Genomic DNA, 113,507 nt, shown 5'->3' with positions numbered 1-113,507 from the left:
CGAGCGCTTGGGCGACAGCACGGCCAGCGGGCGCAGCCTGCCGGCCCGGATCATCGCCATCGAATTGAAGGGATCGATGGTCATGTCGACCTCGCCCGCCACCACGGCCTGCATCTGCGGGCCGGTGCCCCGGTACGACACACTGACCACGTCCGGGGTGCCGGCGGTGGATTTGAATGTCTCCCCGATCAGCTCGATCATGCTGCTGCCGGCCGACAAGCTCAGCGGACGGCTCTTGGCGCGAGCCAGCGTGACGAACTCCTGCACGGTCTTGGCCGGCACCGACGGGTGGACCACCATCACAAAACCGATGCTGCTGATCAGGCTGATCGGCGCAAAGCTCTTCAACGGCTCGTAACCTGCCTTGTACAGCACGGGGCTGAGCGTCTGCGCGCCAGCGGTATTGAGCAGCAGCGTATAGCCATCGGGGGCGGCACGCGCGACCATATCGGTGCCGATGATGCCATTGGCGCCGGGGCGGTTTTCCACCACCACCGGCTGCTTCAAGGCCTCCGCCAGCCGCTGCGACACCAGCCGCGCCACCACGTCGGAGGCGCCGCCCGGCGCGAAAGGCACCACCATGCGGATCGGCTTGGCGGGATAGGTGCTGCTCCACGCCAATGCGGGCATGGCGCTCAAGATGGCGGCGCAAACGAGCAAACGGCGTCGGGAACACAGTGTCATCGGAATCTCCTACCAGGCTTGAACAACAAACGTCGTATCGGGTGCGGGCACCCAGGCGAAATGGCGCGCTCGGCAGCGTTCCTCAGGCGGGACGGATCACGCGATCCGGGGATTCCTCGTAAGGCGGGGCGTAGATCACCAGCAGCTTCACGGGCTCGTCGCTGATCACCGTGAACACATGCATGGCCTCGGCCGGGAAGAAGCAGCAATCGCCGGGGCCGAGCTCGCGCGATTGCCCGTTCACCTCGGCTCGCGCCCTGCCCTCCAGCACATAGCAGACCTGCTCGATGCCGGGATGCGCGTGCGGCAAGGCACCTTTGCCGCGCTCGATGGTGCCGTGAATGACTTCCAGCTGGGTGGCGCCGACGTTCTCGCGGCCGATGATGCGGCGGTTCAGCGTGCCGACATGATTGGCCGGGTGGTAGCCGGGCACGTCTTCGGCACGGACAAAGTAGCTCGGTGAGGACGACGAGGGGGTCATTGCAGTCTCCATGCCGGCTATGCCGCGACCCCATGAGGGCGGCTGTGATACCCGGCTGTTTTTCATGTTTGTGAAAGTTATTTTATCCCCATGAAAAAACTAGTCAACTATTTCAGCCGAACCAAAGCACCTCAACCGCTTCCGCGGCACAAATAAGTTACCTTTTAAGCACAAATCAGGGATTTACCGGCAACCCCGGCAGATTCCGCAATCTCGCGCATCAGGGTTACAGAGACGCTGCAGCCTTTGCGGCACCGGTCCCAACGCATTTCTCCTAACTTACCCCGCCCTCGGAAAGGTAAACCGCACCTTGGCTTCCCGCCTGCCCCCGGACGCTGGACGTTCTCCCCGTTCCTTGCATGCCTCCCCATCTCCGCGCTCGCCCGCCCCTTCGCAGGCCATGCAGATCGCCTCGCGCACAGGCGCGGCGATCCTGGGTGGCTACCTGCTCGCCTCGGCCAGCATCCTGGCCCCTGCCGCCTTGCTGCCGGCCTTGCGGGCCGAGGCCGTCATGACGGCCAGCCTGTTCAGCTACGCCATCTACACCGGCGCCGCGCTCTGGGCCTTCGCCGCACGCACGCCCGGCCGCGCCTGGCTGGGCCTGCTGGCACCGTCCGCGGCGCTGCTGATCGCCGCTGGCGCTGCCCACTGGATGCAGGGCCGGCCATGAAGACCTCCTTGCGCCAATCAATGGCATGGCTGCATACCTGGTGCGGCCTGTGGCTGGGCTGGCTGCTGTTCGCGGTATTCCTGACCGGTACCTTGGGCGTGTTCCACGCCGCCATCACACGCTGGATGCAGCCGGAACGGCTGGTAGTCACCGCCGGCGCAGTAGACAACGAACGCGCCCTTGCCTATGCCCAGCACTACCTGGAGCGCCATGCGCCGCAATCCGCCCATTGGGAGATCGAGTTTCCCGCTAACGACGATGCCGCCATGCATCTGCACTGGGATGGGCAGGCCAGCGGCGGCGATGGCGAAGCCCGGGAGGTCCGGCTCGACCCCATTACCGGCACCGTGCTCCCGCCCGCACGGGACTCGCTGGGCGGGCAGCATTTCGTGCTCTTTCACTACGAATTGCATGCGGGCATGGCGGGCGTGTGGATCATCGCTGCCGCCACCATGGTCATGCTGGTGGCGATGGTGTCGGGCATCGTCACGCACAAGCGCTTCTTCAAGGACTTCTTCACCTTCCGCCCGGGCAAGGGCCAGCGCTCCTGGCTGGATGCGCACAATGCGCTGGGCGTGCTGACGTTGCCTTTCCTGCTGATGATCGCCTACACCGGGCTGGTCATCTGGTGGCCGGACACCATGCCAGCGGGCATCCGCACCTACTACGAAGGCAGCGAGGCCAAGCTGTTCCGCGTGCTTGGCCAGGCTGGCTGGCTCGAATCCAAGGCCCTGCCGCCGCCGGGCGCGCCGGCCGCGCTGCTGGCGCTGCCCACGCTGCTGGCTGATGCGCGCGAACGCCTGGCCGCCGGCGCGGACAGCGAGCACCGCGCCATCACATCGGTCGCCGTGACACGGCCAGGCACCAGCACGGCCAGCGTCGCCATCGCCGGCGCCTACCTGTACGACGGCCTGGCCTTCGCCGCCCGGCGCGAACTGCACTATGACGGCGTGAGCGGCGCTTACCTGTCGACCAAGGCCGAGGATGAAATGCTGGGCACCGGCGGCGCCGCGCCGCTGGTTGCCGGCTCGGTCATGCGCACGCTGCACATGGCCCGTTTCGGCGGTTATGCGGTGAAATGGCTGTACTTTGCCTGCGGATTGGCGGGCGCCGCCATGATGGCCACCGGACTGCTGCTGTTCTCGGCCAAGCGCGCCAACCGCAAGGCCCAGGAGTTCGGTGCGGCCAGCGCGCGCGTCTATGGCGCCATCGACCGCCTGAACGTCGCGGCGATCGGCGGGCTGGCGATCGCGTGCGCCGGATACCTGTGGGGCAACCGGCTGCTGCCCGTGGCGCTGCCTGAGCGCCACGCGTGGGAGATCGCAGTCTTCTTCGCGGTGTGGCTGGCGGCCACGGCCCACGCCTTGGCAAGCCCGCCAGCCCGGGCCTGGCCCCGGCAACTGGCGCTGGCAGGCCTGCTCTGCCTGGCCTTGCCGCTGCTCAACGCGCTCACCACCGGCTGGCACATCCTGCGCTACCTGGCACACGGAGACGGGCAGAGCGCGGGGCTGGAACTCGGCGCTCTGGCCCTCGGCGCCCTGCTGCTGTGGGCCGCCGCCAGGGTCCGCCGGGCCGGGCTGGGAGACGCATGATGGCGCTGAGTTCGATGCCCCCAACGCTCGCCGCCCTGGCCAGCCTGGCGTTCTGCTATGCCGGCATGGCCAGCATCAGCCTGGCGATGGATCGGCACCACGGCCAGGTCCGGGGGCGCAATGCCGCGCCGCCGGCCGCCCCCGCGCGCTGGCTGCTGCGCGCCTGCGGCTGGCTGCTGCTGGCCCTGGCCGCGCTGCCCTGCCTGCGCGGCTGGGGCGCCAGCATAGGCGCCGTGGTATGGGCGGGCTCGGTCAGTGCCGGGGCGCTGGCCTTCGTGCTGCTGCTAGCCTATTTCCCGCGCACGGCCGCGGCCCTGGCGCTACCGGCCACGGCGTTCGCCGCGGCAAGCCTGGCGCTGCCGCCTTAGCCGGCATGGGGGCCGCGCACGGCTTCCCGCTTTTCGGTGCGCGCTTCTCGATGCCCGCTTTTCGATGCCCACCTCCCGTGATGCGGCCAGTCCAGGCCGTATCGCTACCTCCTCAACCAAAGACCCCTTACCCATCGTGCTGGCACACCCACTCCTTGCTCTCACCGGCATCGCCATCCTGGCCATTGGCCCGGTGGAACACGGGCACCGGGCGGCACGGGCGGGCCTTGCGCAAGCATTGGCAAGCGAATGAACAAGATCAACACCCTGAATGCACTGACCCTCCTGGTCACGCTGGCCGCCGCCATGGCTGCCACCGGCTGCGCCGCGCCGGCCGCGCCCGATGCCGCCCTGCCCACCGCGCCAGCGCAATGGCGCTACGCGCCGCAGGACCGCGCCGGTGCCGATCCCGTCAGCACGGCGTGGTGGCAGTCCATCGGCAATGCCGAACTGGACGCGCTGGTGCAGCGGGCCCGCGTGGACAACCCTGGCATCGCCGCGGCCTATGCGCGCGTGCTGCAGGCCCGCGCCAGCGTCATCATTGCGCGCGCGCCGCTGCTGCCGGCGCTCACCGGCTCCGCCGACGCGCAACACTACGGCGTTTCACGCGTCAGCAGCAGCGACAGCACCGCGAACTTGCGGCTGGGGCTGGCGGCCAGCTACGAGTTCGACCTGTGGGGCGGCAACCGCGCCGCCGCCGGCAACGCCGCCGCCTCGCTGCGCGCCGCGGGCTTCGCGCAGGATGCGGCAACGCTATCGGTCACCGGAGAAGTCGCGCTGGCCTGGCTGCAGACCGTCAGCCTGCGCGAGCGCATCGGCATTGCCACGCGCATGCTGGAAAACGCGCGCAGCGTGCTGGCCGTGGTCGATGCGCGCCAGCGCGCCGGCAGCGCCACCGCGCTTGAGCTGGCCCAGCAGCGCGGCCTGGTGGCCAGCCGCGAGCGCACCTTGCGGCTGCTGGCGCAGCGGGCCAACGACAGCCAGGTTGCGTTGGCGATCCTGCTCGGGCAGTCCGCCGGCGGCCTGGAGGTCGAGACGGCCAGCCTTGCCAGCCTGCGCCAGCCCGCCATCGACAGCGGCCTGCCGGCCGCGCTGCTGACGCGCCGCCCCGACCTGGCCGCGGCCGAAGCCCGGCTCGCCGCCGCCGACGGCAACATCGCCGTGGCCCGCGCACTGATGCTGCCGCGCCTTGTGCTGACGGCCAACGCCACCGCTGAGAGCGACCGCCTGCGCACGATGTTCGAGAACCCCATTTACACGCTTGCCGCCGGCGTGCTGGCGCCGATCTTCAACGCCGGCAAGCTGGCCGCAGGGCACGACCTGGCCATTGCGCAAAAGCAGGAACTGCTGGCGGAATATCGCCGCGCTATCGTCGCGGCCTCGGGCGATGTCGAAGTTGCGCTCAACACCATGGCCGGCGTGGATGCCCAGCGCGTTGCCCAGGATGAGGAACTGGCACAGGCCCGGCAGGCTTTCGCGCTGGCGCAGCGTCGCTATCGCGCCGGCGCGGAGACGCTGCTGACCGTGCTGGACGCGCAGCGCACCCTCTACAGCGCCGAGGACGAGGCCGCCCAGCTGCGCCTGGCGGGCCTGCAAGGCGCGGTGCTCTTGTACAAGGCGTTGGGAGGCGGATGGCAGCCGGATGCGTAGCGGCGCCCGTGTAGGGAATGTGCCGATCCGTGCCGGCGGCGGATCCATGCCTTGTCTTTGAGTCACGATCTCACATACAATGCGAATCATTCTCAATAGCGTTTGGCGCCGGGCGCCCGCATCACACAGGCGCCATGGCCACGGCAGACACCCTTCCCCAGTCCGAACTCCACGCGCTTTACCGCAGTCACCACGGCTGGCTCGTCAACCTGCTATGGCGCAAGCTGGGCAATGCGGACAATGCAGCCGACCTGGCCCAGGACACATTTGCACGGCTCCTGGTGGCTTGCGACACCAGTTCGCTACGCGAGCCGCGCGCCTACCTGACCACCGTAGCAAGCCGCCTGGCCGCGCAGTATTTCCGGCGCCTGGCGCTGGAACGCGCCTACCTGGAAGCGCTCGCCCTGCAGCCCGAAGCCGCCGCCCCGTCGCCCGAGACCCGCGCCCTGGTGGTGGAGGCACTCACCGCCGTCAGCACGGTGCTCGAGCAGCTTCCCCCGCGCGTGTGCGAGGCCTTCCTGCTGTCGCAACTGGACGGCCTGGCCTACAAGGACATCGCGCAACAGCTCGGCGTCACCGTCAACGTGGTCCAGAAATGGATGAGCAAGGCCTTCCTGCATTGCTATACCGCGGTGTACGGATGACGAAGCCCGCCAGCGGGCGCATCGACATGCAAATCGTCGAGGCGGCGGCGCAATGGATGTCGCGCCTGCAATCCGGTGAGGCCACCGCCGCCGACCATGCGGCTTGCGAGCAATGGCGCCAGGCCGACCAGGCTCACGAGCTCGCCTGGCGGCGCATGGCCCTGCTCGGCCAGGACCTGCGCGCCGGCCTGGACCAGATGCCACCGTCCGTCGCCCGCAAGGCGCTCCATGTGGCCAGCCCTGGCGGCACCGCCGGGCGCGTCCACCGCGTCGGCAGCGTCTCCCGCCGCAGCGTGCTGAAATCAATGGCTGGCGTGGGCATCGCGGCAGGCGGTGCGTGGCTGGCGGGCGAGCCGTTCTCCGGGCGCGGCTGGAACACCCTGAACGCCCTTGCCGCGGACTACCGCACCGGCAGCGGCGAGCGCCGCACCATCGCACTGGCCGACGGCACCCGGGTGGTGCTCAATACCGGCACCGCCATCGACGTGCGCTTCACGCCGGCGCTGCGCGAACTGGTCTTCCTCGCCGGCGAAATCCAGGTCACCACAGGTCACGACCCGGCCGCCAGGCCCTTCAGCGTCACGACCCGCAACGGCAGCATCACGCCGCTGGGCACGCGCTTCATCCTCCGCGAAGGGCAGCTCTCGTCCGACGGCACCAGCGACAAGCGCGACCCGATCAACGTCTCGGTGCTGGAGGGCGCGGTGCGGATCCGCACGCGCCAGGGCAGCGCGCCGTTTCGCCTTGATGCGGGCCAGGAAACCGCGTTCACGTCCACCACCATCGATACGCCATCCATCATCCACCCGCAAGCCAGCGCATGGCTCGACGGCATGCTCGTGGCGGAACAAATGCCGCTGGGCCAGTTCATCGCGGAGCTGGCGCGCTACCGCGCCGGCAGCCTGCGGTGCGATCCGGCGCTCGCCGCCCTGCGCGTGTCGGGCGCCTTCCCGCTCGACAACACCGATGCGGTGCTCGCCATCCTTGAGCAAACGCTGCCCGTGCAGGTGCGTTACCTCACGCGCTACTGGGTCCGCGTGGCACCGAGGTAGGCACGGCGCAGCGCATGCGCCTCGTTCCTCAGCTTGTCTCCCAACCCTATTTTGGCCACGGGCGGCAGCTTTCCATGTCTCGCGCATCAAGTGAATTAGCAACGCTGCAGCAGCCACACCGCCATGCAGCCAAAAGCCATTCAATGACACGAGAACCAAGAGGAATCCGCACCATGGCGCACCGCCCCAACGCTTGCACCAACCTGCAAGGGAACATGCCCTCGCCACAGCCTCGCAGCCGCCACCGGCACACGCCGCTGGTGCTGGCGCTACGCGCCGCCCTGCTCGGCTGCGCGCTGGGCGCGACAGCGACGATGCCTGCCATCGCCCAGGCGCAGGCCGCCCCGGCCAGCAGCAAGGCATACGACATCGGCGCGGGCTCGCTGGACCAGGTGCTCGGGCGCTTTGGCCGCGAAGCGGGGGTGCTCGTCGCCATCGATCCGGAGCTCACCCAGGGCCTGCGCAGCGAAGGCCTGCGCGGCACCTACACCGTTGCCGAAGCGCTGGCCAAGCTGCTGTCCGGCCAGCAACTCGAGGCAGTCAGCGGCCCCAGTGGCGGCTATCGCCTGCGCAAGCGCAGCGCGCCATCCGCCGCGCTCGCGTCGGCTGGCGGCCCCATGCTGGCGGAGGTCAAAGTCACGGCCAGCGGGCCGGGTGACGGCATCACGGAGGGCAGCGGCTCGTACACCAGCGATGCCAGCAGCACCGCCACCCGCTTGGGCATCAGCCTGCGCGAAACGCCGCAGTCGGTCAGCGTCATGACCCGCCAGCAGATGGACGACCAGGGCTTGAACGCGCTGACCGACGTCATCACCCAGACCCCGGGCCTTACCCTCAACCAGGGCGGCAACCTGGGCTCCGACAGCAGCAGCGTGTACGCGCGCGGCTTTGCCGTGGAGAACTTCCAGCTTGATGGCGTGCTGCAGCTCAACAGTGGCTTTGGCGGCTTGTTCCAGACCAGCGACATGGCCATCTACGACCGCGTGGAAGTGGTGCGCGGCGCCACCGGCCTGATGAACGGCATCGGCTCGCCCGGGGCCACCATCAACATGGTGCGCAAGCGGCCCACGCGGGACTTCCAGGCATCGGCCAGCGTCGAAGGCGGCTCGTGGGACTACCGGCGCTTCGGGGTGGATGTGTCCTCCCCGTTCAACGAGGCCGGCACCGTGCGCGGCCGCGTGGTCGCCGCTTACCAGGAAAACAATGGCAGCGTGGAACGCCTGCACGAGCGCCGCGAGATCGTCTACGGCGTGGTCGAGGCCGACCTGACCCCCTCCACGCTGGCGACCCTGGGCTTCTCGCTGCAGAGCTTCGATGTACAAGGGCACGCCCGCTCCGGCCTGCCCCTGTACTTCGCGGACGGCACACGCACGGACTGGGCGCGCTCGAAATCGTCCGCCGCCGACTGGGCTTACTCGTACCGGCGCAACCAGAGCCTGTTCGCTTCGCTCGAGCACCGTTTCGACAACGCGTGGCGCATCAAGGGCACGGTCAGCCAGGACACCTACGGCTACGACGAGGTCTTCGGCTACGCGAACAGCGGCTTTCCCGACCGCAGCACGGGCGCCGGCCTGGCCCTCTGGGGCGGCCGCTGGAGCGGCAAGCCGGACCAGACCAGTGTCGACCTCTATGCCACCGGGCCCTTCAGCCTGCTAGGCCGCGAGCATGAGATGGTGTTCGGCGCCACCTTCGCGCGCACCTCCTACGACAACGCCACTTACCAGCTCTGGCGCCCCGATGGCTGGGACGGCAGCATTGCCAACATCTACACCTGGGATGGCCGCACGCCGGGCATCGCACAGAACCCGCCCGTCGGCAGGTACAACTACGCCGAGCAAACCACCGCCGCATATGCCACGGCCCGGCTGCGCCCGACGGATGCCTTGTCCGTGCTGCTTGGCGCGCGCATCACCAACTGGAGCACCGACACCCGCGACTCGGTCACCAGCACCGGCCAGACCACCGTCGACAACCGCTCCGCGAATGGCAAGGTCACCCCCTACGTGGGCGTGGTCTATGACCTCTCCAGGCACTGGTCTGCCTACGCCAGCTAAACGAGTATCTTCAAGCCGCAGAACAACCGCACCCTCAGCGGCAGCTTCATCGACCCGGTGGTCGGCAATGGCTATGAAGTGGGTGGCAAGGGCGCGTTCTTCAACAACCAGCTCAATGTGAGCGGCGCGCTCTACTGGGTCAAGCAGGACAACCTGGCCGTGGCGATTCCCGGCGCCTTCGCGCCCGACGGCTCGCAGGCGTACTACGGCGCCTCGGGCGCCAAGACACGCGGCTTCGAGCTGGAAGCCGCCGGCCAGCTGGCGCGCGACTGGCAGGCTACCGTCAGCTTTTCGCGCAACCTGTCCCAGGACAAGGACGGCATTGCGCTCAACACCAATATCCCGCAGAACACCTTCAAGCTCTTTACCACCTACCGCATTGCCGCCGTGGGCAACGGCCTGACTGTGGGCGGCGGCCTGCGCTGGCAGAGCCAGATCTACAGCGACAACACGGGCCCCCTGAATGCGCGGTCCACGCAGGGCAGCTACTCGGTGGCGGACCTGATGGCGCGCTACCCCATCACCAAGACGATCTCGGCCACGCTCAACATCTACAACCTGTTCGACAAGCGCTACTACACCAGCTCCAACTCGGCCTTCTACGGCACGCCGCGCAGCTTCCGGCTCGGGCTGAACGTGAGCTATTAAGCCACGGCATCGGGGAGCAGCGCGGTCGGCCATGGGGCCATGGGACGATCGACTATGATAAGTGCTTCTCTTCCGACCAATCCGGGCCTGCCCCACTCATGACCGCCAACGACAACAAAGCGCCGCCGATGAACGTGAAGACGGCGTTACGCGTGCTCGAGATCATCGAAACCTTCGCGCGCGAGCGGCGCGCGCTGTCGCTCTCGGAGCTGGCCCGGTTGCTGGCGGTGCCGGCATCGAGCTGCCTGGCGCTGATCCGCACCCTGACCTCGCTGGGTTACCTGTACGAGACCGGCCGCCGCCAGGGCTATTACCCCACGGGCCGCCTGCTGGCCATGGCGCAGCAGATCGCGCGGCACGACCCGGTGCTGGACCGGGTCCACGGCACCATGAACGAGCTGCGTGCGGCCACCGGCGAGACCGTGGTGATCGGCAAGCTGCATGAAGGCCGGTGGGTGGTGTACCTGGACGTGCTCGAATCCCCGCATGCGATCCGCTATATCGCCACCGCAGGCGAGCGGCGAGAGCTCCATGCGAACTCGATCGGCAAGGCCTTGCTATCCGTCATGCCCGAGGACGAGCGCAGCGCGCTGATCGCGCAGCTCAGCTTCGAGCGCTTCACGCCACGCACGGTAGCCAATGCGGCGCAACTGGAAGCCGAGCTGAAGAAGTCCGCCGAGCAAGGCTGCTTCATCAACCTGGGCGAGTCGCTGCCCGATGTTGGCGCGCTAGCCTGGCCGGTGCGGCTGTCGGGAGAATGCTACGGGATTTCCATTGCCGGGCCGGCGTACCGCATCGAGCCCGCGCTGACGCGCTTCTCGGCCATCCTCAGGACGGCCTGCTCCGCGCTCGAGCGCGACGAGCGCAGCCGGTTCTCGCAATAGCCATCAGCCTATCGTCAACTCCCGGCTGACGCTTCCGGCATGCCGCATTCGCGCAGCAGGTCGCGCAGTTCGTTGATGACCGGGAACACCTCCTGGTTCCAGTCGGCGCCCTGCTCGTCATGCGCCGCCTGCTCGCTCTCGACGATCCAGCGGTCCTCCTTGAAGATCCGCTCGGTAAACCACACCAGCAGCGGCCAGGCCAGATTCAGTATGCCGGGAATGCCGGGCTTCTTGATCGAGAGCAGTCCGAACGTGCGGTTGGTGCGCTGCTCGGCATCGAGCGGCACGTAGACGATCCACAGGTCCATCACCAGCGTGGCATCCGAAGTACGGATCTGCAGCGTCTGGTAGGGATACAGGGTGCGGACAGTCATCACGTCCTTGCCGGCTTGCCCGCCCTTGCTGCCCTTGTTGCCGCCGCCGAACACCAGCGCTTCACCCACCGGCTGCTTGCCTTGCTCGCGCGCGAAGGTGTAGTCCACCTCGACCCAGCCGTCACCGCGCCGGCGGCCCAGCGAGCGGGCGCGCATCTGCCCCATCTGCCGCCGGTGCAGGAACTGATGGTTCATGTCCATCAGGTTCTCATGCATGAACGAGTAATGGCATTTGACCTCGCGGCCAAAACGCCGCGTCTTGTAGGCCTTGTTGGCCACCGAGCCCAGGCTGGGCAACGGGGTTTCGTCGGCCAGCACCGCGCTGCCGGGAAACACGAAGATCAGCCCTTGCACCTCGCGGCAAGGGTAGGAGCGCACGCCGTTGGGCAGGCGCTCGCGGCCCAGGTAAGGCACATCGATGCAGCGGCCGGTGCAGTCATAGGTCCAGCCGTGATAGCAGCAACGGATCGATTCGCCGTCGACCACGCCCGCATGCAAGGGCACTTGCCGGTGCGCGCAACGATCCTCGAGCGCGAACACCGCGCCGGACGCCGTGCGCACCAGCACGATCGGCTCGCCGGCAAAGCGCACGCCATGCGCCTTGCCGCGCTTGACTTCGCGCGACCAGGCCAGCGGATACCAGTGATCGGGGTGAATGGTGACGCGGCGCAGGTCACGCAGCGGGACTTCGGCAGGAGCGGGGGTATCGCTATCGTTATCGTTATCGTTGGCACTGCTATCTAGCAACGGAACTGCATGCATGGGGGACTTCTCCTTGCAAGACTGGTATCTCGATTAGCCGACTGCATGGGCGAGGGGACGAAACCAAGGACTCAGTCTAACCGAAGGCGTGCCGAGCGATGTATTGTCTGCCGCGGGGTATTGGCGGGTATTGGCGGGTATCCGGGCTTACCCCGACACTGGCCGGGCGTACCGGCAGTGGCGTGGATCGCGTCCGCGATGACGTGATGCTCAGGACGCATTCGCCGGCGGCGTCAGGCACCAGTAGCGCAGGTTCGCGGGCGCGGTATCCGACAACGACAGGGGGGGCGTGGCGTGGATCGCCAGGATGGCATCGCCGTGGCGCCAGGTGCAAGCATTGGCGCTGGCCGGGGTTGCCGCCGGCGATACCGCCACCGCTTGTCCGAGCATGGTCTGGAACAGCCCCCCGCCGCCGCGCTTGAGCCAGGCTTCCTTCAAGGTCCAGAGCTGGAAGAAGGCCTCGCGTTGCGCCGCCGGATCGCCGCCCGGGCGCAATGCCGGCAAGGCAGCGCGCTCGGCGTCGCTGCTGACCGCAAGCACCAGCGCGTCCAGCCCCTTGCGCGGCAGCACGCGCTCGATGTCCAAGCCGAGCGGTTCCAGCGCGACAGCACAAGCGACGTGGTCACCGGAATGGGAAAGGGAGAGAAAGGCGGACGCAGGCCCAATGGCCTGCGGCGGGCTGTCCGGCGCGGCGCTCAGCGTCCAGTCCTGCCAGCCGCCACCGTAAGCTTGCGCCAGCAATTGGCGCGCGATCCAGCGCCCAGCCACGAACTGCGCGGCGCGCTGGCCGGCCTGCAGGGCGTCCAGGCGGCGCGCTTCGTCCGCGCCCAGCCATTGCCTGGCGGGCGGAACCTGTCCCGCCAGGCCAGCTACCGACGCAACGCGGACGTGGATCGGGGCAGCCGGCATGGCGGGGGCGCGCGGCCTTACTTGCCGGCCACCTTGGCGTACGTGCCCTTGAGTGCGACACCGGCCACCACGGCGCCGGCATGGCATTCGTACTCGGTCGGGCTGGCGACCGAGTCCTTCTTGTAGTAACTCACCACATCGACCACGGCATTGGCGCCGAGGGTCTTGGCCTTGTCCTGGAACGCGATCAGCGCGGACAGCGCGGCCCAGCGGCAGGCGTCTTCATCGCTCTTGCCAAAGCTGTTGGTCTTGCGGTTGGACACATCGCTCTCCTTGGTCTCCAGGACCTTGGGCGTTTTCTGCCCGGCCAGGAAGAACTTGACCGAGCCATCGAGCTTTTCCTGTGCTTCCGGCATATCCAGCACTTCCTGGAACGGCAGCATGTACTTGGTATCGCGCGCCGCGGCGGGCGTGGACAACAGCATGGCGGCCGAGGCGGTTGCGGCCAGGATGGAGAGAGCGTGCTTCATTGACCTTCCTTTCTTGGTGTTGTTGATTTTGTTGATGAGGAAAATGCGCGGTAGTACTGGCAGATCAACGCCAGCGGCGGAACACCAGCGACGTGTTGATGCCGCCAAAGGCAAAATTGTTGCTCATCGCATGATCGATGTCGAGCCGCCTGCCCTCACCCATGATGTAGTCAAGCGAGGCACAGCGCGGGTCCGGGTCGGACAGGTTGATGGTGGGCGCAAACCAGCCGTCGCGCATCATCTCGACCGTCATCCATGCCTCGAGCGCGCCGCAGGCGCCTAGCGTATGGCCCATATAGCTCTTCAGCGAACTCACCGGCACCGCGTCGCCCAGCACCTCGCGGGTGGCATGGGACTCGGCGATATCGCCCTGGTCCGTGGCAGTGCCGTGGGCATTGACGTAGCCGATCGCCGAGGCCGGCAGGCCGGCATCCTCCAGCGCCAGGCGCATGGCCTGCGCCATGGTGTCCGCCTTGGGCTGGGTCACGTGGGCGCCATCGCTGTTGGTGCCAAAGCCGACGATCTCTGCCAGGATGCGCGCGCCGCGCGCCAGCGCGTGCTCCAGCTCCTCCAGCACCAGCGTGCCGGCGCCCTCGCCCAGCACCAGGCCGTCGCGCTCGCTGTCGAACGGGCGCGGCGTGCCATGCGGCGCGTCGTTGCAGGTGCTGGTGGCGAACAGCGTGTCGAACACGGCGGCCTCGGTGGGATCCAGCTCCTCGGCGCCGCCCGCCAGCATGGCCACCTGCCGGCCGCTGCGGATGGTTTCGTAGGCGTAGCCGATGCCCTGGCTGCCCGAGGTGCAGGCGCTGGAGGTGGTGAGGATGCGCCCGGTAATGCCGAAGAACACGCCGATGTTCACCGCCGTGGTATGCGGCATCATGCGGATGTAGGTGGTGGCGCTGACGTCCTCGGTGGTGCGGTCCATCATCATGCGGCCAAAATCGGCCACGGCCGACGGCGTGCCGGTGGACGAGCCGTAGGCAATGCCAAGCTTGCCGCTGGTCACCAGCGGATCGCCAAGCAGTCCCGCATCGCGCAAGGCGGCCTCGCTGGCCAGCACCGACATCACCGCCACGCGGCCCATGGCGCGCGTGACCTTGCGGGTGTAATGCGCAGGCAGCGTGAACGGCGGCACAGGTGCCGCAAGCTGCGTGTTGAGGCCCTTGTAGACGGCCCACTCCGGCATCTGCACGACCGCATTGCGGCCGCTGGCCAGGCGCTCGCGCACGCTCGCCCAGTCGTTGCCCAGCGAGCAGACTGCGCCGGCTCCGGTAATGACGACTCGCTTCATCCGAACATCCCCCCGTTGACCGAAATCACCTGCCGGGTGATGTAGCCCGCATCGGCGGACATCAGGAACGCCACGGTGGCGGCCACCTCGTCCGGCGTGCCCATGCGGCGTGCCGGGATCATGCGCAAGGCTTCCTCCAGCACGTGTTCCTCGACCATTTCTGTATCGATCAGGCCGGGCGCCACGCAGTTGACGGTAATGGCGCGCTTGGCCAGCTCGATGGCCAGCGCCTTGGTCGCGCCGATCACGCCGGCCTTGGCCGCGCTGTAATTGGTCTGGCCCCGGTTGCCCACCAGCCCCGACACCGAGGACAGCGTGACGATACGGCCCGGCTTGCGCCGCTGCACCATGGGCATCACCACCGGGTTGAGCACGTTGTAGAAGGCGTCCAGGTTGGTGTGGATTACCTCATCCCACTCTGCCCCGGTCATGGCCGGGAACGCGGCATCGCGCGCAATGCCCGCGTTGCAGACCACGCCGTAGTAGCAGCCATGGGCTTCGATATCGGCCAGCAGCGCGGCCGCGGCCTGCTCCCGCTGGCTGACGTCGAAACAAAGCACGCGCGCGGTGCGGCCCAGGGCGCGGATCGCGTCGGCCACCGATTCGGCTTCATCGCGCCGGGCCCGGCAATGCACCACCACATCGTAGCCCTCGCGCGCCATGCGCAGCGCGATGGCGCGGCCGATGCCGCGCGAAGACCCTGTGACGAGCACGGTTCGGTTCGTCATGGTTGTTGTCCTTGCAAGAAAGCCTGCGCGTCGGCAGGCTGGAAAACGGAAACGTTGGCGCGCGCCACTTCGCGCTCGCCCAGCGACAGCGAGCAGGCAAACATGCCGAGCCCGTTGTCGCCGACCAGCTCAGCGCGCACTTGTATGGTCAGCACGCTGCCCACCGGGAACGCCGGCACATCGCATTCGTAGCGCCGCGAGCCAAGCAGGAAGCCGATGCCAGGCGCCCGGCCGGCACGCCAGTCCTGCGCGCCGGCCCAGGCGGCGATGGTCTGCGCCATGTACTCGATGCCGACCCAGCCCGGCATGCCGGACTCATCGACAAACAGCTGGGTGGCGCGCACCGTGGTGCGCGCCACCGCGTGTTCCTCATCGGCGCGCAACAGCTCATCGAGCAAGCGCATCCCGCCGGCGTGCGGCAGCACCTCGGCGATTGCCGGCAACGCGGCAAGGGACGTCATGGTCATGGTCAGCCGGCTCCCAGTATCACGGCGCTGTTGCTGCCGCCGAATGCGAAGGAATTGCTCATCACGTAGCGCGGCGCGCGACCCAGCATTTCGCCGGGGGCCACCACGCGCAGCGCCGGCAAGGCCGGATCGGGCACGCCGTCCCACCAGTGCGGGGGCAGGCGGCCGTCCGGGTTGTCGACCAGCGTCAGCCACATCAGCGCGGCCTCGATCGCACCAGCCGCGCCGAGCGCGTGCCCGGTCATCGGCTTGGTCGAGCTCAGCGGCAGATCAGCGCCGAACACCGCGGCGCATGCCAGCGCTTCCATGGCGTCGTTCTGCGGCGTGGCGGTGCCGTGCAGGTTGAGGTAATCGATGTCCGCGGGCGCAAGCCCGGCGCGGTCCAGCGCCTGCAGCATCGCGGCCCGGGCACCGGCGCCGCTGGGATCCGGCGCCGACATGTGATGCGCGTCGGAGGTCTCGCCGCAGCCGGCCAGGCGCACCGGCCCCGGCTCGGCGGACAGCAGGAACAAGCCGGCGCCTTCGCCCAGGTTGATGCCGCAACGGTTGGCCGACAGCGGGTTGCAGCGCGACACAGAGACGGAATCCAGCGCGCTGAAGCCAGCGACGGTGAAGGAGCACAGGGTGTCCGCGCCGCCCGCGATCACCACGTCCGCCATGCCGCTGCGCAGCAGACGCGCGGCCGCTGCCAGCGCCTTGGCGCTCGACGAGCAGGCGGTGGACAGCGTGTAGGCCACGCCGGTCACGCCCAGCACGCCAGCCAGGAACTGCGCCGGCGAACCCAGCTCCTGCTGCCCATAGTGGAAACCCTCAGGCCACGCGCCGGTGGCAGCGCGCGCGCGCACGGCCACGCCGCCCTCGGCAATGCCTGAGGTACTGGTGCCCAGCACCACCGCCACCCGCGCCGGGCCAACCCGGGCAATGGCGGCCTGCGCCTGCGCAATGAACTGGAGCGCGGCGTGATACAGCAGCGCATTGTTGCGGGTACGGTGCACCTCTGGCGTGTCGTCCGGCAGGCTGAGCGCGGCGTTGACCGTGCCGAGCTGCAGCGGCCGGCCCGGGCTGTACAGCTCGGTCACCTCGCCGCCCTGCGGGGCGTCGCCGCGCCAGAGCGCCGCGCGCACGGCATCCGCGCCGTCGCCCAGCGCGCAGGTTATGCCCAGTGCGTTAATAAAGACATTCATTTCGTCCCTCCTTGCCCCGCCGTCGGCAGGGTGCGGATGGTCAGCCGATAGCCATCGCGGTATTGCTCGAACTCGATCGTTTGCGGGTCCGGATAGCGCACCTGCGCCACCACCTCGCCACCCGCGCGCAGCACGCGCCGGCCGGCCTCGACCTCCAGGCGCCAGCCCGCCGGCAAGGCCGCGGCAATCGCCTCGACCGGCCACAACGACAACTGCATTTCACTCAGGATACGCTCCGGCACCAGCTCGGCCGGCGCCCAGGGCGAGCGCACCACGCGCAGGTCCTGCCCATCCCAGTCCAGCCGCGCCAGCACCTGCCCGCCGGCCAGCGCGGCCAGCCGCGTGTGGGTGGCGTCGGCTTCCAGCAAGGCCTGGATCTCGCGGCGCTCCTCCCCGCGCGGGGTGCGGTAAACCACGGTGATCTGCTGCTGCAGCGCCAGCTCCCGGCCCAGCGATGCCGGCGGCAGGCGCAGCAACGGCACGGGCTGCTGCTCGGCAGGCAAGGTGGGCGCGGCAGGCGGCGCTGCGGAACCTGCCGCCGGCCCCGCACCGGGGCCGGCGCAGCCCGCCAGCAGCAACGCACAAGCGGCAACACCCAGCGCCATCCGCGCAGGCGCGGCGCCAATGCCGTGATGCCTGGCGATCAGGCTGCGCAAAGCTGCTCCAGCACGCCAAGGCGGCGCCGCGACTCGGTGACGAACGGGTTGGTGCGGTCCCAGGCATAGCCTGCCAGGATGGCCGAGATCATGCGGCGGATTTCCGGCGTGGCATCGGGATGGAAAATCAGCTTCTGGAAGCGGCCTTCGTACCACGCTTCCACAAAGGTGCGGAAGCAATCCACGCCGTCCTTGAGCGGGCGGCCGTAGTCGGCCTGCCAGTCCACCGTCTCGCCATTCAACTGGCGCGCCAGGCAGGCCGTGGCCAGGCTGGCGGACTTGAAGGCAATGGTGACGCCGGACGAGAACACCGGGTCGAGGAATTCGCCCGCATTGCCCAGCAATGCATAGCCCTTGCCCCACAGCGATTTCACGTTGGCCGAGTAGCCGGCGATCTGCCGGGCCGGGGTATCCCAGTCGGCATTGGCCAGCAGCTTGGCTAGGCCAGGCTCCTCGCCCACCAGCGCCCGCAGCCGCTCGGTCTCGGTCCCTGTGTACTGGTCGAGGAAGCGCTTTTCCGCCACCACTCCCTGCGAGCAGCGGCCGTCCGAGAACGGAATGGTCCAGTACCAGACATCGACATGCTCCGGATGCACGCTGACGCGGATCTTGTTGCGATCGAAGGTGCCCAGCGGGATGCGGTCTTCCACGTGGGTGAAGATGGCGCTGCGCACTGGGAAGTTCGACGGCGACTCCAGGTCCAGCAGGCGCGGCAGCACGCGGCCGAAACCCGAGGCATCCAGCAGGAAGCGCGCCCGCACCTGGTATGCCTTGCCATCCGGGTCGCACACGGTGACGCAAGGCTGCTCACCCTCCAGGTCGACGGCGCTCACCTGGTGCTTGAAACGAACCTCGGCGCCCTGCTTCTGCGCCTCGCGGATCAGCACGTCGTCAAAGCGCGCGCGCTGGACCTGGTAGGTGGTGCCCCAGCCGGCGGAGAACTTGTCGCGGAAATCGAAATCCGTATAGCGGTCGCCACGCACGAAGGCAGCGCCGTTCTTGTACTGGAAGCCGGCCTCGACCACCGCCTGCAGCATGCCCGCCTCTTCGATGTAGGCCATGCTCTGCGGCAGCAGGCTTTCCCCGATCGAGAAGCGCGGGAAGGTCTCCTTCTCGATCACCAGCACATCAATGCCGCGCTTGCGCAAAAGGCCCGCCGCCACGGAGCCCGCCGGGCCGGCGCCGATGATAAGGACATCCACCTGTTCGGTATTCATTTGCAACCCTGTTTGACTCATTGATCTTGTTGGTTTTATTTGTCTTGCTATTTGTCTTGCTGTTTTTCTTGCGGCGACTTCAACATGAAACTAGTGCGCATGCCCGTGCGGCGCGTGCGGCCGGAACCATGGCGACAGCACCCACACCGCCCCCACGCCGGACAGCATGGTCATGCCAAAGGCATGCAGCGCCGGCGTGGACGACAGCGCCAGCAGGCCAAAGGCCAGCAGCGTGCTGGCCGCGCCGAGCACGATCGCCGTCCATGACTCGCCATCGCCGGGATGCTCCAGCAGGAAGATGCCGTAATCCACGCCCACGCCAAGCAGCAACGCCAGCGCAAGCACGGAGAACAGCTGCAGCGGCACATGCAGCCAGCCCAGCAGCGCCACGCTGAATGCCGCCGCCAGCAAGGTCGGCACCAGCGCCCGCCACGAGGCCCTGCCATAGCGCCACGCCAGCAACAGCGCCACGCCCAGCGCGCCGGCACCCAGCAGCCAGGTCATCAGCACGCGGTAGTGCTTGAGCAGCGAGGACAGGTCGGCCACCCGGTCCACCCACTCGACACCCGGCACCTTGGCCGCCGCCGCCTCGATCAACGCAATGGTGGCGGGCTTGTCCAGCCCGCGCAGCAGCATGACGCTGGCGTAGCCCTGGCCCTCGCGATCCAGCCAGAGGTGGCGCAACGTCTCGGAAACCGGGTTCGCCAGCCACGCCGGCAACGTCAGCACACGGTCCGGCGCGGCGGCATTGGGCGCGCCCACGGGGCCGCCCACCGCGCGCGCCACGCGCTCGCGCACGGCGGCCTCCAGGCCATCCGTCAGCGTGGCATCGGCATGCTGGCGCGACGCCGATGGCACCCAATCGGAGATGGCCAGGAAGCCCTCCAGCTCGCCGCGCGCCACCACGCCCGCCAGCGCCGCCTTGACCGCTTCCTCGCGCGCCAGCACCTGGTCCGGCGAGTCGCCGCGCACCAGCAGGAACTGGGCGGGGCTAGGCGTGCCCAGCAAGCGCCCGGCGGTGCGCTGCGCCTCGATCAGCGCCGGCGGCGAGCTTTGCAGCTGGCGCACGTCATCCGCCACCTTGACCTGCCACAGCCCCGGCACGATGAACAAGGCCAGGGCGCCCAGCAGCAGCATCGAAGCGCGATCCATGCCCACGCGCGGCCAGCGCGCCAGGCTGGCGGTCAGCCAGCTCGACAGGCGCGTCTGGCGCAGCTGGCCGCGGTCGAGCAGCGGGAACCAGAACACCACGGTCAGGAAAGCCGCCACCAATCCCACGGCCGAGAACAGCGCCATTTGCCGCAGCCCCGGGAACGGCGCGATGCCCAGCGCCAGGTAGGCCACCACGCTGGTCGACAACGCCAGCGCCATGCCCGGCAGCAGCCGGCGCATCACCTGCGGCGGCGACAGGCCAGGGCTGGCCTGCCGCGACACGAAATAGTGAATGCCGAAGTCCTCCGCCACGCCCACCAGGCTGGCCCCGAACACCAGCGTGATCAGGTGGACGCGGTCAAACACCAGCGCGGTGGCCGACACTGCGGCAGCCGTGCCGATCAGCAGCGACAGCCCCACCAAGATGATCGGGCGCAGCGAACGGAAGGCCAGCCAGACCAGCAGCAAGACCGCCGCCAGCGAGCCCCAGCCGATCACGTTCATCTCCAGGTTGGCCTGGGATGCGGCGGCTTCCGCGTGCAAGGGAATGCCGGCAGCCACCACGTGCACGCCGTCGTCGCCCTGCGCGGCGGCGCGCTCGCCCAGCTGCAGCACGTCGCCGTAGTCCGTATTGCCGCTCACCGAGAACGCAGGCTTGGTGATGCGATAGGTCAGCAGCACCCACTCCTTGCCCTCGGCGCTGAGCGCGGCGCGGCCATCACGCTCATGCACGCGCGTGATCGCCGCGCGAGACAGCCACCAGTCCTGCCACAGCCCGATCGGGTCGGCCGCCCAGTCCGTCAGGCGCGGGCCGGTGGAAAGCTGGTAGAGCCGGGTCAGCGCCTGCTGGGACAGTACATCGGGATCCGCCTGGCGCAGCATGGCGCGCTGGCTATCGGTCAGCAAGCGGTCGCGGTAAGGCCGGTAGAAGGCCAGCGCCGCGTCGAGGTCGAAACTGGCGATGCGGTCCACTGGCTGCAGCAAGCTTGCCTGCGGCTTCGCGGCCGCGCTGAAGCGATCGGCGGCGGCGCGGGCGCGGGCCCAGTCGGGCGCGCCCACCAGCACCACGATCTCGCGCGAGACGCCATCGGCCAGCCGGCGCAGCACGCGGTCGGCGGTGGCGGTGCGCTGGCTGGTGGGCAACAAGGCCATCACATCGGTGTCGAGCCGCGAGGCGCGCCAGAACTGCAGCTGGTGCACCGTCAGCGCGATCACCAGCAGCAGCCATGCCACGGCCAGCACCCGCTCCAGGGTGCTGAGCCCGTGCGCTGGCTTGCCGGTGGCCGGGGCGGCCTTAGCCACCTTTGCCGCCTTACTCAAAGCGCTTCTCCTCATCGGCGCCAAGCTTGGCGGCCGCGCTCGGGTCGATCAGCTTGACGGTGGTGCTGTCGCCGCTGCCTTCTTCCAGGCGCACGGTGCGCACAAAGCGGTCCCCGGCCAGCTCGATGCGGGTGAATACGCGCCGCATGCCGGCATCGGTCGGCGTCAGCGTCAGGGTCCAGCCGCTCTTGCCAAGCAGTTGGCCGGCCACCTCGAAACGTGTGGACAACGCGCGCAGGTCGCCGCGCAGCACGGCAATCACCGATTCGCCCACGACCCGCATGGCGGGCTGGGCGTCTGCCTGCAACTGTTGCTGCACGCGGCCATCGGCACCGCGCATGACCAGCCGGTCCGGCGTGACCAGCAGGCTGGACGCAAACGGCTCACGCGTGCTCCACACCACGCCGCGCTCGCGCGCGAGCACGAAGTCTCCGCGTGAAACCAGCGGATTGGCAAAGCCGGACAGGCGGCGAGTCTGTTCGAAGCGTCCGTGGATGACCGGGGCATCGGACAGGCGCGCAGCCACCGAGGCCAGCAAATCCGGCGCGGCCGCGGCGGCAAGGCCCGGGCCAGCCAGCACGGCGCAGCACAGCGCCAGCAACAGGCGGCGGCGCATCATGCCTGGCGCTCCGGCGGCGCCCCGTCTTGCACGCCAAGGCACGCCAGCAGGACCGGCGGGCAGACGTACTGCATCTCGCCATTGGCCATGTCCACCGCCACCTGGATGGTGTAGCCCTTGGTCAGGCGCCGGCCGCTGGCGGCATCGCGGACCACATACTCGATCTTGAGCCGGTTCTCCCACTCGACGATGGTGGCGCGCACGATGAATGACTGGCCGTAGGTAAGCGGCCCGACATACTTGACGCGCATGTCCACCACCGGCCACGCATAGCCCGAGTCCCGCATGGCGGGGTAGTCGTAGTGGTAGCGCGCCAGCAGCGCGCAGCGTGCCTGCTCGAAATAGCGCACGTAGTTGCCATGCCAGACCACGTTCATCGGGTCGAGGTCGTGGAAAGCCGCGCTGAGCGTGATCTCAAAGCTGAAGTCCTGGGAGGCTTGGGGCATAAGGTTGGGTATCGCGATATCCGGATTCAGGTCAGTTCTCGATGGGGGCGGCGCTGGCGCGCGCTGCGTCCGGCACGGCGCCGCCCTGCCCCCAGAAATCGTAGAAGTTGAACCAGTCGTAGGGCGACTCCACCAGCAGTTGCGACAGCCATTGCGCATAGCCAGCCGCATGCTCGGTCAGGATTGCGTCGCGCCGCGCGCGCGGCAGGCGCACTTCACGGGCCAGCTCGGTAAAGCGCAGCAGATGGCCGTCGCCCGAACGCACGCAGCCCATGGCGAACAGCGGGCATTCCAGCAGCGCTGCCAGCACGTACGGCCCCACGGGAAAGCGCGCGGGCGCGCCCAGGAACGGCACCGTCACGGCGCGGCCGCCATGCACCGGGACACGGTCGCCTGCAATGGCCACGAACTCGCCCGCGCGGACCTTCTCGGCCAGCTGCAAGGCGGTGGCCGGCGAGATATCGTCGACCTGGAACAGCTGCAGCCCGGAGCGCGGGTCCAGCCGCGACAGGATGCGGTTGAACTGCGCCGCGTGCGCGGTATGCACCAGCACCGTCAGGCGCAGGCCGGCGCGCTGGTTGGCCAGCACCCGGCACAGCTCCAGGCAGCCCATGTGGGCGGTCACGATGATGCCGCCCTGCCCGCTGGCGATCTGCGCCAGCATCACCTCGGCGCCTTCGCGCCGCACCGCGCCGTAGCGGTAGCCGCCGCCGATGGCCAGCAGCTTGTCGAGCAACGTGTCGGCAAACGAGAACAGGTGGCGCAGGCTGTGGCGCAGCCCCGGCATCATGCCCGCCGGGCCGACCGCGCCCGCAGCGGCCTGGATGCGGCGCAGATAGTCGAGCGACGCATGGCGCGCCAGCGGCTTGGCAAGCCAGTAGTAGGTCACCACCGGGTACAGCACCGCGCGGAACAGCACGCGGCCGCACAGGCGATACAGCCAGTACAGGCTCCACACGCCCCATACGCAAGTGGATTCGCGAATCTGGCTCCAGTGACGCGCCATGCGCCCGGGTTGCGCCGCTTGGGTGCCTTGGGTGGCTTGGGGCGTGCTCATGCCGGCCGCACCTTGCGCCACAGCAGTACCGGCAAGCGCTTGAGCATGCCGAAGAAGAGCCGCGTATGCATGGAAGAGATCAGCACGTTGTCGCGCCAGACCTGGAAATGGGAAACGCCATCGGTGGGATACGTCACGCGCGTGGGCACGTTGACGATGCGCACGCCGCGCCAGACCAGGTGCACCAGCACCTCGGTATCGAACTGCATGCGCCGGCCCAGCTTGACCTGGCGCACCAGCGGGAGCACGTGCGCGAGAGGATAGACGCGCAGGCCGCACATCGAATCGCGCACGGCAAACGACAACGTGTTGATCCAGACCCAGACGTGGGTCAGGTAGCGCGCCAGCAGCCGCACGCGCGGCACCGACTCGTCGTAGACCGGGCAGCCGCAGATCATCGCGTGCGGGCTGGCTTGCGCCAGGGCCAGGAACTGGGGGATGCAGCCGGCATCATGCTGCCCATCGGCGTCGATCTGCAGCGCATGGGTAAATCCCATGCGCGCGGCCTCCTCGAAGCCCGCCATGATGGCCCCGCCCTTGCCCTGGTTCTGTGGCAGGCGGATCAGGTGGACCCGCTCGGCATGGCTTGCGGCAAGCTCGCGCAGCACATGCTCGCAGGCCGGGCTGCTGCCGTCGTCCACCAACAGGCACGGCAACGGGTGCGCGAGAATGGCTTGCACCATCGCGCCGATGGCACGTTCGTGGTCGTAGACCGGGACGAGCGCCACGGGCTTAAACATCCGCCTCTCCAAAAATGATGCGCCCGCTGGCGTGCGGGCCGCGCGCCGAGCTCAGGCGAAAGGCCAGCGCGCTGCGCTCGGGCTGCCAGGCCAGCGTCATGTGCACCAGGGTGCCGGGCGTGATCACAGCCTGGAACTTGAGTATCTCGATCCGGCGAAAGCGCGCGCGCGGCGGCACCGGCAGGCGCTCCGGCGCCAGCGCCATCACCCAGTCGACCTGGGCCACGCCCGGCACGATGGGGCTGCCCGGGAAATGCCCGTCGAACACGGCCAGGTCCTCGCTGACCTCCAGCTCGGCGGCGGCGGACAGCGCGTCCTGTGCGGCCTGCCAGCGCACGGCCGGCAGCACGCGGCGGAACACGTCGCGCAGCATGGCTTGCGTGGTCTTGCCCTGCGCGTTGCAGGGCAGCGCCTCGGCAAAGCTCCAGCGCCGCGGCAACGCCACCGCGTCCACGGCATCCGCAAGGCGGGCGCGCAGCGCGGCAAGCAGGGCCGCGCGGCCCTGCCCGTCCAGCATGGCCGCGCCGCTCTCGCTGGGCACCACCACGGCGCCAAGGCGCGTGCCGACATCCAGCTCCAGCAGCACCACGCGCGCCTCGCGCACCAGCGGCGACGCGGCCAGCGCCTGCTCGACCTGGGTCAGCGATACGCGCTTTTCCTCGATCTTGACGATGTGGTCGGCCCGGCCCGCCAGGGTGAAGCCGCCATCCGCGGCGGGCAGCACATGGTCCGCGCACAGGAACCAGCCGTCATCCGGAAGGTGCGCGGAGCACACCTCCAGGAAGCCGTCCTGCAAGCGCCATTGCACACCGGGCAGCGGCGTCCAGCGGTCTTCATGGCGGGCACGCTGGCGCCAGGCGATGCCGCCGGTTTCGGAGCTGCCGAACACTTCGATGGGGGCTTGCCCCAGATGGCGCAACGCGTCGGTGGCGGCCTCCGGCGGCAAAGGCCCGCCCGACGAAAACACGGCGCGCAGCACGGCGCGGGCGGCAGACCAGTCGAGCGCCTGCGGCATGCGCCGCAGGTGTGCCGGGCTGGTGACCAGCAGCGCGGGCGCATCGCCGCATGCGCGCACGATTTCCTCATGGAAGGCGAGTCGGTCCGCCGGCATGGCGCGCGCTGCGGCAAGCGGCCACAGCACGCAAAACAGCAGGCCGTAGATATGCTGGTGCGACACCGTTGCCAGCACCCTCACCTGCGCCGGCAGCGCCGCGCCGAACGCTTCTTGCAGCGCCTGCACTTCCGCGTCGAGCTGCGACAGGTGCTTGACGATGGCGCCGGGCGCGCCGGTGGAACCCGAGGTAAACATTGTCACCAGCGTGTCGCGCGGCGCCAGCGCAGGCCAGTCCATGCAGTCGACCGGCTCGATCGATGCTTGCGGCCGCAGGCCATCGGGCAACTCGCCGGCGCAGCCATCGGCGCGCTCGCGCAATGCCGCCAGCGTTTCGGCGCGCGTGTCGCCGGGCAGCACCACGTGCTTGCCCGCGTGCCAGGCGCCCAGCAGCGCCGCCGCGAACTCGGTGGTCGATTCGATGTAGAGCGCCCAGGACTTCCCCGGCGCGGCGGAAAACGCTTGCCGCCAGGCGGCCACGCGCCGCACGAACTCCGGTGCGGTGGTCGCGCCGGCCGCGCCATGCGCGACCACATGCGAGCGCTGGGCCAGCGCCGCCATCAACCCGCTTACGCCCAGCCACTCAGCCATGCCGCCCCCTTGCCATCACACGCTGGCGCACCAGCCATTCGCCGGCGAACATGGCACCGATCAAGCCGTAGGCGATGCCACCGTTGTAAAGCGCCCAGATCCGGTCGCTGGCCAGCACGGCGGTCAGCGCGGCTACCGTGCCGTTGCACACGAAGAACACGCACCAGGCTTGCGTCACGCGGCGCGTGTACGCCACGCCCGAGGGCGGCAGGTCCGGCTCGCGCAGCCGCGCCAGCCGCTCCACCAGGCTGGGCGGGTGCCGCAGGCTCCAGCCAAACAAGCCCAGCATCGCGGCATTGACCAGCACGGGGTATAGCTTGAGGGGCAACGCGTGGTTGGACGCGGCCACGATCGCGGCCAGCACGGCGGCGGCCACGGCAAGCAGCCGCCAGCCGGCCTGGCGGCTGGTCAGGGCGCGCAACAGCGCCAGTGCCACCAGCGCCAGCGCCATCACGCGCGGCGACCAATGCTGCAGGCCGAAGTAGATCGCCACCGGATAGCACAGCGTCAACACGCCGAGCAGCAATTTGCGCACGGGCATGCGCGCTCAGGCCGTGGCGGGCGAGTCGATCAGCAAGGCCAGCGCCTGCACCACGTCCTGCACGGTGCGCACGGCCTTGAACTGCTCCGGCTTGATCGGCTTGTTCAGCATCGGCTTGAGCTTCACCAGCAGGTCGACCGCGTCGATGCTGTCGATGTCCAGGTCGTCGTAGAGACGGGCTTCGGGACGAATGCGGGCCGGGTCGATCTCGAAGGTTTCCTCGAGCACCGCGGCCACCCGCGCAAAGATTTCGTCATGGGTCATGATGGGCTTCCCCCTGTTCGGCTATCACCGGCCGTGGTTGCCGGCCTGGCAAGTGGTATGTGGATCCTTGGTGTGTCGCGGGCGGGTTCAGGCAGAAGCCTGGCCGGCGCGCTGAGATGCGACGAACGTGGCCAGCGCTGTCACGCTGGCAAAGCGCGCGCGCATGTCTTCCTTGTCGCCGTTCATGGTCACGCCGTAGCGCTTTTGCAGCGCCAGCCCGAGTTCGAGCGCATCGATCGAATCCAGGCCCAGCCCCTCGATGAACAGCGGTGCGTCGGCGTCGATATCGTCCACGCCGATATCCTCCAGCGACAACGATGAAATGATCAGTTCCTTGATTTCTTGCTCAAGCGCCTTCACGGCGAACCTCCCTGGAAAAAAACTCGGATAGCGATTGGGTCAGGTGCCGTACCGCCAGCGCGTCGTCCAGTCCGGACGGCACCATCTGGGCGACACTGACATCCTCTCGCACGTCAATGATGTAACGAGGCCTGCGGGCCGGCACGCGGTACCACTTCTCACCCTTGGTGAGCGTGGGCGGCTCGCACCGGATCACCACGGGCGTCAGCGCAAAGCCGCCGCGCACCGCGACATTGGCCGCACCCCGTTGCAGGCGCAGCGGGCCGTGCAACGGCGTGCGCGTGCCCTCGGGGAAGATGACGAGATTATTGCCCGCGCGCAGCGAGGCAATGCAGTCATCCACCATGCCCGCGCCGGAGTCATTGCAGACGTAGCCGGTGGCGCGCACCGGGCCACGCGTAAACGGGTTGTGGGCCAGGCCGGAGCGCACCACGCAATCGGCCTGGCGCGTCAGCGCGATCAGAAAGACGACATCGATCAGCGACGGATGGTTGGCCACGATCAGCAAGCCCTGGCGGCGCAGCCGCTCAGGATGCCGCACCTCGTAGCGGATCACCCCGACCGAGCGCATCAGCCACAGGAAAAGCCGGAACGCGTAATGCACCACGTTCTTGCAAACCCGCTGCCGGCGCGCCGAAGACCACAGCAAGACGGTAAGCAACGGGAACACCATCACTCGCAGCACAAGGCCGCCAACGCCGAAGCTGGAGAAGCACAGCCCGGTCGCGCAGACGCGCCAGGCCCGGTCCAGACGCTCAACCATGCCGCTGCCACCTCCAGCCCGCACGCTCCCCGGCGTGGCGCAATTCGGTGTCGCCGGACAGCATGAAGCGCAGCACCTCCAGCCCATGCGGCAGCGGCACGCCGGCGGCGCCCGGCAGGGCCTCCCCCACCACTTCAAGACTGAACACCGGTTGCCCCGCCTGCGGCATGCCGACCCGCCACGCCCACCCGAACAGGCACTCCGGCTCGTCCGCGAAGACGGCATAGGCCTCGGGCAGCGGCGCCTCGTAGTGCACCAGCAAGACTTCCGGGGCGCCGTCGGCCAGCAGGCCGCACGCTTCCACCACCGCCGCCTCCACCGTATCGCGGCCCGCGGCCAGGGCTTGCAGGTTGCCCGGATCGCCCCGGTCGATCGAATACAGCGCGCCGATGGCGTTGTGCACGGACAGGCCGAAGGCCGTGGGCGACAACGGCTCGCCGTCGGCAAGGTCGCCGAGCATTTGCAGCGGGCGCAGGGTGTCGCCGTGGCGCGATGCGAAGATGACGGGAATGCCGTCCACGCCCGGCTGGCAGGCGTAGGCGGGGTGCAAGGCCGCGCGGCCCAGCGCGGTGATCCTGCGGCGCAGCATCGGGGCCATGGCGGCCAGCGTGGGCAATGCGTCGCCTTTGGGCAGCCAGGGCGCGCGGCTCCAGGCCTGCCAGGCTTGCTGCGTCTCTAGTTGTGCTGCACATGCCGCCCATGCGCGAATACCAAATTCCATTGCCGTGCCGTTCGCGTAGGGTAGATGAAAAGGCGGGTCGCTGCCGGCCCGCGGGTGATGCACATCGGCGCCAGCAGACACGCAGGCGTTTCGCACACATCACGAATCACGCCCGTTGCCGAATTTTGTTGACAGATACCGCCTGTTTGCCCAGGTTTGCCGCTTGATTGCTGCTTGAATACTCTTCTTGCAGTGACTCCTGGGCCGCTGCCGTGGCGGACATGGCTGCCTGCCGGCCAATGACGATGCCCGCTGGCGAGTCGGTATTAGACCGGTGTCAATCAGGTGTTAACGACCGGAAACCCGCGAAATTGACCCCCCGGGCGACCCGCAGGTGGAAGCCGCAGGACATCAAAACATCATTTATGCCAGGAATGCCGAACTTTGCCCTGCCCTTTTTGTCAGGGCCGAATTCTCGCACAAAGGCGCGGCATCAGGGGATGCAAGAAGGTTAAGAAAGTTGTCAATTGTAACGGCGCACGCCAGCCGGCCATGCGGTGGCATCGCCATGCCTGTCAAGGCCAGGAGGGAAACGGGGGAATGAGAGCGGGAGGGAGTGTGACCGGGTTATCCCCCGCCCGGCGTAGCGCGGCGGGGGCCCGTGGCAAAACGAGCGTGACGCGGCTTACAGCGCGGGCAGGATCTTCCCTGCCACCTCGCCAAAGCCGACGCGATAGCCGTCGCCCTGGCACCAGCCGGCCATGATCACTTCGTCGCCATCCTCCAGGAAACCGCGCTTGCTGCCGTCGGCCAGCGTCAAGGGCTCGGCACCGTTACGGGTCAGCTCCAGCAGGCTGCCGTAGGAATCCGGCGTGGTGCCGCTGATGGTGCCGGAGCCCATCAGGTCGCCCACACGAACGTTGCAGCCGGACACGGTGTGGTGCGCCAGTTGCTGGACCATGGTCCAGTACATGGCCTTAAAGTTGGTGCGGCAGACGGTGGTGGCCTGCGCGGCGCCTTCAGGGCGCAGCGAAACTTCCAGCGCGATGTCATAGGCGTTGCGCTCGGGCTGCTGCAGATACGCAAGCGGCTCGGGCGATTGCACCGGATTGTCGCGGCGGAACGGCTCGAGCGCGTCCATGGTGACCACCCATGGGGAGATCGAGGTGCCGAAGCCCTTGCTGTTGAACGGGCCCAGCGGCACGTACTCCCACTGCTGGATATCGCGCGCGCTCCAGTCATTGAGGATCACCATGCCGAACATGTGCCCGGCGGCCGCAGCGGTGCTGACCGGCTCGCCCAGGGTCGACGGCTTGCCGACGATGAAGGCCATTTCCAGTTCGTAGTCGAGCTTCTGGCAAGCCGTAAAGACCGGGCGCGGCGCGTTCGGCGGCTTGATCTGCCCCTTCGGGCGGCGCAGTTCCGTGCCGCTCACCACCACCGAGCTGGCGCGGCCGTTGTAGCCGATGGGAATCTCCAGCCAGTTGGGCAGCAGCGCATTTTCCGGATCGCGGAACATGCGGCCCACGTTGGTGGCGTGCTCGCGCGAGGAGTAGAAATCGGTGTAGCCGGGGATGTCCACCGGCAGGTGCAAGGTAGCCCAGGCCATCGGCACCAGGGCCTGCTCATGCAGGGCCGACTTGGGATGCAAGGTGGTGTCGTCCGCCGCCAGCATGGACGTCAGGCGCTGGCGGGTTTCCGTCCATGCCGGCTTGCCGAGCGCGATGAAGGCGTTGAGCGTGGCGCCGCCAAACACGCCCTTGACGGAGGCGGGCAGCAGGCCCGCCTCGTCCAGTACGGACAGGTCGAGAATGAAGTCGCCGATGGCGACGCCTACGCGCGGACCCTGACCGTTCGGGGAAAAGATGCCGTAGGGCAGGTTCTGCAGCGGGAAATGCGTGACGCCATCATTGGCGGATTCGATCCAACTCTGCTGGACAGTGGTCATCGGGGGCTCCGGAAGGCAATGACAAGGGTGCCAGCGACATGCGCCGCACGGACACCCCGGATTCATGATGGTTGGCCGGGTGATGCCGGCCTTGGGACTTGAGGATCAGCGCTCGCTGGGGTTGAAATGCTTCTTCAGGCCTTGCCAGCACCTGTAGTAGTCGTCCTGTAACTGCGCCGATTCCGCTGCATACGGCGTCGGCCGGATCACGGCCGGCGTCTCGAACATGAACGCCATGGTATCGCCGATACGGTGCGGCTGCGAGGTATCCGCGGCAGTGGCCTTGGCGAACGTCTCCGCATCCGGGCCGTGGCCGCTCATGCAATTGTGCAGGCTGGCGCCACCCGGCGAGAAGCCATCGGCCTTGGCATCGTAGACACCCTCGATCAGGCCCATGAACTCACTGGCGATGTTGCGGTGGAACCAGGGCGGGCGGAAGGTGTTCTGCATCGCCAGCCAGCGCGGGCCAAAGATGACGAAATCGATGCTGTCCACGCCCGGGGTGTCGGACGGGCTTTGCAGCACCAGGAAAATCGACGGATCCGGGTGATCGAAGCTGATCGAGCCAATGGTATTGAAGCGGCGCAGGTCGTACTTGTACGGCGCGTAATTGCCATGCCAGGCCACCACATCCAGCGGCGAGTGCCCGATCGCGGCGCGCCACAGGTTGCCCTGGAACTTCGCCACCAGCTCGAAATCGCCCTCACGATCCTCGTACCATGCATGCGGCGTGAGGAAGTCGCGCGGATTGGCAAGGCCATTGGAGCCGATGACGCCCAGGTCGGGCAGGCGGAACAAGGCGCCGTAGTTTTCGCAGATATAGCCGCGCGCCTCGCCATCCGGCAGTTCCACACGAAAACGCACGCCGCGCGGGATCACCACGATCTCCTGCGGCTCGACGTCCAGCAGGCCCATCTCGGTCGCCAGGCGCAGCCTGCCCTGCTGCGGCACGATCAGCATCTCGCCGTCTGCGTTGTAGAAGAAGCGATCCGTCATCGACCGGTTGGCCAGGTACAGATGGATCCCGCAACCCGACATGGCCTCCGGGCCGCCGTTGCCGGCCATGGTGATGATGCCGTCGACAAAGTCGGTGGGCTCCATAGGCATCGCCGGCGGGCTCCAGCGCATCTGGTTGGGCGATGGCGGCACCGCATCGAAATGGCTGACGATGCGCGACTGCTCGACCCGCGTGAACGGCTCATGCATCGCCGCCGGACGGATGCGATAGCACCAGCTGCGCCGGTTGTGCGCGCGCGGCGCGGTAAACGCCGTACCGGAAATCTGCTCGGCATACAGGCCATATGGCGCGCGCTGGGGCGAGTTCTGCCCCACCGGCAGCGCACCGGGCAATGCCTCGGTGGCGAACTCGTTGGCAAAGCCGGATTGGTAGCCGGGCGTGCCGTGGTCGGGCGCCTGCCCTGTCACGTTCACAACGTTCAATTGCGTCTGCGTCATGTCTTGGGTCTTCCTCTTACGCTTGCGATTTCGCTTTCGATGAATCGAGCACGCCCGCGCGGGCAAGCTCCATGGCTTCCTGCAGGACAGCAAGATCGCCGATGTGGTTGGCCAGCAGCAGGATCAGTTGCGCGTTGGCGGCCTGGCTCTGCGCGTCGGTGAGATCGCGATGCATGTCGATCAGCGCCTCGTAGAAGTCGTCCGGACGGGCAAGGTTGGGGTCGGTACTCAGCGGCATTGGCTTGTCTCCTTACGCCTCAGGCCATTGCCGCGGCGGGCATAGTGGCCGAACGATCACCCTGGCGGTGTCTTTCGAACTTCGGATCGCGAATTTCACAATCCGTAATTGATTTACCATATCGTAATCTCAGGTCCCGGACGTGTCAAACCGGTATCGGCCCTTATTTCGCTGCGGACGGCGAAAACCAGTGGACACGACATTTGTAGGTTAGGCGCGAAGGACGGGATGGGACAAAGACGCGACGCCAGACGGCGCACAAGTGCAGGCAGCCCGAGCAATGTCAGGCGGAGAAAAGGATCAGGAAGATCAGGGAGAAAACGACAGGCTCGACAGGCAAAGGCACGACCCGGCCTCGGCGCGGGGCCAAGGCCGTCAAAGACAGGCGGATGCCGCCAGGCGCGGCATCCGGCCATCCATGTAAAGCAGGCAAAACTCCAGCAGCAGGCACGTGGGGGCGTGCCCGCTGCTGGCATGACAAGCGCACGCCAGTCCGGCCGCAGACCCGGCCGGAACCAGCGCGAGTGCTCAGGCTGGCTTGTGACCTTCGCCCGGGCTCGACGCGAAGCCTGTGCTGACCGGGGTGGCCGGTGCAGGACTCGCGGCGGTAGGCGTTGCGGCAGGCGCCTGCCCGGCCATGGAAGCGGCCGTGACGCCACCATTGCGGCTGGCAATAAACGCGTTGACGTCGGCTGCAAGATGCTGGGGAGCCAGCACCACTTCCAGGCCAAGCGCCTCGCAAGCCGCTAGGAAGGTCGACATGCGGGGGTCGGCCTGACCCGATTCTGCCCGCAAGTAAGCTTCCCGGGAGATCCCGGCCTTACGGGCGACGTCTTCCTGCTTGAGCTTTCGCGCTCGGCGCAACGCCCGCAGTTGCCGGAACGGTTCGCTAGCGCCTCTAGGCACGGCTGTACTGTTCATGTCGGTCTCCAGTCACCAGTGAAAAAAAAGTGCGCGGACGTGCATTCGAGTATAGAGCACGCAAAGCGTTCCGTATGTAATCAGGGCAACACTTTGTGCAGATTTCTTGTTGGCACCCTGCGCAGGCTAATCCTAGCCTGTCAATAGGTCCGATAAAGCACAATTATCTACCTCCGTGGTGACATAACGGGCGGCAGTGAAATAGGTTGACGAGGAAGCACAAGTGTCAGGTTGACAATACGACCGGTCGTGCTACTCTTTCGGGATGCAGAAAGGACAACTTACCCGCGCAGCCATCATCGAGCAGGCCCTGGACACAGCCGCCCAGGTCGGGTTCGAGCAGTTGTCGCTCGCCACATTGGCCGCCGACACCAGCATGTCCAAGAGCGGGCTTTACGCGCATTTCAAGTCCAAGGAAGCCTTGCAGCAGGCAGTTTTGGCGCTCGCCCTGGAGCGCTTTTCGGACATCGTCATCAGGCCGGCCATGCGCCTGCCTCGCGGCACGCGCCGGGTGCAAGCCCTCTTCGAAGGGTACATGCTCTGGCTCGGCGGATCCGTCAATAAAGGCCGCTGCCTGTTCATGGCGCTAGGCCAGGAATACCGCGACCGGCCCGGTGCCGTCAGGGATCAGGTGGTGCAATCGCTGAAAGACTGGCATAGCCTCATCGCCAGGGCCGTGACCGACGCGATCGAGGAAGGCGATCTGTCCCCGGCACAAGACGCGCGGCAGTTCGCCTTCGAGATGGTCGGCATCGGCATGTCCTTTCAACAGTCTTACAAGCTGCTGGGTCGTGAAGACACCGAGACCATGGCCCGCCGGGCGTTCGAGGCGCTGCTCCGCCGCGCCGAGCTTGCGCAACCCGTGCGCAAGTAGCCAAGGGCGCGCAGGCACCTGCGCGAGACGCCCTCCGCGAGACAGATCGGGATGAATTTCGAGACGGCGGGACGTCGTCTTTTTTTGAAATAAAAAATAGCACGACTGGTCGGTCTTTCAGAGGGGTATCACCCCGCTTCAATGAGCCGACCAGGAATGCCAAAAGATTTCGCTGGAGGTGACCGCCGTGACGCAAGCGATTTACTCATCCACCAAGAACCGCCAGGCAGCGCCGAGAACCAGGGCGCCAATACGCTTGGGGCGCCTTGGCTGGCAATTGGCCGAGCTGCTTTATCCGGCCGGCGTAGCGCGCGCGCTCGAACACGCTTGGTTCCGTCCGCCCCATGGCAACGGCCCGGATAGCGCTGGGCGCGAGCTGCTTGACCGTGCACGCGCGGACTGGGCGCTCGTGACCGGCCAGGGAGCGAGCCGGCGTGTGCGCGTCTATCGATGGGGCAGCACCGGGCCGACGGTCTTGCTGGCCCACGGCTGGGGTGGCCATGCCGCCCAGTGGCAGCCGCTGGTTGCGCCGCTGCTGGCGGCTGGCATGCGCGTGGTCGCCTTTGACGCACTATCGCACGGCAGCTCCGACGCGGGTGCGCGCGGCGCCAGCCAGACTTCTGTTGTGGAAATGTCACATTCGCTGTTGGCCACGGCGTGGCACGCCGGCCCGATCCACGCGGTGATTGCGCATTCGCTTGGCAGCGCCGCCCTGGCGCTGGCCGTGCGCGAGGGCCTGCATCTACAGGCTGCCGTGATGATCGGCCCGCCGGCCGACATGCACACTGCCGCCGCGACATTGGCCTGGCAGCTCGGCATTGGCCCCGGCGTACTGGCCCGTATGCAGCGCAACAGCGAGCGCTGGCTGGGCATGCCGTGGTCTGCCTTCAACGTCCCCGCCATCGGGCGCGCCCGCCCGGTGCCGCCCACGCTGGTGATCCACGACCGGCAAGACAAGGAAGTAGGCTGGGAAAGCGGCGCGGCCATTGCCGGTGCGTGGCCTGGCGCGCAGTTGATGGCAACGGACGGACTGGGCCATCGCCGTGTCCTGCACGACGCGCAGGTCATCGCGCGGGCGGTATCGTTTATCCACGGCGCCGCGAACGCGCCCGGGCTTGCCGAGGCAACTCGCAGGATGCCAGCCCAGGCCGATGCCTGAATGACTCCCAGACCCTGCTTGCTGCAGTGATTCCGTGGCATGCCACGGAATCGCCGTTGGCGGTTTGGGTCAGGTCTTGGCGGTTAATTGCTGATTAAGCGAAAAAGGAAGGCCGACTGACACCTCGCCCGCCGGCCTCCTGCTTGCAGACGCGTCCGAACCCTGCGTCAGAACCCCTCCAGCACCAGCTTGCCGATGGTCCGCCCGCTCTCGAGCATGGCATGGGCGCGGCGCAGGTTGGCCGCGTCGATCCGCCCGAGGTTCTCGCCCAGCGTGGTCCGCAGCCGTCCGGCATCGATCAGCCGTGCCACCTCGTTGAGCAAGCGATACTGCTCGATCATGTCCGGCGTGCCAAACATCGAGCGGGTGAACATGAACTCCCACACAAAGGTGGCGCTTTTGCTCTTCAGGTCGCCCACGGCCAGCGGGCCGCTGTTCTCCACGATCGAGCAGATCTTGCCTTGCGGCGCAATCGCGGTCGCCATGGCAGCAAAGTGGCGGTCCGTGTCGTTAAAACACAGGATGTAGTCGACCTCGGCAAACCCGAGCTGGCGCAACTGGGCCGGCATGTCGCCATGGTGGTCGATGGTGTGGTCAGCGCCCAGCTCGCGGCACCAGGCAGCCGACTCCGGCCGCGACGCGGTGGCGATGACCGTCAGCCCTGCCAGCGTCTTGGCCAGCTGGATGCCGATGGAGCCCACGCCACCTGCCCCGCCGATGACCAGCACCGAACGCCCGGCATGCTCGCCCTGCGGCGAGACGCCCAGGCGATCGAACAAGGCTTCCCAGGCCGTAATGGCGGTCAGCGGCAACGCGGCAGCCTGGGCAAAATCGAGCGATGCCGGCTTATGGCCGACGATGCGTTCATCCACCAGGTGAAACTCGCTATTGGCGCCAGGCCGGGTAATGCTGCCAGCGTAGAAGACCGGGTCGCCCACCTTGAACAGGGTGACATCCGGGCCCACCGCGGCCACTGTGCCCGCCGCATCCCATCCGAGCACGCGCGTGGCGGGCTCGATCTTGTCCTTGGGCGCGCGCACCTTGGCATCCACAGGATTGACAGAGATCGCCGCCACCTTGACCAGCAGGTCGCGTCCTTCCGGCACGGGGGTGGCGATTTCCACGTCGACCAGGGATTGCGGGTCGTCGATCGGCAGGTAACGGGTCAGGCCAACGGCTTTCATTGCGGGTTCCATCAAGTCAATCACGCAGGTTCTGCGGCACGGGATTGCGCCATGGCCATAGCGTAGCCCCGTTGCCGCACATTGATTAGCCGGAAAATCCAACAATCAATTTCCTGATTTTCCGGAAAATCTAGCCATCTCCTTGTTTGCTGCCGGCCGCAAGGATCTGTCCGCCCCCAAAACTGGACTGCCGAGGCACCTCGCCACCCAGCGTGATGCGGATCGCGCAGTACTTGAACTCCGGGATCTTGCCAAAGGGGTCCAGCGCCGCGTTCGTCAGCTCGTTGATGGCGGCCTCGTAGTAGCAGAACGGCACGAACACCGCGCCGCGCGGCGTACCGTCGTCCACCCGGGCAAACAGCGATACCTGGCCCCGGCGCGATGCAAGCGTCACCACGTCGCCCGGCTGGCCTCCGATGGCGGCAAGGTCGAGCGGATGCACCAGCGCCACCGGCTCCGGTTCGATGGCATCCAGCACGCCCGCGCGCCGGGTCATGCTGCCGGTATGCCAGTGCTCGAGCTGCCGGCCAGTGATGAGCACGACCGGGTACTCCTGATCGGGCCGCTCGGCCGCGGGAATGATGTCGGCAGGGACGAACCGGGCCCGGCCCGAAGCCGTCGGAAACGTGTCCGTAAAGATGACCGGCTCCCCCGGGTCGCCTTCCGCGCGGCAGGGATAGGTCACCGCATCCTCCCGCTGCAAGCGCTCCCAGGTAATGCCGCCGATGCTGGGCATGGCATGGCGCATCTCGTCGAACACGTCGGCCACGCTCGCGTAGGACCAGTCCAGCCCCAGCCTGGCGGCCATCTGCTGGATGATCCACAGGTCCTGCCGCGCTTGCCCGGGTGGATCGATCGCCTGGCGGCCAAGCTGCACCGTGCGGTCGGTGTTGGTGAAGGTGCCCGTCTTCTCAGGGAACGCCGAAGCCGGCAGCACCACATCGGCGAGGTAGGCGGTCTCCGTCAGGAAGATATCCTGCACCACCAGGTGGTCCAGCGCCGCCAGCGCCTCGCGCGCATGCCGGGCATCGGGATCCGACATAGCCGGGTTCTCGCCCATGATGTACATCCCGCGCACTTCGCCCCGCTCGATGGCCTGCATCACTTCGACCACGGTCAGCCCCGGCTGGCGATCCAGCGGCATGCCCCACAACGACTCGAAGCGCGCAATGGCCTCGGGATCGTCGACGCGATGGTAGTCCGGATACATCATCGGGATCAGTCCGGCGTCGGAAGCACCCTGCACGTTGTTCTGGCCGCGCAGCGGGTGCAGCCCCGTGCCCGGCCGGCCGATCTGCCCCGTCATCAGCGCCAGGGCGATCAGGCAGCGGGCATTGTCGGTGCCGTGGATATGCTGGGAGATCCCCATGCCCCAAAGGATCATCGAGGCCTTGGAGCTGGCATACAGCCGTGCCACATAGCGGATGGTATCGGCATCGATGCCGCAAACCGGCGCCATCAGCTCCGGGCTGTAGGCCGCCACATTGCGCCGCAGTTCCTCATAGCCGATGGTGCGGCTGGCGATGAAATCCTGATCGACCAGTTCTTCGGCCACGATCACATGCATCATGGCGTTGAGCAGCGCCACATCGGTATCGGGCTCGAACTGCAGGAAGCGATGGGCGAAGCGCGCCAGGTCGGAGCGGCGTGGATCGGCCACGATCAGCTTGGTGCCATTTTTTACCGCGTTCTTGATCCAGGTTGCCGCCACGGGATGGTTCACCGTTGGATTGGCGCCGATCACGATCACCACCTGCGCGCGCGCCACATCCATCACCGGGTTGGAAACCGCGCCCGAGCCGATGCCTTCGAGCAGCGCCGCCACCGACGACGCGTGGCAAAGCCGCGTGCAATGGTCCACGTTATTGCTGCCGAAGCCGGTGCGCACGAGCTTTTGAAACAGGTAAGCCTCTTCATTGCTCCCCTTGGCGGACCCAAAGCCGGCCAGCGCGCGCTTGCCGTACGTGTCGCGGATGGCCGACAGGCGGGTGCCAGCGAGCGCAAGGGCCTCATCCCAGCTGGCTTCGCGAAACACATCCATCACGCGCGCGGGATCCATCACGAAATCACCGCGCTTGGCGGGGGCGCCTTCGCGCCGCACCAGCGGCACCGTCAGGCGGTGCGGATGCTGGGCGTAATCGAAGCCATAGCGGCCCTTCACGCACAGGCGCATCTGGTTGGCCGGCCCAGGACGCCCTTCGACAAACAGGATGCGGTTGTCCTTGACGTTGTAGGTGAGCTGGCAGCCCACCCCGCAGTACGGGCAGACCGATTCCACCTGGCGATCCGGCACCGGCAACGCGGCGTCGCGGGCCGGCATCAGCGCGCCGGTCGGGCAAGCCTGCACGCACTCCCCGCAGGCTACGCAGGTGGAGGCGCCCATCGGGTCGCCCATATCGAACACGATCGCGGCCTGGTCGCCGCGAAAGGCCAGCCCGATCACATCGTTGACCTGCTCCTCGCGGCAAGCGCGCACGCAGCGGGTGCACTGGATGCAGGCATCGAGATTGACGGCGATGGCGGGATGGGACAAATCGGCTGGCACGGCGGCGCGCGGCGCAAAGCGCGGCTTGCCGACGTCCAGCAGGGCCGACCAATGATCCAGCGCATTGCTGCGCGTGTAATGTGCCTCGGGCATATCGGACTGCAGCAGCGCCAGCACCATGCGCTGCGAGCGCAGCGCGCGCTCGGACGCGGTCTGCACTTCCATGCCCTGCGCGGGGTAGCGGCAGCACGACGGCGCCAGCACGCGCTCGCCCTTGATCTCCACCATGCAGGCGCGGCAGTTGCCGGCGGTGTCCAGGCCGTCCTTGTAGCACAGGTACGGGATGTCGATCCCCTCGCGCTGCGCCACCTTGAGCAAGCTCTCGCCAGGCCAGGCGCACACATCCCGGCCATTCAGGCGGAACGTCACCGTGGTACCCGAGGAGGCATCCACTTGCGCGCGCTCGGCGCGGGTCAGTGCATTCATCTCGCCCTCGCTTATCAGGCCAGTTCCTGGGGAAAGTACTTGATCACGCAATCCACCGGGTTGGGCGCAGCCTGCCCCAGCCCGCAGATGGACGCATCCCGCATCACCGCAGACAAGTCCGCCAACGCGGCCAGGTCCCATTTCGGCTGCGCGATCACCTCCAGCGCCTTGGCCGTGCCCACACGGCATGGTGTGCACTGTCCGCAGGATTCATGCTTGAAGAAGTGCATCAGGTTGCGCGCCACGGCCACCGCGCTGTCCTGCTCGGAAAACACCACGATGGCGGCCGATCCGATAAAGCAACCGTGGGGCTGCAGCGTATCGAAATCCAGCGGAATATCGCCCAGGGACGCCGGCAGGATGCCACCCGAGGCGCCGCCCGGCAGGTAGCCGTAGAAGCGATGGCCGTCCTGCATGCCGCCGCAGTATTCCTCGATCAGCTCACTCACGGTGATCCCCGCCGGTGCCACATGCACGCCGGGCAGCTTCACGCGCCCCGACACCGAGAACGAGCGCAGCCCGTGCCGGCCATGGCGTCCCTGCGCGGCGAACCAGCCCGCGCCTTTTTCAAGGATCTCGCGGACCCAGTAAAGGGTCTCGAAATTGTGCTCCAGCGTGGGCCGGCCGAACAAGCCGACCTGCGCCACATAGGGCGGACGCAGCCTGGGCATGCCGCGCTTGCCTTCGATCGATTCGATCATGGCGGACTCTTCGCCGCAGATATACGCGCCGGCGCCGCGCCGCAACTGGATCTCCGGCATGTCCGGGATCGGTGGGTCGGCCTGCAGCCGGCGCAGCGCTTCGCCAAGCACGGCACGGCAGCCTGCGTATTCGTCGCGCAGGTAGATGTAGATGGCGCTGACCTGGGTCACCGCGGCGGCGATCAACATGCCTTCCAGGAAGCGATGCGGGTCGCGCTCCAGGTAGAAGCGATCCTTGAAGGTGCCGGGCTCGCCCTCATCCAGGTTGACCGCCATCAGGCGCGGGGCCGGCTCGGCCATCACGATCCGCCATTTGCGCCCGGTGGGAAAACCCGCGCCACCCAGCCCGCGCAAGCCGGAATCCTCCATCGTGCGCAGCAAGGATTCTGGATCACGCTCACCCGAGGCCACCGCGCGCAGCAACTGATACCCACCTTGCGCGCGATAGTCGTCATAGCCCAGATGGGTTTCGGGAGCGTGATGCACGGCGCGTGCGCCCACCGTGTCCGAAATGGTCTGCAGACTCGCAAAATCCACTGGGTTCTGCCCGACCAGCGCGGCGGGCGCGCGCTCGCAGCGGCCGATGCAGGGCGCGGCCACTACCCTGACTTCGCTGCCCAGCAGGGCCGGCAGCCGGGCGAGCAGGTCGCGCGCCCCGCCCAGCTCGCAGGCAATGCCTTCGCACACGCGCACCGTCACCGCAGCCGGGGGCCGGATGGCGCCGTCCCCATCCTCACGCACGACATCGAAATGATGATAGAAAGTGGCGACCTCATAGACCTCCGCCATCGACAGCCCCATCTCCTGCGCCAGCGCCACCAGGTGCGGGATCGCCAGCTGGCCGTAGTGGTCGTTGATGGCATGCAGGTGCTCGATCAGGAGGTCGCGCCGCCGCGGCGCGTCGCCCAGGGCGGCCCGGACTTCGGCCAAGGCTGCCGGGTCAGGCTGCCTCCCCTTCGGCTGGCGGCGCTTGCGCGCTTTGCCGATGTCCTGGACCGCGATGGGAATAACGACCTGGTTCATGGCAATCTCGAAAAGCTGTCTCTTGGGGGTGCCGGATGGCTGCGGGGCAAGCGCTGCTAGTGCTTGCCCGCCGCTCTGGTTTTATCTTGCACTGCACGCGGCCTCGCTACATGCAGCGGGAGTCGCGGGAGGGTTTCCGTTTTCGTTTTCGCTTTCGCTTTCGCTTTCGTTTTGACTCTCGCCTTCGATCATATCCCGATTCCCGCGGCGCATTGACCGCGACGATCCACGCCGGCAAGCCCCTCCGGTCAGGTCCTCCGGCACCGCGCGATATCCCATCGGCGCGGTGGTGTTGGAATGCATATATTTTTTGGCATGGGCTTCGCGCATTGGCTTGGGCACGAACAGAGCCAGGAAGGCGATGGGATCCTGCCCATACTTAGCCAGCAACAGAATGCCCACCGCCTCGATCGCAAAGGCCAGGAACATTGTGTTCTCACGGCCGATGTTGTCCGAGATCCAGCCAATGTGTCAGCCCATTGAGCACGCGGTCGATGGTGAGGGCTAAAGTCAGCGCGGGCAACGCCGCGTTCTCCGAGCTCGGCCTGCGCTTTCGCTGGGACAGCGCGATGTACGCCAGGCTATGCGGCATCGAATGCGAGCACAGCCGCATCGCGCGCTAAGTGCGTCACCGCACATTTCGGGGATGCCTGACTCGCTAATGTCTGCCTACCAATCAAAGACAAGGAGGCAGCGATGGGGTCACAAACGATGTTCGGGGCCGACGCGCCGGCCGGCACGCTCGCGCAGCAGCGCGAAGGGGCTTTCGCCAGCACCGGCGATTTGCCGATGCAGAATTGCCCGATCGAACCCACCTGGATCCGCACCGGGGCCCCGCAATCGCGCGCCGCGCAGCATTCCCGTGCGATCGATGGCCTGGCATCCACCAATGTGTGGGAATGCACGGGTGGCACGTTTGAGTGGTACTACGGCTGGGAGGAGACCGTGCTGATCCTGGAAGGCCAGGTCAGGGTCACCAGCGCCACCGGGCGCGTGCATGTGCTGCGGGCCGGCGACATCGGCTATTTCCCTGCTAACACGACCTGGTTCTGGGAGGTTGATGGCTATGTGCGCAAGGTAGCGTTCTGCCGCAAGCAGGTCCCGGTCACGCTGCGCTTTGCCACCCGCGTGCTGGCACGGCTGAACGTCACCAACCGCGCTGGCGAGGCCTGCGGTGCCGCCACGGCTGCCCTGCGCCGCGCGATGGCGCGGATCGGCCTGCGCGATACGTCCGCCCTCACCCTGCTGATGACGCTGCCGCTCTGACACGGCACCGGACGAGCCGCTTGCCCGGTTCCTTGCTGGATGCCAGCGCCCGAACTATCGACTATCCGCGCATGTGGTTGACCAGCGATCCGATGCCACCACGCTGGGCCTACCGCATGCCCAAGTCGGCACACACCTAACAAAAAATGGCACATCCGACACTTTCATCAACCGCTTTACGCACTCTCCGCGCCGTGCCGCACGCTTTCAAGACCTGCCCACTGAGCGCCAGTACCGCGTGGAACCGGATGCCCGGCAAGCAGCGGACGCCACCTCGAATGCCGCCCGCGCCGCTGGTAACCGACATAGCGCAGGCGTGATGTTGCCAAGCCTGGAGCGGGTATCATGTGCGACGCAGATCCACGCACAACAATGCACAACAACGAACCATCACCCCGGGATCCCACCCGCCTAATGATTTCCGCAGATCCAGCCGGCGCGGCCGGCCCCGACGCCTCGCTGCCCCGTGCCGAGCGGGCCTACCAGCACCTGCGCAATGCGATCCAGGCCGGGCAGCTGCCCTCCGGCACCCGCCTGCGCGAAGTGGAGCTAGCCGCCTCGCTGGGGCTGTCGCGCACGCCGGTGCGCGAAGCGCTGTCGCGGCTGGAATCCGAAGGCCTGGTCGTCAACGAGCCTAACCGGGGCATGATGGTGACCCAGCTCGACGCCAGCATGGTGAGCGAGCTCTATGTCATGCGCGAGGTGCTGGAAGGCACCGCCGCCGCGCTCGCCGCGCGCCACGCTACCGATGTGGAAATCTCGCTGTTGCGCGACATCGTCCAGCGCGACCTGGCTATAACCGACCAGCCGGACAAGCTCGCCGCCAACAACCGGCTCTTCCACGAAACGCTGCACCGCTGCGCGCACAACCGCTACCTGCTCAAGACCTTGCGCTCGCTGCACGAGTCGATGGCACTGCTGGGACGCACCACGCTGGCGCTGCCGGGACGCGCCCGGGTCTCGTACGAAGAGCACATTGCACTTGTGGAAGCCCTGGAGCAACGCGATCCCGCGCTAGCCGAGCAAATCACGCGCCGGCACATCCAGCAGGCATACAAGGCGCGGCTATCGATGTGGATCGAGGAACAATCCGAGTCCTGAGCCCTTAGGTCTGGCGTGCGGGCGGCAATCTTCACTCAGGTCGCCGCCATCGCCCGCGCCCCGCGCCACGTCCCCAGGCTAAGCACCGCCAGCGCCCCCAGGATCAACGCCACCGCACCGAACGTCTGCGGCGCGATCTGCTCGCTGCCCAGCCACGCGCCCACCGCCAGCGCCACCGGCGGGTTCACGTAGACATAGCTTGAGGAAACCGTCGGCGAGACGTTTGCCACCAGATACATATAGGCGGAAAACGCCACCAGCGACCCAGCCACCACCAGGTAGACCCACGCCCACCACGCCTGGCTGCTGACCGTCCGCGGCCAGGGTTCGCCGAACGCAAAGGACAGGACCAGCAAGATCGCCCCGCCCAGCAGCATCTGCGCGGCAAACGCCACTGCGCCCTGCGGCAAATCCAGGCGCCTGGCGATCTGCGAACCGAACGACCAGCTGCCGATCGCCGCCAGCAAAGCCATGACGCCCGTGGCACTCGCGCGAAACTCCGCGCCGCCGGTCAGCACCAGGATGCCCGCGCTGCCCAGCGCAATGGCCAGCACTTCGTACCAGCGCGGCCTCGCACCGAAGCAGATTCCCCAGAACAAGCCGAAGATCGGCATCGCACCAATCATCACGGTAGTCGCCCCGGACGAGATGGTCTGCTCCGCCACCGCCGTCAGCCCCATTCCGCCAACCAGCAGGAAACCGGCCAGCACCCCGCAATTGCGCAGCTGGCGCAAGGTCGGCATGGCGGCGCCGCGATAGCGCAGCCACAGCGCCAGCAACAGGCCTGCGCAGAGAAAACGCGAGCCCATCATCAGGAACGGCGGAAAGCTCTCCAGCGTGAAACGGATGGCGAGATAGGTCGTGCCCCATACCAAGTAGGTAATCAGCAGGCAGAGCAGCAAGCGGGGGGAGATGGTGGACACGGGAAGACCGGGAGAAGGCACAGGGGGCCTTCAAGATAGCGCGATCCGGTGCGCCGGCAAAAGGAAAATGACTCGCAAGGCTTGTGAGGCGATCTCACAAAGGGGCACAACGGAGCTAGCGCCCATAAAAAAACCGGCCAAAAGGCGCTGCGCTCCTCGGAGCGACGCGTTGGCCGGTTTTGCCGCGCGAAAGAGATCCGCGCCGGTTTGACATGGTATCCGCCGTCCCTCGCCAGGACAGATGCATCAGCGCATCGCCGCGACAGGCAGCATCAGAGCCGTCAAACCAAGACTACATACATCAACAACAAACAAAAACAAACAACAACAGTTAACTACGACGCACTACGGCAGCATTCACTCTTGATTCTTGATGTCGGTGCGCGGGCGATCAGCCGTTCGCGAAAACGATCTTTGCCTTGCGAGCCTGGTTCTGAAGGCGGCCCAGCACGGACTGCACAGCGGCGATGGCGCTCTTCACGTCGTCGACGAAGGCCGGGCTGCGGGGACCAAGTTCGCGTTCGATCAGTTCGCGCTCGAGTTGGTCGGTCATCTTGATGTCGGATTGGGTGTTCATGGCTTTCTTCCTTTCAGGGATAACCCTCATCGGGTTTTCCCTAATTGTAGCAAAAGAAATGACGCAGAGCAGCATTAGGTGATAGTACGTACCGTGGTGCTGCCGATGTGCCTGGTCAGCCTCGCCAGCAGCTCCTGGCTGTCGCTGGCGGGATCAGGAGCCATCGTTAGCAAGCATGGGCACGCAGCCACGGCCTCGGGGAGCGTAGGGTTCTCCCAGATCGGCAGTGCCTCGCTGGTGGCAATGGGCGTGCGTGCGGTATTCGGCACGCACGCCCATTGCCACCAGCGGGGTCCGGCGTGCGTGCCGCCGCGTGAGAGCGCCGGCGGCGCGCGGGACAGTGGTCAAGCCGACTTTTGGACACGCCCCTCAAGCGGCGCACGCGATTTGGTGAGCCGATAGCCGATGCCGAGCAGCGCGAACCACACGGGTGCCACGTAGAGCGCCACCCGGGTACCCGGATCGAGCGACAGCAGCGCCGCAACCGTGATCATGAAGACGACCACCAGCCAGTTGGCATAAGGCGCGCCAGGCATGCGAAAGTCCACCGCCTTGACCCGGCCGGCGGCGATTGCCTTGCGATAGCCGAGGTGGGCAATCATGATGATCGACCAGGTCCACAGCGAACCGACCAGCGAAATGCTGGTGACCCAGACGAAGACCTGCTCCGGCACGATGTAGTTGAGCAGCACGCCGATGCCCATCAGCACGGCCGAGAACGTGATGGCAGTGGCCGGCACTTGCTTGCTGCTGACCCTGCCGAAGGCGCGCGGCGCCTGGCCAAACTGCGCCAGCGTATACAGCATGCGCCCGGTGCTGAAGATGCCGCTGTTGCAAGATGAGGCTGCCGCCGTGATGACGACCAGATTGACGATCGCGGCCGCCCCTGGAATGCCGATCCTCTCGAACACGTAAACGAAGGGGCTGACGCCGGGCTTCAGCTCATTCCAGGGCACCAGCGCCATCATGACGATCAGCGCGCCAACGTAGAAGATCAGGATGCGCCAGACGACGCCGTTGGTCGCATGCGGCAACACCTTCTCGGGATTCTGCGCCTCCCCCGCGGTGACACCGATCAGTTCCACGCCCTGGTAGGCGAACATGACGATCTGCAAGGTCAGCACCACGCCGAGCGTCCCGAACGGCATGAAACCGCCATGCGTCCACAGGTTCGAGAAGCCGGCCGTCGGGCCGAGCGGTGTTACACCGAAGAAGATGATCGCCAGCCCGATCACGATCATGGCGATGATGGTCACCACCTTGATCAGCGCGAACCAGAATTCCAGCTCGCCGAATACCGCGACCGCGATGCAATTCACCAGGTACAGCACCGCCAGGGTGGCCAGCGCCGGTATCCACTGCGGCACGTCCGGGAACCAGTAGTGCACGTAGACTGCAACAGCGGTGATCTCGGCCATCCCGGTGACCACCCACATGAACCAGTACGACCAGCCGGTGGCGAAGCCGGCAAAGGGGCCGACAAACTCCTCGGCGTAGGTTGCAAAGGATCCGGTCACCGGGCGGTACAGCAGCAGCTCGCCCAGCGCGCGCATGATGAAGAAGATCGCCACGCCGCCGATGGCATAACTCAGCATCAGTCCCGGGCCGGCGATAGCGATCGCGCGCCCTGCTCCCAGAAACAGTCCGACACCGATGGCGCCGCCGATGGCGATCATCTGGATGTGCCGGTCCTTGAGCCCGCGATGGAGGTCCCGCTCCTCGTGGGCCCGCTCTTCGTCGAGCAGTTTCGTTGCGTCAGTCATATTGGTCTCCTCTCAGACCCGCGAACGTTTGTCAGCACCCGCACGGCTCTCACCCGTGAATGGGTTCCGGCGCGCAACGAGCTTCCTGATACGGGCTGCCCGGCTTCGCGCAAGTGGAGCGCCAGCGTGGACCCTCCGATGTCGAAGCCGGCCCTGGCGGCCGGAAAATCGGATTGCTGGATTTGCAGCTGTGGTCATGCGTTGTCTCCTCTGGTAATCGTTATTTGGATCGATGCGGCCGGCGCTTCGCGCCTTGTCTATCGCCCGCGCGGCATCGCGCATCGTCCAGACCGCCTTCTATCCCCGACCACGCATCCCAGCGTCCGAAATCGAGGCGATCTTCTGTCACTGGGTCTCGACCCTGTCAATACGTGTCCCGCGCTACCATGCAACGACCTTCGCGCAGCCTGCTGTCATGCCGCGAGGCTGGCCGGCGCCCGGGTTCCTGGCTTTACCTGCTGCGCCAACCCGGTCTCAGCTCACGCATTCCAAGGCGCTGCCCTGGTTCAGCGTTGCCAGGTTTTTCAGCATGTCGGCCACCATCTCCTTGAGGCCGAACTCAGGTCTCCAGTTCCAATCCCGCCTGGCTACCGAGTCGTCGATAGAGTCAGGCCATCCACCGGCAATCTCCTGACGGAAATCAGGCTCGTACCTGACATCGAACCCCGGGCAATGCCGCCGGATCTCGTTCGCGATATCGCCAGGTGTGAAGCTCAGGCCCGCAAGGTTGTAGCTTCCCCGCTCGGAGATGTTGGCGCCAGGCGCCTCCATCAGCTCGATGGTCGCGCGAACGGCGTCCGGCATGTACATCATTGGCAGGGCTTCATCTTTCTCCAGGAAGCAGGTATAGGGTTGCGCCTTGAGCGCCGAATGGAAGATATCGATTGCGTAGTCCGTGGTTCCGCCGCCTGGAGGCGTCTTGTAGGAAATCAATCCTGGATATCGCACGCTCCGGACATCCACGCCATGGTTCTCAAAGTACCAACGGCACCAGCCTTCGCCCGCCAGCTTGGAGATGCCGTAGACGGTCTTGGGCTCCATGATGGTGCTTTGGGGCGTGGCGTGCGGCGGCGTTGTCGGGCCGAATGCCGCAATCGAACTGGGCCAGAATACCTTGTCGAGCCTCTGGTGACGCGCAGCCTCCAGCACGTTCAGCAGGCCGTTCATGTTGAGTTGCCACGCCCATGTGGGTGACTTCTCTCCGGTTGCCGACAATGCGGCTGCCAAGTGATAGATCTGGGTGATCCCATGCCGCTCGATGACATCGCGAAGTTGCGCACGATCGGTTACGTCGAGCATTTCATGCGTGAGGTGCAGGTGGCGGCCGTGCGGCACCATGTCGCTCGTGACGACATTCTGCTTGCCATAACGATCGGCCAGCGCAGACGCCAACTCCGTTCCCAATTGGCCGTTGGCGCCAATGATCAGAACCTTGGCTGGCGTTGTCATTGAATGATCCCCAGTTCCTTGCCTGCGATCTCGAACGCCTCCAACGCCTGGTCCAGTTCAGCGCTGTCGTGCAAGGCGCTGATCTGCACGCGGATGCGTGCCTGCCCCCTGTGGACGACGGGATAGAAGAAACCGATGACATAGACGCCGAGCTCCAGCAGACGCCGGGACAGTTGCTGCGCCTTGTCCGCGTCGTACACCATGACGGGAATGATGGGGTGGTCGCCGGGCTTCACGTCGAATCCCAGCGCGCCGAGCTTGCCGCGGAAGTACCGCGCATTGCGCTCGAGCTTGTCTCGCAATGTGGTATCGGCTTCGAGCAGGTCGAGCACCTTGAGTGTCGCGCCCACGATGCACGGCGCCACCGTGTTCGAGAAAAGATAAGGCCGGGAGCGCTGGCGCAGCAATGCCACGACTTCCTTTCGCCCACTCGTAAAGCCACCCGAGGCGCCGCCTAGCGCTTTGCCGAGCGTTCCGGTGATGATATCGACCTTGCCGAAGATCCCACGGTGTTCGTGAGAGCCACGGCCACGCTGCCCGAGGAAGCCCGTGGCATGGCACTCGTCGATCCCGAGGAGCGCCCCGAACTCGTCGCAGATCTCGCGGATCTTGTCGAGCCTGGCAATCGTGCCATCCATCGAGAATACGCCATCGGTAAAGACGAGCTTGAACCGTGCGCCCGCGGCATCGGCCGCCTTCAACTGCGCGCGAAGATCCTCAAGGTCATTGTTCTTGTAGCGGAAACGCTTGGCTTTACAGAGCCGGATGCCATCGATGATGGACGCGTGGTTCAGTTCGTCGCTGATGACGGCGTCGTCCGCACCAAGGAGCGTCTCGAACAGGCCCCCGTTTGCATCGAAGGCCGAGCCGTAGAGGATCGTGTCTTCTGTGCCGAGAAAGCTCGCGAGACGCGCCTCGAGCGACTTGTGCAGATCTTGCGTACCACAAATGAACCGAACGGAGCTCAAGCCAAAACCACGCTCGCCGAGCGCGCGATGCGCAGCCTCCACGACCTCCGGATGGGAAGAGAGACCCAGGTAGTTGTTGGCGCACAGGTTAATGACTTCCTTCCCATCGGTAGTCCTGATCAGGCTGCCCTGGGGAGAGGCGATGACACGCTCGGTCTTGAACAGACCGGCTTGTTCAATGGACTCGAGCTCCTGGCGGATGGCTGCATAGAATGCGTCTGTTGTCGGCACAGCGGTGCTCCTGTAAACTGAGAATGATCGATAAACCGAACATGTTCTGTATATCGAACGTTTTGTTCACTTTACAGGACTTCATTTCATGACACAAGTCCCCCCGACTGAGCCGTTCGCAGAAGGCCCCCCCGTCATTGGAGCCAGGCTGCAATTGCTTCGCCAGGCACGCAAGCTCTCTCTTGACGAGCTTTCCCGGCGTGCTGGCGTCTCCAAATCGATGCTTTCGCAGGTTGAACGGAATCTTGCCAATCCCACGGTAGCGGTCTTGTGGCGATTGGCGAACGCTTTGGGCATTGGCCTGGCCGAGTTCCTTTCCGGCGGGCAGGCTGACAAGCCGACACCAACCGTGACGGTCATTCCCGCTCACTCGATCCCGGTGATCAGAAGCCCGGATGGCAAATGCGAGTTGAAGATCCTCGGCCCGGTGGACCTTGCAAGCCGGGTGGAATGGTATGAGCTGTCGATCCATCCCGGCGGCGTACTCGCATCCGAGCCGCATGAAAGTGGTTCGAAAGAACATCTGTCTGTGATGAGCGGCTGCGTCACCGTTCAATCCGGCCCCAGCGAGAAGAAAGTCCGGCACGGCGAGTCCGCACGCTATCCGGCGGATGTTCAGCATGCCATTTCGAACCCTGGAAAAACCATGGCCACGGCATTGCTGGTCGTTGAGTACGCCCAATGACAGCCGTTCCCCAGCGCTCCGGTCAGGCCATCGGGCGGCAAACAGGCCCGGCAGTACCGCATCGGAATGCGATTGGCAAGGCAATCCTGCTGGGCGCGGCGCTGGCGTGGACGCGCCTCTTGCTGAAGTAGGCCGCGCCGGCGCCTGGCTGCTTGCCGCCGCCGGCATCGGCTGGCACCTGGCCTTTGCCGCCGGACGTCTTACTCTCGGTAAGTTAACAATGCCAGTTCGACGCCGACAAATTCCGCCCCGACCTACTGCGACAAAGCCCTTTTGTCTATTTCGCGACGAATCTTGTGGTTTCCGCGCGAGATCAATTTCCGGGTGCTGTCTACGATCTTCCATTCAAACGTCAAGGAGGATCCAGACATGCCATTATTCGCCCCCTCGCCACGCCCCGCCTGCCGCACGGGAGACGCCGCATGAACAAGAAGCGGCTCGGCCTGCTCACCGGCACGCACGCGGTCAACGATCTCTATCAGGGGCTGGTGCCGGCCCTGCTGCCCTTCATGGTGCTGGAGCGCGGCTACAGCTACGCGGCCGTGAGCGGCCTGATGCTGGCAGCCACCGGCCTTTCCAGCGTGGTGCAGCCCCTGTTCGGCGCCTATGCCGACCGCGCGCACCGCGGCTGGCTGGTGCCCACCGGCTTCCTGGTGGCCGCGCTCGGCGTAGTGCTGGCTGGCATGGCGTCCACCTATTTCGCCACCTGGGTGGCCATCGCGTTGAGCGGCCTCGGCATCGCCGCCTACCATCCGCCGGCCACAGTGGCCGCCCGCGCTGCCGGCGGCACCTCGCAAAAGGCAATGAGCGTGTTCTCCGTGGGAGGCACCGTCGGTGCATCCTTCGCGCCTTTGCTGGCCGCGCTCGCGGTTGGGGGCGGCGCGCTGGCGCGTAGCTACCTGCTGGGCATCCCGGCCGTGCTGATGGCCGTGCTGTGGCTGGTCGCGTCGGCGCGTCCGGCGGCCGTGCCCGGCGCAGCCGCGGCCAGGCGTTCGCAGGCGGCGCCGGCGCCCAATCACTGGCGCGCCTTCGGACTGCTGGTAGCCACCATCATCTGCTGGTCGATTCCCTATGTCACGGTGCTGTCGATGCTATCGCTCCATATGACGCGCGATCTCGGCGGCAGCGCCTTTCTCGGCGGCGCGGTGCTGACCGCGTTCACGGCGTCCGGCGCGGTGGGCACGCTGCTGGGCGGCTGGCTTGGCGACCGCCGCGGCCGCATGACCGCGATCCGTGCCGGCTATGTACTGATGCTGCCCATGCTGGCCGGGCTGGTGCTCGTGCAGAGCGTGCCGCTGGCTCTGGTGTTCACGGTCTTGCTGGGCGTTGCCATGTTCCTGCCGTTCACGGCGCAGGTCACGCTGGCGCAGGACTACCTGCCGCGCAACCCTGCCATGGCCAGTGGCATCACGCTGGGCCTGGCGCTGTCGGTGGGCGGCATGGCCTCGCCGCTGTTCGGCCTGCTGTCCGACGCGCGCGGCCTTGCCTTCACGCTGGCCACCGTGCTCGGCGTGCTGTGCGTGGCCAGCACGCTTGCCCTGCGCCTGCGCGACCGCGCCCCGCGTATCGACGAGCAGGGCCTTGCCGCTGCCTAGCCTGCGGCAGGGTGGCGCCGCCTGCCGCCAGCCGATGGGCGGCGGGCGGGCTACACTGGCGCGCACGATGACGCTTTCACCGAACCACAGATCCGCCTCATGAAGACCCTGTCCGACGCCGCCCTCCAGCAATCGCTGCAGACGCCCCGGCCGATCGTGGTGGTGGCCAACGACCAACCGGACGGCTCCGAGCTGGCCGAGCACTGGCACCAACACGGACAACTGATCCATGCCATCTCCGGTGTGATGATTGTGCGCACCGCGCGCGGCGAATGGGTGGTCCCGATCGGGCGCGCGGTATGGGTGCCGCCGCAGCTCAGGCACCGCATCGGCGCCGTCGGCGATGTGCGCATGCGCACGGTCTTCGTGGCCGGCGACGCCTGCGCGGCCATGCCGCAGGATTGCCGCGCCATCGAAGTCAGCCTGCTGCTGCGCGAACTCATCCTGCATGCGGTACGGATCCCGGCCAGCTATGCGCCGGAAGGGCGCGACCAGCGCATCATGGCACTGATCCTGGACGAAATCCGGGCGGCGCCCGTGCTCTCCCTGCACCTGCCGATGCCGCAGCACGCCCGCGCCGCGCAACTGTGCGCACGCCTGATCCAGAGCCCCGCCCAGGCGGCCACCCTGACCGGCTGGGCGGCGGAGCTGCATATGAACGAGCGCACCTTCGCGCGCTTGTTCAAGCGCGAAACAGGCTTGACCTTCGGCGCCTGGTGCCGCCACACGCGACTGCTGCTCAGCCTGCCCAGGCTGGCGCAGGGCGACGCCATCCTGGAGGTGGCGCTGGATCACGGCTACGACAGCCCCAGCGCGTTCGCGGCGGTTTTTCGCAAGACCTTCGGCGTCAGCCCGAGCGCGTACTTCCGCAAGGCCGAAGCACTGGACTGACATGGCGCCCTGGCGTGAGTGACGACCCGGGGCGGCGGCGCACTCGGTGCCTTCTTAAGCGAGCGCCCCATCAACGTGACAGTGCCTGAGGGAGTCAACACTGTCATCATTTCAATCAGCGTTGGCGCAACTTGTCAGCCTCGGCAAATGCCCACTACCGTGCGATCTCAGAACTGCGCTTCGCTCAACGCATTGACCGGCACCGCGCCTGCCACGATGGCATCGCGCAAACCCGATGCCTGCGACAGGATGTGTTCCGCGTAGAAATGCGCCGTCGAGATCTTGGCGTCGTGGAAGGACGGATCCTCGCCACGCTTCGCATCCGCCGCGAGCATCGCGCGGCCAAGCTGCCAGCCTGAAAACACGATGCCGCAGAGCTTCAGGTAAGGCACGCTGCCGGCAAACACGGCATTCGGGTCCGACTTGGCATTGGCCACGACGAACGCCACGACGGTCTCCAGCGCGGCGCGCCCCTTGGCCAGTTGCGCCTGCACCGCGGTGAATGCCGCGCCACCATGCTTGCCCAGCGCCGCCTCGGTCTCGGCGATCTGCGCGCAGATCGCACGGGCCACCGCGCCACCGTCGCGCAGCGTCTTACGGCCGACGAGGTCGTTCGCCTGGATCGCGGTCGTGCCTTCGTAGATCGGCAGGATGCGGGCATCGCGATAATGCTGGGCCGCGCCGGTCTCCTCGATGAAGCCCATGCCGCCGTGTACCTGCACGCCCAGGCTGGTCACATCGATCGACAACTCGGTGCTCCAGCCCTTGACGATGGGCACCATGAACTCGTAGAACGCCTGGCTTTGCTTGCGCACCGCGTCGTCGGCATGCTGGTGCGCCGTGTCGCACATGGCCGCGGCCACATACGCTACCGCGCGCGCGCCTTCGATCAGCGAGCGCATGGTCATCAGCATGCGCTTGACGTCCGGGTGATGAATGATGGTCACGGCCTCGCGTGCGGAACCATCGACCGGACGGCTTTGCACGCGCTCGCGGGCAAAATTCACAGCCTGCTGGTAGGCCCGCTCCGACACGGCGATGCCTTGCATGCCGACGGAGAAACGCGCCGAGTTCATCATGATGAACATGTATTCCAGGCCGCGGTTCTCCTCGCCGACCAGCGTGCCGATGGCGCCACCGTGATCGCCGAACTGCAGCACGGCCGTGGGGCTGGCCTTGATGCCCAGCTTGTGCTCGATCGACACGCAGTGCGCATCATTGCGCGCGCCCAGCGAACCGTCCTCATTCACCAGGAACTTGGGCACGATGAACAGCGAGATGCCCTTGACGCCCTCGGGTGCCGTGGGCGTGCGCGCAAGAACGAGATGGACGATGTTCTGCGCCATATCGTGCTCACCGTAGGTGATGAAGATCTTGGTGCCGAACACCTTGTAGGTACCGTCACCCTGCGGCTCGGCGCGCGTGCGCACGGCCGCCAGGTCCGAGCCGGCCTGCGGCTCGGTCAGGTTCATGGTGCCGGTCCACTCGCCGGAGATCAGCTTGGGCAGGAAGGTGGCCTTCTGCGCGTCGCTGCCCGCCGTCAGCAGGGCTTCGATGGCGCCGTCCGTCAGCAGCGGGCACAGCGCGAACGACAGGTTCGCCGTGTTCAGCATCTCGTTGCAGGCGGTGGCGATCAACTTGGGCAAGCCCTGGCCGCCAAATTCCTGCGGATGCAGCACGCCCTGCCAGCCACCCTCGCCAAACTGGCGGAACGCGTCCTTGAAACCGGGCGTGGTGGTAACCACGCCGTCCTTCCAGCTGCTGGGATCGGTGTCACCGATGCGGTTGAGCGGCGCCACCACTTGTTCGTTGAATTTGGCCGCCTCGTCGAGCACCGCCTGCGCCGTCTCCGGCGTGGCGTCCTCGAAGCCGGGCAGCTTGCTGACTGCGTCAAGATCGGCCAGTTCGTTCATCACGAACAACATGTCCTTAAGCGGGGCACGGTAGGTCATTTCTTGGGGACTCCATTTTGGGGACAGGGCGCGGTGCATCTGGCCGGATGCCGGCACCGCATGGTCTGGATACCGGATCGTAGCGCCCGCCGCGTCATGCGGGAATAACCAAACCTGCCCATTCATTGACAAAACCTGCCGCTTTGCGTCGCGCTGGCCGCTTGCCATGCACCCCGGCTCGATTGGCCGGATTTGTCACTAGTTCGGCCATTCCTGTCAGTGCCGGAGATGGCGGGCACATCTAGAATGCCTCGCAGCCGGCGTCGCCATGACCGATGAATGCAACCGGCATAACGACAAACCGCCTGTCAGGAGACAAGACCATGGACCTGTTCGGTCAGATGATGTACGCGCCTTTGCAATTGTCCGCATTGCTGGAGCAGGCTGCGCGGCACTCCGGCACGGTGGAAATCGTATCCCGGCGCGTCGAGGGCGACTTTCACCGCTATACCTACCGGGACTGCCATGTCCGCGCCATGCAACTGGCCAATGCACTGACGGGCCGCGGCATCGTGGCGGGAGACCGTGTCGGCACGCTGGCGTGGAACGGCTATCGCCATATGGAGCTGTACTATGGCGTGACCGGCATTGGCGCGGTTTGTCATACCATCAACCCCCGCCTGTTCCCCGAACAGATCGCCTACATCATCAATCATGCCCGCGACCGCGTGGTCTGCTTCGATGCCTCGTTCCTGGGCCTGGTCGAGCAGATCGCGCCGCAATGTCCTCATGTCGAGTCATGGGTCATGCTGTGCGACGCTACCAGCCTGCCGCAAGCACCGGCGCTACCGCTCGAAAGCTACGAGGCCCTCATCGGCGGGCAGCCCGGCCATTTCGACTGGCCCCGCCTGGATGAGCAGCTGGCGGCGGTGCTTTGCTACACCTCCGGCACCACCGGCAATCCGAAGGGCGTCTTGTACTCGCACCGTTCGCTTTGCCTGATGGCCTATGCCTCGGCGCTGCCGGACGCGCTTTGCCTGCGTGCGTCGGACTCCGTGGTGCCTGTCGTGCCGATGTTCCACGTCAATGCCTGGGGGCTGCCGTTCTCGGCGGCGCTGGTCGGGGCGAAACTGGTGCTGCCGGGTCCGGCGCTCGACGGCGCGTCCCTGTCGGCGTTGTTCGACCAGGAAGGCGTGACGGTGTCGGCCGGCGTGCCCACGGTCTGGCTCGGCCTGGCCGACCATATGCACCGCACGGGCAAGCGCTGCAACAGCCTGGAGCGTGTCATCGTGGGCGGCGCGGCATGCCCGCCGCAACTGGCCAAGGCGCTGGGCGAACTGGGCATCAAGTCGGTACACGCCTGGGGCATGACCGAGCTGTCGCCGGTTGGCACCGTGTTTTCGCCCTCGCAGGGCTTTGCGCAAAAGCCGGAGCAGGAGCGTGCGCAGCTCGAAGCCAAGCAAGGCAGGGTCGTGCCAGGTGTCGAGATGAAGATCGTCGATGCCGACGGTGCCGAGTTGCCGTGGGACGGACGCTCGGCGGGCGATCTGATGGTGCGCGGCCATTGGGTCGTGGAGCGCTACTTCGGCATGGAGAAAACCTGCCTGGAGAACGATGGCTGGTTCGCCACCGGCGATGTCGCCACGATCGACGCCGACGGCTATATGCAGATCACGGATCGCAGCAAGGATGTGATCAAGTCCGGCGGCGAATGGATTTCCTCGATCGAACTGGAGGGCATCGCCGTTGCGCATCCGGAGATCGAGCTGGCGGCCTGTATCGCCTGTGCCCATCCCAAGTGGGACGAACGCCCCCTGCTGGTCGCGGTAAGGCGCGCCGGCAGCACGCTCGATGCGCAACAACTACTGGCCTTCTATGAAGGCAAGGTGGCCAAGTGGTGGATCCCGGACGATGTGATGTTCGTGCCGGAACTGCCGCTGACCGCGACCGGCAAGCTGCATAAGCTGGTACTCAGGCAGCGTTTCGGCGCCCACTACAGCGGCGCCGCCGCCTAGCCGGGCCGCTCAGGCCATGCCGCGGTACGCCTTGGGCGTGCTGCCGGTCCAGTGCCGGAAGGCGCGGTGGAACGCGGTCGGGTTGTCAAAGCCGACGTCATAAGCGATTGCCGCGATGGCGTCGGGCGAACGCGTGAGCCGCTGGATCGCGATATCGCGCCGCACGTCGTCCTTGATCGCTTGGAACGTCGTGCCTTCGTCCGCAAGCCGGCGGCAAAGCGTGCGCACAGAATAGTGCAGGTCCTGGGCAACCACTTCCAGCGTCGGCATGGCGGGAAGGCAATCGGCGAGGAATTGCCTGACCCGGTGGCAGACCATCTGGTCGGCAAAGGAGACGAAGATCCAGTCTTCCGGGGCGCGCGCCAGGAATCTCTGCAGGTCGGCCTTGCGTTGCCGCACGGGCATATCAAGGTAAGCCGCCTCGAAGCGCATGCGTGTCTGCGCGCTACCGAACTGAACCGGCCCCGGAAAGAGAAAGAGGTAGTCCGTTGCGTGCGCGGGACGCGCAAAATCGAACTCCGCCGCGATCAGCGGGATCCGCTTCCCAACCAGCCATGAGGCAATACCGTGCACCAGCTTCATGATAAGTTCGCGGCCGAGTTCGGTCACGCAGGGGCCCGCCGGATCCGCCGCCATGGCAACCCAACCGCCTTCGCCGTCGCGGCCCGAATCCAGCCGGAAATCATCCAGGATCAGGTGGAAGAACTGGCCGAACCGGTGCAGCGCGACCTCCAGCCGCGGGGCGTCAAGCAGGCTCAGGCAAAGGTATTTCAGCGTGCCGTTGCGCAAGGGGCGGCTGAAGATGCCCGGCATTTCGTCGTCCAGTTCGGTCGCGAGCAAGCGGTAAAGCGTGGAGAACTGCTCCTCGGTCACGCGGGAGCCAGGGCGGCGCAGCAAGCCGTGGGGGATGCCGGAGCACTCCGCCAGCCGCTCAATGGCAGCGGGATCGGCGCCCGACAGGAAGCCGTTGACCAGCGAAATGGGAACCGTGCCAGAAATATGACTCAAGGGTACGTCGACGTCCAGACCGCAACGTCATTTCCGGTGTGATCAGGGGGCGTTTATTTTGTCATAAGCCGGACTGGCCCGTCACTTTTTTGGCTTTCCGGCGACGAGCGCGCTGTCACAGTAAGGGAGCGAGGCAAGCTGCAGCGCCCCTGGAGAGCAGCTGGCTTATGCTGCCAGTGATCAGAATTGCCCTGCAGCGGGCAGATAGCCCCTTCGCGACTGCTCTCCTTTAGTCAGCTGGACGGCTACGCCCCGTCAACTCGACGACATATGCAGTGCACCCCTCGGCACCTCCGATATCCCTTCCTGCCAACGCGCGCAGGCTGCGGCCTGAGCTTCCAATCCCGCCTGAGACGTAGGCAATATCGTTGATTCCGCGCGCTGGCATTGCTCATGGTGGTGGCCTGGCGCATCGCTCGGTTGATGCGACTGGGTCGAGCTCACTGCGATATGGACCATGGCTTCGGACGCATCAAGACGCCGCCCGGAACGTCCGAACCGGTTCGAATATCGGAGCGCAGGCTACCCCATTCCGAACCCTGGGCGAGTTCGGTCGCCATAGCAGAGAGGGCTCAGTTCCAAATGGGATCTTCCTTCTGCATCTGTTGCTTGGTCTTCATCTCCCAGTAGGCGCCGATCTGACGTTCTGTTACGTAACCCCGCTTCCTGACATCGATCTCCTTGAAGTGCTTGTAAACCTCCGGCATACCCGCCTTGGCTTCTTCGCGGCTTAATTTACCGTCATGGTTGATGTCGGCCGCCTTGAAATGTTCGGCAATGATGGCCTTGGCTTCCGCAGTGGTCGGCGGCGCAGCCGGTATCTGGTTTGATTCGGTTCCTGGTTGGGCGCTCGCCCCCGTAAGGGCAAGCGCCATCACAACGGTTAAACCAACTGCGGGCAATTTACGCACGATCATTTCCGTCTCCTCCAGCATCTTTAGTTCCGCATTGCCTTCTTACGAAAAATGCCGGGGCAAATGAAAATCCCCGCAAGCCAATGCTCACCGTGCATATTAGGCACACAAGGCCCGCTTACCAACACCTTTGTGCGACGGGTTGGGCGAGGTGACCCGTGGGACAAAGCGCCGCTGCAGCCAGGGCCGCTACCTATTCGACGCCCCCCGCAAGCACCTCACAATCCCCGGAATACGTGCTGCACCAGCAGACCGGACAGCGCAAACATGGTCATACCGATGAGACCATCCAGCAGCTGCCAGGCCCTCGGCCGGGCGAACCACGGCGCCAGCCAGCGCGCGCCAAAGCCCAGAAGCCCGAACCAGAATAGGCTGGCAAAACTGGCGCCCGCCACGAACCAGCCGCGCAGCGCTGCTGGTTGCTGGGCACCGATGCTGCCCACCAGCAGCACCGTATCAAGATAAACATGAGGATTGAGCAGCGTGAACGCTGCCGCCTGAGCCAACGCGGCCCCCCTGCTGAGACCCTTCCCACCGTCAGGTGCTTTCATTTGGTGAGCATGCCGCGCGCGGCGCAGTGCCTGCCATCCATATACCGCCAGGAAGACGGCACCGGCCAGCGCCAGGACACGCGCGAGGCCGGGGCGCTCCCCCAATGCCTGGGCCATGCCCATGACACCCGCTGCAATCAGCAATGCGTCCGCCATGGCGCACAACAGCACCACGCTGCCCACATGCTCACGACGCAGCCCCTGGCGCAGTACGAATGCATTCTGTGCGCCGATGGCCACGATGAGCCCCAGGCTCAGGGCCAGGCCTTGGAGGGAAACGGATAAGGCAAGCGAAGTGTTCATACATCTAGCTTGCCTGCGTTAGAAAATGAAGACAAACTATCTTTTCTTAATTAGCTTTAGCTGAACTAATCTGATGCTTGACTACTCTGCTCTGTCTGCCCTGGCTGCGGTGGTTCGGGAGGGCAGCTTCGAGCGGGCAGCCCGCGCTCTCCATGTGACGCCATCGGCAATTTCGCAGCGTGTTCGACTGCTGGAGGAGCGCGTAGGCTGCGCGCTGGTGGTGCGCGATCAGCCCTGCCGGGCCACGGAAACGGGCCGCCGGCTATGCCAGCACATTGACCGTGTGCGGCTGCTCGAGCAGGAATTGCAAGGGGCGCTACCAGCGCTTGCCCCGGAGGGCATGGCACGGGTAGCCCTGCCCATTGCGGTCAATGCCGACAGCCTGGCCACCTGGGTCGCGCCGGCCATTGCCGCCTTCGCTGCAGAAAGTCCGGTGTTGATGGAGGTGGCGGTGGACGACCAGGACCACACCACGGAGTGGTTGCGCAGCGGCGCAGTGCTGGCCGCCGTAACAGCCACAGCCCGTCCTGCCGCTGGCTGCAACAGCCGTCCGCTCGGCTCCATGCGCTACCTGGCGGCCGCCAGCCCCGCTTTCATCCAGCGCCATTTCGGCGATGGCGTCGGTGCTGGCAGCCTGGCGCTGGCGCCCAGCCTGATGTTCAACACCAAAGATGAGCTGCAGGCGCGATGGGTGCGGCGTTTGTGCCATCGGCACGTGGAGCTTCCCCGGCACACGCTGCCTTCGTCCCACGCCTTTGTCACCGCGGCATTGGCTGGCATGGGCTGGGGCTTGCATCCGGAGGCACTGATCGCCCCTCATCTTGAGGACGGCTCATTGGTCGAATTGGTGCCGGACACCCCGCTTGATGTACCGCTTCACTGGCAACACGCACGCGCAGCGTCAGGGTTGCTCGACGGTTTGAATCGCGAGGTTCTCGCCGCGGCCCACGCCGCGCTATTACCGCCCTGAGTGGCGCCGGGTCGGACGCGTGTTGTCTGATTCGGATGCATGCCTGCTTTCGGCTGAACTCTGCCGAATTGCAGGCGCACTGTTCTGGCCCGTAGTTAAGCGGATTGACCTGCGCCACTGGACGACAGAACTGAGCTCATCCGAGCTGACAGGGTTGAGCGCAAGCCGTAACCCTTCAATTTGGCCTAACCAGCCATCACATCCGCCCTTCAAAACACCGCTGCAGCGAATTTTCAGACAGGTTCTCAGAACTTGTGGCGAATCCCTGCGGCGACACCGAGCATATTGCTTTGGCCGCTGGCAAGTGTGTAGCTATTGCCAAGGGAAAGGCTGTTCGCGTAAGCGATCATCGCGGAATCCAGCCCCAGGCCCGCGTTCTTTGCATATGCCGTGGTCAGGTAGACATCAGTCCGCTTGGAGAGGGCGTAGTCGGCAATGAAAGCCACTTGCCATGGGTTCGGGGTCGATGCGTTCGCGAAAAAGCGCTTGACGTGGTCATAGTTGTATTCGAGCGTCAGGCCAAGCGCCGGCGTCAACTGGTAGTTGGCGCCGATCCAGTAGAGGTCGTCGCGTTCAAGCAGGCTGCCATTCTGGTCCTTGTTCTGCCCCCAGCGGTAACCGCCCATGATCTTTGCAGGGCCAAACGCATAGCTTGCCGCGATCGTCGCCTTCTTGAAATTTCCGCTCCCGAGGACAGCCGCGTTCAAGGGGTTCGACACAGTGGGGTTGAACTGGTCGTAAGCCACAGCCACGCCGACGGGGCCGGCAATGTAGGTCAAAGCCGCACCATAGGCGGTATCGCGACGGAACTGGCCCGGGACTTCACCGTTACCACCCAGAAGGGGACCATTGGCCACCGTCGTCGGCAATGCCAGGCCGGTACCGAAGGACCAGTGTGCCAGTGCGGTGACCGGGCCGAACCGACCGGTGTACTTGATGGTATTGTCCTCGCGGAAGTTCGCGCCTGTCAGCATCACGATCGGTTCATACTGCGTGGCAAAGGCTGCGGGTACAAAGTTTGCGAGGCCCTCGAACATCGACGTGTACTGACGGCCAAAAGTCAGTTGGCCGAGCTGCGAGCTTTGCATGCCGACATAGGCTTGGCGACCGAACAGGCGGCCGCCCTGCTGCGACGTGCCGGTATCCAGGTTAAAGCCGCTTTCCAAGACAAAAAGGGAATTCAGCCCGTTGCCGAGATCTTCCACGCCGCGCAAGCCCCAACGCGAACCGGACAAGCCGCCGGAGTCCATGCGGTAGACATTGTTTGACGGGCCCGCATTGAACTTGTTGGCTGCACTGGGCACGGCGCCGACATGGCTAGCAAACTCGACGTTCATATCCGCTACGCCATAAAGCGTCACGCTGCTCTGCGCGTGTGCGCCGCCGGTGCAGATTGCGCCCGCAACGATGAGCGCACCATGAATCTTGCTCCGCTTGCTGAATGATCCCATTGTCTCTTCTCCTTTGGTTTATTTTTGCGCCCTGGCGTCCTCTTTCCTTACCGATCAGCGCCCTATTCCAGTCTCGTGTGCAGGCAATCATATCAGCCCAAAATATTTCTTGTCGACATAAATAACTTAGACTGAAATGCGCTGAGCGCCGCGAGCGCGCGCGGCTGGCCCTCGCGCGGCTCTGGGGCGACCCGGCGGTCATTGCCATGCTTGATCAGTGGGAGATCGCCCTGAGGTGGCGCGCATCGGCAGGTGCTTTGGCTCGTTCCCCCGCGTGCGCAGCAGGTGTTTGAGAAGCCGGTCTTGCCGGCGCCGAGGGGCCCGTGCCGTTCTGGGGAAGTCGATTCGGGCAAAGCCCTGTTCGGCACGCAGCGGCTCTTGAGACTCTGCTAACCCGCGCCGATTTCTCCCGACGGGACAGCCGCAGCCTCACGGGAGCCATGCTCGCGAGCAGATATCGCGGCCTTCGCTAGCCGCCCGCCTACCGAGAGGAAACTGGAGCGCCATGGCGGGCAGGCTTGCCCGCGCGAGCTTAGAAGGTCTACGCCGACACGGCGCTGCGGCCGGCAGCGCCGCCCTTGCCTTTCTGGATGCCGGATGACAGGGCACGGACGGCAGCATCGCGGGAATTTCCGATGCGCTTGTGCGCGGTCTGCAAGACGGCTTCGATGTCCCGCTTGATGACAGCGCGCTGCAGGGCACGCCAGGTCTTGAAGGAATTCTCCAGCGAGCCGGGATGGGATGCGAGCCCCAGCCGCACATAGCGCAGGACCCGCAGCGAGATAGAGTTCAGCACCTCTCCTACCAGCCGGTTGCTGGACAGATCTGCCATGGCCATGTTTGCGAGGAAGGTCACGCTGATATAGGCGTCTACCGATTCCTCGGCGGCCTTGCTGAACTGCGGAATGAACTGCTCGAACAACGCTTCCAGCGCGTCCGCGCGCTCTTCCATCAACTGCCTGAGCAGTATTTCGAACAACGCGTCCCGCACGACGTAGATATCCCGCAGGTCCTGGGCATTGGGCTCGGTGACGATGGCGCCGCGCCGGGGACGGAACTCAATCAAACGCTCCCGCTCCAGGATGCGCAAGGCCTCGCGCACAGGAGCGCGGCTGACTGCCAGGACGTCGCTGATGTCTTTCTCCAGCAAGCGCTGGCCTGCGTGGATCACGTCGATCGTAATCAGGCCCGCCAGCCGTACCGCAATCTGGTCGGCTACGGATGCCGACCAGTCGCGTCCATGCATAAGCGCCTGCTCGACAGCCAGCGTGACCGGATTCTGCGGTGTTTGCGGTGCAAGCAGCGACTGCAATTCCGGCGTGTTGGTAGTCTTGAGCCTGCCCATGAATGGTAAGTCCTTCCGATGATTGGGGAACGGGTCGGGTGCCGCCCTTGGTCGGCACCGCGCACCTCTTGCAGCGCCAAGATCTTACCTTACGTGGCGAATCGGGCAGATTGCGGATACTGGCGGAGCCAACTGGACCATTGACCCTGACAGTCACACGCATCCCCAAAGAACAGGGCCTGCACAGGACGACGTCCTTGCAGGCCCGCTACAGGCCCCCGGGACATCGGGCCACCGCTGAAACATGGTGCCTCACGCCCGTGCAGAGACAGGGGAAGCAGAGCCGGATTGTTATCCTTGGATTCAATCCACGGGCTGAACCACGGCTTCTACTCGTCGGATCCGGGAAGCGCATCGATGTTCAGGTATTTGCGCACGATGTACCCGTCATTTTCCCACGCAATCAGATCGGTCAACAGCATCGCTGCTGTGGCATAGGAGAGGCGCTCGGCGAGCCAGCAAAATCCCATGCAGATCGCCGAGCCCATCCGATGGAGGTACGGACCATGGCCTGCTGACTGATCGTCTTTCATTGTGATATCCCCCCTCTCCCAAGGCTGCGCGCACGGCCCACCGAACATGGAAGCTTGTCGCCCTGGCATCCAAGCATGCGCGGCTCTTTCCGATGGCACTCCGGGAAGGGCGCAATGTCTTCATGATACGGTATTTTATTTTTGTCGACAATATAAAGTGAAAATCCGCATTGGTTCCACAGAGGGTTACGCAGAGCCGGTGGGGTCACTGAAGGTTGCTCGAGGGCCAATTCGCCACGCGCCGCGTGGCTGGCAAGACGGAAGACGTGAAGAACCCGAATCCGGCAAAGAGTGCGTCCGTACATGGCATGGCCCGACGCGGCTTCCGCTCTGCCAGGGCTATGCTCAGGTCGGTGCCGTCTGCCGATGCAATGTGCCGCGTGCTGCCCTGCTCTCCTTGGGGCTGCAGCCAAATTGCACGTGATACCAGCGCGAGAATCCACTCGGCGCGGAAAAACCAAGCAGGGTCGCCACCTCCGTCAACGGACGATCGCTCTCGGTGACATGGCGTATGGCGAGTTCAGTACGGATGTCGTTAACGATCGACGAGAAGCTCTGCCCCTTTTCCGCCAGCCGGCGCTGGACCGTTCGGCACACCACACCCAGATGCTCCGCAACCTGTTCGATGCTGCAGCGCCCGCTGGGCAACAGCAGCAGGATCATGCGCCGCACATCCTCAAGCATTGTCGCCTGCTGCGACATGGCCGACGCGTCTATCAGCCGCAGCGCGTAGCGCCCCATGGCCGGATCCGCGGACGGGTTGCGTGCATCGAGATCGGCCTTTGCGCAGATAATGCAGTTGAAGTCATGGTTGAATTCGACGCAAGGGCCAAAAAACCGCCGGTGCGTACTCAGGTCGCGCGGCGCGGGGTGCTCAAAGCACACACGCCGCGGCTCCCAGTCGGGCCTGTGGAGCTGACGTATCAACCGCACCATGACCCCAAGCGCCAGCTCAACCCGTTGGCGCGTGGGTTGATGTGCGCTGCCAGCCACTACCACCTCGCGAATAATGACCAGCCCATCGCACTCTTCGATCGCCAGCGACAGCGCACTGTTGAGCGACGCTTGATAACGCATCAGCATGTGAAGCGACTCACGCAGCGTCGCCTGATCGCGGATCAGCAAGCCTACCGCTCCAAGATTGGACAATAGGCGCGACTCGGCCATGCACAGTCCGAAACTCTCGTTGCCCGACATGGTTGCGGACGCCTGAAGCAGCCTTCCGACACGCTCGACCGGAATCATGATGTCCGGCTCGCACAGTACGCTCGGACTCAACCCTGCGTCAAAGAGCATCCGCACCGGGTCCAGTCCGGCAGCTCGAGCGACCTCGCTGTAGTTGGTGAGGGCCGCGGCGCGGACAAGTGACGGCATTAGAGTACTGAATAGGACATTGACATGAAATGATAAATGCCTGTCATGTACTGTCAAGCGGGAGATACCCGCTGCATCCAGACTCGCAATGATCGATCGGCCTAACCGACAATCGGGGACACGCTCATGATTCAACACCTCAAGGCGGCACCCGCAGTGGTGCGCGCAACCTCTCTACGCAACTCGATCCGGGTCGAGCCCATTACCTGCACGATCGGTGCGGAACTCAGCAACGTCAACCTGGGCGCGGCTGCCGAAGACGACCAACAGATGGCGGAGATTCGGGCGCTGCTCCTTGAGCATCGCGTGGTGTTCTTCCGCGACCAGGACATCACGCGCGCGCAGCACGTGGCCTTTGCCCGCCGCTTCGGCGAACTGGAGGACCATCCGGTGGTAGGCAGCCATCCCGATTACCCAGGACTGGTTCAGATCTATAAGACCCCGGACAGCCCCCCCGAACGCAACGAGAATTCCTGGCATACCGATGCTACCTGGCGCGAAAAACCTCCGATGGGCTGCGTGCTGCGCTGCGTCGAATGCCCACCTGTGGGCGGTGACACGATGTGGGTCAACATGGTCAAGGCTTACAACCAGTTGCCCGAGGATATCAAGACGAAGATCGCCACATTGCGCGCGCGCCACAGCATTGAGGCGAGCTTCGGTGCCGCGATGCCGATCGAGAAGCGTCTTGCACTGAAGGCTCAGTACCCGGACGCCGAACACCCGGTTGTGCGCATCCATCCCGAAACCGGGGAGAAAGTGCTGTTCGTCAACGGGAGCTTTACGACGCACTTCACCAATTTCAATGTGCCGGCCAACGTGCGCTTCGGACTGGACAAGGCGCCGGGTGCCGGCAATCTGCTTAGCTACCTGGTCAGCCAGGCCAACATCCCCGAATACCAAGTACGTTTTCGTTGGAAGAAGAACAGCGTTGCGTTCTGGGACAACCGTTCCACCCAGCACTACGCAGTGATGGATTATCCACCGTGCCACCGAAAGATGGAGCGTACCGCCATCATCGGTGACGCGCCCTACTGAACGATCGACATGACCTCCACGGCACCGACCGTCCTCATCGTCCCTGGCCTGCGCGACCATGTGCCGGAACACTGGCAAACCCTGCTGGCGGCAACGCTGCCTCGCGTCGTCAGCGTCGCTCCGCTTGAGCAAGACAAGCTGAGTTGCGCTGCTCGCGGCGCCCGCGGACCTCGAAACGTCCATGCCGGCAGGCTATCCGGCGCTCGGCACGCTGAGTTACCACGGCTGGCTGCCGATCCCTCGCGGCACATTGCCCTTTCCGAGCATTGTTGCGGCAAGCAGCAACGATCCCCTGACGCGTCTCGATCGCGCCCGTGGCCTGGCGAAGGCGTGGGGCAGCCGCTTTGTGGAACTCGGCGAGGTCGGGCATTTGAATCCCGCCTCAGGCTATGGCGAGTGGCCGCAAGCCAAAGCGTTCATTCACGAACTCTCGTGACCGAACCCACGGCGGCATGCCGTCAATCGGGAACGAAGGAGCGGGCCCGCGCGATTTGAAGACGGCGGCGCCCGCTATAAACGATCAGCCAGACTCGACGACCGCGATCCGTATCCGTAACTGACGGACGAGCCAGAACGACGATGCCGCATACACCGGCCAATGACTGCGCAAAGGCCATTCGGACTGCAATGGCGAGTTTGCGCAGCATAGTCGCTTATTCATCCGGCTGGTAGTTAATGGATTTCAGCAGCGCAGCCTGTTGCTGGTATGCCTGCTTCAGATCCGCCATCAACTCTTCCGACGTAGCGACGCCCCCCTGCTCCATCCCCATGTCCTTGACGTGGTTCTGCACCGCCGGTTGCTTGAAATACGCCAGTGTTATCTCGCGGATTTTCTCCTGGATTGCCGGAGCGATATCCGGGCGGGACCACACTGCGAACCATCCCGCTTGCGCCAGTTGCGGGTAGCCGAGCTCCTTGAACGTCGGCACATCCGGCAACTCGGCAATCCGGGTCGGATAGTTCAAGGCAATCGCCTTGATCTTTCCCGCTTTGATCAGCGGCAACGAGGTAGTTACCCCATCGAACATCAGGGGTACATGACCACCCATCAGGTCGTTCAACGCCGGGGGAGAGCCTTTGTAGCCCACATGCCGCATTGGCACATGCGTGAGCTGGCCGAGCAGGATGCCCGAGGTGTGGCCCTTCAATCCCGTAGCATAGGACGCGAAAACGAGGCCGTCCTTCTGCGACTTGCCATAGTCCACCAACTGCTTCAGGTTCGAGATTGGCACATCCTTGTTGGCAACCAGCACCAGCCCTGTGCGACTGATCTGGGCCAGGGGCTTCAGGTCCGTAAAAGGCTTGTAATGGACCTTGTAGGCCAACGGCGCTTCGCTCACGACACCGCCCTGGATAACCAGGAAGGTATAGCCATCCTTGCCGTTGGACTGCAAATCGCTGATCGCCAGCGCACCAGCGGCACCAGCCTTGTTTTCTACGATGACGGGCTTGCCCATTTTTTGCTGCAGGCCTTGCGCCAGCAGCCGGGCCAAGGCGTCGGCACTGCCGCCGGCAGGCCCCCCCACCACCAGCCGGATCGGCTTGCTGGGCCAAACCTCCTGGGCCTGGGCCACAGATATGCCCCCGGCGACACCAACACCGATTACAAAGGCGCAACCGCGCCACACCAAGTGATTGGCCTGCTTCGTCATGTCTACCCCTTTTGATTTCAATTGCGATGCTTTGCGTGTTTAGAAAGGCTTGTTCGTCCATTCTCGGACCGCACCGGGCCAACGGGCTTGACCGTTCACGACAAGTTATTACCAACTCGCGCAAGCAAAGGGAAAACCCTGCTCAGCTCTCCAGAGCGTGCAGGCGGGCCCCGACCACGGCTCCGCTGCGCCTGCGGATGTCTGTCATAAATAGCCAAGTTCAAGGCATGCGAGGTAAAGCGGGAAGTAGCGCCCTGCAGATCTTCGTTCAAGGCACTCTGTTCGTGTGGCTGGCCAGCTACCTGAATCGCTACTGGGGCATGCCTGTCAGCGAAGCAGCTACACTAGCTGCCGGCCTGGTCCTTGTCAGCGGCCTTGGCCAACTCATATGCGGTGTGATGACCGATCGGATCAGCGGGGATTCGTCGCTCAAGAGGTGGAACATGGCCATTGGCGATTGCCTCGTGTTAGGCGTTCTGCTGGCGATCGCGTTCCGTTTGCCGCAGGGCAATCTGCAACTCGCGCTCCTTGCGCCCGGGGTGTTTTTCCTTGCCAGCTCGTTCGGCACATGTAGCGCGATCATCGCCGGGGCCACGCCGCCAGCCGGAATGCCGCATTTCGAGAATTCTTTTGCGTCTCGCGGCGCACCGATCCTGTCGGCCTCCGCGATTCGCGATACGACGGGGCGCGATCACCTGAGCTGGAGCGATATCGAGCGAATCCGGCAAAGATGGCGCGGCAACTTGGTCATAAAGGGCATCTTGCATAAGTCCGACGCCGAGCGCGCTGTCGCCTTGGGCGCAAACGGCATCATTGTCTCGAATCACGGCGGGCGCAAGCTGGACGGCGCCGTGGAACCGCTTGCTGTATTGCCGGAGATTTGTGAGGCAGTCGCGCACAAGACAACCTTCATGATGGACAGCGGTAAGGCTGCTTGCCTTTTGGATCATGACCGACGCCCTTATCGAGAGATGTCAGGAGTCCGGTCGATGGGGGAAACTTCAACCTCAGCTTGAGTCCGTCCCATAGAAAAATGCAGGACGACTCCTACAGCATTGATGTCACCCCCCCAGAGGCTTTAGGCCGGCTTGCGCAGGAATCCCTGGTTGCCACCGTTACGGTTGGGCGCGAAGCCGTTGGCCTGAAGCGTCTCTTCCGCCGTGTCGTAGAAGACCCCGATCTGCATGATCTCTCGCGCCTGTTTCGCTGTCGCTATGGGACGACCAAATTCGCCGGCGATACGCACCAATTGCTTGATCTGCTCGACAGAGGACATCTTTCCCGTGCGGGTCTGGTTCCAGAGTACATCCTCGATGCCGCACCGCACATGCAGGCCCAAAGCAATGCCGATCATGTTCACGGGCAGCACGTTCAGCACCGAACTCTCCACCGTTATCACCGCGCCATCGGGCGCGGCACGCAGGAAGTTAGCCAAGTTGTAGATGTTCGCTTGGTCCATGCCGCCGCTGATCGCCACCCAGTTCATCACCAGGGGCCCCTTGTAGACGCCGCGGCGAATCATCCGCTCAATGGTTTCAAAGCTGTTGATGTTGTAGCACTGGAACTCACTTTGGATGCCGGCGGCCGTCAGGCGTCGGATGTGCTCCTCGACCCAGCTGGGGTTCGAGGGCACGATCATGTCCTTGTAAGTCGCATAGAGGTGCGGGAATCCCCGCGAAACTCCCTTGAAGTCATCCAGGCCAGCATGCTCTGTCACATTCATCTGCGTGGTGTTGACGGTCACCGTCACCTGGTCGGGCTTCGGATCGAGTTCGGCCAGCATATGCCGCGTGTCGTCGGAGAGCCATTTGGCCGCCGCGCCATCGTCCTCGGGCGCAAAGCTGATCGAGCCACCCACCTGGATGACCATCTCGGGCACGGCCTTGCGCACCCCGGCGATCAGTTCATTGAACATGGACAGACGCTTGCTGCCCTTGCCATCGGGTTCGCGCACATGCAGATGCAGCACGGTGGCACCGGCTTCGTAGCAATCCACCGCCTTCTGGATCTGCTCCTCCATGGTGACAGGGATATCTTCCGGGAAGTCCGAGGGAATCCAGCCCGGCGCATAGGGAGCGGCTGTGATGATCAGAGGCTGCTGGTTCTCGGGATACAGGTGGCCGTCGAGGAAGTTCATGATGATGGATCTCCAAGTTGATATGAGAATATCGAGAATGTCGAAAGCGGTGGATGTCCAGGTGTCGGGGACGACGAGTGAATCATCCGGCCTCGCACCACTTCCCGCTTTACATTGGATGTCTCGAATTTAACTATTCATGACAACATCGCGCCCCCGTCCGTCGAGCTACCCTCAAGGCGTAACCAGTGGGTTCAAGCCGCGCTGAGTCATTCAGAACTGAAGGGTGCAGGTCGCCGGCAGACGATCGGAATCCGTGCGTGCATTCCTGGCGGCGGTGGCATTCATACCGGCAGCGGGTCCCGAGCGACCTGACCCGACTGCCAAGTCACTGGGTTACGTTTTCCAGACCGGACCGGCCCGACTGCTCGCGTCTCCCGGTAAGGGGAACACTCAAATCACGAAAATGGACGAGCCTGTGGTCTTTCGAGCCTCCAGGTCCCGATGTGCCTGCTCGGCGTCCTCCAAGGCATAACGCTGATTGATCTCGATGCGGATGCGGCCTGCCGCCACGTGACCGAATAGCTCATCGACCAGTTCCGCCTTTTCGGCCGGATCGGCAATATAGTCGGCCAGGCCCGGGCGGGTCAGGTACAGCGAGCCCTTGCGGGCGAGAATTTGCGGATCGAACGGCGGAATCGTGCCGGAGGCGGTACCGACGCAGACCATCAGCCCGCGGCGCTTGAGGGAGTCTAGCGAGGACATGAAGGTGGCCTTGCCCACGCTGTCGAAGACCACGGACACACCCACTCCGTCCGTCAGTTCCCGCACGCGCTTGGCCACATCCTCATGGCTGTAGTTGATCGTGTGATCACAGCCGTGGGCGCGCGCCACTTCGGCCTTGGCATCGGTCGAAACCGTGCCAATCACCGTCAGCCCGAGCAATTTGGCCCATTGCGAAACGATCAGGCCAACACCGCCCGCTGCGGCATGGAGCAGCACGGCGTCGCCCGCCTTGAAAGGGTAGATTCGGCGCACCAGGTAAGCTGCGGACAGGCCCCGCATGGTCATGGCCGCCGCAGCTTCGCAACTGATGGCCTCCGGCAGCTTGATCAGCAGTGCGGCAGAAATCAGCCGCTCGGTGCTGTAGGCACCCAGCGTGTTGATAAAGCCCGTGTAAGTCACGCGGTCGCCGACCGCCAATTGGCTCACGCCGGCACCGACGGCCTCGACCACGCCGGCTGCCTCGTTGCCAAGGCCGCTGGGCAGCGGAACCTGGTAAGTACCACCGCGGAAGTAGGTGTCGGCAAAATTCAGGCCCACGGCTACATGGCGGACGCGGACCTCCCCCGGTCCCGGTTCACCAACGCCAACGTCCTCAAGACGAAGGACCTCGGGCCCGCCCGTTTCGTAGAATTTAACGACTTTCGCCATGTTGTCTCCTGTTCTGTATCAAAGATCACAGTTCGCCTGCAGCTTGCCAACCCTTGCTTCACGCTTGATCTCGTCAAAGAACGAATCGATAGGGTGGCACGGTTGGTCAAGCTGCAGAAAATTTGCCAAGGGCAGCGTGAGAAAGCCGACTGTGGCCTCTCCCGGGTAGCAGTGATGCTCGAGCGGGAACCGCTTGGATTGATGCTGCGCTCAGCACAAAAACGTCGTCCAGAAGGTACCTTTGTATCTCCTTCAACCGGCTTAAGCGGCTTAACCGGTTGATATCAGAGTGTCCTTCGCGACGATTGAATCATCTGGCCTGGCGCCACTTCGCGCTTTACCTTGCACGCCTTGAACTTGCCTTTTTATGACAATAATCCGCTGGCTGAACGGTGGGAGAGGCTGGACTTAGCCCAGCTTGGCCGCCACCGCTTGCTGCATGACGTGAACCAGCTCACTGCCTGGAACGGCGCCAGTGACCGGCCACTGCCCATTGAAGACGAGATGAGGAACCCCTGTTCCATGGTCAGCTTCCATGGAAGGCTGAAGTTGGGAGGACGCACTGCCGTCCCAACTGAACCCAGACGCTTGAGCCAAGGCCTGCAGTGTCTCTGTTGAACCGATGTCTTGCCCTTGGGAGAAGAATGCGCGGTAGATGGACTCCACCAACTGGTACATGGCCACCGGCGCCAGTTTGGACTGGGCCGCATTGACCAAGGCACATGCCAGCGCCGAATTCGGAAAGGTCGCAATGTTCTCGAAGTTCAACGATAGATCGACCGATTCGGCCACAGCGCGAATCTGTGCGCGGCGCATCGCCACGGCCCGTTGGCCACCAAGCCGTGCTTCATAGAATGCTTGGTACGGAATGCCTTGCGCGGGGATCTGCGGCAGTAAGGCATGGGCATGCCATATCGTCTCCAGCACCAATCCAGGATGCTTCTGTCGAAGGCTTTCCCATGCCAAACGCAGACTTCGTAACCCAATCCAGCACCAGGGGCAAATCAGGTCCAGGTAAAAATCAACGCGCAGCGTTGGCGACGATGTCAGGGCGGATACCGGGCCCGGAAGTTCAGAGCGATTCACGCAGCAATTCCTTAGCGCACGGCACATCTTATTCTTCAAGCTTGATCCCTGCGTCGTTGGCGATCTTCGTCCAGACTTGCATATCGTTCCGGACAATTTCGCCCAACTGCGCGGAAGACTTTACCGGCGGCGGCTCGAAGTTCTGTCTCTTCATCAGGGCCGCGATCTCCGGCAACGCCTGTACCTTGTTGACCTCATCCGCCAGCCGCTTGACGATTACCGGACTAGTTCCGGCCGGCGCGAACATGCCGAACCATCCCACCGTACCGAACTTGTAGCCCTGTTCACCCATCGTCTTGACGTTGGCAAGCTGGGGAGACCGCACGTTGCCCGCAATGGCAATACCGCGTACCTTGCCCGAACGCAGGAACGGCACCGCCACGCTGGGATCGGTCCAGCCAATCTTAAGCACACCCGAGGAAAGCTCGGTGAGCAGTTGGCTGGAGGTCCGATATGCAACGTGCTCGGTCTTCATGCCGGTCTGCTTCTTCAACCACTCCATCGTCAAGTGCGCGGAAGAACCGGTGCCCCAGCTGCCATAGCTGTACTTATCCGGATTCGCTTTCACGAACTCGACAAGCCCGGGCAAATCGGACACCGGCAGATCCGGGCTAACCAGTAGCAGCACCCCACCCACAGCCGTCTGCGCGATCGGCATGAGGCTCTTTCGTGCCTCCTGGGAAATGGACTTGATGACTGCCGGTGCAACCACCATGTTGGACGCCGTTGTGTAGAGAATCGTGTAGCCATCCGGCGCCGCCTTGAGGACGGCGTTGGTCCCGATCACCCCGCTGCCACCCGGCCGGTTCTCCACGACCACGGCCTGCTTCAGCGATTCGGAAAGGCGCTGCGCCATGACCCTCGCCAGCGCATCGGTTCCCGATCCGGCAGACGATGGCACGATCATTTGAATCGGGCGGGCCGGCCAGGCTTCCTGCGCCTGGACCGGGCCTGGCGCGCATAAGGCAATGATTGTCTCGGCGCACAACGCAGCCGCGAGCAGCTTTTTTAGTGTTGACATCGTCTCCCCTTTTTTTGACCGCCATCCAGCCCGCCAAGTGCTGCCGGCCTCAACACAGCCAGCTGCGCGACGAGCCGCCTCTACCTGCCCCGGCTAACGTCGGCACGATCATAGCAGTCATGTTTTTTATTGTCGACATAAACAAAACAGATACGATGAGATTTTCAGGCGGACTTGCGCAGGAAGCCTTGATTGCCGCCATTGCGGTTCGGCGCGAAGCCATTGGCAGCCAGCGTCTCCTCGACCGTTTCATAGAACACGCCAATCTTCTGGATTTCGCGCGCTTCCCGGGCCGTTGCCACTTTTCGGCCGAATTCGCTCGCGATGCGCACCAGTTGCTCAATCTGCTTCACCGTGCTCATCTTGGCCGTGCGCGACTGGTTCCAGAGGCAGTCCTCGGTCCCGCATCGCACATGCAAGCCCAAGGCAACACCCATCATGTTGACAGGAAGCACGTTGCGCACAGAGCTTTCAACGGTGAGCACCGCGCCATCCGGGACGGCACGAACAATGTTGGCGAGGTTAAAGATGCTGGGTGCATCCATGCCGCCGCTGATTGCCACCCAATTCATGACCAGCGGACCCTTGTAGATGCCACGCCGAATCAACCGCTCCACGGACTCGAAGCTATTGATGTTGTAACACTGGAAGGCACTCTGGATGCCGGCAGCGGTAAGGCGGCGGATGTGTTCTTCGACCCAGCCGGGCTGGGCGGGAACCGTCATTTCCTTGTACGCTTCGAAGATCGCAGGGTTCTCACGCGAGGTGCCCTTGAAATCCGCGAGTTCCGCATGCTCCGTCACGTTCATCTGAGACGTGTTCACCGTAACGGTCACCTGGTCGGGAACGGGGTCAAGTTCGGCAAGCATGTGACGGGTGTCATCGGACAGCCACTTGGCGGCGGCCCCCTCGTTTTCGGGTGCAAAACTGATCGACCCGCCTACCTGGATGATCATCTGCGGCACGGCGTTGCGCACCCCGGCGATCAACTCGTTGAACTTGGACAGACGCTTCGAGCCTTTGCCGTCAAGCTCGCGCACATGCAGGTGCAGCACAGTCGCGCCGGCGTTGTAGCAATCCACGGCCTTCTGGATCTGGTCTTCCATCGTCACGGGGATATCTTCCGGGAAATCGGACGGCAGCCACCCCGGTGCATAGGGCGCCGCGGTGATGATCAACGGCTGCTGGTTTTCAGGGAACAGGGATCCATCGAGGTAGTTCACGGCATGTCTCCATTGATAAAGGTGGGGCAAAGCTTGGCGGCTGGCGCGCCTCAGAACGGCTTGTCTCCGATGATGGCTGCGCGCTCCATCTTGCGCGGGGCCGGCCAGTAGTCCTGTACTGCGTAGTGCTGGGTGCAGCGGTTGTCCCAAATGGCCACGCTGTTAGGCCGCCAGCGGAACCGCACCTGGTACTCGGGGATCGCCGCCTGGCTGATCAAGTAGTTCAGCAGGTGGCTCGCGCCCGGGGTCTTGTCCTGTCCGTAGCGCACGTTCTCTGGCGTATGGAAGTTTGCGAAGTGCGTGGAGAAACCGCAGACGTAGAGCACCTTCTCGCCGGTCTCCGGATGCGTGCGCACCACGGGATGTTCGACCATGGGGTACTGCGCGGCAAGCTTGGCGCGATTTTCCGCGCTCATCGCCGCACCGAATGAATGTTCGATGCCATGCTTGGCGCGCAGCCCGGCGATACGCTCCTTGATGTCTTCGGGCAGGTTCTCATAGGCCGCTGCCATGTTCACCCAGATGGTGTCGCCGCCGACCGGCGGGCATTCGATGCAACGCAGGACGCAGCCCATCGGTGGGCTTTCGCGCCAGCTGCCGTCGGTGTGGTAGCTGTTCTCATAGTTCTCGCGCTTGTCGCTGCGATAGATCTGTACCAGGCCAGGATGATCCGGGTCGCTGCCAGCGACCGGGTGGTCCTCCAGTTCGCCAAAACTGCGGGCGAAAGCCACGTGATCGGCACGGCTGATATCCTGGTCCCGCAGAAACAGCACCTTGTGCTTGAGCAGCAGCGCCTTGATCTCGGCAAGCAAGGCGTTATTTCGCACTGCATCGGCCAGGTTGACGCCGCCGATTTCGGCACCGATGGTGCAAGTAAGAGGTTCTACATGCATGGAAAGCTCCTTTTACGCTACAAAGATTGACGAGCCGGTGGTCTTGTGCGATTCCACATCCCGATGCGCCTGGACCGCATCCTGCAGCGCATGGCGCGAATGGATCCTGATGCCGTTGAGCAGCGGCACAGGGTAGGTGCCACGAGGAAAATGTGTGTCGGCGTAGTTGAGCCGCGCCTCGCCGGGACCTGGCTCGCCAGCCTCGGCGTCCTCGTATCGGAGAACCTCTGGCCCTTCGACCTCGTACATGCGAACGGCTTTTGCCAATTCCGTCTCCTGTTGTCGTCTATTGCTGCCGCCACTATCATTCGATGGCCTGGGTTGATTGTCGGCTCTCGCATGCGCAGGACCTTTGACAGGCCACGCCAGAAGTTGACCATCCATGACAGTCGATTCCCGGCTTGAGTCACCGCGCACAGGCGCAGCGCCAGCGGCGTATGCAATGCATGACCGACAATGGCAGCCAGGCGACGGTGGCTTCACCGGTAGATTGCGCAGGCCTTCGATCAACCTGCCCCCCCTCTTCAGAAAGAGCCCCCTATGACCGTCCTGGTTCGCAGCGCCTCCCTCACGAAGTACTCCGGGATCGCTCGCGCCGCGGGTATCGACCCGGTGCAGATGGTTTCCCATGTCGGCCTGGACCGGGAATGCCTGCACACGCCCGACCTGCGCATCCCCGAATTCCGGCTTGCGGAGGTTCTGGAGACATCCGCGCGGATCACTGCCTGCCATTCGCTCGGGCTGCTCATGGGCGAAACATGGCGGCTATCCGACTTCGGCCCGGTCAGCCTGACGCTGCAGCACCAGCCCACGCTGCGGGATGCGCTGGCCGAGGTCGAGCGCTATCGCCACCTGCTCAGCGACTCTGTCGCGACGCAGTTCACCGAGCATGCGAATGTCGTGGTCTTGCGAGTGACGTTGCTGACTGGCAGGCAGCAACCCGGCCGGCAGGCGATGGAGCTGACCGTAGGCGCGGTGCTCTGCCTGATCCGCGCCATACTTGGCGCCCAATGGAAACCCCGCTGCGTGTACTTTTCGCATGCAGCCCCTCAAGACCTGCGGGTGCACCGTCGCCTGCTCGGCCAGCAGGTCGAATTTGGCTGCGAATTCGATGGCGTGGTCTTGTCGAGCCAGGATCTGGATCGCGTGACCCCCCTGGCCGATGCCAGCCTGGCCCGATACGCCAGGGAATTGCTTGACCTTCGATCGCCCTCGAAGGAGCACTCCCTGGCGGCCGACGTACGACGGGCAATTCACCTGCTGCTGCCGCGCGGCCGCAGTGCGGTGGAGCAGGTTGCGCAGAACCTGGGTGTCAGCCCGAGAACTCTGCAGCGGCAATTGGAGCAGCGTGGGGAAACATTCTCGGGCCTGGTCAATCAGGTGCGGCGCGAACTGGCCGAGCGCTACCTGCAGAGCCAGCAGCAGTCCATATCGCGCACGGCGGATCTGCTCGGATTCTCGGAGGTGAGCGCGTTCACGCGGTGGTTCGGGGGGCAGTTCGGGAAACCGCCGACACGCTGGGTGATGGAGGGAAGGGGAATCGTCTCGCAGGAAGACATCAATCGCCCAACGGGCGGGTGAGCACCTGAGCTATCGGATGCGCCGCTAATGCGATGCGCGGGCGCAACGCCCCGTGGCGAATGTGCCGAGGTTCCGGCCCGCGCGACACCCATAAAAAAAACCGGCCCACGCTGCGCTCCGGCGGAGCGGCGTATAGGCCGGTCTTGCTGCGCGGGAGACGCTTCCCGCATTGCGGTGCCGCTACCTGAACGATCAGCCGTTCGCGTAGACGATCTTTGCCTTGCGTGCCTGGTTCTGCAGGCGGCTCAGCATATGCTGGACGGCGAAAATGGCGCTCTTCACGTCTGCCGCCAGGCTGGGGCTGCGGGGACCAAGTTCGCGCTCGATCAGATCGCGTTCCATTTGGTCGGTCATCTTGATGTCGCTTTGCGTGTTCATGGCTTTCTCTCTAGGGATTACCCTTATCGGGTTTTCCCTAATGATAGCAAAGGAAATGACGCGCCGCAGCATTAGGTGATAGTACGTATGCAGAAAGGCAACGCGTTCCAGCGAACAAGCCTCGGTCTCCTTAGCCTCGCGCGACGCGCCGGGACCCCGTGTGCAGGGCGTCCATGGCTGCGGCGCAGCGCAAGCGTCATGGATAGTCATGCGCCCCCTTCAGCCTTTTGCCAGCACCTCCCGAATGGCATTCTCGAACGCCTCCACCGGCTGCCCGCCGCTCACCAGGTATTGGTCATTGAAAATGATCGAAGGCACGGAACGGATGCCCATGTCCTGATAGTGCTTCTCCATCTCACGGACTTGGGCCGCGTACGCGTCGCCAGACAGCACCGTGCGTGCCTTTTCGGCGTCCAGGCCGGCCGCGGCCGCGGCCTCGACGAGGACCTCGTGATTGCTGGAATCCTTGGACTCCGTAAAGTACGCACGGAACAGCGCCATCTTCAGCGGCAGCTGGCGCCCTTCCAGGTTTGCCCAGTGCAATAGCCGATGTGCGTCGAACGTGTTGTATACGCGGGTACGAGAGCCAAACTCAAATCCGACGTCGGCGCCACGCTGGCGGATCATGGCCTGGCTCTGCACGATTTCCTCCTCGGTGCGGCCATACTTGCGTGCCATGTAATCCTGGATCGATTCGCCCCCCGGCCCCATGTCCGGATTGAGCTCGAATGGGCGAAGCGTGATTTCTGCCGAAACGGCATCGCCAAGCCGCGCCAGCGCCTGTTGCAGCGCACTCAGGCCAACAGCGCACCACGGGCACGCGACGTCGGAGACAAAATCGATTTTCAGCGTCTTTTGCATTGTGTTTCCTCGGTGTCAGTCCATCACTGCGCGACAGGGTAGCTGCAAATCCCGTTGGCTGCAGGACCGGGGGCACTGCCTCACTCCTTCAGGGTCTTCCCGCAAGGCGGCCACGACCAGACGCCCCCCCGGCATCTGTCCGTGGCCCGCCGACCACACGGCCTGGCGCTGACGCGCAAACGTGCACCGCGGCCACTCCTCAAGCGGCGCGGCGCGCGGTAATATCTTTCCAACAGGTCATCGGTGCACGATGATCCATTCCCAGAGAAGGATTGAAGCGAATCATGGAAGAAGGCTCGGCAGCTCCACTTGAGATCGCCCCTTCCCTCCCTCTGGCACCGAGTGACGTTCGCGGCGCTCCGTCGGACTTCCTCGCCAGTGCCAGCACCAACCTCGGCGCCAATGCACGGCAGCTCTTCCTGAACCGTGAAGCCAGCCAGCTGGAGTTCCACCGGCGCGTGCTCGCCCAGGCCGAGAACCACGACATTCCGTTGTTGGAGCGATTGCGCTTCCTCTGCATCTTCAGCAGCAACCTGGACGAGTTCTTCGAGATCCGCGTTGCCGGCCTGAAGGAGAAGATCAAGCTGCAGGCGCCGGCGACCACCGGCCCGGATGGACTGGACGTGCGGCAGATCTACGCGCTTGTCAGCGCCCGCACCCACAAGCTGGTCGCGGAACAGTACCGCCTGTTCAACGAAGTGCTGGTTCCGGAACTGGACCGCGAGGGAATCCGCTTCCTGCGCCGTCCGCACTGGACGCAGGAACAAGGCGAGTGGATCCGCAGCTATTTCTTCCGCGAACTGATGCCGGTGCTCACCCCCATCGGCCTGGACCCGGCGCACCCGTTTCCGCGGGTACTCAACAAGAGCCTGAACTTCGCCGTGGAGCTCGAAGGCAAGGATGCCTTTGGCCGGGAGGCGAATGCGGCCATCGTGCAGGCGCCCCGGGCCCTGCCCCGCGTGATCCTGCTGCCCAGGGAGATTTCCGGCTGCGAACACGGCTTCGTATTCCTGTCGTCCATCCTGCATGCCCACGTCTGCGAACTGTTTCCCGGCATGCGCGTGCGCGGCTGCTATCAGTTCCGCGTCACCCGCAACAGCGAACTGTTCGTCGACGAGGAAGAAATCAAGAACCTCCGCGATGCGCTGCAGGGCGAGCTGCCGCAGCGGCATTTTGGCGATGCGGTGCGGCTCGAGGTCGCGGACAACTGCTCAGAGGAGATGACCCGCTTCCTGCAAAACCAGTTCGGCCTGGAAGATGCCGAGGTGTTTTCGGTGAACGGCCCGGTCAACCTGGTGCGCTTGCTGCCGGTTCCTGACAGCGTGGACCGCGATGACCTGAAGTACCCGCCGTGCCGCCCCGGCTTGCCCAAGGCGCTGCAGGACCAGCCCGACATGTTCCGCGCCATCCGCGACGGCGATATCCTGCTGCACCATCCGTACCAGTCGTTTTCGCCCGTGGTGGATTTCATCCGCCAGGCCGCGGAAGATCCGGAGGTGATGGCCATCAAGCAGACGGTGTACCGCGCCGGCAACGACTCAGCCCTGCTGGAGGCGCTGATCGGCGCCGCGCGCAGGGGCAAGGAAGTCAGCGTGGTGGTGGAGCTGCTCGCCCGCTTCGATGAGCAGGCCAATATCAACTGGGCAGCCCAGCTTGAAGAAGCCGGCGCGCACGTGGTGTACGGCGTGGTTGGCTACAAGGCCCACGCCAAGATGGCCTTGGTGGTTCGGCGCGAAGGCAAGAAACTCAGGCGCTACGCGCATATCGGCACCGGCAACTATCACTCGCAGACGGCCAGGAGCTTCACGGACTTCGGCCTGTTTACCTGCAAGGAAGCGCTCGTCGACGATGTGGCCAACGTGTTCTCCCAGCTGACCGGCCTCGGCCACCCCGGCACGCTGGCGCACTTCTGGCAATCGCCGTTCACCATGCACTCGGCGTTGCTCGAAGCCATCCGCCGCGAAGGCAAGCACGCCAAGGCTGGCCGCAAGGGATTGATCATCGCCAAGATGAACGCCTTGCTGGAACCCAAGCTCATCCAGGCCCTGTACCAGGCGTCCTGCGATGGCGCGCGGATCGAGCTGATCGTGCGCGGGGCCTGCGCGTTGCGTCCTGGCATTGCGGGCCTGTCCGAGAATATCCGGGTGCGCTCCGTGCTTGGCCAGTTCCTGGAACATGCGCGGATTTTCTACTTCTACAACGACAAGGCCGAAGACGTAAGGCTATCGAGCGCCGACTGGATGGACCGCGACTTCTTCCGGCGCATCGAGGTCTGCTTCCCCGTGCTGGACAAAGCCCTCAAGGATCGCGTGATCGAAGAAGGGCTGAAGGTCTACCTGAAGGACAACCGCGACACCTGGGAAATGGACGCGGACGGCAACTACCGGCGCAAGCGGGGCCGCCATCCGGTATCCGCGCAGGACATCCTCAAGCAGAAGCTGGCCTGATCCCTGTTCGGCGCGCTAGTGCGCGCCCGGGGAAGCGCAGCGATACACGTTGCCCGACAGGGTCACATTGGTTTGCTCCAGGCGATCCTTGCCGCCGGTCTGCCCTGCGCGCTGGGTGAGCAGGTACACCAGGTTGCCGCCCATTGCCGCGGCCTTGTTCTTGATGTCATTGCGTGCACCGGTTTCCAGATCCGCATTGGCCGTGATGACGCCCCGCACAAAATCGCCCTGGCTGCCGGTCACGTCGCCAAGATAGGTGCATCCCGCGGCAGGCTCGTTGTGGGTGATCCTGACCGCCGATGCGGCCGGGCTGGAAAGCTGCGTTGGCGCACAGCCGGCGAGCGCGCAGCTTGCCGCGATCCATGCAACGCCTGCGATTGTCCTGATGGTCATAGCCATTGAAGTGCTGAAGTATTGAAGTATTGAAGTACTGGTAGCGCACGGGCCCATGCGCCTGCCTCAGCGGAACAGGTAGTCCACGCCAAGTGATACGGCCTGGCTCTTGACCGAAGCATCGTTGCCCTTCCAACTGAGCTTGCCGTAATTCATGTACTGCATCCGCAAGCGCCAGTTCTGCGTGACCGCATAGGACGCGCCCACCCCCAGGCTGATGAGCCCCTGCGACTTGTTGCTCGATTCAAGATCGCCCGAGCGCCGGCCATGCATATAGTTGACACCGGCGATGCCCAGCAGCGAAAAACGCTCGGTCAGGGGCAGGTGGCCCACGACGTTGACGGACAAGGCGTTCACGTCGAATTTGTCGTTGGCGTTGCCATTCTTGGCCACGACACGGCCAAGGCTCGCCAGCGAGCCTTCGACCGACATATAGGGCGAAAACTGATAGCCGGCCCGCAAGCCAAGTCCAACATTGTTGGACGATCCGCCCGCCCAGCCGGGCGTGCTCGTACTGACTTTGTCGCGGGCAATATTGAGGTCGCCGCCGACGTACCAATAGTTGGCGGCAAGTTCCGCGGCAGCGGCATGCACCGGCACAACCGACAAAAGCACCAACATGGCAGCAGGCGCGATGGGAAGGAGGCGGCCAGGGATGGCGAGAGAACGCATATAATTTAATCTCCGACGAATATAAATTACTGTAAAACGATAAAACATTGCTGTTTTACAGTAATTTTTTGCCATGCGCAATCCCTTCAGGAGACCGGCATGCCGAACCCCCTTTCCCTTCCCTTGCCCGCTGATGGCGCGCTAAGGCGCGTTAGCGTCATCGCGCGCCGCATGCAGTGGCTGACACTGTGCTGCGCCGTCGTGGTGACGGCGGGCCTGATCGCCTTCTGGTTCTTGCTCCCCGATGCGGAGCTGGACCGGAACCTGCGCGCGTTCCTGGCCGGGCCTGCGCCAGGCGGGCAGTTGCTGGTGTCGATGCCGTACCGGCTGCTCGGCCTGGCCATCACGAGCGTGGCCACGGCTTTGCTGGTCAGTGGACTGATGCAAGCGCACAGGCTGTTCGCGGCCCTGGCGGGCGGCGCGGTCCTTACCCTGGAGACGACCGTGCGCCTGCGCCGCGTGGCGCTGGTGGTGACGGCGTTCAGCGTGGTGGTTCCGCTCACCAAGACACTGCTGGCCATGACCCTGGCCAGCACGGCTGCCAACGGCCCCTACATGGTGGTGATCCTCACCTTCGGCGACGTGATGCTGGGCTTGCTGGGCGGCTTGCTGCTGGCCATCGCCTGGGCGATGGCCGAGGCCGCGCGCGTCGCGCTGGAGAATGAGAGCTTTGTTTGAGTTTGCGTTTGCGTTTGCGTTTGAGGCACCCTGACCCTATGACTATCCTCGTCCGGCTTGACGTCCTGCTGGCTGAGCGCAAGATGAAATCGCGCGAGCTCGCCCAGTACATCGGCATCACCGAGCCCAATCTCTCCTTGCTGAAATCCGGCAAGGTCAAGGGCATCCGTTTCGATACGCTGGAGAAAATCTGCGAGGCGCTGAAATGCCAGCCAGGCGACCTGCTGGAGTACCGCGCCGATACGCCTGGCGAAGATCAGGCCTGAGCGCCTCGCCTATCCCGCCGGCGCGGCCCGCGCTGGCCAGGTGAACTGCAAACAATTGTCTCGCCACCGCTGCCGCATTTGCGCCAGATCGGCGCCAGATCGGCCATCCGCCTGGCCTTACGGCCCGCGCAGCCACCTGGCTCCCCCCAATCGAGTGATACCGCCTCGTGAGTGATCTTGCGCATACTCGCACTTTCTTGAACTACTCGCCCCCAAGCGGGCGCGAAGCAAGGTGCTTATGCTGATCTTCATCTACTGCAGTTATGCGGTTGCCTGCATCTTCGCGCTCTGGCGAGCGGCGCGCTGGGTGGAAAAGCACCATCCGGCCCTGCGCGACAACGACCCGCCGCGGCATGACGCGCGCCCAGCCTGCAAGCCCCCGGAAGAGAACCTGCCTGCGAGCCAGCGACGCCACCTGGAGATGCCGCCCGCCGGGCCCGCCTGCCTGGCGCAATGCGCCGGCGCCAGCGCTGCCGCCTGCATGGTCCTGTAGCCCCCTGGACGGTAGCCCGTATCTGGTCCTCGGCATTCATCCTTGAAAAAAACAGATTACTGTATATATTTACAGTAACTGTATGGATGAACAGTATCTACGGGAGCCGATCATGGAACACCTGGTCCGGGTACAGAACGAATACGACAGGCAGGTCCTGGCCTGGTTGCGCGAACGCGTAGGCGATGCGGCGGTGCAAGCCGCGGCACAGCGGCTGGCGGGAGACCGCAAGCCTTACCTGTCAACGATCTGCCGCAGCCTGAACATCACCCCACCGGCCCGCCGCACCCTGCGCGCCCAGTCGAACCGGGCCAGCCGGGAGGTTGGGGACCGCTACCTTGCGTCGATCCGTGCGCTCCTGGCGCGGCCGGCACCGGCGCAGCGGCATTCGCAGCAGCAACCCGCGGAACCCCAGCCCCAACCCTCTCGATACCAGGATCCGCATTAGTCCCGCGGCTTGGGTACACGGTGGGCCACGGCGTGGCCCGCCGGCATGTCCTTCCCGCTTCGCCCCACCCCGCTGCCATCATGGCTTTCTTGACTTATCATTCCCTATCGATGATAGTTAATTGAAATTTGTTCTCTTTTTAAGAACCAATTTCAAGCAAAGGATTGCCGTGGATCTGGCTGAACTTGAGATTTTCCGAGCCGTTGCGCTTGAAGAAAGCATCACGCGGGCGGCCAAGACCCTGGACCGCGTGCAGTCGAATGTCACCACGCGCGTCAAGCAGCTGGAAGAAGAGCTCGGCGTCGCCCTGTTCCTGCGCGACAGCAAGCGCATGACCCTGACGCCGCAAGGCCAGCGCTTCCTGGGCTACACCGAGCGGCTGCTGGCGCTGGCCGAGGAGGCCCGCCAATCCATGCGCGACGATGCGCCCTCGGGCACGCTGCGCGTGGGCAGCATGGAAAGCTCGGCCGCCAGCCGGCTGCCCCGCCCGCTGGCGCGCTATCACGGCAAGTGGCCGGACGTGCGGATCGAGATCCAGACCGGCACCACGCAAGCCTTGATCGATGCACTGCTGGCGCATCGCATCGACTGCGCCGTGGTGGCCCATCCCTCCGAGGGCGCGCCGGACACGCTCGACATGGACGTGCTCGGCCCCGGCCTGGAAGGCACGTTCCTGTTCTCGGAAGAACTGCTGCTAGTGCTGCCGCACAGCCATCCGCCAGTGCGCGCGCCGCAGGACATCAAGCTGCGCAGCCTGGCCACGTTCTCGCGCGGCTGCACGTACCGCCTGTGTGCCGAGGACTGGCTCGCCAGCGGTGAAGGCCCACGGCTGGCGCTGAACGTGCTGGAACTGGCGTCTTACCACGCGATCCTCGCCTGCGTGACGGCGGGCTCGGCCGTGGCCATCCTGCCGAGGTCGCTGCTGGCGCTGCACCCCGATGCCGCAAGCCTGCAAACCGTGCCCGTGCGAGTCGCGCACACCTTGCTGGTGCGCCGTTCGGGTTTTGCCACGTCGGCATACGCGGCGTTTCTCCAGGAGCTGCAACATGGCTAGGATCCGGACCGTCACAGCAGCAGCGCCGCAATCCTTCGGCAAGACCGTGGCGCCCTGGATGCCCTCACTGGCCGCCGCGCTGGTGCTGGCGGTGGGCATGGGCTTCGGGCGCTTTGCGTTCACCGGCATGTATCCGCTGATGGTGCGCGACGGCCTGCTGAGCGTCAGTGCCGGCTCGCTGGCCGCGTCCGCCAACTATGCAGGCTATCTCGTGGGCGCCCTCGCGGTCAGCCGCATGCCGCAGCGCGTTGCGCCGCGCTTTTGCCGCATCGCGCTCTTCGGCACCGCCCTGTGCCTGCTGGCGCTGGCCGTGCCGGCCGCGCCCTGGTTCTTTATCGGCGCGCGCTTCCTGGCGGGCGTGCTCAGCGCCATCGCGCTGATCTGCGCGTCCGTGTGGCTGTTCCAGGTGGTAGGGCATCCGCATGGCGCGCCGCTGTTGTTCTCGGGCGTCGGTGCCGGCATCCTGCTGTCCGCCGAGCTCATTGCCGCCGGCAACCTGGCCGGTTGGCACAGTCCTTTGCTGTGGCTTGCCATCGGCGGTGGCGCCGCTGTGCTGAGCTCGCTGGCATGGCCGTATCTAGCGGGCCACGTGGCGGCACCCCAGCCGCATGCCGTTGCCAGTGCCAGTGCCAGTGCCGCGGACGAGGCCAATGCCAGCGGCCCTGGTCCGTGGCCGCTGGTGGCCAGCTACGGGCTGGCGGGGTTCGGCTACATCGTCACGGCAACCTACCTGCCGCTCTTTGTGCGCGACGCGCTAGGCCACATCGACCCGATCCATATCTGGGCCGCGTTCGGGCTTGGTGCGGCACCTTCCTGTTTTCTCTGGCATGCGCTGCACGGGCGCCTTGGCACGCGGCGCGCGCTCGCGCTCAACCTGCTGGTGCAGGCGGTGGGCGTGATCCTGCCCGCGCTCAGCCACTCGGCCGTGGCCTACCTGGCTAGCGCGCTGCTGGTGGGCGGCACCTTCGTTGGTACCGTGACCATCGCCATGCCTGCCGCGAAACGCGTAGCCCACCGCGTGACATTCAACCTGCTTGCCATCATGACCGCCGCCTATGGCGTAGGCCAGATCGCCGGCCCGCTGGTATCCGATGCGCTGATGGCGCACAGCCATAGCTTCAGCGGCCCGCTTGCCGCCGCCGCTGCCGCGCTGCTGGCATCTGCCGTGTTCTGCTTCCTGTGAAGGCCGTCGCACGCCCGGCACGCGGCACGGAACCCACCCCACCGAATCCCCCTATTAACGAGGAAACGAGGAGCCCGTCATGACCGACCCCATCCACGCCACGCAACCACACACGCTGCTCTCCCGGCTCGGCCTTGCCACCCCGGTCATCCAGGCCCCAATGGCAGGCGTCAGCACACCGGCGCTTGCCGCGGCAGTGTCGAATGCCGGCGGCCTGGGCTCGCTCGGCGTCGGCGCCATGGACGCCAACGGCGCCCGCAAGACCATCCGCGAAACCCGTGCGCTGACGGACAAGCCCTTCAACATCAACCTGTTCTGCCACGCTCCCGCCGTCGCCAACCCGGAGCGCGAGGCGCAGTGGCTGGCCTACCTGGCGCCGAGCTTCGCCGAATTCGGCGCCACGCCGCCCGCCAGCCTGCGCGAGATCTACACCAGCTTTGTCGCCGACGACGCCATGTACGCGATGCTGCTGGAGGAGCGGCCCGCGGTAGTGAGCTTCCATTTCGGCTTGCCGGCGCAGGCCTGGATCGACGCGCTGCACGCCGCCGGCATCTTCCTGATGGCCACGGCCACCAGCCTGGACGAAGCGCGGCAGATCGCCGCTGCCGGCGTCGATGCCATCGTTGCCCAGGGCGTGGAAGCCGGCGGCCACCGCGGCACGTTCAATCCCGAAGGGCAAGACGAAGGCCTCGGCACCCTGGCGCTGGTGCGGCTGCTGGTCCGCCATACGGCCCTGCCCGTGATCGCCACCGGCGGCATCATGGACGGCGCCGGCATTGCGGCGGCCCTGGCGCTGGGCGCGCAGGCCGCACAGCTCGGCACCGCCTTCGTAGCCTGCCCGGAGACCATGGCCGACGCGCCCTACCGCGCCGCCCTGCTGGCGGACCGGCCGGCCAGCACCACGCTGACCCGCGCCATTTCCGGCCGGGCCGCACGCGGCTTCGTCAACCGGCTGACGGCGCTGGGCGAGGCGGCGGACCGCCCGGCGATCCCCGATTACCCCATCGCCTACGACGCCGGCAAGGCCCTGCATGCGGCGGCCAAGGCGCGCGGCAACGCGGACTACGCCGCGCAATGGGCCGGGCAAGCCGCGCCGCTGGCGCGCGCGCTGCCGGCAGCGCAACTGGTGGCGACGCTGCGCGAGGAGCTGGCGCAGACGATTGCGGCACTGAGCGGGGCGGGATTCGGCGCTAACTGAGCGGGGCCTGCCGGAGCCGGCGGCGCGTGCGTCTTGCTGCTACCATTTCGCCACACGCAACGGCCTCATGCTGGCCCGCAGCGGATCCCTTCCTTCCTGACGAGACAAACCCATGGACGCACTCACATCCACATTGGCCATTGGCGGCGCGCTGGCGCTCGGCGCGGTCAGCCCCGGCCCTAGCTTCGTCATGGTGGCACGCGCCGCCATTGCCCGCTCCCGCGCCGATGCGCTCTACATGGCGCTGGGCATGGGGCTGGGCGGCGTGGTGTTTGCCGCGGCCGCGCTGCTCGGGCTCAAGCTGCTGCTGACGGCGGTGCCCTGGCTGTACATGGCAATGAAGGTGGGCGGCGGCATCTACCTGGTGTATCTGGGCGTGCGCATCTGGCGCGGCGCCAGCGCGCCCCTGGCAATGGCGGCCAGCGCAGCTGCAGGCGATGGAGCGCCCGCCACGGGGCGCGGGCGTGTCTTGCTGAGCGGCTTCGCCACGCAGCTGAGCAACCCCAAGACGGCGGTGGTCTACGCCAGCGTGTTTGCCGCGCTGTTGCCCGCCCAGGTGCCGGCTTCGCTACTGCTGGCGCTGCCACTGATGGTCTTTGCCATCGAGACGGGCTGGTACGCCATCGTGGCGATCGCGCTCTCCTCCGCCAGGCCGCGTGCGTTCTACCTGCGCTTCAAGCTGTGGCTGGATCGCGCCGCCGGCGGGGTGATGGCGCTGCTCGGCATCCGGCTGCTCACGTCGCTGCGCCAGTAACGCCGGCAGCGGCGCCCTAAGACGCCGGATCTGCCATGCGCGCCGGAAACAGCAGCCTGAAGACCGTGGTTCCCCCGACTTCGGACTCCACCTCAACGTGCCCATGGTGCAAGTCCATGATGGACTTCACGATGGCCAGGCCAATGCCCGCCGACTCGCCAGAGTTGGCGCGGGCAGGATCGCCGCGAAAGAAGCGGTCGAACAGCTTGGGCAGGTGTTCCGGCGCGATGCCGGCCCCGGGGTTGCGCACTTCGATGCGGCTGCCTGCGGGGCCGGTGCGTGCCGCCATCACCACCGTCTGCCCGGCAGGTGTGTAGCGGATGGCATTGGCCACCAGGTTGCTGACCGCGCGCCGCAGCAGCAGCGGATCGGCCAGCACGGCGCCCCCGCCTTCCACCGCGATCGCCACGCCGCTCGCCTCCGCCAGCCCCTCGAAATAGTCGGACAGCGCGCCCAGTTCGCGCGCCAGGTCCAGGCGCACCGGCTTGACCGCCACGCGGGCGTTCTCGGCCCGCGCAAGAAACAGCATGTTCTCGATCATGCGGGCCAGGCGTTCATATTCCTCGATATTGGACGCCAGCAGCGCCTGGTATTCGTCGGCGCTGCGCTCGCTAGACAGCGCGACCTGGCTCTGCCCGAGCAGGTTGCCGATGGGCGTGCGGAAGTCGTGCGCCAGGTCCGCGGAAAACTGCGACAGGCGTTCGAACCCATCCCGCAACCGGTCCATCATCTGTTGCAGGGCCGCAGCCAGTTCCGCCAGTTCGGGCGGCAGCCGTGCCGGGTCGATCGGCAGCTCGAGCCGCCGCACCGTGACCGACGATGCCCCGGCGGCGATGCGCCGCAGCGGCGCCATGCCGGCGCGCAGCACCAGGTAACCAAGCCCGGCCACGGCCAGCGTGCCCATCACCCCCGTCAACAGCAGTTTCGCGCGGTATGCGCGCAGCAACGTGGTGCGGGAGATGGCGGTCTGGTAGAGCGTGAAGGCCAGCGTCTGCGTGACGGCGCCAGTGTCAGCAGTGCCTGGACCGACAGGGACCAGCGCCTGCACGCCATGCACGGGGTAGCCCTGCCGCGTGGTCCAGGCACGGATCGCTTCGGGCCCAAGCGGCGCATCCGGCGCCACCGGCTGCAAGGCGGGCGGCCCTTCGCCGGCATTGGCCGCGAGCAGCACGGCGCCGCCAGCGGCGCGCACCACCAGCGCAAACTCGTCGTTGCCGGACACCACACCGGCCACTTCCCGCCAGTCGCTGTCGGGCCGGGCGCCCTGCTCCATCAGCTCGGCCCGCGCGCGCGCCACCTTGCGCAGCAGTTCCGCGTCGTCGCGCTCTATCACCTGCATGGCCAGCGCGCGGTAGAGGTAGGCGCCGGCGCCGCCGAACACGATCGCGGCGACCAGGCCAAAGGCCAGCGCCAGGCGGGCAGTGAGCGAGAGCCTGCGCATCAAGGTTCCCGGCGCTCCAGCACATAGCCCATGCCACGCACGGTGTGGATCAGCTTGGGCTGGAAATCGTCGTCCATCTTGGCGCGCAGGCGGCGCACCGCCACATCCACCACATTGGTATCGCTATCGAAGTTCATGTCCCAGACATGGGAGGCGATCTGGGTACGGCTCAGCACCTCGGTGTGACGGCGCGCCAGGAAATGCAGCAGGGAAAATTCACGCGGCGTCAGCTCGATGCGCCGGCCGGCGCGCGTCACGCGGTGGCGGATCAGGTCGATCTCCAGGTCTTCGATCTCGATGCGGTCGGCCTCGCGCACCGGGCCGCGCCGCAGCAAGGTACGCACCCGCGCCAGCAGCTCGACAAAGGCGAAGGGCTTGGCCAGATAGTCGTCGCCGCCCAGCTCCAGCCCGCGCACGCGGTCCTCCACTTCATCGCGCGCGGTCAGGAACAGCACCGGTGTGTCCTTGTGCTCGCGCAGTTGCTTGAGCACGTCCCAGCCGTTCATGCCGGGCAGCATCACATCAAGGATGACCAGGTCGTACACCACCTCCAGCGCCTGGTGCAGGCCATCGGCGCCGGTCACCGCCAGGTCGACCACGAAGGACGATTCGGTCAGCCCCTTGCGCAGGTACTCGCCCGTCTTGGGCTCATCCTCCACCACCAGAATTCTCATGTCCGTCCTCGCCTGGCCTGCACCGGCAGGGCGCGCTTCAGGCGCCTTGCATGCTCGGATGATAGCCGTTGGCGCAGCGCTCCTGAATGACAAATCTGTAATCGATTCGACAGCATTACCGGCTCCCCTGGCTTCCTAGAATGCGGCCATCGCTCACCGCGGCCACCGCAACAAAGCGGCCGTCGCGGCCCCAACCCTCGCGTCCCGGAGTACACACCATGTGGATTGTCAGGCTCGCGCTGAGCCGCCCCTACACCTTCGTGGTGCTGGCGTTGTGCTTGCTGCTGGCCGCCCCGCTGGTGCTGCTGCGCACGCCAACCGACATTTTTCCGGCCATCGACATCCCGGTGGTCAGCGTGGTGTGGACCTACAACGGCCTGTCCGCCGAGGATATGGCGCGGCGCATCGTCACCGGCTACGAGCGCTCGCTGACCAACAGCGTGGACGATATCGAGCATATCGAGTCGCAGTCGCTCGCCGGCGTGGCGGTGATCAAGATCTTCTTCCACCCCGGCGCCGACATCAACCGCGCGATTGCAGAGACCTCGTCGGGCGCGCAATCGATGCTGCGCAACATGCCGCCGGGCACCACGCCGCCGCTGATCCTGAGTTACAGCGCCTCCACCGTGCCGATCCTGCGGCTGGCGCTGGCCAGCGACCAACTGCCGGAGCAGCAGCTTTACGATCTGGGCAATAATTTCATCCGCACGCAGCTGGCTACCGTGCAGGGCGCATCGGTGCCGCTGCCTTACGGCGGCAAGGTGCGCCAGGTGATGGTGGATCTCGATACGCGTGCGCTGCAGGCACGCGGCCTGGCGCCACTGGACGTGGTCAACGCCATCAATGCGCAAAACCTGGTGCTGCCCGGTGGCACCGCCAAGATCGGCGCGCTGGAATACCGGGTCGACCTGAACGGCAGCACGGCCACCGTGGCCGGCCTCAACGACCTGCCGGTCAAGAGCGGCCCCGGCGGCACGGTCTATGTGCGCGACGTGGCCCAGGTGCGCGACGGCTACGCGCCGCAGACCAACGTGGTGCGCCGCGACGGCAAGCGCGCCGCGCTGCTGGAGATCGAGAAGAGCGGCAACACCTCCACGCTGTCCATCATCGCCCAGGTCAAGGCCATGCTGCCGCGCATCATGGCCGGGCTGCCGTCTTCGCTGCGGGTGCAGGCGGTGTCGGACCAGTCGGTCTTTGTTACCTCCGCCATCCACGGCGTGCTGCACGAAGCGCTGATCGCCGCCTGCCTGACCGCCGCGATGATCTTGCTGTTCCTGGGCAGCTGGCGCGCCACGCTGATCATCGCGATCTCGATCCCGCTCTCGGTGCTGGCCGCGCTGATGGCGCTCAGCGCGCTCGGCGAGACGCTCAATATCATGACGCTAGGCGGGCTGGCGCTGGCGGTCGGCGTGCTGGTGGACGACGCCACCGTGGCCATCGAGAACATCACCCACCACCGCGAGCTGGGCAAGCCGCTGGAGCATGCGATCCTGGAAGGCTCGGCGCAGATCGCCGTGCCCACGCTGGTGTCCACGCTGTCGATCTGCATCGTGTTCCTGCCGATGTTCCTGCTCACCGGCGTGGCGCGCTACCTGTTCGTGCCGATGGCCGAGGCCGTGGTGTTCGCCATGGCGGCGTCCTACTTCTTCTCGCGCACGCTGATTCCCACGCTGGCGCATTACCTGCTGCGTGGCGAACGCAACGACGAACACAACGATCAGCACAACAATGCGGCGCAGGCGCGCGACCCAGGCCGCTTGCGTCGCGCCTGCGCACGGCTGCAGGCGCGCTTTGAACACGGGTTCGAAGGCGTGCGCACCCGCTACGCCGCGACCCTCGCTGCAGCACTGCGCCACCCCAGGCGGCTGGCCGCGGCCTTCCTGGCCTGCTGTGCCGCCTCGATGGCGCTGGTGCCCTTCCTGGGGCAGGACTTCTTCCCCAGCGTGGACAGTGGCGAGATCCGCCTGCACATGCGCGCGCGCACGGGGACCCGCATCGAGGAAACAGCGCGCATCGCCGATGCGGTGGAGAACCGCATTCGCGCGGCCATCGGCCCGGACCAGGTGGCCGGCATCATCGACAACATCGGCCTGCCTGTCAGCGGCATCAACCTGACCTATGACTCCGCGCTGCCGATCGGCACGGCCGACGCCGAGATCCTGGTGTCCCTGAAGCCAGGCCATGGCGCCACGGCAGGCTATATCGAGCAGCTGGGCGCCTTGCTGCCCAAGGCCTTCCCGGGCATGAGCTTCTCCTTCCTGCCGGCCGACATCGTCAGCCAGATCCTGAATTTCGGGCTGCCGGCGCCGATCGATATCCAGGTGGTGGGCAATCAGCTGGCAGCCAATCGCGCGGTGGCGCAAAAACTGGTTGCCCAGTTGCGCGCGGTGCCGGGGCTGGCCGATGTGCACATCCAGCAACCGGACGACCAGCCCGCGCTGACGGTGAATGTGGACCGCACCCGCGCGCTACAGGCCGGGCTGTCGCAGCGCGAGGTGGCGCAGAACCTGCTGATCTCACTCTCCGGCAGCAGCCAGACCTCACCCAACTTCTGGCTCAATCCGCGCAACGGCGTGAGCTATCCGCTGATGGTGTCGGTGCCGCAGTCCGCCATGGGCTCGCTGCAGTCGCTGTCCAACATTCCGATGGGACTTGGCGCCGCCACGCCCGGCTCCAGCGGCGGCGGCGGCGACCTGCTCGGCTCGCTCGGCAACGTGGAGCGCTCCAGCCAGCAAGGCGTGGTGTCGCACTACAACGTGCAGCCGGTGATCGACATCTTCGGCTCGGTGCGCGGGCGTGATCTTGGCGCGGTGGCGGGCGACATCGGCCGCATCGTCGATGCCGCGCGCAAGACGCTGCCGCCCGGCTCAGAGCTGGTGGTGCGTGGACAGGTGCAAACCATGCACGCCTCTTTCGCCGGGCTGCTTGGCGGCCTGGCGATTGCGGTGGTGCTGGTCTATCTGCTGATGGTGGTGAACTTCCAGTCCTGGCTCGACCCGCTGGCCATCATCGGCGGCCTGCCGGGCGCGCTGGCGGGCATGGCGTGGATGCTGTTTGTCACGCGCACCACCATCAGCGTGCCGGCGCTGACCGGCGCCATCATGTGCATCGGCATCGCCACCGCCAACAGCATCCTGGTGGTCAGCCTGGCGCGCGAGCTGCGCGCTGCGGGCGTGGCGCCCCTCGAGGCGGCGCTGCAGGCCGGTATCGGGCGCTTCCGTCCTGTGGTGATGACCGCACTGGCCATGCTGATCGGCATGGTCCCGATGGCGCTTGGCGCGGGCGATGCCGGCGCGCAGAACGCCCCGCTCGGCCGCGCCGTGATCGGCGGGCTAGCCTGCGGCACCGTCGCCACGCTGGTGCTGGTGCCCACCCTGTTTGCGCTGCTGCACCGGTGGCTTGCCGCTCGTGCGCCGGCCCCCAGCCCTGTCCCTGATTTGCATCCCGCTCTCGGTCTCGACCAGAAAGGCCCGGCATGACTCTCCCTGCTCCCCCCATGTCCCCATCCGGCGACGTCACCGCCGCCCCGCGCGTGGCACCCGCGCGCACGCGCCGCCTGCGAGCCAGCTTGCTGGGCTTGCTGGTATTGGCAGTGCTTGGCGGCGCGCTGGCCGCCGGCATCCTGCCCAGGCTGCATGCCCATGCCACGCTGGCCGCGCGCACCGCCGAAGCCCTGGCCACCACCGTCGCGACGGTGCGCCCTGCCAGCGCGCCAGCGCTGCAAGAACTGACCTTGCCGGGCGACGTGCGCGCCTTCCAGGACGCACCGGTCTATGCGCGCGTCAACGGCTACCTGCGCCGTTGGTACGCCGACATCGGCACCCCGGTCAAGCAAGGCCAGTTGCTGGCAGAGATCGATGCGCCCGAGGTCAGCGACCAGCTGCGGCAAGCGCACGCCGACGAAGCCATCGCCGCGGCCAACTACGCGCTGGCCAAGCGCACCGCCGAGCGCTGGCAAGACCTGCTCACATCCCGCTCGGTGGCGCAGCAGGACACCGACCAGAAGGTGGCCGACATGCAGGCCAAGGCCGCCACGCTGGCCTCCGCCCGCTCCAACACGGCACGGCTGGCGCAACTCGCCTCCTACACGCAGATCCGCGCGCCCTTCGACGGCGTGGTGACCGCGCGCAACGTGGATACCGGCGCGCTGATCGATGCCGGCAGCGCCGGCGGACCCGGCCGGGAGTTGTTCCATCTCTCCGCCGGCACGCGGCTGCGTGTGTATGTGCAGGTGCCGCAGGATGCAAGCGGCATGGTTGGCCCGCAGATGCAGGCATGGCTGACACTGCCGCAGTTCCCCGGCCAGCGCTTTGCCGCTACCGTGGCGCGCAATGCCGGCGCCATCGACAACGTCACGCGCAGCCTGCGCGTGGAGCTGGACGTGGACAATGCGGGGGGACGGATCCTGCCGGGCGCCTACGCCGAGGTCCACCTCAGCGCGCCGCAAGCAAGGGCCGGCCTGACCCTGCCAGCCAACACGTTGATGTTCCGCCCGCAAGGCACCTGCGTGGCTGTGGTGGGCGCGAACGGCATGCTGGCGATCCGGCTGGTGACGCTGGGCCGGGACTTTGGCTCGCATGTGGAGATCACGGAGGGCTTGCAGGGCGGCGAGCAGGTGGTGGTTAATCCCGGAGACGGCCTGCTGGCGGGCGATCGGGTCCAGGTGGCGGCGGATGCGGTGGATACGCCGGCCACGCCGGCCACCCAGCCGGCAACCACGGCCAGCCAGGCTAAGTAGGCCCGCCATGCAGACTCCCAAGCGCTCTCATCAAACCCGCGTGCCTGCAGCCCGGCCACGCCGGCTGGCGGCGTCGCTCGCCGCCTTGGCGCTGGCAACGCTGCTCACAGGCTGCGCCACCGCGCCAGCCTACCAGCCACCCACTGTCGACACGCCCGCCACGTACAAGGAAGCCGGCGCCAGCGCCGCGCATCCGGGCGGTCCGGCGGGCATCGCGCCGGACTGGTGGCGCGTGTATGCCGACGCGCCGCTCAACGCGCTAGAAGCCCGCATCGACGTTTCCAGCCAGACGCTGCGCAAGGCCGTGGCCCTGCTGGAAGACGCCCGTGCCCAGGCCCGGGCCGCGCATGCGGCTTACTTTCCCACCATCAGCGCCGGGCTGAGCACCAGCCGCAGCCATACCTCGGCCAATGTGGTTGGCCGCTCGCTGGCCGGCAAGACCGAGCCCGACCACCTGCTGGGGCTCACCGCCTCCTGGGAACCCGACCTGTGGGGACGCATCGGCAATGGCGTGGATGCAGCCGAGGCGCGCGCCCAGGCCAGTGCGGACGACGTGGCGGCGGTGCGCCTCGGCCTGCAGGCCGAGCTGGCCGCCGACTACTTCGGCCTGCGTTCGGCCGACCGGGAGATCGACCTGCTCAGGCGCACCGTTGACGCCTACGGCACGGTCCTGCAACTGGCCGACAACCGCTACCGTGGCGGCATCGCCACCGAAGGCGACGTGGCACAAGCCAAGGCGCAGCTCGAAAGCACCAGGGCGCAGCTAGCCGACCTGTGGCTGAACCGCACGCAGCTGGAGCATGCCATCGCCACGCTCATCGGCGAGCCCGTGGCGCGCTTCTCGCTGCCGCCGCTGGCTGATACTTCCGTGCTGCCCACCCTGCCGGCCATGCCGGCCGCCTTGCCCTCGCAACTCCTGGAACGCCGCCCCGACATTGCCGCCGCCGAACGCCGCGTGGCAGCCGCCAATGCGCAGATCGGCGTAGCCCGCGCCGCGTTTTTCCCGAGCCTGCTGCTCGCCGTCGGCGGCGGCCTGGAGAGCACCAGCCTGGCCAGCTGGCTGACCGCGCCGAGCCGCTTCTGGGCGATCGGCCCGGCGCTGGCCGCCACGCTGTTCGACGGTGGCCGCCGCCAGGCGGTGGCCGACAGCGCGCGCGCCCAGTTCGACGCCAGTGCCGCCGACTATCGCGCAAGCGTGCTGCGCGGCTTCCAGGAGGTAGAAGACAACTTTGCCGCGCTGCATGCGCTGCAGGAAGAGGCCAGCAGCCAGCAAGCCGCCACCGAGGCATCCAAGCGCGCTCTGGCGCTGGGGCTGGACCGCTACCGCAAGGGCGCGGTGGCCTACCTGGATGTCAGCGTGCTGGAGAGCACCGCGCTTGCCAGTGAACGGGCCGCCGAACTGGTGCACCGACGCCAGTTGATCGCGAGCGTGATGCTGGTCAAGGCACTGGGCGGCGGCTGGCAACCGACTGCCGTGGCGCCATAGCGGCATTGGCAGCATCAGCGGTACATGACGGGATTGTAATGAGATGGTAAGGCCGAGGTCACCGCGCAAAACCCATACTGGTTACAGCCTTTCATCATCTCGATGAAAGCGCGGCCCTTCCAACTGAAAGAGGTAACGCACCATGAAAGCAATCGTTCGCACACTCTTGTTGTCCTGCGCCCTGGCAGCGCCGGCTCTGTCCTTCGCCCAAAGCGAGCAGGCGCCACTCACCCGTGCCGAAGTCCGCGCCGACCTGATCCGGCTGGAGCAAGCCGGCTACCAGCCGGGCCACGGCGACGACGCGACCTATCCCCAGGACATTCAAGCGGCCGAAGCCAAGGTGGCCGCGCAAGATGCCGCCGCAGCCAAGGGGGCCGCGGCAAGCATGCCCCCGCAAGCTCAGGCCAGCCTCCAACCGCGGATCGACGCCGTGCGCAGCGCCTTCTACTACGGCGCATGACGCGTCAACGCCACTGCAGGCTACGCGTTCCGGCCGCGCATAGCGCGCCCGGAACGCACTATGCGCCATGCAAAACACAAACGGCGGCGGCGTCAAAGCTTGCTCAACACACTGGGGCAAACCGCGGAAGTACCTATCCTCGCGGCGGCAGGCCTTAAAATCGCGCTCATGTTCGTTTCGAGATCTCGAATCTCGCCAAAACCATGATGAAGAAGCGCCCCCTTTTCGCCGCCCTCCTGTTCGCGTCGATCGCCGCCCACGCACAACCGCCCGGCAAGGATGCGGCCCCCCTCGGCCTTGAGCTTGGCAAGACCAAGTGCGCGCGGATGACACCCGGCCCGAATCGCGTCAAGACAGGCACCACGCCGTGGGCGGGCGGGGACACGGTGGAGCTCAAGCACCTTGACCGCTTCAATCTGCCGGGCCTGACCCGCGCGATCGTGAACTGCGACGCGGGCGACGCGGTGGCGCTCGTCACACTGACGTTCGACCGGTCCGCGCTGGATGACGTCAGCAAGAAGCTCGACGCCCGCTACGAGTCCAAGCGCAAGACCGAGCCCAGTGCCGAGAACGGCTACGCCGAATGGGAGGCAACCAACGGCAGCCTCGAGATGCTTTACGCGCGCGACAGCAAGCAGTTCACCCTGGCGTATTGGGCCAAGGGCGCCAAGGCCAAGTACTTCGCCTACAGCGGCACGAGCGACAAGAAACCGGCCGCGCCAGCACAGTCAGCGCCGCCAGCGCAGGCACCCCAGCCACAGCCCGCGCCGCTGTAACTGCCGCCCCGAAACGGGCTTTACGCCCCAGCCTTCAACGCACTTGCTGCAACCGGCGCAGCAACCGCCGTCCTGCCTCGACCACGCCCGGATCAGCCGTCATCTGGTACCGCACGATCATGCCCTCCACGCAAAGCATCACTTCTTCGGCAATGGCATCGGGCTCCGGCAGACCAAGGCGCCTGACCAGCGAACCGATAAAGGCCGCCAGCTCCGCCTTGTGCGCCACGGATTGCGCCACCTGAGTGCCCTCGCCGGAGGCGCCCGCCTCCGCCACCGCATTGATAAACGCGCAACCGCGAAAATCCTCGTCGGAGAACCAGTCGGCCAGCGCGAGCGCGATGACCTCCAGGCCGGGGCTGGCGGCAAAGCGCGCTTCCACGTCCTGCTCGAACCACCGCATCCAGCTCGCGTGGCGCCGGTCGAGGAAGGCCGCGATCAACTCGTTCTTTGAGGCGAAATGCCGGTACAGCGACATCTTGGCCACGCCGGACTCGGCAATGATCTTGTCGATGCCGGTCGCGCGCAGCCCGTCCTGGTAGAACAGGCGGGCGGCGGTATCCAGGATGCGCTCGCGGGCGGAAGGCGTGGCCATGGCTGAAGTGTTCCTTGCTGCGAAAAGTGGCACGAAAGTGGGGCGATTATCCCTGATCGGGCCATGCGGACTAAGAGGCTGATTGTTTCAACATGAAGCGAAGCGATTCAGGCCAGGCGCGCGGCCGCAGACCATACAAGTGGATCCGCCAAGGCCGCGCAACGACGCCAGCGTCTTTTTGTCTTTTTGAAATGGCCTTTAAAGGCCGAGATCGCTCAGGCTGGGATGGTCGTCCGGCCGGCGCCCCAGGGGCCAGAAGAACTTGCGCTCGGACGCCTTGATCGGCGCATCGTTGATGCACGCAAAGCGCCGCTGCATCAGGCCAGCTTCGTTGAACTCCCAGTTCTCGTTGCCGTAGGAGCGATACCAGTTGCCCGAATCGTCATGCCACTCGTACGCGAAACGTACCGCGATGCGGTTGCCGTCGAAAGCCCACAGTTCCTTGATCAGGCGGTAGTCCAGCTCCTTCTGCCACTTTCGCGCCAGGAAGCCGACGATGGCCTCGCGCCCGTTCACGAACTCCGCGCGGTTGCGCCACGCGCTGTCGACGGTGTAGGCGAGCGCCACACGCTCGGGGTCGCGGCTATTCCAGCCGTCTTCGGCACCGCGTACTTTCTGGATGGCGGTTTCACGGGTGAACGGGGGCACGGGCGGACGGATTTCGGGGTTGGACGACATCGACTTCTCCTGGCTGCGACAGCAGTGAATTGAAAAAGGCGGCCCGCATCACATTCGGCAAAACTCAAAATGATACAGACCTGTCTACATTATTTTAGTAGACAGGTCTGTCTGTCAAGGCGAATCTGCAGGCGTGAAAAAGCCGGCGATCAGCCGGCCTGGAATCCGCCATCAGCGCCGAGGAAGCGCTCAGCGCGGGCGCCGCATGCGGAACAGCGCCTCGGGCCCGATCTCGAAGTAGTCGGCCGGCCCGCCGCCGCGCAGGATCGGCCGGGCCGCAGCAGTGTCATAGATGCCGTCCTTCAACAGCGCCTTGTCCACGTGCACGCCGACCACCTCGCCCAGCACCAGCCAGGTTGGCACCTTATGGCCGTCGACGCCCTCGAGCTGGATCAGCTGGGTGAGCTTGCATTCGAACGAGACCGGGCTTTGCGCCACCCGCGGCACCGCGACCAGGCGCGACGCTACCGGCGTAAGCCCTGCCAGCTCGAACTCGTCGACCTCCGGCGGCACGGCCGCACAGCTTGCATTCATGGCATCGGCCAGCGGCCGCGTGGCCAGGTTCCAGCAGAACTCGCGGGTCTGCTCGATATTGCGCACGCTGTCCTTGTAGCCAATGCTGGAAAACCCCACGATGGGCGGCGTGTAGTTGAAGGCGTTGAAGAAGCTATAGGGCGCGAGATTGACAATCCCATCGCCAGCGCGCGACGAAATCCAGCCGATCGGGCGCGGCCCGACGATGGCGTTGAAGGGATCATGCGGCAGGCCATGCCCGTTGGCGGGCTCGTAGAAATAGGGTTCGGCGGACACGAAGCGGGAGACTCGGGAAAACAGCGTTGAGAAGCGGAGGCGGCACCGCCGCCTCCTTTGACCAGATGTTACCGCACGCCCGTGGGCGGCGGGCAAAGCCACCTGGTAGGCCACGCTGGAAGGCGCCGGCGTGCCGCACGGCCGCTGCAAAGCGTGGCCGACATCGTGCAGGACCTACACGTGCAAGCGCGCGGCGTGCTGCTGGAGGAATTCAGCCAGCATGCCAACATTGGCTGACTTTGGATGGCGCTGTCTAGCGGCGAATGAAGCAGGCATAAGCACGCCGCGTGCCGGCAAGACCGGTTAAGCTTGCGCCACCGCAACCACGCCGCTTGCCATGACCAAGCCGAGTACGGACCCGAGCGCGCCCGAAGCCGCGCTGGCAGTTGAGTTGACCATTGCGCTGGAGGCAGGGCTGACGGCGGCCATCACGTATCTGAACCAGGGCAACATCGATGCCGCTGCCAGCTATGCGGCCGCGCTCATCGGCCGCTACCCGGCGCATCCCGCCGTGTGCCAGCTAAGCGCGCAGATTGCCTTGCAGCGTGGCGAGGCCACGCTGGCGCGGCGGCACATCGCGCAGGGACTCTCGCTGCGGCCGGATCACCTGCCCTCGCTATTGATCGCCGGCCGGGCGGCGCTGGCCGATGGCGCGCCGGCAGAGGCGCTGCCGCCCCTGCTGCGCGCCTGCGCACTCAGCGGCAATGCCCTGGAGCCGACCTATCTCGCCTGCATCGCCCGGTTGCAGAGCGGAGCGGCGGACGCCGTGGCGGAACTGGGCCTGCTGATCCAGCGGGCGCCGGGTTTTGCGCCGGCGTGGATTGAACTGGCGGAGGCAATGCGCAAAGGCGGCGAGCTGCAAGCCGCGCTGGCGGCGCTAGACCGCGCCCTGGCGCTGGACGGCAATATCGCGCGCGCGCGGTTCCAGCGGGGCAAAGTGCTGCATGCGCTCGGGCGCAAGGCCGAGGCCGCCGGCGCCTTTGCCAGTGCCGTGGCGCTGGAGCCGCGCAGCCGGGAGGCGTGCCTGAACCTGGCCATCGCGCAGCAGGAGCTCGGCGAGCTGGCCGCCGCGCAAGCCACGCTGGAAGCCCTCGTCGGCGCGCATCCGCAGGACTACGACGGCTGGATCCAGCTTGGGCTGGTGCGGCAGGACCAGCGTGACCTGCGCGGTGCGCAGGCCGCCTTGCGCAGCGCCCTGGCCTGCCAGCCGGACGCTGCGCCGGCGGCGGTCAACCTTGGCATCGTGCTGCAGGAAGACGGCCAGCCGGATGCGGCCCTGGCCGCCTATGCCCACGCTTACCGCGTTGCCCCGGAGACCTTCGGCCGGATCGCGCAGGCGCTGTGCTCGGGACCGCACGGCCGGCTATGGGCCGACCTGGGCGCCTTGCGTGCCTTGCTGGCCAGCCTCGGCTACCTGGCCAACCCGGGCAGCACTCAGGACTGACCACCCCGCTCGCGCGGCGCGCGAAAGCGCTTGCGGTAGACGCCGGGCGTGGTCAGTACCTCTGCCGCCAGCTTCTCGTAGCGCCCGGCGCCCTCCGCATCGATCGTGCCGAAAGACAGTTCGAGCTCCGCGCGTGGCACCGGGCAGCACTGTGCGACCGGCGTGCCTTTGGGCAGGACACCGTCGAACTCCGCGTCGGTCCATAGCGCCGGGAAATTGATGCCCACGTCATGGAAGCGGTCCGCATCGACCAGGCCGCTCAGCGTGCGGAACGGCAGATCCCAGCGGTTGGCCGGATGCATCGCCAGCAGCGACCACCCGGGCGGCAGCTCGATGGTCCAGAAACTGTTGAATTTCAGGGCGACGGCCTCCGAGTGCAGTGGCGTGCCGCCCAGTTGCTCCGGCACGTGAAAGCTCAGCGGCGCGCGTGGATGGCCGTCGATGCCCGGCTCAGGCAAGTCCCAATCCCAGGAGAACACGCCCCGCTCCACGCGCACGTCGCATGGCAGCAGAATCACAAAGCCATGGGTCATGGCATCGATGAACGGCGGGCATTGCTTGATGGTGCGGATGTCGCGGCCGTGCAGGGGCGAGAACGCCTTGGGACGCATCGCCCGCACCCAGTCCGGCAGCGCCTGCTGGGCAGGCTGCGGGCGCGGGAGGTTGTCCTGCAGCAGCGGATCGCAACGGAAGGTCACTTGCATGGCTTGCATGGCTTGGCTAGGTGGAGGCGCTCGATGTGCCGGAGTGGCCATGCAGTGTAGGGGCGAAGAGGCGAAACCGTCTAGCTGCCGCGCCCGCCGCCCCACCCCTTACCCAATGTCCCGGCAGTCATGACAATTTGGGCGGCATTCGCACAATCGCCGCTTTGGTAGTTGCCTTCCTGCCCGCGTCCAGCCACAATCCGCGCTTTTCCGAACGCCCCGCCTGCCGCGAGCGCAACCGGCCACTCATATTCAATTCCCAATGTCAGCCATGTTCCCGCCGTTATGAACGAATGCTGCCCCTCCCTTAGTCTTGCGCCATGTCGGACCGGCAGCGCCAGCACGGAGTGGCGAGCAAGCGGCCGACAGCGGCGTACCGGGCTGCATGCAGTGCCGAATGCGACACAGACCTTGTGCGCAGCGGCCCGCATGACGGCCTCGGCAACGACAACGAAAAAGCGAGACAGCCTGGGAATGAGCGACGTAGCCGCCGCCCCAGCGCACCACAAAGGAGACACTCCGCCATGCTTGAACAGCCGTTCCCCGGCCGTGCCACCGCCCCTGGCACCGACGCGATCGAGGCCAAGGCCATCGACGCCATCGCATCCGTGGAAGCCAAGGGCTTCCTCGACCGCTACTTCCAGATCAGCGAGCGCGGCAGCACCGGGCGCCGCGAGGCATTGGCCGGCGCCACCACCTTCATGGCCATGGTGTACTCCGTGTTCGTCGTGCCGGGCATGCTCGGCAAGGCGGGCTTCGATGGCAGCGCCGTGTTCGTCGCCACCTGCCTGACCGCGGCGTTCGGCTCCTTGTTGATGGGCGTGTGGGCCAAGCTGCCCATCGCCATCGGCTGTGCGATCTCGCTGACCGCTTTCACCGCGTTCGGGCTGGTGCTTGGGCAGGGGCTCTCCCCGGCCGTTGCGCTTGGCGCGATCTTCCTGATGGGCGTGGTCTTCACCGCCATTTCCGTGACCGGCGTGCGCTCCTGGATCCTGCGCAACCTGCCGGCCGGCGTGGCGCACGGCACGGGCATCGGCATTGGCTTGTTCCTGCTGCTGATCGCATCCAACGACGTGGGGCTGGTGATCAAGAACCCCGGCGCCGGCCTGCCGGTCACACTGGGCAAGATCACCGCCTTCCCGGTCGTCATGTCGATTCTCGGCCTGGCCGCCATCTTCGGGCTGGAACGGCGCCGGGTGCCGGGCGGCATCTTGCTGGTGATCGTCGCCATCTCCGCGCTGGGCCTGGCCTTTGATCCTGCCGTCAAGTTCACGGGCGTGTTCGCGCTGCCCGCGCTGAGCGCGCCGGGCCATGCCTCGCTGATCGGTGCGATGGACATCAAGGGGGCGCTGTCGCTGACGGTGCTGCCTAGCGTGCTGGCACTGGTGATGACGGCCGTGTTCGACGCCACCGGCACCATCCGCGCCGTTGCGGGCCAGGCGGGCCAGCTCGACGCGAAGGGCCAGATCCCCAACGGCGGCCGAGCCCTGACCACGGACTCGCTCAGCTCAATCTTCTCGGCCTTCTTCGGTGGCGCGCCCGCTGCGGCCTACATCGAATCGAGCGTTGGCGTGGCCGCCGGCGCAAAGACCGGCCTGGCCGCGGTGGTGGTCGGCCTGCTCTTCCTGGCAGTGATCTTCTTCTCGCCGCTGGCCGGGCTGGTGCCTTCGTACGCGACGGCACCTGCCCTGATGTATGTGGGCCTGTTGATGCTCAGCAGCGTCAGCAAGCTGCATATGGACGATATGGTCGACGCCATGGCCGGCCTGGTCTGCGCGGTCTTTATCGTGCTGACCTGCAATATCGTCACGGGCATCATGCTGGGCTTCTGCACCCTGGTGATCGGCCGCATCGTGGCCGGTGAATACCGCAAGCTGAACGTGGGCACCGTGGGCATCGCGCTGGCGCTGGCCGTGTTCTACGGCGGCGGCTGGGCAATCTGAGGCTTGACGGCCGCGGCACCGCCCGCGGCCGGTGTCGCCACGACAGCGGGTACTGAAAGCCAGCGCAACGATGACACTGGCTTTTTTGCGAAGCGGGCAAATTCCCGTCCCGCTTCTTTTTTTTAGCGGCCTTGCCCTCTCGCGAATGGCCGCAAATCGTGCAGACTCAGGCCGCCGCGCGCCGTTGCGGCACGGATGCCTGCACCGTCGCCGCCAGCCCCTGCGCCAGGTCGGCGATCAGATCCTCCGCTGCTTCCAGGCCGATATGCAGGCGGATCACCGGCTCGGCGCCACGCCAGTATGAGTGTTCCGCCAGGCGCTCCGGCGCTGCCACCTGCACCAGGCTTTCATAGCCGCCCCACGAAGCCCCCAGCCCGAACAAGCTCAGCGAATCCACCAGCTTGCGCGCCGCCGCCACATCGGCGCCGGGCAGCGAGAACGAGACCAGCCCGTTGGCGCCGGAGAAATCCCGCAGCCACAGCGCGTGGCCGGGGTCCGAGGGCAAGGCCGGATAGAACACGCGCCCTACCGCCTCATGCGGTTCCAGGAACTGTGCCACCGCCAAGGCATTGCGCTGGTGCTGCGCCAGCCGCACCGCCAGCGTGCGGATGCCGCGCAGCGCCAGGTAGGCATCGTCCGCGCTGATGGCCAGGCCGAAGCCATCGTAGGCATCGGCAATGCGGCGCGCCAGCCCCTCGTCCTTGACCACCACCGCGCCCTGCATCAGGTCGGAATGGCCGCTGATGTACTTGGTCGATGCCAGGATCGATACATCCACGCCGAGCGCCAGCGGCTGCAGCACATGGCCGGAAGCCCACGTATTGTCGGTGGCCACCACCACGCCATGGCGGTGCGCGATCTGCGCAAGGCGCGGCAGGTCCAGCACCTCGTACAACAGAGAACTGGGCGACTCCAGGTAGAGCAGCCGCGTGTTGGGGCGGATCAGCGCGTCCAGATCGTCCTGGCTGGGCGAGAAGTAGCTGACCTCGATGCCCAGGCGGCGTAGCAGCGTTTGCTCCAGCCTGCGTACCGGCGCATAGACGCTGTCCACCACCAGCGCATGGTCACCTGGCGACAGCAGCGCCAGGAAGGTCAGCGAGATCGCCGCCAGCCCCGAGGGCGCCAGGAAGGTGCGGTTGCCGCCTTCGAGTCCGGCAATCGCGTCTTCCAGCGCCCGGTGCGTATCCATGCCCTGCCGGCCATAGGAGCTGACACGCTCGCCGCGCGCATGGCGCGCCCGGATATCGTCATAGGCGTCCGAGTTCTCGAAGCGCACGGTGCTGGTGCGCACCACCGGCACATTGACCGGGCCGTGGCCCTGGACAAAGGGCGGCGTGCCGGCATGGATCAGTTGGGTATCGCGATGATGGCTCATGGTTCCTGGATAGGGATATTGGCTTGCGCCGCGCTCAGACGGCAAAGCGCAGCTTGTCGAACGAGAAAACGAAGGGATCGGCCTGTGCGCGCGGGGCTGCGCCGAGCGAGCGGTTGAGAAAGGCGCGCGTGCGCTCGCTGCGCGGCGCGCTGAAGATGCGGCTGGCCGGGCCATGCTCGACAATGCGCCCGCCTTCGGTGAAGTAAACCTCGTCGCTGATTTCTTCGGCAAAGCGCATCTCATGCGTCACCAGCAGGCAGGTCAGCCCCTCCTCGACCAGGTCGCCGATCACGGTCAGCACCTCGCCCACCGTCTCCGGGTCCAGCGCCGAGGTCACCTCGTCGAACAGGATCAGCTCGGGCTCCATCGCCAGCGCGCGGGCAATCGCCACGCGCTGCTGCTGGCCGCCGGACAGCTCGCCCGGATATGCGCCGGCCTTGTCGGCCAGGCGCACCTTGCGCAGCAACGCGATGGCCGTGGCCTCCGCCTGGGCGCGGCCGCGCCCCAGCACGCGCAACGGCGCGATGGTGAGGTTCTGCAGCACGGTCAGGTGCGGAAACAGGTTGTACTGCTGGAAGACAAAGCCCACACGCTTGCGCAGCGCAATGCGCTCGGCCTCGCTGCGCAGCTCGCGCACCGAAACACCGCCGACCGTCACCGTGCCCTGCTGCGGCTCCAGCAGGCCGGTAAGGCAACGCAGGATGGTGGACTTGCCCGAGCCGGACGGCCCGATGATGGACACCGCCTGCCCGCGCCGCACTTCCAGGTCGATGCCCTTGAGCACCGGGTTGCCGCCAAAGGCAAGGTGCACGTCCTTGAGCGCAACCAGCGGCGCGGCAGGCTCGGGGACCACGGACAACACGGGTCCGCCATTGTGTTCAGGCAACAGCATATTTTTGTTCCAGGAAACGGGTGAAGCGCGAAATCGGGTAGCACCAGGCAAAGAACATCGCCAGCACGGTGAAATAGATCAGCACGGTGAAGGCGGTCTGGTTGACGGTATTGCTGGCGATCTGCGCGGTATCGAGCAGATCGTGCACGCCCACCAGCGAGGCCAGCGCGGTGCCCATGGTGAGCGTGGCGTACAGGTTCATCCACGGCGGCAGCATGCGGCGCACGCATTGCGCAACGATGATCAGCCGCAGGATCTGCCAGCGCGAGAACGCCATCGAGCTGGCCGCCTCCCACTGCGTGAGCGGGATCGACTGCACCGCGCCGCGCAGCACCTCGGCCACGTTGGCGCTGGCCGGCAGCGCCAGCCCCACCACCACCTTGAACCAGTCGGGAAACGGCACGATATGGCTGCCGATATTCACCTCGAACGGGAAGACGTAGGTGGAGAAGTAGATCAGCACCAGCCAGGGAGCATTGCGGAACACCTGCACGTACAAATGCGCCGGGCGCGACAGCAGCGCCACCGGCGACAGGCGCAACGCGCCGACCAGCAGCCCGCCGGCCGTGCCCAGCAAGATCGCCAGCAGGCTCACGCCGATATTGACCAGGAAGCCGCGCGCCAGCGCCGGCGACCATTGCCAAGCGCTGGCCAGCGCGCGGGCCAGGTCCGGGTGGCGGGTCGCCGCGAGCGCCACCGCCACCAGCGGCAGGAGCCACAGCAGCCCAGCATAACGGCCGGCGCGCGACGTCGCGGGCGCGGCGAGGAAAGTGGAATCAGCGCTCGCCATAGCCGGGCATCCTTAGTCGAAGTTCCAGCCAGTTGCCCGCGTGGCTGACCACCCAGGTCAGCAGGCCGAAGAACAACAGCAGCAGCACCATCAGTTCCAGCACGTTGTCGCGCTGGGTCCAGATCATGATGGAGGCGTAGGTGATATCGCCCACCGCAATCGCGGACGCCACCGCCGTGGCCTTGACCAGCTCCACGGAATTGTTGACCAGGGCAGGCAGGGCAAAGCGCACCGCCAGCGGCAACTGCACACGCCAGAGCAAAGTACGGCGATCAAAGCCGAGCGACGCCGCCGCCTCGAGCGTGACCTTGGGCACCGCCTCGATGCCAGCGCGCAAGGCTTCGGCATGAAACACGCCCTTGTGCAGCGACAGCACTACCACCACCCACAGGAACGGCGTAAGCGGATTGGTCCGCTGCGCGTCCTGCAAGGCATGGGTGATCAGCATGTTGAGAACCAGGAAGGCGCAGTAGAGCTGTACCAGGGTCGGCGTATTGCGGGTGACTTCCACAAACGCGCGCGTGGCACCGGCCAGCAACGCGTTGCGCGAGGTCAGCGCCGCCGCCATTCCCACGCCGGCGACCAGGCTGCCGGCAAGGGTGCAAAGCACCAGCTCGATGGTTACCCAGGCGCCATGCACGAATGAGGCGCGGTCATAGGCATCGGCGAGGAACGCGTAGTTCAGGCCGATGCGGTGCGCCGCATCGATCCACCAGGCAATCGCTGCTTCCATCAGGAACGGCCGCCCTTGAACTTGTCATGCAGCTCGATCAGCGCAGGCGACGGCGGCAGGATGCCGGCCTTCTTCTCGGTGGCAACCAGCCAGCCGCTGCGATGCCAGTTCTGCACGATGCGGTCCACCGCGGAAATGGTGTCCTGCTCGCCCTTGCGAGTCCAGATCACAGTCGGCGCGGGATTGAGCTCAGGCAGCACGATGCGGTAGTTCTGCCATTCCGGGTTGCCCCGCACCAGCGGCTGCAGCAGCGTGTTGTCGTGCACGGCGCCGGCGCAGTTGTCACCGCGCAGCGCCAGCAGCGATTCCGCCGAGCCCTTGAAGCCCTTCGGGATGGCGCCGTATTCCACCTGCACGGGACGCGTATAGCTGCTGCCCTGCGAGATGCACACCGTCTTGCCCTTCAAGTCTTCCCAGCGGCGGATATCGCTTTGCTTGGGCACGATCACGGCGCCGCCCACGCGATAGTAAGGCGTAGGCACGTGGCCCAGCTGCTCACCGCGCTCGGCGTTGTATTCCATCGCCGCGATCAGCACGTCGACTTTGCCCTGCTGCAGGAACTGCACGCGATTGGACGGCTGCACCTGCACCGTTTCCAGCTCCACATTGAGCTGCCTGGCCAGGTCCTGCGCGAGGTCCGCATTGAAGCCGACGGGCTTTTGCGTGGCGGGATCGATCGAGCCGAAAGCGCTGCCAGACAGCATGATGCCGACCGCGATCTTGCCGCGCTGGCGGATCTTGTCGAGCGTGGCGTCGGCCTGCGCGGCGCCGGCAAAGAAGGTGCCGGCCAGCAAGGCGGCAGCGAAGGCGAGAAGACGTGGGGAGCGCAGCGAAAGAGTGCGGGTCATGGTGTGTTCGAGTTCTTGTTGGCTAAGTCGTGGTTGGTGCAATGCAGCCGACAAACTGTACGCAAGCACCGACGGGCACGGAACGAATAAATGAGCCAATCGTTATGCGCATTCCGTTGCCCGTGGCAGCACAGCGCGGCCGCATATCCATGCGCGGAAAGATTCGTTGGCCGCAGGGGCCACGCTTTCTAAGCTTGGCGCTCGATTCGCCTCAGGCACTACCGTCATGCAACGTCGCACCCTGTTCCGCACCCTTCTTTGCCTGCCCGTCGCCGCCGCCGCGGCCGCCATCGCTGGCGTACCTTTTCACAGTTATGCCACGCAGGCCCCGCAGGCTTTCCCTGCGCGTCCCGTGCGCATCGTGGTGCCGGTGGCGCCCGGCGGCAGTGCCGACAAGCTCGCACGAACGCTGGCGCTCAAGCTCAGCGAGAAATGGGGCCAGCCCGTGGTGGTGGAAAACGTGGTGGGCGCCAGCGGCACCCTGGGTGCCGCGCAGGTGGCGCGAGCCAAGCCGGACGGCTACACCTTGCTGCTGGGTGGCGAAGGCGTGACGCTGAACGCGTCGCTGTTCAAGACACTGCCGTACGATGCGAGCCGCGCGTTTCGCGGTGTCAGCAAGGCGGTGGTGAATCCGCAGATCCTGGTCGTCAGGCCGGATCTTGGCGTGCGCAACCTGCAGGACTACATCGCGCTGGCACGCAAGAAGCCCGGCGAGGTCACGCTTGGCCTGCCCGGCAATGGCGGCATTGCCCACGTGGCCCATGAAATGCTATCGCGCCAGACCGGCATCAAGGTCAACTACATTCCCTATGCCGGGGGCGCGCCCGCCACGGTCGACCTGCTTGGCGGGCACATCGACGCAACGCTGATCACGCTCGCGGCGGTGACCGATTACGTGCGCTCCGGCCGGCTGACTGCGCTGGCGGTGACCACGCCCTATCGCTCGAAGGCGCTGCCACAGGTGCCGACCATGGCGGAAGCAGGTGCCGCGGGTTTCGCGGTGGAAAGCTGGCAGGGGCTGCTTGCGCCTGCGGCTACGCCTGCTGATGTGGTGGATCGCATCAGCCGCGATGTTGCGGCTGTGCTTGATGTGCCGGCTACGCGGGGGCAGCTGGAGGATGCGGGGTATGTTGTGGTGGGGTCTTCGGCGCAGGAGCTGGATGCGACTTTGGCTCGGGATTTGCCTAGGTATGCTTTGGTGATTTTGGGGGCGGGGATGTCGTTGCGGTGAGTGTCGTTGCGGTGAGTGTCGTTGAGGTGAGTCAAAGGCAACTGCAGTTTCACCACCCCTGCGGGGCGGCGACCTACTTTCTTGTCTTGCCAAGAAAGTAGGCAAAGAAGGCGCGCCGGATGGGGCGACTTCCCCTCGTGATCCGGCGAAAAGAGCGGCCGGGACCCAAACTCGCATCGCCTTAAGGCGATACTCAGACATGGGTCCCTCTTTTCCGCTCTTTTCGCCGGATCCCGAGGCGCCCCATACGGCCTTGGCACACCTACACGGCTCGCTTCGCATCGCCGTGGGGGATTCCCGCCCCTTCGGGCGGGAATCCCGGCTACACCGAATCCTTCACATTGTCCGCTGGTTGGCTCCCCTCTCCCACTTGTGGGAGAGCAACCGTGTCAAGCGGGCAGTTTGTTTTCCCACGGCTGACCGGTCTTCGCCATGGTATTGAGGACTGTCAGCAGCTTGCGCATGCAGGCAGTCACGGCGAGCTTGAATGGCTTACCGGTAAGACTCAAGCGCTCATAGAAACTACGGATGGCAGGGTTATGACGAATCGCAGTTACCGTCGCCATATACAGCACATTGCGCACCTCGGCTCGACCGCCGCGGATGTAGCGTTGTCCCCGGCGCTTGCCACTGTCGTCGTTAAACGGCGCCACGCCGACCAGCGCTGCGATCTGCTGGCGGTTGAGCTTACCCAACTCGGGCAGTCGCCCCAGCAGGGTGAACACGCTGACTTTGCCAATGCCCGGCACACTGCTAAGCAATTCCACTTTGTGCTTCCATACGTCACTGGTGCGCAGCTTGTGGGTCATATCGATATCGAGCGACTTGATACGGGCGTCCAACCATTCGATATGCTCTTTCAGGCTCTTGATGGCAAGCGGCGGCGCAGTGGCGACTCGAGCCTTCTCTTGCGCCCGCATGACCACGAGCTGGCTGCGCCGGTCCAACAGGTCAGCAAATTCGCGCTGCGCCTCGTCGGGCAACGGACGCACTGGCGGCCGGATCTGCTGGGCAAAACGCGCCAGCACGCGCGCGTCGAGCCGGTCGGTCTTGGCCAGAATCCCGCAAGCTTTGGCGAAGTCGCGCACCTGCTTGGGGTTGACAACTGCGACCGGCAATCCGGCACCAGCCAGCGCGATACTGACGCTGGTTTCATAACCGCCTGTCGCCTCAAGCACGATGCGATCGATTTGACCTTCGTCGTTGTGCTCGGCCAGGTATGCCAACAGCGAAGCGATACCCGCTTCGTCATTGATGAACTGCAAGCTCGCGCTGTCAGGCAAAGAGTCCAGATCCAGCGTGTTCTTGCTAACGTCGATTCCTACAACCTTGATATCCATTTGGCTTATCCCATCCTTGTGACCATTCGGCGTGCTGCCATCCAACCGTTCGGGCTTAGGCTAAACGCTATCAAAAATGGAAGCCTCGATCCTCGCTCTCCCTCGAACTTGGGCTTTCGCCCAGGGCATGGGGCCATCGATCTGAGGCTTCCAGGACATATTTTCCGACATACAAGGGGCCGGGGGAGAGGGCGGGTGCTGGCCGAAGCGATGCCTTTGCGCCTACGGCTGGCTGTAATCCACCAGCCGTACCGGCAGATCACCGTCGCGTTCTAGTTGATCGACCAGGCCGATTTCCCAGTTCAGGTAGGCGTGCATCTCGGACTTCCGGCGGCTTTCATCCTCGTAGGCGTAGGCGCTGTACCACGCGTCTTCGTCGCCGGTCAGGATGCGCGCTGCGGCGGCTGTGCCGGCTTCGCCGGATTCCGTTGGCAGGCCAAGCGCTTGCCAGCGTGCGTTGCCGCCGAGCAGCGCGCGTACGTCGCGCTGGCTGGTGCGGCGCAACTCGGCCGCTACCGCTTGCGCCAGCACGCCATCGGATGACGTCACCACGATGATGTCGTCGGCACTGGCCTGCTCCAGCACCAGCGCGACCTTCTCCGGCGTGGCGAACCATGCGCCGGGCAGGTGGCCGCGTCGGAATGCCAGGCTGCTATCCACGTCCGCCACCGTGACCCCGCCCTGCGCTTGCAGCGCGGACAGCGATGCGGCTTCGATCCATGGCGCTTCGACCTCGGAGGCCCGCAGCACGCGCACAGGCTCGGGGCCGGATTCGCGCGGTGCCAGCGGTGCCGGGCGGAACAGGTAGACCTCATGCCCGCTGAACTGGGCCAGCCAGGCTGCCGTGATCTGTGCGCGCACGCCATCCCAGTCGGCCAGCACGATGCGGGCGCGGCGGGTGCCGGCGTAGGCGTCGGTGGCCTGCACCAGCTGGCCGCCGGGGGCGCTGCGCCAGCCCGGCAGGTGGCCTGCGGCGTATTCCTCGGGCGAGCGGACGTCGAAGCGGTACAGCGTGCGGTCATCCGCCTGCTGCGCGAAGGCGGCTAGCTGCGCCGCATCGATATGTTGCACGCCAGCGCGCTGCGCTACGCGGGCGGCCCGTTCACGCGCCGCGGCCTGGGCGGCTTCGCCGGGCTGTGGCGCGAAACGGGTCTGGCCGTGGTCGAGCTGGTAGCCGGCCAGCAGCCATGCCATGGTGCCGTCCTTGAGCGACACCACGCGATTGGGAATGCCGGCGTTGATCAACGTCTGCGCGCCCACGATGCTGCGCGTGCGGCCGGCGCAATTGACCACCACCAGCGTCTCGGGATCAGGCGCGATCTCACCGATGCGGTAGACCAGCTCAGCGCCCGGGCAGTCCACCGCGCCGGGAATGCTCATGTTCTGGAATTCCGTGAAGGGGCGGCTGTCCACCACCACCACATTGTCGCCACGCGTCTGGTGCAGCTTGAGCGCCTCGGCGGTGATCCACGGCGTGTGCAGCTCGTGCTCGATCACTTCGCCGAAGGCTTTGCTGGGCACGTTGGTGCCGCTGAAGATTTCATAGCCGGCGGCCTGCCAGGCACGCGTGCCGCCCTCCAGCACGGATACGTTGGTATAGCCAAAGCGCAACAGCTTGGCCGCGGCCGCGTGGGCGATATCCTCGGCCAGATCCGTCACCACAATGCGCGTGGTGCGGCGCGGCACCAGCCGGTCGATCGTGGTTTCGAGCCGGCCCAGCGGGGCGGGCACGGCGAACAACAGGTGCTCGCGTGAGAAAGCGCCCTCTTCCCGCGCATCCAGCACAGCGAGCTCCTCCCCCTGCGCAATGGCGCGCTTGAGCGCGGCCGGGCTCACCAGCGGATGGCGGATCAGCGCGGGCGCGGCAAAGGTGCGGTAGCTGTATTGCGTGCCGCCCTCGGGCGCGGGGTCGAACTTCACGCGCTCGCTCAGGCGGGGCAGCGTGAGGCCGTAGAAATGCAGGTGCAGGCCGGGCGTGTCGCCGATCAGTTCGATGGTATGCACATCGGTTGGCGATAGCGTGATGGCATTGCCTGCCTGCACGTCGAGCTGGCGCAGCGGCTCCAGCGTGTCGAGCCCGGGCTTGCTGCCCGGGCTGCGGTGAAAGATCACGTTGCGCTCCACGCCGCGCACACCGGCAATCACCGCCCAGGTGGTGTGGTCGTGCGGCGGCTGTGCCTTGCCCGGCAGGCCGGCCGAGGCGAACAAGGCGAAGCGGCCGTCCGGGTCTTCCGCCAGCCGGTAGATCGCGGCGGGCCTGGCCGCATCCACGGGGAAATGCGCCGGCGGGAACAGATGCGCCTGGCCAGCCAGCGCCACCAGTTCGTCGGCGATCGCGGCCAGCGGCGTCTTGTCGGCGGCGTGGCCGCCGGCGATCTCTCGGGCGCGGGCGATGAAGGCGGCGACCGCCGCGGCGCGGGCGCCGCTCACGTGGTCGGCAACGGCCGTGGCTTCGGCGCTTGCGTCAGTATCGGCCAAGGTCTGGGACAAGTCGGTAATGGTCATGGCGGGAAGCTCTTGAAAATGCTGGGCAGGTTGAAGCCTAAAAGATGTTGCACCGGGCGCTAACGAATCAGATCGCAGATCGTTATGCCGTGCCTGGCGCGGACATCATGCCGTCTTGCACCAGATCAAAACCGAATATGCATCGGCGATATTGTTCGTTCTTCCCGGGTCCCGCACTCCGTAGAGTGGAGCACGGCCGCCACCTGCCACGGCATCGTATTCATAACAGGATCTCCCCCCATGACGACCCAGACCAACCAGACCGACCAGCAAAACCAGCGCAATGCGGCCATTGCCGCCACCCTCGCCGAGGTCAGCGCACTGACGGCACAGCGCGAGGTGGATCGCGCCACGCTCGGTCAGATCACCGCCGCCCTGCAGAAGCTGGCCGACCAGAAGGACCTGTTCGGCTTTGCCGATTTCCCGCCGCCCAGCGACGGCACCACCACCTCTACCCGCTACCGCCTGAGCGGAGAAGGCCAGTTGCCGGCGCTCTACCTCAATTCGATCGTGCCGGGCAAGAAG

Annotated in this window: 104 protein-coding genes and 5 pseudogenes (2 of these 109 running past the window's edge); 41 read left to right on the top strand and 68 right to left on the bottom strand. The window is 65.8% G+C overall.

The genetic code is table 11. The features are described from left to right. Positions 1 to 684: the 5' portion of a Bug family tripartite tricarboxylate transporter substrate binding protein gene (locus F7R26_RS26970; RefSeq protein WP_150986608.1), read on the bottom strand. 294 nt of this gene lie to the left of the window's left edge; 684 of the gene's 978 nt are visible here — the first part of the coding sequence; its start codon is at positions 682 to 684; its stop codon lies beyond the left edge, outside the window. 82 nt (positions 685 to 766) lie between these two features. After that, entirely contained in the window at positions 767 to 1,165 is a 399-nt protein-coding gene (locus F7R26_RS26965; RefSeq protein ID WP_150986609.1) for a cupin domain-containing protein, read from the bottom strand. A gap of 400 nt (positions 1,166 to 1,565) precedes the next feature. Between F7R26_RS26965 and F7R26_RS26960 the strand changes: the two genes are divergently transcribed. From F7R26_RS26960 to F7R26_RS26925, 8 genes and pseudogenes are all read left to right on the top strand, one after another. After that, positions 1,566 to 1,835 carry a DUF3649 domain-containing protein gene (locus F7R26_RS26960; RefSeq protein WP_150986610.1) on the top strand — a complete coding sequence of 90 codons (270 nt, stop codon included), beginning with the start codon at positions 1,566 to 1,568 and terminating at the stop codon, positions 1,833 to 1,835. Next, a complete protein-coding gene (locus tag F7R26_RS26955) occupies positions 1,832 to 3,427 on the top strand; it encodes a PepSY-associated TM helix domain-containing protein (protein ID WP_241754743.1) in 1,596 nt (531 codons plus the stop codon). Before F7R26_RS26960 ends, F7R26_RS26955 begins: the two co-directional genes overlap by 4 nt. After that, on the top strand, positions 3,424 to 3,795 hold the full coding sequence (locus F7R26_RS26950; RefSeq protein WP_241754742.1) for a DUF3325 domain-containing protein: 372 nt from the start codon (positions 3,424 to 3,426) through the stop codon (positions 3,793 to 3,795). Before F7R26_RS26955 ends, F7R26_RS26950 begins: the two co-directional genes overlap by 4 nt. 249 nt (positions 3,796 to 4,044) lie before the next feature. Beyond that, the gene (locus F7R26_RS26945) at positions 4,045 to 5,445 is read left to right on the top strand and encodes an efflux transporter outer membrane subunit (protein WP_150986611.1); all 1,401 of its coding nucleotides are present in this window, start codon (positions 4,045 to 4,047) and stop codon (positions 5,443 to 5,445) included. A gap of 134 nt (positions 5,446 to 5,579) precedes the next feature. Continuing rightward, positions 5,580 to 6,089, top strand: coding sequence for a sigma-70 family RNA polymerase sigma factor (locus F7R26_RS26940; RefSeq protein ID WP_150986612.1), 510 nt, complete (start codon positions 5,580 to 5,582; stop codon positions 6,087 to 6,089). After that, a complete protein-coding gene (locus tag F7R26_RS26935) occupies positions 6,086 to 7,141 on the top strand; it encodes a FecR domain-containing protein (protein WP_150986613.1) in 1,056 nt (351 codons plus the stop codon). Before F7R26_RS26940 ends, F7R26_RS26935 begins: the two co-directional genes overlap by 4 nt. A 14-nt stretch (positions 7,142 to 7,155) precedes the next feature. Continuing rightward, positions 7,156 to 9,843 (top strand): annotated as a pseudogene (locus F7R26_RS26930) (TonB-dependent siderophore receptor). 128 nt (positions 9,844 to 9,971) lie between these two features. Next, complete coding sequence (locus tag F7R26_RS26925; RefSeq protein WP_043358260.1) at positions 9,972 to 10,727, top strand: IclR family transcriptional regulator; 756 nt, start codon at positions 9,972 to 9,974, stop codon at positions 10,725 to 10,727. 14 nt (positions 10,728 to 10,741) lie between these two features. Here the strand turns inward: F7R26_RS26925 and F7R26_RS26920 are convergent, their stop codons facing one another. From F7R26_RS26920 to F7R26_RS26805, 24 genes are all read right to left on the bottom strand, one after another. Beyond that, complete coding sequence (locus tag F7R26_RS26920; RefSeq protein WP_150986614.1) at positions 10,742 to 11,863, bottom strand: aromatic ring-hydroxylating oxygenase subunit alpha; 1,122 nt, start codon at positions 11,861 to 11,863, stop codon at positions 10,742 to 10,744. A 210-nt stretch (positions 11,864 to 12,073) separates the two neighbouring features. After that, the gene (locus F7R26_RS26915) at positions 12,074 to 12,772 is read right to left on the bottom strand and encodes a 4'-phosphopantetheinyl transferase family protein (RefSeq protein ID WP_170301889.1); all 699 of its coding nucleotides are present in this window, start codon (positions 12,770 to 12,772) and stop codon (positions 12,074 to 12,076) included. 17 nt (positions 12,773 to 12,789) lie between these two features. Beyond that, positions 12,790 to 13,242: an excinuclease ATPase subunit gene (locus tag F7R26_RS26910; protein ID WP_150986616.1), complete on the bottom strand. Its 453-nt coding sequence runs from the start codon at positions 13,240 to 13,242 to the stop codon at positions 12,790 to 12,792. A gap of 64 nt (positions 13,243 to 13,306) precedes the next feature. Then, positions 13,307 to 14,533 (bottom strand): beta-ketoacyl-ACP synthase, encoded by a 1,227-nt coding sequence (locus F7R26_RS26905; RefSeq protein WP_150986617.1) that lies wholly within the window; start codon positions 14,531 to 14,533, stop codon positions 13,307 to 13,309. Then, a complete protein-coding gene (fabG, locus tag F7R26_RS26900) occupies positions 14,530 to 15,261 on the bottom strand; it encodes a 3-oxoacyl-ACP reductase FabG (protein WP_150986618.1) in 732 nt (243 codons plus the stop codon). Before fabG ends, F7R26_RS26905 begins: the two co-directional genes overlap by 4 nt. Further along, on the bottom strand, positions 15,258 to 15,728 hold the full coding sequence (locus F7R26_RS26895; RefSeq protein WP_206702558.1) for a hotdog family protein: 471 nt from the start codon (positions 15,726 to 15,728) through the stop codon (positions 15,258 to 15,260). Before F7R26_RS26895 ends, fabG begins: the two co-directional genes overlap by 4 nt. A gap of 2 nt (positions 15,729 to 15,730) precedes the next feature. Beyond that, positions 15,731 to 16,912, bottom strand: coding sequence for a beta-ketoacyl-ACP synthase (locus tag F7R26_RS26890; RefSeq protein ID WP_150986619.1), 1,182 nt, complete (start codon positions 16,910 to 16,912; stop codon positions 15,731 to 15,733). Continuing rightward, positions 16,909 to 17,568 (bottom strand): DUF3261 domain-containing protein, encoded by a 660-nt coding sequence (locus tag F7R26_RS26885; protein WP_241754741.1) that lies wholly within the window; start codon positions 17,566 to 17,568, stop codon positions 16,909 to 16,911. Before F7R26_RS26885 ends, F7R26_RS26890 begins: the two co-directional genes overlap by 4 nt. Continuing rightward, the gene (locus tag F7R26_RS26880; RefSeq protein WP_150986620.1) at positions 17,556 to 18,785 is read right to left on the bottom strand and encodes an NAD(P)/FAD-dependent oxidoreductase; all 1,230 of its coding nucleotides are present in this window, start codon (positions 18,783 to 18,785) and stop codon (positions 17,556 to 17,558) included. The genes F7R26_RS26885 and F7R26_RS26880 overlap by 13 nt, the downstream gene beginning before the upstream one ends. 90 nt (positions 18,786 to 18,875) lie before the next feature. After that, positions 18,876 to 21,257 carry an MMPL family transporter gene (locus tag F7R26_RS26875; protein ID WP_241754740.1) on the bottom strand — a complete coding sequence of 794 codons (2,382 nt, stop codon included), beginning with the start codon at positions 21,255 to 21,257 and terminating at the stop codon, positions 18,876 to 18,878. Further along, entirely contained in the window at positions 21,250 to 21,876 is a 627-nt protein-coding gene (locus tag F7R26_RS26870; protein ID WP_150986621.1) for an outer membrane lipoprotein carrier protein LolA, read from the bottom strand. The genes F7R26_RS26875 and F7R26_RS26870 overlap by 8 nt, the downstream gene beginning before the upstream one ends. Further along, on the bottom strand, positions 21,873 to 22,322 hold the full coding sequence (locus F7R26_RS26865) for an acyl-CoA thioesterase (protein ID WP_150986622.1): 450 nt from the start codon (positions 22,320 to 22,322) through the stop codon (positions 21,873 to 21,875). Before F7R26_RS26865 ends, F7R26_RS26870 begins: the two co-directional genes overlap by 4 nt. A gap of 31 nt (positions 22,323 to 22,353) precedes the next feature. After that, positions 22,354 to 23,379 carry an LpxL/LpxP family acyltransferase gene (locus tag F7R26_RS26860; RefSeq protein WP_150986623.1) on the bottom strand — a complete coding sequence of 342 codons (1,026 nt, stop codon included), beginning with the start codon at positions 23,377 to 23,379 and terminating at the stop codon, positions 22,354 to 22,356. Next, the gene (locus tag F7R26_RS26855) at positions 23,376 to 24,119 is read right to left on the bottom strand and encodes a glycosyltransferase family 2 protein (protein WP_150986624.1); all 744 of its coding nucleotides are present in this window, start codon (positions 24,117 to 24,119) and stop codon (positions 23,376 to 23,378) included. The genes F7R26_RS26860 and F7R26_RS26855 overlap by 4 nt, the downstream gene beginning before the upstream one ends. Then, entirely contained in the window at positions 24,112 to 25,821 is a 1,710-nt protein-coding gene (locus F7R26_RS26850; RefSeq protein WP_150986625.1) for an AMP-binding protein, read from the bottom strand. The genes F7R26_RS26855 and F7R26_RS26850 overlap by 8 nt, the downstream gene beginning before the upstream one ends. Continuing rightward, positions 25,814 to 26,362: a COG4648 family protein gene (locus F7R26_RS26845; protein ID WP_043355718.1), complete on the bottom strand. Its 549-nt coding sequence runs from the start codon at positions 26,360 to 26,362 to the stop codon at positions 25,814 to 25,816. Before F7R26_RS26845 ends, F7R26_RS26850 begins: the two co-directional genes overlap by 8 nt. 6 nt (positions 26,363 to 26,368) lie before the next feature. Next, positions 26,369 to 26,626 (bottom strand): acyl carrier protein, encoded by a 258-nt coding sequence (locus F7R26_RS26840; protein WP_043355719.1) that lies wholly within the window; start codon positions 26,624 to 26,626, stop codon positions 26,369 to 26,371. 87 nt (positions 26,627 to 26,713) lie between these two features. Next, positions 26,714 to 26,986, bottom strand: coding sequence for a phosphopantetheine-binding protein (locus F7R26_RS26835; RefSeq protein ID WP_150986626.1), 273 nt, complete (start codon positions 26,984 to 26,986; stop codon positions 26,714 to 26,716). Next, the gene (locus F7R26_RS26830; RefSeq protein WP_150986627.1) at positions 26,973 to 27,749 is read right to left on the bottom strand and encodes a lysophospholipid acyltransferase family protein; all 777 of its coding nucleotides are present in this window, start codon (positions 27,747 to 27,749) and stop codon (positions 26,973 to 26,975) included. Before F7R26_RS26830 ends, F7R26_RS26835 begins: the two co-directional genes overlap by 14 nt. Continuing rightward, positions 27,742 to 28,470 (bottom strand): beta-ketoacyl synthase chain length factor, encoded by a 729-nt coding sequence (locus F7R26_RS26825; RefSeq protein ID WP_150986628.1) that lies wholly within the window; start codon positions 28,468 to 28,470, stop codon positions 27,742 to 27,744. The genes F7R26_RS26830 and F7R26_RS26825 overlap by 8 nt, the downstream gene beginning before the upstream one ends. Positions 28,471 to 29,095: 625 nt before the next feature. Continuing rightward, complete coding sequence (gene fahA / locus F7R26_RS26820) at positions 29,096 to 30,358, bottom strand: fumarylacetoacetase (RefSeq protein ID WP_150986629.1); 1,263 nt, start codon at positions 30,356 to 30,358, stop codon at positions 29,096 to 29,098. A gap of 105 nt (positions 30,359 to 30,463) precedes the next feature. Next, positions 30,464 to 31,813: a homogentisate 1,2-dioxygenase gene (gene hmgA, locus F7R26_RS26815; protein WP_241754739.1), complete on the bottom strand. Its 1,350-nt coding sequence runs from the start codon at positions 31,811 to 31,813 to the stop codon at positions 30,464 to 30,466. Positions 31,814 to 31,829: 16 nt separating this feature from the next. Further along, positions 31,830 to 32,051, bottom strand: a complete 222-nt coding sequence (locus F7R26_RS26810) for a DUF2783 domain-containing protein (protein WP_150986630.1) — start codon at positions 32,049 to 32,051, stop codon at positions 31,830 to 31,832. A 528-nt stretch (positions 32,052 to 32,579) separates the two neighbouring features. Beyond that, positions 32,580 to 32,972, bottom strand: a complete 393-nt coding sequence (locus tag F7R26_RS26805; RefSeq protein ID WP_150986631.1) for a helix-turn-helix domain-containing protein — start codon at positions 32,970 to 32,972, stop codon at positions 32,580 to 32,582. 343 nt (positions 32,973 to 33,315) lie between these two features. Here F7R26_RS26805 and F7R26_RS26800 point away from each other — a divergent pair, with 343 nt between their 5' ends. Both F7R26_RS26800 and F7R26_RS26795 read left to right on the top strand, forming a co-directional pair. Then, positions 33,316 to 33,846 (top strand): TetR/AcrR family transcriptional regulator, encoded by a 531-nt coding sequence (locus tag F7R26_RS26800; RefSeq protein ID WP_241754738.1) that lies wholly within the window; start codon positions 33,316 to 33,318, stop codon positions 33,844 to 33,846. A 187-nt stretch (positions 33,847 to 34,033) separates the two neighbouring features. Then, on the top strand, positions 34,034 to 35,005 hold the full coding sequence (locus F7R26_RS26795; RefSeq protein ID WP_150986633.1) for an alpha/beta fold hydrolase: 972 nt from the start codon (positions 34,034 to 34,036) through the stop codon (positions 35,003 to 35,005). A 167-nt stretch (positions 35,006 to 35,172) separates the two neighbouring features. Here the strand turns inward: F7R26_RS26795 and F7R26_RS26790 are convergent, their stop codons facing one another. The 4 genes and pseudogenes from F7R26_RS26790 to F7R26_RS41120 form a co-directional block, all read right to left on the bottom strand. Then, positions 35,173 to 36,189 (bottom strand): zinc-binding alcohol dehydrogenase family protein, encoded by a 1,017-nt coding sequence (locus tag F7R26_RS26790; RefSeq protein ID WP_150986634.1) that lies wholly within the window; start codon positions 36,187 to 36,189, stop codon positions 35,173 to 35,175. Between the two features lie 130 nt (positions 36,190 to 36,319). Continuing rightward, entirely contained in the window at positions 36,320 to 39,160 is a 2,841-nt protein-coding gene (gene fdhF / locus F7R26_RS26785; RefSeq protein ID WP_150986635.1) for a formate dehydrogenase subunit alpha, read from the bottom strand. A 14-nt stretch (positions 39,161 to 39,174) separates the two neighbouring features. Further along, positions 39,175 to 40,884 (bottom strand): NADH-ubiquinone oxidoreductase-F iron-sulfur binding region domain-containing protein, encoded by a 1,710-nt coding sequence (locus tag F7R26_RS26780; RefSeq protein ID WP_150986636.1) that lies wholly within the window; start codon positions 40,882 to 40,884, stop codon positions 39,175 to 39,177. Positions 40,885 to 40,965: 81 nt separating this feature from the next. After that, positions 40,966 to 41,407, bottom strand: a pseudogene (locus tag F7R26_RS41120) (hypothetical protein); the annotation flags it as partial. On the opposite strand from F7R26_RS41120, the pseudogene F7R26_RS26770 reads away from it, so the two are divergent. From F7R26_RS26770 to F7R26_RS26760, 3 genes and pseudogenes are all read left to right on the top strand, one after another. Beyond that, positions 41,391 to 41,504, top strand: a pseudogene (locus F7R26_RS26770) (LysR family transcriptional regulator); the annotation flags it as partial. The pseudogenes F7R26_RS41120 and F7R26_RS26770 sit on opposite strands and share 17 nt — an antisense overlap. Positions 41,505 to 41,580: 76 nt before the next feature. After that, positions 41,581 to 42,150, top strand: a complete 570-nt coding sequence (locus tag F7R26_RS26765) for a cupin domain-containing protein (protein WP_241754737.1) — start codon at positions 41,581 to 41,583, stop codon at positions 42,148 to 42,150. A gap of 414 nt (positions 42,151 to 42,564) precedes the next feature. Then, a complete protein-coding gene (locus tag F7R26_RS26760) occupies positions 42,565 to 43,251 on the top strand; it encodes a GntR family transcriptional regulator (RefSeq protein ID WP_150986637.1) in 687 nt (228 codons plus the stop codon). Between the two features lie 35 nt (positions 43,252 to 43,286). Here F7R26_RS26760 and yedA read toward each other — a convergent pair whose 3' ends face one another. The 5 genes from yedA to kbl all read right to left on the bottom strand — a co-directional run bounded on the left by yedA (position 43,287) and on the right by kbl (position 49,162). Beyond that, positions 43,287 to 44,165: a drug/metabolite exporter YedA gene (yedA, locus tag F7R26_RS26755; RefSeq protein ID WP_150986665.1), complete on the bottom strand. Its 879-nt coding sequence runs from the start codon at positions 44,163 to 44,165 to the stop codon at positions 43,287 to 43,289. Positions 44,166 to 44,565: 400 nt separating this feature from the next. Then, positions 44,566 to 44,751: a hypothetical protein gene (locus F7R26_RS26750; RefSeq protein ID WP_150986638.1), complete on the bottom strand. Its 186-nt coding sequence runs from the start codon at positions 44,749 to 44,751 to the stop codon at positions 44,566 to 44,568. A gap of 344 nt (positions 44,752 to 45,095) precedes the next feature. Then, a complete protein-coding gene (locus tag F7R26_RS26745) occupies positions 45,096 to 46,514 on the bottom strand; it encodes an amino acid permease (RefSeq protein WP_150986639.1) in 1,419 nt (472 codons plus the stop codon). A 474-nt stretch (positions 46,515 to 46,988) separates the two neighbouring features. Next, positions 46,989 to 47,963 carry an NAD-dependent epimerase/dehydratase family protein gene (locus F7R26_RS26740; protein ID WP_150986640.1) on the bottom strand — a complete coding sequence of 325 codons (975 nt, stop codon included), beginning with the start codon at positions 47,961 to 47,963 and terminating at the stop codon, positions 46,989 to 46,991. Further along, on the bottom strand, positions 47,960 to 49,162 hold the full coding sequence (kbl, locus tag F7R26_RS26735) for a glycine C-acetyltransferase (RefSeq protein WP_150986641.1): 1,203 nt from the start codon (positions 49,160 to 49,162) through the stop codon (positions 47,960 to 47,962). Before kbl ends, F7R26_RS26740 begins: the two co-directional genes overlap by 4 nt. 88 nt (positions 49,163 to 49,250) lie before the next feature. On the opposite strand from kbl, the gene F7R26_RS26730 reads away from it, so the two are divergent. The 3 genes from F7R26_RS26730 to F7R26_RS26720 all read left to right on the top strand — a co-directional run bounded on the left by F7R26_RS26730 (position 49,251) and on the right by F7R26_RS26720 (position 52,333). Then, on the top strand, positions 49,251 to 49,847 hold the full coding sequence (locus F7R26_RS26730) for a helix-turn-helix domain-containing protein (RefSeq protein WP_150986642.1): 597 nt from the start codon (positions 49,251 to 49,253) through the stop codon (positions 49,845 to 49,847). Positions 49,848 to 50,269: 422 nt separating this feature from the next. Then, positions 50,270 to 51,442 (top strand): MFS transporter, encoded by a 1,173-nt coding sequence (locus F7R26_RS26725; RefSeq protein ID WP_150986643.1) that lies wholly within the window; start codon positions 50,270 to 50,272, stop codon positions 51,440 to 51,442. 99 nt (positions 51,443 to 51,541) lie between these two features. After that, positions 51,542 to 52,333 (top strand): AraC family transcriptional regulator, encoded by a 792-nt coding sequence (locus F7R26_RS26720; RefSeq protein WP_150986644.1) that lies wholly within the window; start codon positions 51,542 to 51,544, stop codon positions 52,331 to 52,333. A 167-nt stretch (positions 52,334 to 52,500) separates the two neighbouring features. On the opposite strand, the gene F7R26_RS26715 is transcribed toward F7R26_RS26720, so the two are convergent. After that, positions 52,501 to 54,285, bottom strand: coding sequence for an acyl-CoA dehydrogenase (locus F7R26_RS26715; protein ID WP_193692250.1), 1,785 nt, complete (start codon positions 54,283 to 54,285; stop codon positions 52,501 to 52,503). A 323-nt stretch (positions 54,286 to 54,608) separates the two neighbouring features. Here F7R26_RS26715 and F7R26_RS26710 point away from each other — a divergent pair, with 323 nt between their 5' ends. Next, the gene (locus F7R26_RS26710; protein WP_150991345.1) at positions 54,609 to 56,240 is read left to right on the top strand and encodes a 3-(methylthio)propionyl-CoA ligase; all 1,632 of its coding nucleotides are present in this window, start codon (positions 54,609 to 54,611) and stop codon (positions 56,238 to 56,240) included. A gap of 9 nt (positions 56,241 to 56,249) precedes the next feature. Here F7R26_RS26710 and F7R26_RS26705 read toward each other — a convergent pair whose 3' ends face one another. From F7R26_RS26705 to F7R26_RS26695, 3 genes are all read right to left on the bottom strand, one after another. Then, complete coding sequence (locus F7R26_RS26705; RefSeq protein ID WP_416351371.1) at positions 56,250 to 57,239, bottom strand: AraC family transcriptional regulator; 990 nt, start codon at positions 57,237 to 57,239, stop codon at positions 56,250 to 56,252. A 581-nt stretch (positions 57,240 to 57,820) separates the two neighbouring features. Next, the gene (locus F7R26_RS26700) at positions 57,821 to 58,165 is read right to left on the bottom strand and encodes a CREC-EF hand family protein (protein WP_150991348.1); all 345 of its coding nucleotides are present in this window, start codon (positions 58,163 to 58,165) and stop codon (positions 57,821 to 57,823) included. 215 nt (positions 58,166 to 58,380) lie between these two features. Then, positions 58,381 to 59,016, bottom strand: a complete 636-nt coding sequence (locus tag F7R26_RS26695; RefSeq protein ID WP_150991351.1) for a LysE/ArgO family amino acid transporter — start codon at positions 59,014 to 59,016, stop codon at positions 58,381 to 58,383. Positions 59,017 to 59,089: 73 nt separating this feature from the next. Here F7R26_RS26695 and F7R26_RS26690 point away from each other — a divergent pair, with 73 nt between their 5' ends. After that, positions 59,090 to 59,986, top strand: coding sequence for a LysR family transcriptional regulator ArgP (locus tag F7R26_RS26690; protein ID WP_150991354.1), 897 nt, complete (start codon positions 59,090 to 59,092; stop codon positions 59,984 to 59,986). Positions 59,987 to 60,231: 245 nt separating this feature from the next. On the opposite strand, the gene F7R26_RS26685 is transcribed toward F7R26_RS26690, so the two are convergent. The 4 genes from F7R26_RS26685 to F7R26_RS26670 all read right to left on the bottom strand — a co-directional run bounded on the left by F7R26_RS26685 (position 60,232) and on the right by F7R26_RS26670 (position 64,689). Next, entirely contained in the window at positions 60,232 to 61,437 is a 1,206-nt protein-coding gene (locus tag F7R26_RS26685) for a porin (protein ID WP_150991357.1), read from the bottom strand. A 541-nt stretch (positions 61,438 to 61,978) separates the two neighbouring features. Continuing rightward, positions 61,979 to 62,782 (bottom strand): GntR family transcriptional regulator, encoded by an 804-nt coding sequence (locus F7R26_RS26680; RefSeq protein ID WP_150991360.1) that lies wholly within the window; start codon positions 62,780 to 62,782, stop codon positions 61,979 to 61,981. A 329-nt stretch (positions 62,783 to 63,111) separates the two neighbouring features. Then, the gene (locus tag F7R26_RS26675; RefSeq protein WP_150991363.1) at positions 63,112 to 63,315 is read right to left on the bottom strand and encodes a hypothetical protein; all 204 of its coding nucleotides are present in this window, start codon (positions 63,313 to 63,315) and stop codon (positions 63,112 to 63,114) included. A gap of 345 nt (positions 63,316 to 63,660) precedes the next feature. Further along, entirely contained in the window at positions 63,661 to 64,689 is a 1,029-nt protein-coding gene (locus F7R26_RS26670; protein ID WP_150991366.1) for an AraC family transcriptional regulator, read from the bottom strand. Positions 64,690 to 64,815: 126 nt separating this feature from the next. On the opposite strand from F7R26_RS26670, the gene F7R26_RS26665 reads away from it, so the two are divergent. Next, on the top strand, positions 64,816 to 65,727 hold the full coding sequence (locus tag F7R26_RS26665; RefSeq protein WP_150991369.1) for a TauD/TfdA dioxygenase family protein: 912 nt from the start codon (positions 64,816 to 64,818) through the stop codon (positions 65,725 to 65,727). A 9-nt stretch (positions 65,728 to 65,736) separates the two neighbouring features. Then, positions 65,737 to 66,163 (top strand): annotated as a pseudogene (locus F7R26_RS26660) (RBBP9/YdeN family alpha/beta hydrolase). 217 nt (positions 66,164 to 66,380) lie between these two features. On the opposite strand, the gene F7R26_RS26655 reads toward F7R26_RS26660, so the two are convergent. Next, positions 66,381 to 67,379, bottom strand: coding sequence for a Bug family tripartite tricarboxylate transporter substrate binding protein (locus F7R26_RS26655; protein WP_150991371.1), 999 nt, complete (start codon positions 67,377 to 67,379; stop codon positions 66,381 to 66,383). Between the two features lie 605 nt (positions 67,380 to 67,984). On the opposite strand from F7R26_RS26655, the pseudogene F7R26_RS41515 reads away from it, so the two are divergent. Then, a pseudogene (locus F7R26_RS41515) lies at positions 67,985 to 68,305 on the top strand (alpha-hydroxy acid oxidase); the annotation flags it as partial. Between the two features lie 152 nt (positions 68,306 to 68,457). On the opposite strand, the gene F7R26_RS26640 reads toward F7R26_RS41515, so the two are convergent. The 7 genes from F7R26_RS26640 to F7R26_RS26610 all read right to left on the bottom strand — a co-directional run bounded on the left by F7R26_RS26640 (position 68,458) and on the right by F7R26_RS26610 (position 75,380). Further along, positions 68,458 to 69,516, bottom strand: coding sequence for a beta-keto acid cleavage family enzyme (locus F7R26_RS26640; RefSeq protein ID WP_150991374.1), 1,059 nt, complete (start codon positions 69,514 to 69,516; stop codon positions 68,458 to 68,460). Between the two features lie 393 nt (positions 69,517 to 69,909). After that, a complete protein-coding gene (locus F7R26_RS26635) occupies positions 69,910 to 70,890 on the bottom strand; it encodes a quinone oxidoreductase family protein (protein WP_150991377.1) in 981 nt (326 codons plus the stop codon). A 408-nt stretch (positions 70,891 to 71,298) separates the two neighbouring features. Next, positions 71,299 to 71,976, bottom strand: a complete 678-nt coding sequence (locus F7R26_RS26630; RefSeq protein ID WP_241754736.1) for a DsbA family oxidoreductase — start codon at positions 71,974 to 71,976, stop codon at positions 71,299 to 71,301. 28 nt (positions 71,977 to 72,004) lie between these two features. Continuing rightward, positions 72,005 to 72,997: a Bug family tripartite tricarboxylate transporter substrate binding protein gene (locus tag F7R26_RS26625; RefSeq protein ID WP_150991380.1), complete on the bottom strand. Its 993-nt coding sequence runs from the start codon at positions 72,995 to 72,997 to the stop codon at positions 72,005 to 72,007. Positions 72,998 to 73,161: 164 nt separating this feature from the next. Further along, a complete protein-coding gene (locus F7R26_RS26620; RefSeq protein ID WP_150991383.1) occupies positions 73,162 to 74,220 on the bottom strand; it encodes a beta-keto acid cleavage family enzyme in 1,059 nt (352 codons plus the stop codon). A 50-nt stretch (positions 74,221 to 74,270) separates the two neighbouring features. Next, a complete protein-coding gene (locus F7R26_RS26615) occupies positions 74,271 to 75,113 on the bottom strand; it encodes a TauD/TfdA dioxygenase family protein (protein WP_150991386.1) in 843 nt (280 codons plus the stop codon). A gap of 12 nt (positions 75,114 to 75,125) precedes the next feature. Further along, positions 75,126 to 75,380, bottom strand: a complete 255-nt coding sequence (locus tag F7R26_RS26610) for a hypothetical protein (RefSeq protein WP_416351387.1) — start codon at positions 75,378 to 75,380, stop codon at positions 75,126 to 75,128. A gap of 273 nt (positions 75,381 to 75,653) precedes the next feature. On the opposite strand from F7R26_RS26610, the gene F7R26_RS26605 reads away from it, so the two are divergent. Beyond that, on the top strand, positions 75,654 to 76,694 hold the full coding sequence (locus F7R26_RS26605) for an AraC family transcriptional regulator (protein WP_150991388.1): 1,041 nt from the start codon (positions 75,654 to 75,656) through the stop codon (positions 76,692 to 76,694). Positions 76,695 to 76,886: 192 nt separating this feature from the next. Here the strand turns inward: F7R26_RS26605 and F7R26_RS41630 are convergent, their stop codons facing one another. Then, positions 76,887 to 77,072: a hypothetical protein gene (locus F7R26_RS41630; RefSeq protein WP_150991478.1), complete on the bottom strand. Its 186-nt coding sequence runs from the start codon at positions 77,070 to 77,072 to the stop codon at positions 76,887 to 76,889. Between the two features lie 219 nt (positions 77,073 to 77,291). Then, entirely contained in the window at positions 77,292 to 77,933 is a 642-nt protein-coding gene (locus F7R26_RS26595) for a DsbA family oxidoreductase (RefSeq protein WP_150991391.1), read from the bottom strand. Positions 77,934 to 78,217: 284 nt separating this feature from the next. Between F7R26_RS26595 and ppk1 the strand changes: the two genes are divergently transcribed. Further along, positions 78,218 to 80,380, top strand: coding sequence for a polyphosphate kinase 1 (gene ppk1, locus F7R26_RS26590; protein WP_150991394.1), 2,163 nt, complete (start codon positions 78,218 to 78,220; stop codon positions 80,378 to 80,380). Between the two features lie 15 nt (positions 80,381 to 80,395). Here ppk1 and F7R26_RS26585 read toward each other — a convergent pair whose 3' ends face one another. Together F7R26_RS26585 and F7R26_RS26580 are read right to left on the bottom strand one after the other, a co-directional pair. Further along, the gene (locus tag F7R26_RS26585) at positions 80,396 to 80,773 is read right to left on the bottom strand and encodes a DUF4156 domain-containing protein (protein ID WP_150991397.1); all 378 of its coding nucleotides are present in this window, start codon (positions 80,771 to 80,773) and stop codon (positions 80,396 to 80,398) included. A gap of 66 nt (positions 80,774 to 80,839) precedes the next feature. Further along, the gene (locus F7R26_RS26580) at positions 80,840 to 81,520 is read right to left on the bottom strand and encodes a porin family protein (protein ID WP_241754734.1); all 681 of its coding nucleotides are present in this window, start codon (positions 81,518 to 81,520) and stop codon (positions 80,840 to 80,842) included. Between the two features lie 24 nt (positions 81,521 to 81,544). On the opposite strand from F7R26_RS26580, the gene F7R26_RS26575 reads away from it, so the two are divergent. The 8 genes from F7R26_RS26575 to F7R26_RS26540 all read left to right on the top strand — a co-directional run bounded on the left by F7R26_RS26575 (position 81,545) and on the right by F7R26_RS26540 (position 87,519). Next, on the top strand, positions 81,545 to 82,123 hold the full coding sequence (locus F7R26_RS26575; protein WP_150991400.1) for a DUF2975 domain-containing protein: 579 nt from the start codon (positions 81,545 to 81,547) through the stop codon (positions 82,121 to 82,123). 38 nt (positions 82,124 to 82,161) lie between these two features. Further along, on the top strand, positions 82,162 to 82,389 hold the full coding sequence (locus F7R26_RS26570; RefSeq protein WP_150991403.1) for a helix-turn-helix domain-containing protein: 228 nt from the start codon (positions 82,162 to 82,164) through the stop codon (positions 82,387 to 82,389). A gap of 238 nt (positions 82,390 to 82,627) precedes the next feature. Beyond that, positions 82,628 to 82,882 (top strand): hypothetical protein, encoded by a 255-nt coding sequence (locus F7R26_RS26565; protein ID WP_150991406.1) that lies wholly within the window; start codon positions 82,628 to 82,630, stop codon positions 82,880 to 82,882. Positions 82,883 to 82,994: 112 nt separating this feature from the next. Then, positions 82,995 to 83,330: a hypothetical protein gene (locus F7R26_RS26560; RefSeq protein WP_150991408.1), complete on the top strand. Its 336-nt coding sequence runs from the start codon at positions 82,995 to 82,997 to the stop codon at positions 83,328 to 83,330. A gap of 169 nt (positions 83,331 to 83,499) precedes the next feature. Then, entirely contained in the window at positions 83,500 to 84,384 is an 885-nt protein-coding gene (locus F7R26_RS26555; protein WP_150991411.1) for a LysR substrate-binding domain-containing protein, read from the top strand. Next, on the top strand, positions 84,377 to 85,567 hold the full coding sequence (locus tag F7R26_RS26550; protein ID WP_206702556.1) for a YbfB/YjiJ family MFS transporter: 1,191 nt from the start codon (positions 84,377 to 84,379) through the stop codon (positions 85,565 to 85,567). The genes F7R26_RS26555 and F7R26_RS26550 overlap by 8 nt, the downstream gene beginning before the upstream one ends. Positions 85,568 to 85,646: 79 nt before the next feature. Next, positions 85,647 to 86,765, top strand: a complete 1,119-nt coding sequence (locus F7R26_RS26545) for an NAD(P)H-dependent flavin oxidoreductase (protein WP_150991414.1) — start codon at positions 85,647 to 85,649, stop codon at positions 86,763 to 86,765. A 112-nt stretch (positions 86,766 to 86,877) separates the two neighbouring features. Continuing rightward, a complete protein-coding gene (locus tag F7R26_RS26540) occupies positions 86,878 to 87,519 on the top strand; it encodes a LysE family translocator (protein ID WP_150991417.1) in 642 nt (213 codons plus the stop codon). A 16-nt stretch (positions 87,520 to 87,535) separates the two neighbouring features. Here the strand turns inward: F7R26_RS26540 and F7R26_RS26535 are convergent, their stop codons facing one another. Both F7R26_RS26535 and F7R26_RS26530 read right to left on the bottom strand, forming a co-directional pair. Further along, positions 87,536 to 88,960, bottom strand: a complete 1,425-nt coding sequence (locus tag F7R26_RS26535; RefSeq protein ID WP_150991491.1) for a heavy metal sensor histidine kinase — start codon at positions 88,958 to 88,960, stop codon at positions 87,536 to 87,538. After that, positions 88,960 to 89,634, bottom strand: coding sequence for a heavy metal response regulator transcription factor (locus F7R26_RS26530; RefSeq protein WP_150991420.1), 675 nt, complete (start codon positions 89,632 to 89,634; stop codon positions 88,960 to 88,962). The genes F7R26_RS26535 and F7R26_RS26530 overlap by 1 nt, the downstream gene beginning before the upstream one ends. Before the next feature lie 218 nt (positions 89,635 to 89,852). Here F7R26_RS26530 and F7R26_RS26525 point away from each other — a divergent pair, with 218 nt between their 5' ends. From F7R26_RS26525 to F7R26_RS26505, 5 genes are all read left to right on the top strand, one after another. Then, complete coding sequence (locus F7R26_RS26525) at positions 89,853 to 93,113, top strand: efflux RND transporter permease subunit (protein ID WP_150991423.1); 3,261 nt, start codon at positions 89,853 to 89,855, stop codon at positions 93,111 to 93,113. A 17-nt stretch (positions 93,114 to 93,130) separates the two neighbouring features. Further along, on the top strand, positions 93,131 to 94,372 hold the full coding sequence (locus F7R26_RS26520) for an efflux RND transporter periplasmic adaptor subunit (protein ID WP_241754733.1): 1,242 nt from the start codon (positions 93,131 to 93,133) through the stop codon (positions 94,370 to 94,372). Between the two features lie 7 nt (positions 94,373 to 94,379). Then, positions 94,380 to 95,858, top strand: coding sequence for an efflux transporter outer membrane subunit (locus F7R26_RS26515; RefSeq protein ID WP_150991429.1), 1,479 nt, complete (start codon positions 94,380 to 94,382; stop codon positions 95,856 to 95,858). A 142-nt stretch (positions 95,859 to 96,000) separates the two neighbouring features. Then, entirely contained in the window at positions 96,001 to 96,318 is a 318-nt protein-coding gene (locus F7R26_RS26510; protein WP_150991432.1) for a DUF4148 domain-containing protein, read from the top strand. 206 nt (positions 96,319 to 96,524) lie between these two features. After that, positions 96,525 to 97,094, top strand: a complete 570-nt coding sequence (locus F7R26_RS26505) for a hypothetical protein (RefSeq protein WP_193692267.1) — start codon at positions 96,525 to 96,527, stop codon at positions 97,092 to 97,094. 34 nt (positions 97,095 to 97,128) lie between these two features. Here F7R26_RS26505 and F7R26_RS26500 read toward each other — a convergent pair whose 3' ends face one another. The 3 genes from F7R26_RS26500 to F7R26_RS26490 all read right to left on the bottom strand — a co-directional run bounded on the left by F7R26_RS26500 (position 97,129) and on the right by F7R26_RS26490 (position 99,177). Next, complete coding sequence (locus F7R26_RS26500) at positions 97,129 to 97,689, bottom strand: TetR/AcrR family transcriptional regulator (protein ID WP_150991437.1); 561 nt, start codon at positions 97,687 to 97,689, stop codon at positions 97,129 to 97,131. Positions 97,690 to 97,887: 198 nt separating this feature from the next. Beyond that, a complete protein-coding gene (locus tag F7R26_RS26495) occupies positions 97,888 to 98,367 on the bottom strand; it encodes a nuclear transport factor 2 family protein (RefSeq protein WP_150991440.1) in 480 nt (159 codons plus the stop codon). A 189-nt stretch (positions 98,368 to 98,556) separates the two neighbouring features. Further along, positions 98,557 to 99,177, bottom strand: coding sequence for a flavin reductase family protein (locus F7R26_RS26490; protein ID WP_150991443.1), 621 nt, complete (start codon positions 99,175 to 99,177; stop codon positions 98,557 to 98,559). 57 nt (positions 99,178 to 99,234) lie between these two features. Here F7R26_RS26490 and F7R26_RS26485 point away from each other — a divergent pair, with 57 nt between their 5' ends. Then, the gene (locus F7R26_RS26485; RefSeq protein ID WP_150991446.1) at positions 99,235 to 99,414 is read left to right on the top strand and encodes a hypothetical protein; all 180 of its coding nucleotides are present in this window, start codon (positions 99,235 to 99,237) and stop codon (positions 99,412 to 99,414) included. Between the two features lie 100 nt (positions 99,415 to 99,514). Then, positions 99,515 to 100,621, top strand: coding sequence for a tetratricopeptide repeat protein (locus F7R26_RS26480; RefSeq protein ID WP_150991449.1), 1,107 nt, complete (start codon positions 99,515 to 99,517; stop codon positions 100,619 to 100,621). Here F7R26_RS26480 and F7R26_RS26475 read toward each other — a convergent pair. Then, positions 100,612 to 101,334, bottom strand: coding sequence for a hypothetical protein (locus tag F7R26_RS26475; protein WP_241754732.1), 723 nt, complete (start codon positions 101,332 to 101,334; stop codon positions 100,612 to 100,614). The genes F7R26_RS26480 and F7R26_RS26475 overlap by 10 nt on opposite strands. Positions 101,335 to 101,849: 515 nt before the next feature. Between F7R26_RS26475 and F7R26_RS26470 the strand changes: the two genes are divergently transcribed. Continuing rightward, positions 101,850 to 103,268: an NCS2 family permease gene (locus F7R26_RS26470; protein ID WP_150991452.1), complete on the top strand. Its 1,419-nt coding sequence runs from the start codon at positions 101,850 to 101,852 to the stop codon at positions 103,266 to 103,268. Between the two features lie 166 nt (positions 103,269 to 103,434). On the opposite strand, the gene metC is transcribed toward F7R26_RS26470, so the two are convergent. The 5 genes from metC to F7R26_RS26445 are packed head-to-tail and all read right to left on the bottom strand — an operon-like array spanning position 103,435 to position 107,906. Beyond that, positions 103,435 to 104,643, bottom strand: a complete 1,209-nt coding sequence (gene metC, locus F7R26_RS26465; RefSeq protein ID WP_150991455.1) for a cystathionine beta-lyase — start codon at positions 104,641 to 104,643, stop codon at positions 103,435 to 103,437. Between the two features lie 34 nt (positions 104,644 to 104,677). Further along, complete coding sequence (locus F7R26_RS26460; RefSeq protein WP_150991458.1) at positions 104,678 to 105,535, bottom strand: amino acid ABC transporter ATP-binding protein; 858 nt, start codon at positions 105,533 to 105,535, stop codon at positions 104,678 to 104,680. After that, positions 105,522 to 106,325 carry an amino acid ABC transporter permease gene (locus F7R26_RS26455; protein WP_150991461.1) on the bottom strand — a complete coding sequence of 268 codons (804 nt, stop codon included), beginning with the start codon at positions 106,323 to 106,325 and terminating at the stop codon, positions 105,522 to 105,524. Before F7R26_RS26455 ends, F7R26_RS26460 begins: the two co-directional genes overlap by 14 nt. Continuing rightward, positions 106,312 to 107,058 (bottom strand): amino acid ABC transporter permease, encoded by a 747-nt coding sequence (locus F7R26_RS26450; protein WP_150991464.1) that lies wholly within the window; start codon positions 107,056 to 107,058, stop codon positions 106,312 to 106,314. The genes F7R26_RS26455 and F7R26_RS26450 overlap by 14 nt, the downstream gene beginning before the upstream one ends. Next, complete coding sequence (locus F7R26_RS26445; protein WP_150991467.1) at positions 107,058 to 107,906, bottom strand: transporter substrate-binding domain-containing protein; 849 nt, start codon at positions 107,904 to 107,906, stop codon at positions 107,058 to 107,060. The genes F7R26_RS26450 and F7R26_RS26445 overlap by 1 nt, the downstream gene beginning before the upstream one ends. 226 nt (positions 107,907 to 108,132) lie before the next feature. Between F7R26_RS26445 and F7R26_RS26440 the strand changes: the two genes are divergently transcribed. Next, entirely contained in the window at positions 108,133 to 109,137 is a 1,005-nt protein-coding gene (locus tag F7R26_RS26440; RefSeq protein ID WP_150991470.1) for a tripartite tricarboxylate transporter substrate binding protein, read from the top strand. A 389-nt stretch (positions 109,138 to 109,526) separates the two neighbouring features. Here F7R26_RS26440 and F7R26_RS26435 read toward each other — a convergent pair whose 3' ends face one another. Then, complete coding sequence (locus tag F7R26_RS26435; protein WP_193692084.1) at positions 109,527 to 110,477, bottom strand: IS110 family transposase; 951 nt, start codon at positions 110,475 to 110,477, stop codon at positions 109,527 to 109,529. 222 nt (positions 110,478 to 110,699) lie between these two features. Next, positions 110,700 to 112,982, bottom strand: a complete 2,283-nt coding sequence (locus F7R26_RS26430; protein ID WP_241754731.1) for a rhodanese-like domain-containing protein — start codon at positions 112,980 to 112,982, stop codon at positions 110,700 to 110,702. 240 nt (positions 112,983 to 113,222) lie between these two features. On the opposite strand from F7R26_RS26430, the gene F7R26_RS26425 reads away from it, so the two are divergent. Further along, positions 113,223 to 113,507, top strand: partial view of a cysteine dioxygenase family protein gene (locus F7R26_RS26425; protein WP_150992220.1) — the 5' portion only. 339 nt of this gene lie beyond the right edge of the window; the window shows 285 of its 624 coding nt (coding positions 1–285); it begins with the start codon at positions 113,223 to 113,225; its stop codon lies beyond the right edge, outside the window.

Origin of the sequence: Cupriavidus basilensis (assembly GCF_008801925.2) — a bacterium.
Classification (GTDB): domain Bacteria; phylum Pseudomonadota; class Gammaproteobacteria; order Burkholderiales; family Burkholderiaceae; genus Cupriavidus; species Cupriavidus basilensis.
The sequence above is the reverse complement of the archived record's forward strand: the minus strand, read 5'-3'. Positions and strand labels throughout refer to the sequence as shown.

Coding starts and splice junctions, on each gene's coding strand:
- fahA (WP_150986629.1), bottom strand. CDS start 30,358: ATGACCACTGTCCAGCAGAGTTGGATCGAATCCGCCAATGATGGCGTC.
- F7R26_RS26495 (WP_150991440.1), bottom strand. CDS start 98,367: ATGTCGTCCAACCCCGAAATCCGTCCGCCCGTGCCCCCGTTCACCCGT.
- F7R26_RS26525 (WP_150991423.1), top strand. CDS start 89,853: ATGTGGATTGTCAGGCTCGCGCTGAGCCGCCCCTACACCTTCGTGGTG.
- hmgA (WP_241754739.1), bottom strand. CDS start 31,813: ATGACGCAGACGCAATTGAACGTTGTGAACGTGACAGGGCAGGCGCCC.
- F7R26_RS26845 (WP_043355718.1), bottom strand. CDS start 26,362: ATGCCCGTGCGCAAATTGCTGCTCGGCGTGTTGACGCTGTGCTATCCG.
- F7R26_RS26920 (WP_150986614.1), bottom strand. CDS start 11,863: ATGCATGCAGTTCCGTTGCTAGATAGCAGTGCCAACGATAACGATAAC.
- F7R26_RS26455 (WP_150991461.1), bottom strand. CDS start 106,325: ATGGCGAGCGCTGATTCCACTTTCCTCGCCGCGCCCGCGACGTCGCGC.
- F7R26_RS26710 (WP_150991345.1), top strand. CDS start 54,609: ATGGACCTGTTCGGTCAGATGATGTACGCGCCTTTGCAATTGTCCGCA.
- F7R26_RS26655 (WP_150991371.1), bottom strand. CDS start 67,379: ATGACGAAGCAGGCCAATCACTTGGTGTGGCGCGGTTGCGCCTTTGTA.
- F7R26_RS26895 (WP_206702558.1), bottom strand. CDS start 15,728: ATGACCATGACGTCCCTTGCCGCGTTGCCGGCAATCGCCGAGGTGCTG.
- F7R26_RS26935 (WP_150986613.1), top strand. CDS start 6,086: ATGACGAAGCCCGCCAGCGGGCGCATCGACATGCAAATCGTCGAGGCG.
- fabG (WP_150986618.1), bottom strand. CDS start 15,261: ATGACGAACCGAACCGTGCTCGTCACAGGGTCTTCGCGCGGCATCGGC.
- F7R26_RS26475 (WP_241754732.1), bottom strand. CDS start 101,334: ATGCAAGCCATGCAAGTGACCTTCCGTTGCGATCCGCTGCTGCAGGAC.
- F7R26_RS26925 (WP_043358260.1), top strand. CDS start 9,972: ATGAACGTGAAGACGGCGTTACGCGTGCTCGAGATCATCGAAACCTTC.
- F7R26_RS26955 (WP_241754743.1), top strand. CDS start 1,832: ATGAAGACCTCCTTGCGCCAATCAATGGCATGGCTGCATACCTGGTGC.
- F7R26_RS26625 (WP_150991380.1), bottom strand. CDS start 72,997: ATGTCAACACTAAAAAAGCTGCTCGCGGCTGCGTTGTGCGCCGAGACA.
- F7R26_RS26850 (WP_150986625.1), bottom strand. CDS start 25,821: ATGGCTGAGTGGCTGGGCGTAAGCGGGTTGATGGCGGCGCTGGCCCAG.
- F7R26_RS26595 (WP_150991391.1), bottom strand. CDS start 77,933: ATGCAAAAGACGCTGAAAATCGATTTTGTCTCCGACGTCGCGTGCCCG.
- F7R26_RS26560 (WP_150991408.1), top strand. CDS start 82,995: ATGGAACACCTGGTCCGGGTACAGAACGAATACGACAGGCAGGTCCTG.
- ppk1 (WP_150991394.1), top strand. CDS start 78,218: ATGGAAGAAGGCTCGGCAGCTCCACTTGAGATCGCCCCTTCCCTCCCT.
- F7R26_RS26760 (WP_150986637.1), top strand. CDS start 42,565: ATGATTTCCGCAGATCCAGCCGGCGCGGCCGGCCCCGACGCCTCGCTG.
- F7R26_RS26950 (WP_241754742.1), top strand. CDS start 3,424: ATGATGGCGCTGAGTTCGATGCCCCCAACGCTCGCCGCCCTGGCCAGC.
- F7R26_RS26860 (WP_150986623.1), bottom strand. CDS start 23,379: ATGAGCACGCCCCAAGCCACCCAAGGCACCCAAGCGGCGCAACCCGGG.
- F7R26_RS41630 (WP_150991478.1), bottom strand. CDS start 77,072: ATGAACACGCAAAGCGACATCAAGATGACCGACCAAATGGAACGCGAT.
- F7R26_RS26550 (WP_206702556.1), top strand. CDS start 84,377: ATGGCTAGGATCCGGACCGTCACAGCAGCAGCGCCGCAATCCTTCGGC.
- F7R26_RS26670 (WP_150991366.1), bottom strand. CDS start 64,689: ATGCCGTCACTTGTCCGCGCCGCGGCCCTCACCAACTACAGCGAGGTC.
- F7R26_RS26585 (WP_150991397.1), bottom strand. CDS start 80,773: ATGACCATCAGGACAATCGCAGGCGTTGCATGGATCGCGGCAAGCTGC.
- F7R26_RS26945 (WP_150986611.1), top strand. CDS start 4,045: ATGAACAAGATCAACACCCTGAATGCACTGACCCTCCTGGTCACGCTG.
- F7R26_RS26565 (WP_150991406.1), top strand. CDS start 82,628: ATGCTGATCTTCATCTACTGCAGTTATGCGGTTGCCTGCATCTTCGCG.
- F7R26_RS26720 (WP_150986644.1), top strand. CDS start 51,542: ATGAAGACCCTGTCCGACGCCGCCCTCCAGCAATCGCTGCAGACGCCC.
- F7R26_RS26445 (WP_150991467.1), bottom strand. CDS start 107,906: ATGACCCGCACTCTTTCGCTGCGCTCCCCACGTCTTCTCGCCTTCGCT.
- F7R26_RS26865 (WP_150986622.1), bottom strand. CDS start 22,322: ATGCCCCAAGCCTCCCAGGACTTCAGCTTTGAGATCACGCTCAGCGCG.
- F7R26_RS26675 (WP_150991363.1), bottom strand. CDS start 63,315: ATGAAAGACGATCAGTCAGCAGGCCATGGTCCGTACCTCCATCGGATG.
- F7R26_RS26745 (WP_150986639.1), bottom strand. CDS start 46,514: ATGACTGACGCAACGAAACTGCTCGACGAAGAGCGGGCCCACGAGGAG.
- F7R26_RS26830 (WP_150986627.1), bottom strand. CDS start 27,749: ATGGTTGAGCGTCTGGACCGGGCCTGGCGCGTCTGCGCGACCGGGCTG.
- F7R26_RS26890 (WP_150986619.1), bottom strand. CDS start 16,912: ATGAATGTCTTTATTAACGCACTGGGCATAACCTGCGCGCTGGGCGAC.
- F7R26_RS26570 (WP_150991403.1), top strand. CDS start 82,162: ATGACTATCCTCGTCCGGCTTGACGTCCTGCTGGCTGAGCGCAAGATG.
- F7R26_RS26915 (WP_170301889.1), bottom strand. CDS start 12,772: ATGCCGGCTGCCCCGATCCACGTCCGCGTTGCGTCGGTAGCTGGCCTG.
- F7R26_RS26725 (WP_150986643.1), top strand. CDS start 50,270: ATGAACAAGAAGCGGCTCGGCCTGCTCACCGGCACGCACGCGGTCAAC.
- F7R26_RS26855 (WP_150986624.1), bottom strand. CDS start 24,119: ATGTTTAAGCCCGTGGCGCTCGTCCCGGTCTACGACCACGAACGTGCC.
- F7R26_RS26960 (WP_150986610.1), top strand. CDS start 1,566: ATGCAGATCGCCTCGCGCACAGGCGCGGCGATCCTGGGTGGCTACCTG.
- F7R26_RS26665 (WP_150991369.1), top strand. CDS start 64,816: ATGATTCAACACCTCAAGGCGGCACCCGCAGTGGTGCGCGCAACCTCT.
- metC (WP_150991455.1), bottom strand. CDS start 104,643: ATGAGCCATCATCGCGATACCCAACTGATCCATGCCGGCACGCCGCCC.
- F7R26_RS26780 (WP_150986636.1), bottom strand. CDS start 40,884: ATGAACCAGGTCGTTATTCCCATCGCGGTCCAGGACATCGGCAAAGCG.
- F7R26_RS26440 (WP_150991470.1), top strand. CDS start 108,133: ATGCAACGTCGCACCCTGTTCCGCACCCTTCTTTGCCTGCCCGTCGCC.
- F7R26_RS26805 (WP_150986631.1), bottom strand. CDS start 32,972: ATGAACAGTACAGCCGTGCCTAGAGGCGCTAGCGAACCGTTCCGGCAA.
- F7R26_RS26690 (WP_150991354.1), top strand. CDS start 59,090: ATGCTTGACTACTCTGCTCTGTCTGCCCTGGCTGCGGTGGTTCGGGAG.
- F7R26_RS26750 (WP_150986638.1), bottom strand. CDS start 44,751: ATGAACACCCAATCCGACATCAAGATGACCGACCAACTCGAGCGCGAA.
- F7R26_RS26530 (WP_150991420.1), bottom strand. CDS start 89,634: ATGAGAATTCTGGTGGTGGAGGATGAGCCCAAGACGGGCGAGTACCTG.
- F7R26_RS26685 (WP_150991357.1), bottom strand. CDS start 61,437: ATGGGATCATTCAGCAAGCGGAGCAAGATTCATGGTGCGCTCATCGTT.
- F7R26_RS26430 (WP_241754731.1), bottom strand. CDS start 112,982: ATGACCATTACCGACTTGTCCCAGACCTTGGCCGATACTGACGCAAGC.
- F7R26_RS26695 (WP_150991351.1), bottom strand. CDS start 59,016: ATGAACACTTCGCTTGCCTTATCCGTTTCCCTCCAAGGCCTGGCCCTG.
- F7R26_RS26825 (WP_150986628.1), bottom strand. CDS start 28,470: ATGGAATTTGGTATTCGCGCATGGGCGGCATGTGCAGCACAACTAGAG.
- F7R26_RS26640 (WP_150991374.1), bottom strand. CDS start 69,516: ATGAACTTCCTCGACGGCCACCTGTATCCCGAGAACCAGCAGCCTCTG.
- F7R26_RS26450 (WP_150991464.1), bottom strand. CDS start 107,058: ATGGAAGCAGCGATTGCCTGGTGGATCGATGCGGCGCACCGCATCGGC.
- F7R26_RS26615 (WP_150991386.1), bottom strand. CDS start 75,113: ATGCATGTAGAACCTCTTACTTGCACCATCGGTGCCGAAATCGGCGGC.
- F7R26_RS26680 (WP_150991360.1), bottom strand. CDS start 62,782: ATGGGCAGGCTCAAGACTACCAACACGCCGGAATTGCAGTCGCTGCTT.
- F7R26_RS26905 (WP_150986617.1), bottom strand. CDS start 14,533: ATGAAGCGAGTCGTCATTACCGGAGCCGGCGCAGTCTGCTCGCTGGGC.
- F7R26_RS26870 (WP_150986621.1), bottom strand. CDS start 21,876: ATGATGCGCCGCCGCCTGTTGCTGGCGCTGTGCTGCGCCGTGCTGGCT.
- F7R26_RS26460 (WP_150991458.1), bottom strand. CDS start 105,535: ATGCTGTTGCCTGAACACAATGGCGGACCCGTGTTGTCCGTGGTCCCC.
- F7R26_RS26635 (WP_150991377.1), bottom strand. CDS start 70,890: ATGGCGAAAGTCGTTAAATTCTACGAAACGGGCGGGCCCGAGGTCCTT.
- F7R26_RS26505 (WP_193692267.1), top strand. CDS start 96,525: ATGAAGAAGCGCCCCCTTTTCGCCGCCCTCCTGTTCGCGTCGATCGCC.
- F7R26_RS26580 (WP_241754734.1), bottom strand. CDS start 81,520: ATGGCAAAAAATTACTGTAAAACAGCAATGTTTTATCGTTTTACAGTA.
- F7R26_RS26435 (WP_193692084.1), bottom strand. CDS start 110,477: ATGGATATCAAGGTTGTAGGAATCGACGTTAGCAAGAACACGCTGGAT.
- F7R26_RS26880 (WP_150986620.1), bottom strand. CDS start 18,785: ATGAATACCGAACAGGTGGATGTCCTTATCATCGGCGCCGGCCCGGCG.
- F7R26_RS26575 (WP_150991400.1), top strand. CDS start 81,545: ATGCCGAACCCCCTTTCCCTTCCCTTGCCCGCTGATGGCGCGCTAAGG.
- F7R26_RS26715 (WP_193692250.1), bottom strand. CDS start 54,285: ATGACCTACCGTGCCCCGCTTAAGGACATGTTGTTCGTGATGAACGAA.
- F7R26_RS26910 (WP_150986616.1), bottom strand. CDS start 13,242: ATGAAGCACGCTCTCTCCATCCTGGCCGCAACCGCCTCGGCCGCCATG.
- F7R26_RS26480 (WP_150991449.1), top strand. CDS start 99,515: ATGACCAAGCCGAGTACGGACCCGAGCGCGCCCGAAGCCGCGCTGGCA.
- F7R26_RS26810 (WP_150986630.1), bottom strand. CDS start 32,051: ATGCCGCTGAGTACCGACCCCAACCTTGCCCGTCCGGACGACTTCTAC.
- fdhF (WP_150986635.1), bottom strand. CDS start 39,160: ATGAATGCACTGACCCGCGCCGAGCGCGCGCAAGTGGATGCCTCCTCG.
- F7R26_RS26700 (WP_150991348.1), bottom strand. CDS start 58,165: ATGATCGTGCGTAAATTGCCCGCAGTTGGTTTAACCGTTGTGATGGCG.
- F7R26_RS26965 (WP_150986609.1), bottom strand. CDS start 1,165: ATGACCCCCTCGTCGTCCTCACCGAGCTACTTTGTCCGTGCCGAAGAC.
- F7R26_RS26510 (WP_150991432.1), top strand. CDS start 96,001: ATGAAAGCAATCGTTCGCACACTCTTGTTGTCCTGCGCCCTGGCAGCG.
- F7R26_RS26740 (WP_150986640.1), bottom strand. CDS start 47,963: ATGACAACGCCAGCCAAGGTTCTGATCATTGGCGCCAACGGCCAATTG.
- F7R26_RS26790 (WP_150986634.1), bottom strand. CDS start 36,189: ATGAAAGCCGTTGGCCTGACCCGTTACCTGCCGATCGACGACCCGCAA.
- F7R26_RS26470 (WP_150991452.1), top strand. CDS start 101,850: ATGCTTGAACAGCCGTTCCCCGGCCGTGCCACCGCCCCTGGCACCGAC.
- F7R26_RS26540 (WP_150991417.1), top strand. CDS start 86,878: ATGGACGCACTCACATCCACATTGGCCATTGGCGGCGCGCTGGCGCTC.
- F7R26_RS26535 (WP_150991491.1), bottom strand. CDS start 88,960: ATGCGCAGGCTCTCGCTCACTGCCCGCCTGGCGCTGGCCTTTGGCCTG.
- F7R26_RS26500 (WP_150991437.1), bottom strand. CDS start 97,689: ATGGCCACGCCTTCCGCCCGCGAGCGCATCCTGGATACCGCCGCCCGC.
- F7R26_RS26765 (WP_241754737.1), top strand. CDS start 41,581: ATGGGGTCACAAACGATGTTCGGGGCCGACGCGCCGGCCGGCACGCTC.
- F7R26_RS26940 (WP_150986612.1), top strand. CDS start 5,580: ATGGCCACGGCAGACACCCTTCCCCAGTCCGAACTCCACGCGCTTTAC.
- F7R26_RS26520 (WP_241754733.1), top strand. CDS start 93,131: ATGTCCCCATCCGGCGACGTCACCGCCGCCCCGCGCGTGGCACCCGCG.
- F7R26_RS26730 (WP_150986642.1), top strand. CDS start 49,251: ATGACACAAGTCCCCCCGACTGAGCCGTTCGCAGAAGGCCCCCCCGTC.
- F7R26_RS26515 (WP_150991429.1), top strand. CDS start 94,380: ATGCAGACTCCCAAGCGCTCTCATCAAACCCGCGTGCCTGCAGCCCGG.
- F7R26_RS26605 (WP_150991388.1), top strand. CDS start 75,654: ATGACCGTCCTGGTTCGCAGCGCCTCCCTCACGAAGTACTCCGGGATC.
- F7R26_RS26545 (WP_150991414.1), top strand. CDS start 85,647: ATGACCGACCCCATCCACGCCACGCAACCACACACGCTGCTCTCCCGG.
- F7R26_RS26840 (WP_043355719.1), bottom strand. CDS start 26,626: ATGACCCATGACGAAATCTTTGCGCGGGTGGCCGCGGTGCTCGAGGAA.